Here is a 115,343-nt window from a genome sequence, read left to right on the forward strand (position 1 = left end):
GTTGTGTCAACAGGTCCCAGCCCTCCCAGTCAAACTCGCTCATACCATCTTCAATGGTGATGATAGGATACTTGTCGGCCAAGGTAGCCAGGTAGTCACAGAACTGGGCAGAGGTCAGTGCAGCGCCTTCAGACTCGAGGTGGTATTTACCATCACGGTAGAATTCGGTACTGGCGCAATCCAGACCCAGATAAATATCTTTGCCTGGCTCATAGCCAGCCGCTTCGATAGATTCCATGATCAGTTGCAAGGCAGACTCGTTGGAGGGCAAGTTAGGTGCAAAACCACCTTCATCGCCCACGGTTGTCGCCAAGCCTTTGGCATGCAAGGTTTTCTTCAGTGCATGGAACACTTCAGCCCCCGCACGCAAGGCTTCACGGAAGCTTGGCAAGCCCGCTGGCACAATCATGAATTCCTGAATATCCACAGAGTTATCTGCGTGTGCACCGCCGTTGATGATGTTCATCATAGGCGTTGGCAATTGCATGAACGCAGAACCACCCAGGTAACGATACAGTGGCAAACCGCTTTCTTCAGCCGCCGCACGTGCACAGGCCATAGACACGCCCAAAATCGCATTTGCACCCAGACGGTCTTTGTTCTCGGTACCATCCAGCTCAATCAGCGTCTTGTCGATAAAACTTTGCTCTTCAGCATCCAGGCCAATGATCGCTTCGGTAATTTCCGTGTTGACGTTCTCAATCGCGTTCAATACGCCTTTGCCCAGGTAACGGCTTTTATCGCCATCCCGCAGTTCCACGGCTTCTTTGGTACCGGTAGATGCGCCTGAAGGCACTGCCGCACGACCAATCACCCCGCTTTCCAGCAAAACGTCGACTTCAACCGTCGGGTTGCCACGGGAATCCATAATCTCGCGGGCGATAATATCTACAATAGCGCTCATGATTTATCCTTATCTAAGATGAAAAAAAATTATAGGGTTTGTTCTGCGAAACCGGCTTTTTTGACCAGCTTGTCGAGATCGACCAGCAAGTGCAGCAAGTCTTCCATTTTGCCCAAGGGCCAGGCGTTCGGGCCATCAGACAAAGCTTGGCTCGGGTCAGGATGCGTTTCCATAAAGACCCCGGCAATACCACTTGCCACCGCTGCACGTGCCAACACCGGCACAAACTCACGCTGACCGCCACTCTTCTCGCCCTGCCCGCCTGGTTGCTGGACAGAATGGGTGGCATCAAAAACCACTGGACACTGTGTTTCACGCATAATCGCCAAACCACGCATGTCAGAAACCAGCGTGTTATAGCCAAACGAAGCGCCGCGTTCACAAACCATAATATTGTCGGCACCGCCGTTGGCTTCTTTAGCCTTGTTGACCACTTGTTTCATGTCACCAGGGGCTAGAAACTGGCCTTTTTTGATATTGACCGGCTTGCCAGACTGGGCACAAGCCACGATAAAGTCAGTCTGACGGCACAGAAAAGCCGGGGTTTGCAACACATCCACCACCGCGGCCACATGAGGCACCTGTTCTTCGGTATGCACGTCGGTCAAGATCGGTACACCGATCTGGGCACGCACTTCGTCCAGAATTTTCAGGCCCTCTTCCATGCCAAAACCACGGAAAGTCTTGGTCGAACTACGGTTGGCTTTGTCGTAAGAAGATTTATAAATAAATGGCACCCCCACGCGGGCAGCCATCTCTTTTAACTGGCCAGCCGTATCAATTGCCATTTGTTTGGATTCAATGACGCAAGGGCCAGCGATCAGAAACAGAGGATGTTCGAGACCGACGTCAAAACCACATAATTTCATTCAACATTCCTTATTTTTTGGATGCTTTTTGTGCCAGCGCAGCCTGCACATAGGCTTTAAACAATGGATGACCCGCACGCGGGTTAGACGTAAACTCGGGGTGGAACTGGCACGCGACAAACCACGGATGCACAGACTGTGGCAACTCAATCATTTCACACAATTCTTCACGCGGCGTGCGTGCAGAAATGACCAGACCGGCGTCTTTCAACTGGTCCACATAGTGGTTGTTGACTTCATAGCGGTGACGGTGACGCTCATTAACTTCGCTGCCGTAAATGCTGGCGGCCAACGTGTTCGGCACAATCGGACAGCTTTGCGCACCCAGACGCATGGTGCCACCGAGATCGGAGTGTTCATCACGCTTCTCGATCTTGCCGGAAGCATCTTGCCACTCGTCAATCAGACCAATCAATTTATGCTCGGTGCCAGGGTTAAATTCAGTGCTGTTCGCATCCTTAAGCCCTGCGACATTACGCGCATACTCAATCACGGCCAATTGCATGCCCAGGCAGATACCCAGGTAAGGCACTTTGTTTTCACGCGCATACCGAATAGCCGCAATCTTGCCTTCGGTACCACGTACGCCAAAGCCGCCAGGAATCAGGATCGCATCCATGCCTTTGAGACTATCGGTGCCACTTTTCTCAATGTCTTCGCTATCGATGTAGTGAATCTTGACCTTGGACTCGGTGTGAATACCGGCGTGTATCAGCGCTTCGGTCAGCGACTTGTATGACTCGGTCAAATCGACATACTTACCGACAAATGCGATATCGACAATCTCTTTGGGATTGGCTTGCGCGTGAGTAATTTTTTGCCAGGCAGACAAATCCGCTGCTTTGGCAAGAATATTCAGTTTGTGGCAAACAATCTCATCCAGCATTTGCGCGTGCAACAGGCCGGGGATTTTATAAATCGAATCGCTATCAATGGCACTAATCACCGCCTCAAAAGCCACATTGGTGAACAAGGCAATCTTGCGTTTTTCGTCTTCAGGGATTTCACGCTCGGCGCGGCACATCAAAATATCCGGCTGAATACCGATTTCGCGCAATTCTTTCACCGAGTGCTGGGTGGGTTTGGTTTTCAGCTCGCCTGCGGTTGGAATCCATGGCAACAGGGTCAGATGGATATAACAGGCGTTGTTTCTGCCCTCTTCAATCCCCATCTGACGAATCGCTTCCAGAAACGGCAAGGACTCAATATCGCCGACCGTACCGCCCACTTCGACAATCGCCACATCCGCGCCTTCAGCACCACGTTTCACGTGTGCCTTGATTTCATCGGTAATATGCGGAATGACCTGTACGGTTTTACCCAGATATTCGCCACGGCGTTCTTTCTTGATCACCGTCTCGTAAATCTGGCCTGTGGTAAAGTTGTTACGCTTGGACATCTTGCTGCTGATAAAGCGCTCGTAATGGCCAAGATCGAGATCGGTTTCCGCGCCGTCGTCGGTCACAAACACTTCGCCGTGCTGAAATGGCGACATGGTGCCGGGGTCAACGTTGATATAGGGATCAAGTTTCAGCATGGTCACTTTAATGCCACGCGATTCGAGAATGGCGCCGAGGCTGGCGGCCGCGATACCTTTTCCAAGAGAAGAAACAACACCGCCGGTTACGAATACATATTTGGTCATGGATCAGGTACTTTGAGATTGTTACAGACGGGAGAACATTTTACCGTAAAGCCCCCTCTCCCACAATGAAAGTCAGGCATTAAATCTGGCAGAGACTCGCCAAGGCCTGCGCTTACGCATACAATTCAATGATGTATGACACTCAAACAAACGCTCCAGCCCTGTGGCAACCATTATTGCCGCAACCGCATGCGCAAAGCCATAAATATAGCCGCGGCTATGTGCTGATCCAGGGTGGCTACCCGGTCACTGGCGCAGCCCGCCTCGCGGCAATGGCGGCAGCCAGATGCGGGGCAGGCATGACAGCGATTGCGGCACCAGCGATCGCACTGCCTATTTATGCCAGCGCGCTATTGAGCGTGATGGTGAAACCCTATGCGAATACCGCAGAATTACAGACACTGCTTGAAGACACCCGCGTGAGTTGCTATTTAATTGGCCCCGGGGCAGGTCTCTCACAAGACACCAGACTCACCACCCTGGCCATGTTAGCCACAGGCAAACCGGTGGTGATCGATGCCGATGCCCTGACAACCTTTGCCGGTCAGGCAGACACCCTCAAGCAAGCAATACGTGCAAGTTGCGTGCTCACCCCGCATGAAGGCGAGTTCAAAAGCGTTTTTGGAATGAGTGCGGCGCATGATAGACCCACCCGTATCACACAAGTAATGACGGCGGCACAAACCTGCGGGGCGATTGTTTTACTCAAAGGGGCCCACACCATTATTGCCACACCGGAAGGCCGGGTGTTGATCAACGAACAGGCACCACCGACCTTGGCGACTGCAGGCGCTGGCGATGTGCTGGCGGGCATGATTGCCAGTCTGTTGGCACAAGACATGCCCGCATTCGAAGCATGTGCGGCGGCCACCTGGATGCATGCGCAAGCCGCGCGTTTATTTGGAGTGGGATTGATTGCAGAAGATTTGCCAGGGATGATTCCGGCCGTGTTGCAGGCGCTTTTAAAAACTTAACCCTTTTCTAAAGATTCGCCTTTGCTAAGCGCACTTGATTTCGCGTCACTTTTAACGCTTCATCTTGTTTTTCATCAGCGCATTTTGCTCGCGCTTCCAGTCGCGCTCTTTTTCAGCATCACGCTTATCGTGTTGTTTTTTACCTTTAGCCAACCCAATTTGCACTTTTACCCGTCCGCGGGTGAAATGCATGTCCAGCGGCACCAAGGTGTACCCTGCACGCTCGACCTTACCGATCAATTTGTCGATCTCTTCGCGGTGCAGCAGCAATTTGCGTGTACGGATCGCATCGGGACGCACATGGGTGGATGCCGAGCCTAGCGGCGTAATGTGGCAACCGATCAGGTACAACTCCCCACGCATGACCACCACGTAGGATTCCTTGAGGTTGGTACGGTTATCGCGTATCGCCTTGACTTCCCAGCCCTCGAGCACGAGGCCGGCTTCGTACTTTTCTTCAATAAAATAGTCAAAAAACGCTTTTTTGTTTTGCGCGATAGTCATAACGCTGCTGTGCGGGCTTAAATCACTTAAAATAGCATTTTAACTCAAAACCGACTTTCGTTCTGACGCAATGGCTCAAGTAGAAAAAACCGTGCTGGTCATGCATTCGTGTGAAGCGATGTTTCAATTGGTTGATGCCGTTGAAACCTATGCTGACTTTTTACCCTGGTGTGGCGGTAGCCAAGTCATCGAGCGCACGGATACCGTAACCCAGGCCACCATCCACATCCGTTACCACGGCATACAGCAGCACTTTACAACACGCAACCACAAACAGTTCCCGCACCGCATGGAAATCACGCTGGTGGATGGCCCGTTCAAGCAACTGAGTGGACACTGGCACTTTATAAGACTGCGTGAAGATGCCTGCAAAATTGAATTCAAGCTTGAATATGTCTTTGCCAACGGCCTGATTGAACGCATGATTGCGCCGGTGTTCAGCCATATTGCCAACACCTTCGTCGACAGCTTCGTCAAACAGGCTGGCAAGCTCCAACTCAAGTAAGGACCAAACGGGTCACACCAGCCATGCCTGAAGAACTTACCGGGATGCTCAATATAGAAGTGGTCTATGCGCTGCCAACGTCGCAAACGCTGATCACACTTGTTGTGCCGCCAGGCACCACGGCAATCGCGGCCGTGCGACAATCCGGCATTCTGGAACAACACCAGATGACCGCAAGCAAAGAATTACCCTTAGGCATTTTTGGCAAAAAAGTCAGCCACGACAGGCCACTAAAAGCGATGGACAGGGTGGAAATTTATCGCCCGCTGATTGCGAACGCCAAAGAAATGCGCCGTCAGCGTGCCACTAAACAGAAAACAGCCACGGCCAAGCGGGCCAATTCCCGTTAATTACGTATTGCACCATTCAGCGCACTGACAAAACTGCAGGCTTTCTGATCAACACCATAAAGATGCATTACTCGGGTGGACAATTTTCGTCGATTTCTTGCTGCGCGGCTGCCAGCCCCTGACGAATTTGCTCATCTGACAGATATTCGCGCTGACCATTCTCGTTCACATTCTGCATGCGGCCACCCACGGCATAGTTACGATAGTTGCTTCTGGCTGCTGCACAATTTTGGGCTTTTTGACGCGCTTCCATCGCCTTGAGCGCTTCAGCTTCTGGGGACGCATTCTGCCCGGCTGAGTTCTCGGGCATTTTCTGTTTGGCCGGATTCATTTGCTCGCGCGAATAGGCGTCGGATCGCGTCAGTGGCGTATCCGCTGGCACCGTCGTCGCCTTGATTTTTTGCGTGGATGGACCGGCGACAGGAGGCGTATCCGAATAATTCATAATGCCTTTTTCATCGCGCCATTTATAAATCTCGGCCGCCGCCTGCATGGTCCAGCACAAGCCCAGCATCAACATCCATCTCAACGTCATTCTCATTTGATAAACCCACACTTGCTTAGAAAAAGGTTAAGTAAAGGCCTCATGCACAAACCATGCCAGACATCAGCAAACAGAACTGCAAAAACGCAAAACGCTTTGTCAAGGCAAAGTGAAATCGGTATAATTATATTTTGGAGATAAGGAATTCACATGCGTTTGTTGCAACAAGCTCTTACCTTTGATGACGTTTTACTCGTTCCCGCACATTCGAATGTGATGCCGCGCGAGGTCAATCTCAGCACCAAGCTTACCAAGAGCATCACCTTAAATATTCCCCTGCTTTCTGCTGCGATGGACACCGTCACTGAAGCACGCATGGCCATTGCCTTGGCGCAACTGGGCGGCATGGGCATCATACACAAAAACATGTCGGTAGAGATGCAAGCTTCTCGCGTCTCCCGCGTAAAACGCTTTGAGTCTGGCGTTGTCATTGACCCGGTCACCATCCACCCGGCCATGAGTGTGCGCGAGGTGATGAATATCACCCAACAGCAAAAAATTTCAGGCTTGCCTGTGTTGCAAGATGGCAAGGTGGTCGGCATTGTTACCAACCGCGACCTGCGTTTTGAAACCAACCTTGATCAAGCCGTCAGCAATGTGATGACCCCGCAAGACCGTCTGGTCACCGTGCGTGAGGGCGCCAGTCGCGAAGAAATCATGGGCTTGCTGCATAAACACCGTCTTGAGCGCTTGCTGGTTATTGGTGAAAACTACGAGCTCAAAGGCTTGATTACCGTTAAAGACATTCAAAAATCGTCAGATCACCCCCTGGCCTGTAAAGATGAAAAAGGTCGCTTGCGCGTCGGCGCGGCAGTGGGCGTGGGTGACGGCACAGAAGAACGCATTGCCGCACTGGTTGAAGCCGGTGTCGATGCCATTGTGGTCGATACCGCGCATGGTCACTCACAAGGCGTACTGGATCGCGTCAAATGGGCTAAAACCCACTATCCAAAACTGCAAGTGATTGGTGGCAACATTGCCACGGCAGAAGCCGCGCTGGCCTTGGTGGATCATGGCGCTGACTGTGTCAAAGTGGGCATCGGTCCTGGCTCTATCTGCACCACTCGTATCGTAGCTGGCGTCGGCGTGCCGCAAATCACAGCCATCAGCAATGTGGCCAAAGCGCTGGAAAAATCAGGCGTGCCATTTATTGCAGACGGCGGCATTCGCTTCTCTGGCGATATTTCCAAAGCCATTGCTGCAGGCGCGTACAACGTCATGCTGGGCGGGATGTTTGCAGGCACTGAAGAAGCGCCTGGTGAAGTAGAGTTGTACCAAGGTCGCTCTTACAAATCCTACCGCGGCATGGGCTCCATAGGCGCCATGCAAAAAGGCTCTTCTGACCGCTACTTCCAGGACAGCACGGCCAACGCCGACAAGCTGGTGCCTGAAGGCATCGAAGGCCGCGTCCCTTATAAAGGCAGTGTCGTTGCCGTGATCCATCAGTTGATGGGCGGCTTGCGTGCCTCCATGGGTTATGTGGGCTGCGCTTCTATTGAAGAAATGCGTAACAAGGCAGAGTTTGTGCAAATCACCAGTGCCGGTATGCGCGAGTCGCATGTGCATGATGTGCAGATTACCAAAGAAGCACCGAATTACCGTATTGATTAACCCTTATTGATAAACGCGAATTCATCCATTTAATCAAAGCCACAGAGGACACAGAGATCACAGAGAAATGACTTCTCTAAGACTCTGTGTCCTCTGTGCACTCTGTGGCTAAACAAATGTCTCATTCAAAAATCCTGATTCTAGATTTCGGCTCCCAGGTCACCCAACTGATTGCACGCCGTGTACGCGAAGCGCATGTCTACTGCGAAATTCATCCTTGTGATGTGTCCGATGAATTTGTCCGCAATTTCGGTGCTGACGGCATCATTTTGTCTGGCAGCCACGCCAGCGTTTACGAAGAAGAAACTGACAAGGCCCCACAAGCCGTGTTTGAACAAGGCGTACCTGTGCTGGGCATTTGCTACGGCATGCAAACCATGGCGCAGCAGTTAGGCGGCAAGGTTGAGGCAGGTGCAAAACGCGAATTTGGCTACGCCCAAGTGCGTGCACGTGGCCACTCTGCCCTGTTTCGCGACATTCAGGATGCCACCAACGCTGAAGGCCACGGCCTGATCGACGTCTGGATGAGCCACGGCGACAAGGTCACCGAACTGCCTGACGGTTTCAAAGTGATCGCCAGCAACGACACCACGCCCATCGCCGCCATGGCTGACGAAAGCCGCAAGTTTTACGCGGTGCAATTTCACCCTGAAGTCACCCACACCAAGCAAGGCCAGGCCATGCTTGAGCGCTTTGTACTGGATATCTGCGCGGCCAAGGCAGACTGGATCATGGGTGACTATATCGCCGAAGCCGTTGCAAAAATCAAGGCGCAAGTTGGCGATGAAGAAGTCATTCTCGGCTTATCAGGAGGCGTAGACTCCTCCGTGGCAGCCGCACTGATACACCGTGCCATTGGTGACCAACTCACCTGCGTCTTTGTCGATCACGGCCTGCTGCGTCTGAATGAAGGCGATATGGTGATGGACATGTTTGCTGGTCGTCTGCACGCCAAAGTCATCCGCGTGGATGCCTCTGCACAATTCATGGGTAAACTGGCTGGCGTCAGTGACCCGGAGGCCAAGCGCAAGATCATAGGCGCAGAATTCGTTGAAGTGTTTAAGGCCGAAGCCGCCAAGCTCAAGGCCAGCGGTGCCGGTCACAAAGGCGCCACCTTCCTGGCACAGGGCACCATTTACCCGGATGTGATTGAATCGGGCGGCGCCAAGTCCAAAAAAGCGGTCACCATCAAGAGCCACCACAATGTCGGTGGCTTGCCAGAACAATTAGGCCTCAAGCTGCTGGAGCCATTGCGTGACCTGTTTAAGGATGAAGTGCGTGAACTGGGCGTCGCGCTCGGCTTACCCCGCGACATGGTTTATCGCCACCCCTTCCCTGGCCCTGGCTTGGGCGTACGCATTCTGGGTGAGGTCAAACAGGAATATGCCTTGTTATTGCAACGAGCAGATGCGATCTTCATTGAAGAATTACGTAATACCGTGGATGTCGCCAGCGGCAAAACCTGGTACGACCTCACCAGCCAGGCCTTTACTGTGTTCCTGCCGGTCAAGTCTGTTGGCGTGATGGGCGATGGCCGCACTTACGATTATGTGGTGGCATTGCGCGCCGTGATCACCAGCGACTTTATGACTGCACATTGGGCGGAATTACCCTATAGCCTGCTGGGCAAAGTGTCTAACCGCATCATTAATGAAGTGCGCGGCATTAACCGCGTGGTTTATGATATTTCCGGCAAACCTCCCGCAACGATTGAGTGGGAATAAGCTTTAAACATTATTCTGACGGCCTACACTGAGAACAAAAAATGAGCACTAAATCCATCATCCTTACTGGTGATCGCCCGACTGGCCCGCTGCATTTGGGCCATTTTGTCGGCAGTTTGCGCAACCGTGTCAAATACCAACATGAATACAAACAGTATGTCATGCTGGCCGACGCGCAAGCGCTGACCGACAATATGGATGATATCGACAAGGTGCATCGCAACGTGGTGGAAGTCGCGCTGGATTATCTGGCAGTCGGTATAGACCCCAAGCTGTCGACCATATTTATCCAGTCGCAAGTACCTGAACTGACTGAGCTGGCCTTTTACTACCTCAACCTGGTCACTGTGGCGCGTTTGGAGCGCAATCCGACGGTGAAAGAAGAGATACGCCTGCGTGATTTTGAGCGCGACATTCCGGCCGGTTTCCTCACCTACCCAGTCAGTCAGGCAGCCGATATTACGGCCTTTAAAGCAACGCTGGTGCCAGTGGGCGAAGACCAGATTCCCATGATTGAGCAAACCAATGAAATCGTGCGCCGCTTTAACCGCACCTATAAAAACATTCAAACCAAGCAAGAGATTCTGGTTGAAACCAAGGCTCTGGTGCCTGAACTCGGCCGCTTGCCTGGCATTGACGGTAAAGCCAAGATGAGCAAATCCCTGGGTAATGTGATAAATCTGGGTGCAAGCGCAGACGAAGTCACCAAAGCCGTCAAGCGCGTCTACACCGATCCCTTGCATTTGAAGATTGAAGATCCTGGCCATGTAGAGGGCAATATTGCCTTTACCTATCTAGATGCGTTTGACCCGGATAAAGCAGCGGTCGCCGAGTTAAAAGCACACTACACACGCGGTGGACTGGCAGACAGCATTGTAAAAAAACGCCTGGAAGCCGTATTGCAGGAAATGCTGGAACCCATTCGTACCCGCCGGGCCGAACTGGCCAATGACAAAGGCTACATTTTGCAGTTGTTGCGCGAAGGTACCGAGCAAGCGCGTGAAGTCGCCGCTCAAACCATGAGCGAAGTGCGCGCGGCGCTGGGCCTGAATTACTTTTAAATGGCGCAGGCAACCACACCTCACCTATGAGCCGGGGCTTTGTCAAAGAAGACGATCTGGAACTGGCGGGCACCGATTTACCGGAACGCCCCATCAGTGCGCATGTCAATTACGTCACGCCTGCAGGCTTGCAACAATTGCAGCAGGCAGTGAAAACGCTGGAAGCTGACCGCTTGCACTATAGTGCGCGCAAGGAAGATCCCAACGCGCAACAGAAGCTGGCCGAGATAGACCGCGACCTGCGCTACTTTGTCGCACGGCTGGAAACCGCACAACTGGTGGATCCCGTCCAACAGCCGCAACATACGGTGCTCTTCGGCGCGACCGTGACCGTAGAAGACGAACTGGGGACGCAACAGGCTTACCAGATTGTTGGAGAAGACGAGGCAGACATTGCGCAGCACAAAGTCAGCTATGTTTCGCCCGTGGCCAAAGCCCTGCTCGGCCGTAAAGTCGGTGACACCACGGTCTGGCAACGGCCTGCGGGTCCCTTGTCACTGGATATTTTAGACATTAAATACTGAAAACACGATGAACGTTTCCCAAGCAATTGAACAACGCCGCTCTATTAAAGCCTACGACCCTGCACACCGCATGACAGAGGCAGAAATCCAGCAACTCTTGTCGCTGGCCATGCTCTCCCCGACCGCTTTTAACATCCAGCACTGGCGTTTTGTGGTCGTGACTGACCCGGTGTTACGTCATCAGATCCGCGCGGTGAGCTGGAACCAGGCACAAGTCACCGATGCCTCATTGCTGATTATCCTGACTGCGGATTTAAAGGCCTGGGAAAAAGACCCTGCCCGCTACTGGGTCAACGCGCCACAGCCGGTTAGTGACTACCTGGTCAAGGCCATTCACGGCTATTACACTGATCAACCTCTGGCACAACGCGATGAAGGCATGCGTTCTTGCGGCATGGCAGCCATGACCTTGATGCTGGCCGCCAAAGAAATGGGCTATGACACCTGCCCGATGGATGGTTTTGATTTTGAGGCTGTGTCCAAATTAATCAACTTGCCTGAAGATCATGTCCCCGTGATGTTTGTCGTGGTAGGAAAAGCCCTCGAAGCAGCCAAGCCACGTGGTGGCCAATTGGCCATGGATGAAGTCGTCATTTATAACCGTTTTTAGCAAAATTACGATGCCTGAAGCAGGCGCACCTTTTTAATTATTGATTGAGAGTTCTTGCATGTTAGTTGCGAACAATATCACCATGCAGTTTGGCTCCAAGCCACTGTTTGAAAATGTTTCCGTCAAATTTGGTGATGGCAACCGTTATGGTCTGATTGGCGCCAATGGCTGTGGTAAATCCACGTTTATGAAGATCCTGGCCGGGGTGCTGGAGCCTACCAGTGGCAACGTCAGCCTGGACCCGAACGAACGCATGGCCTTTTTGAAGCAGGACCAATTTGCCTATGAAGACCAGCGCGTGCTGGACGTGGTGATGATGGGTCACGAGCAAATGTGGAAAGCCATGCAAGAGCGTGACGCGATTTACGCAAACCTCGAAGCCACCGAGGACGACTACATGCGTGCCGCCGAACTGGAAGGCGTGTTTGCAGAGTATGACGGCTATACTGCCGAAGCACGTGCTGGCGAATTGCTGTTAGGCGTAGGCATTCCCCTGGAGCAACATAATGGCCCGATGAGCGCCGTAGCCCCAGGCTGGAAGTTGCGTGTGCTGCTGGTACAAGCCCTGTTTGCAAATCCAGATGTGTTATTGCTGGACGAACCGACCAACAACCTGGACATCAACACCATCCGCTGGCTGGAAGATGTGGTCAATAATCGTGACTGTACCATGGTCATTATTTCGCACGACCGCCACTTTTTAAATCAGGTCTGTACCCATACCTGTGATATGGATTACGGCAAGATTACCTCTTATCCAGGTAACTATGATGATTACATGGAAGCCAGCATTGCCGCACGTAATCAGCAAGCCAAGGACAATGCCAAGGCCAAACAGCAGATTGCAGACTTGCAGGACTTTGTCCGTCGCTTCTCTGCTAATGCGTCTAAAGCCAAGCAGGCAACCAGCCGCGCCAAACAGATTGATAAAATCAAGGTCGAAGAGTTTAAACCCTCTAGCCGCCAGTATCCGTTTATTCGCTTTGAATTTGACGACAAAGAGAAGCTGCACCGCAATGCCGTCGAGCTCAAGAAACTCGGCCATGGCTTTGACAAACCCTTGTTTAACAACGTGGAATTGATCTTCGAAGCAGGTGAAAAAGTCGCCATCATTGGTGAAAACGGCATTGGTAAAACCACCTTTTTGCGTTGCCTGGCCGGGGATTTGCAGCCCAAGCATGGCGAAGTCAAATGGGCAGAAAAAGCCAAGCTGGGCTATTTTGCGCAAGACCATGAATACGAGTTTGCAGAAGGTGAAGACTTGTTTGAATGGATGACCAAGCAACGCCAGCAAGGCGATGATGACAACACCGTGCGCAGCATGCTGGGCCGTTTGCTGTTCCCGACCGAAGCCACTAAAAAATCAGTCAAAGTGCTGTCCGGGGGTGAAAAAGGCCGCATGCTTTACGGCAAACTAATGCTGGCGAAAACCAATGTTTTGCTGATGGACGAACCGACTAACCATATGGACATGGAGTCGATTGAAGCGCTGAATACGGCACTGGACAAATACAAGGGTACCTTGTTTTTTGTCAGCCATGACCGTGAATTTGTCAGCTCGATTGCCACCCGTATTATCGAAATCAAGACGGATGGCATTGTCGACTTTACCGGCAACTATGAAGACTATTTAGCCAGCCAGGGGATTGCCTAAAAACTGACGATACATTCCGTTACACAGCTGACCACCCCTGACAAACACCCGATACAATCGGGTGTTTTAATATCATCATTGCAAATTCGCAATGGTGATTGAAAGGAACCATCATGAAACTGAACAAACTGGTATTCGCGGGGCTTTTGGTGTTGGTGTGCGGAACTGCCTTTGCCGAGCATGGCCATGATTGCGGTAAAGGCAAATTTGACCCTGCCAACTGGCAAGCACAGCGCCTGGAGCACTTTGAACAGCATCAGGAAAAATTGCATACCATTTTGCAACTGACAAGCGCACAGGAAAATGCCTGGAAAACCTATCAGGCACAGATCAAACCGCAAGACAAGGAACATCCGGACTTTGCAGAGTTAAGCAAACTGAATACCTTGCAACGCCTGGACAAAATGGAAGCCTGGGATAAAGCGCGTGACGCACGTCAGGCTGAACGTGCCAAAGCCATCCGTACATTTTACGCCCAGCTGAATGATGCACAGAAGAAAGCATTTGATGAAAATGCCTTACCGCAATATCCGCATCATGCCAATGCGCATCACGAAAAACCTGTGCGTGAATAATCTCAACGCGTTTCACAGACTCACCGGCCACAATGGCCGGTTTTTGTGCTCAAATACTCCCCTTGCAAGTCCGAGACACTTTTATGACTGACGGCCATCCTGATACCCATGTGCTTGTCGTTGATGACGACGATGCCATCCGTGATTTATTGTGCGACTTTTTGCAGGATAATCAACTCAGCACACAACAAGCCAGCAATCATGCACAAATGTGGCAAGCGTTGCAGCAGCGCATGCCTGATGTCATTATCCTCGACATCAACATGCCGCAGCGGAGTGGTATTGAGCTCTGCCGTGAACTGCGCGAGTCCGGCAAATATCATCTCCTGCCCATCATCATGCTCACAGCCAGAACCAGCTCTCTGGATACCATCATGGGCCTGGAAACCGGGGCAGATGACTACGTGGCCAAACCGTTTGAGCCGCTGGAACTGCTGTCGCGTATCCGTAGCGTGGTCAGACGGTCGCGCATGATGCTGGAGAGCGCAGGCAAACCCGATCACGAATGGCAGACCGATCACGCTCTTTTGCGTTTCATTGAGTTTAACGAATGGACTCTGGATATTCAAAACCGTACCCTGGTCGACAGCCAGCATACGCGCATTCCCCTCTCCAATGCCGAATTCAAGTTCTTGCGTTTCATGCTCCTGCATGCCAACCGCACCTTGAGCCGTGATCAGCTCATGGAAGAAATGCATGGACGGGAGGCGGGTCCATTTGACCGGTCAATAGACTTACAAATCAGTAGATTAAGACAGAAACTTGAAGTGGATACTAAGAATCCATCCATGATCAAAACGCTACGCAACGAAGGCTATTTACTCACCGCCGAAGTGCGTTACATTAAATAATGTGTGACATTCAATGACCGGATACACAAGATGATGAAAAAATGGCTAGGCACCATGTCGGTTCGTATTTTCCTGATCACGGTGATCGGTATTCTATTGACCGCCACCACGGTCAGGATGCTGGGACAGCGGGACTTTAAAGAAAATGAATCTCGCATGCGCGACCAATTTGCCTTTGACCGCATTGAGAGCATGGTGCGCATACTTGAAGCCACCGTCCCCGAAAAACGCGTCGAAATTCAAGATGTGTTTAAGCGTATGGGCAGCCACGTCACCATTGGCGCCAACAAACCTTCACAGATGCCCGCCTTACCCGCAGAACTGGCGCACTTGAATACCTTGCTGGTACCAGAAGTGGCAGACATGATTGATCTGGTTCCCCTCAGTAATTGTGCTCCACGCCGCATGACACTGCCGCCGCCGTCTGCCATGGGTTTCTCGCCGCCGCCCCGTCCGCATGGGCAATGTCTAGCCATTTACACCCACCTTGAAGACCAGACACCGATAGTGATCACTCTGCACTATGGCGGCCATAGACCACCGCCACCGCACGAACGCAACCCTTTAGCCATTTTACTGGCCTTCCTCGGCTTACTGCTTATCATTTGGACCGTAGCCTCCGTGGCCACCAGACCCCTGCGTAAACTGGCCGATGCGGCCTTGCAGCTCGCCCATAATATCGAGCACCCGCCGCTCCCAGAAAATAAAGGCTCGACAGAGGTTCGCCATGCCGCCAAAGCCTTTAATGAAATGCAACGCAGCATCCTCAAGCATATTCAGGAGCGTGGCTTTATTCTGGGAGCCATCGCGCATGACCTGCAAACACCGTTGACCCGTCTGCGCTTGCGCCTCGAAAAAGTCAAAGACCCAGAACTCAAGCAGGGACTGATCAAAGACCTGACCGCCACCCAGGAAATGGTCCGAGAAGGACTGGATTTTGCGCGCCTCTGCGGTGAAAACATCCACAAAAACAAAGTGGATCTCACCGCCCTGGCAACGGCTGTTTGTGACGACTTTGAAGACGCAGGCCAAGCCATTCAAAAAACACTACCCGAACAGGCAATCACCGTCATGGGCTCAGCCCATCTGCTCACACGCTGTCTCACCAACCTGCTCAACAATACCATTGCCTATGCAAAAACGCCTGCCTTATCCATTCAAGTCAAAGGTAAACAAGTCATCTGTACCGTCTCGGACAATGGCCCAGGCATTCCTGAATCTGCCCTAACCAGCGTGCTGGAACCGTTCCGGCGCCTGGAGGACTCCCGCTCCCGCCAGACCGGTGGCACCGGCCTCGGCCTGGCCATTGCACGAATGATTGTTGAAAAACACGGTGGAAAAATGACATTGAACAACAAGACAGCCCCTGAAACCGGCCTGGTCGTGCAGATTGTGCTACCACTGAACTAAATCAGCCGTTGCGTAACACTGCTTGCATATTTTTGTTGAAGCGCGAGGCCACCACAGTGTAGACTAGCGCCCTTATCAAAGCTTGCTGGTCGCAATGATTACGCAAGACCTCCCGGAGAAGTGGCAGAGCTGGTTGAATGTACCTGACTCGAAATCAGGCATACGTGAAAGCGTATCGGGGGTTCGAATCCCCCCTTCTCCGCCAGCTTTTTTATGTGTCTATTAATACTTATAAATCAATAGGTTACATACAGTACATTTCTCGGCTCTACCCCGCGCTTTTACCCCTCGCTAGGTAGTCTATGGATGTCCCCTTGAATGCTCAATTAATTCAACTTTAAGGACATACCATGCAACGCTTAGCAACAACCCTCAACAAACTGACAACCCCCTTTGCTCATCGTATCGCCTTTGAGGCTGTAGACTCCTCCGGCGTATTCGATAAGTGGCACGATGGGCAGTCGCTCAATGTCATCCTTGGCGGGAAGCTGAAGGTCATCCTCAACTGATTAATTCAGTTACATAGATACACAAACGGACGCTCGAATATTCACCTATGGGCGTCTGGTCTACCTGTCCACGGTGGACACCTGCCTGTGCATTAGCATACCCCCAACGGTGTACACCCTAGCTGTCCCTTGAAGTCCCCTCAAAGCCTTGTTATAGCTGGCCTCAAGGGGATTCTTCATGTGTGACTAGGGGCAGTGCCGTTGCCGCGCTTTAGAACTCTGGATTATCATCAATATCATTCGCAGGAAACGGGTTCTCATCCTCCTCTGCTGGTGAATGGTACTCTCCGATGTAATCAAGCAGTCCGGGACTGTAAATAGCCAATGCTTCATAGGCCATCTCAGGGTGTCTCCTCAAGGTGTCGCCAAAGGTCTTGGACAGCTTGTCAGCCATCTTCTTTGCTTCAGCCTTGAGCCACTCCTTATCATCATAATCACCCTTAGTGGCCTTGCCCGCCAGAAGGTCACGCGCCTGCATCCATGTGAGACTATCTAACTCCTTATCGGGATGATTGATTTTTAACATGTCTCTGGTCTTCCTAGCAGTGCCCACAAAGCCATTGCTTACCCCTGTGGCTCTAGAGACCTCAGCCTTGGACTTGGTGGTGCCAATGGTCAACCGCCACGCCGCCTCACACTTCTCTGTAGAGCACATAGGCAGCTTGTCCCTTGAGTTGCGTCTGGCAGCTTCCAACATTGCATCCTCAAGCTTGCCGCTGAAGACAACCACAGGGATTGCTGCCTTGGTCTCCAGTTTACGGTATGCTGACAGCCGATGATGACCATCAATGACGCACCAAGCATCGCCAATCCAGTAGACAACCAAGGGCGCTAAAGGCTGGTCAGGGTGTCGCGTAATAGCTTGCCCTAGTGACCTGACGTGCCAGTCGTCTATTTGTTGCTGCCATCTATGCAGGAATACAGGTCGACACTCATGGATATCCTTGAGCTTCAGTTTAGTGACCTTCTGCGCTGGTGGGGGCTGGCCTTTGTCGATGCGTTCTTTAAGCTTGGCTTTAGCAGCTAATAAGCTGTCATTGTTTTCAATACCAATCATGCCGACACCTGCTGAGATAGTGCCTTATGCTGGGACAGAATCAAAGCCAACGCCTGATTGTTGTTTAAGACTACGCCATGCTTGCCAGCATAGTTACGCTGGAAGTCCTTGAGATAGTCGAAGGTTGTTAAAGGGAATGCGATGTGTCTGTACACCGCGTGTGATTCATTCATTTCATATGCTCCGTTTTGATTGATTTAAAGATGAGAGAAACAAGCCAATTTTCGAGCTGAAAATTACTTGGGGCTTCTCTAGTAGTGGGGGGAATTAATTAACCCTTACAAATCAGTCACTTACTCAAAGTGCAAAATTGACCAATTTTCAGCTTAGATTTGCCTAATTTTTAAGCAGATTTGAGACTGATTCGGATGAGTTTCATCCTTTGGATTGAATACAAATCTCTTGCCCTCTCCCTGTAGTTGGGTAGGGCTTTCTGACCGTCTGGGGACGACCAAAAAACTTGTGTGTATTACCACCATGGGGGTGATTAGCCAAGGCCATTTCCAGCCACGTGGAGACACTTTAAGCTCGAGGCAATGGGGTTGCTTGGGTTGGGGCGAGATGATGAGCTGTAGCGCGTTTCTGAGCGTTTATTTGGAGTGTGCGCTGGTGAGGTTGTCAGGCTGGAAGGGTTTTGCTTGAGGTGAGAGCTTAAGCTGTTAAAATCTATAAAAAATAATTCTTACCTAATTGAAAAGTTGGTTAGGTGCCTTTTGTCACAGGGGAGAGTTCATGCCTAGTAAATGGATTACGGTTGCGCCTTTTTCCAATCCCAATATTGCACCGAAGATTGAGTTACCATTTAACTTAGGTCATGGTGTGTCCATAGCTGAAATCCCACCTGCTATATTTGCCTTGCAACAAAATGATAGTGTGAGTAAAGCATTTAAAGAGTCTCTCGAGAGCAAAAGATATTGTTTATTGATTGAGTATGAAGCTGAGTCACTGGGTCAAGAGCAAATAAACGCTTCTGAAAAACTATGCTTCGCTCACAAAACTTTGTGGCTCCTAAAGAATGCAAGCTTTGGAGTCGAAGGTTATGGACACATCAACTTGATTGAGAACGAATACATTGTGCGACAGGCGGTGAAGACTTCGATATGTTACCTATCAGGGAATGATGTATATGAGCCGCTAGATAATGGTGACTTTGATGATTACATCAAAATATTCAACACATTGATAAGCTTAAAAAGAGGAACACCTTTAACGGTTACCTTGAAGTCTATTATAAAAGGCGTAACCGAGTTTCAATGGGAGTGGAGATATCTTTGCTTTTGGGTGGCTTTAGAAGCTCTTTTTGGAGCTGAGACAGAGATTCGATACAGACTATCCCAAAGAATGGGTTTGTTCTTAGGCACGGATTTGAAAGAAGCGTCTGAAATATATGAGTTTATAAAAAGGGCTTATGTTTACAGGAGCAAGGTAGTACACGGTTCTGAACTGAAAAAGTTTAATGGGGATGAATCTTTGGATTTAATGGCAGAGCTAGAGCGCCAGTTGAGAAAGGCAGTGATTAAAATATTATCGAGCCAAAACTTAATCACAATATTTGAGGGAAAAAGTAGAGAGTCATATCTGGATACGTTAGCTTTCAAGTCAAACTAATGAGTTGTTACAGGCTCGCTTAACCGAACTCAAAGAAATGCCAAAGTGTTTAGCTGTCTCAGCAATAGAAGCGTTGTTATCTGCTCTCCATTGAGCCACTTGGCTGTCCACTATCGTCTTCACTTTACCAAGGTTCTTGCCTTCGGCCCTAGCTCGCTTAATGCCTGCTAGTTGGCGCTCTCGGATGTTCTCACGCTCCAGCTTGGACAATCCTGCAAGCATGGTCAACATAAATTCACCGAAGGGCGTGGAAAGGTCAAAGTGTTCTCTCAGAGATATGACCTTCACCCCTTTCTTTTTGAAGGCTTCTACGGTGGTTAGTACGTCGATAGTGTTACGGCCTAGACGGTCAATGGCTGTCACTACAAGCGTGTCATTCTTATCTGCAAACTTCATGATGGTGGCTAGTGATGGCCGTTCTAAAGCTGGGACTGTGCCGGACACTGCTGCATCCTGATACCACCTAACATCCTTATACTTTGCTTCGATGGTCATGCGTTGATTATCGCAAGTCTGGTCTTCTGTAGACACACGGCCATAGCCGATGATTACTCCCTTGTGCTCGCTCATTAGTGCTTCCTTTGGTTGGCTCATTAAGTATGGCTCATAATGTACTGCATGGCTCAATTAATGTCAACAGCAATGAACCAATCAAAGAGGTAAGGTTTAGCTATGGTCTGGAGTGGCTCACAGGGTACACCTTATGAACCAGTTGGTAATGAGTGGAGTAAGGACAGCGACTCCTGCTGCCGCTAGTGTTGGGAATTGACTGGCCGTCATGCGCTGGTGATTACCTACAGGTTCTAACTGAGGAAAGGGCTAGGAGAAACCTAGGTTATCCAGCCGCCGGAAAGGAAACAATTAAAGTATGGATTCGGAAAGGGATTGCTACAGCCACAGCTCGAAGGGGTGGCACGGGGGAAGCGGCCTACTCCTAAATCTATTAATAACCTCAAACAAATTTGCTGTAGAAATTTTTATTATTCCCGATTCCAAGGCATATAATGCCTCTATCGCATTAATCAGAAATAGCGCTATGAGTGATATAACAAAGGTAACTGAAGTAATTGAACTTCGTGTAGCAGCAGACGTGAATAAATATCTAAAACTTGGATGGTGTCTTCTTCGCATTTCATCAGATAATAGCGAAGGTGCAATTCAGCCAAATCAGTTGTATACGCTAGGCTGGGCTCAAGGTGGGGAAGCTATCCATAATTAAATTCATATCGAAAGGTATGTTTTACTTCATCTGATGGAACGGATAGGACACCTTCTCCAAGGCCTCCCGCTTAATCTCTAGCTCATTGCCATCTGAATACAGGCCATAAGTGATGTTGGGCTTTTCATGGCCTACAATGTCCGCTGCAAGGTTCTCAGATACTCTGGCGTTCTCTAGCGCCGTCACCAGTGTTTTGCGGATTGAGTGGAAGACATAATCACCATTGAACCCTAGGGCTGTCTTCAGCCGCCCAAATCGCTTACCAATAGCATTCGCTCGTTTACCGTGTTTATCAGCCTTCAGCCCTGAGATTAAATAGCCATCCTTCGAGCCTTTCTTTAAACGAGCAACTACAGGCATGATGGCTGAATGAATAGGAACTAGGCGCACCCCTGCTTTAGTCTTGGCTGCAACAATACTGAAGCTGTTGTCAGTCACCTCGGTTATCTTCAGACTGCAAAGCTCCTCAATACGTGCGCCTGTGTATGCTCCAATGGCAATAAGGTCTGCTAGGATTGGGTCGGCCTTACTGGCTTTTGTCCATAAGTCCACGACCTGCTGTTTAGTAAACGGAAGCCATGATTCCGTCTCTTTATCTGGTTCCCCAAGGACATCCATGAACGGGTCTACCGACCGTGGAGCTGCCCTCCTATGCTTGAGAAACTTCCAGAAATTCCTTGCAGCCCACACTTGGCGTTTACGACTTGAGTAAGTCTCTCCGTTGTCTTCCAGCTTATCAAGCCAGTTTAATACCGAATCATCGTGAATTGAATCAATCGTAGGGAAGTGAGTTAAGAATGCCGCTACATCCTTGGTCATCTGGTCAATAGTTTTGGGCTTTAGCTTGAGCTGCTTCTTCCATGGTTCAAAGAAGGTATTGGACGGTTTGGAGAGACCTGAACCCACGCTGTAAAACTCAGCGGCCCTCTTCAAGCCGCGTGAGTCTGCAATCTTCTCGGCTTCCTCGACTAAAACCTCTTCGAGCGTTCGCCTTCTTTCTGCATCCTGCTGAGCCTGCATCTCAGCGCGGAATTGGACGGCCTTTGCCAAGTGGGCAGTGTCGCTGTTTCTAGCCGCCTCAAGTTGCAACTTCCAGCCAGCAACCCATTGGGAAGCAATCAACTCCGCTTTGCGCTTGTCCGTAGTGCCTGTGGACTTTTTGAAACGTAACTGGTCTGGTATTCCGTTAACCCCCCTAAGTGCTGTTGGAATATCCAAGACAGCATCCCAATTATTTCGACCTTCTCTGATGTACTTTGGCATGTGTTTATTATGGCGTAAAATCTCATTCTACCCCACGTTTTTACCCTACACAAACACTCTAGAATGTAGTAATATCAATGCATTCAAGGGGATAGGTGGGAGTGGATTTAGAATCCCCCCTTCTCCGCCAGTCATCTCAGGCATGAGAAATCCGTAGCTGGATTCTGATGACATTTTAGTCACGCCTGTTTAATGTTCACCCATTCATTCTATTTGCTTAGAACAACCACACTACTCGACATCGAGTCGACTCATTTTTTGCTTGAAGCTGTTTACAGAAAAGTCAGCCGCGGCAAGACATGCGGCCATATCAAATTGATTGTCGCTGATATCAATATAGCCCATTCCCCAGTCAGCATATAGCCTCCCTGGCAGATCACCGCTGAGGATCATCACGATATTTTTGTGTCGCCGATCACGCAGGATATTCGCTAGCAGCGCATCGACACTGGCCGCTTCTCCTTCAAAATATTGCGTGAAATTTAAGCCATCAAACAGTAATACACCGGTAATTCCATCACGGCTGTTTGCAGCACGCGAAGTTTTAACGATGTCAGGCACCACCAATACGTCGTAGTGCTCTTGGTTTAATACGCTTGTATACAGAACAAATTTCATGGCTGTGCTCATGTTTTGAGATACTTAATGATATACGATAAATAATTGATCAATATATATTTAAAGCGTCATGTTTGATCTCGTCTGATCGTCGCAACAGTTCTAGCAAGCGCGCAAGCCCCGTCCTGACTGATCCGACAACCCCGTGGCATCAATAACTGCCTGGTCCTGCATCAAGCTCGACTACGTTGTTTAACGTATTAATCAACCATGACTTCGGTGCGAGCATAGTAACAAGCAAGCTTGGCAGTAAACCGTGCAATGGTGATCAGCCCTTCTGTTTCTCTTTTCTTCAGGCCCGCGAGATCGGTGGTCAGAGTAAAAGAGTAACAGGTCATAGAGCGCACTTCCCCATATTCAGCCAGCCCCCCATAGGCGGCATGCACACCTCTTATTTCGTCATTCAGCCGCTCTCAAGCCTTGTTCGTTGAGCCAACGACTATCACGCCTAGCAGCGCCATGTTAACGAGCTCACTTGCACATTCTTAACCCAGTGGAGTCTTTCAATATGTCAGAGCATACTTGTAGTCCCGGTTGTCAGCATGGCGTTACCCCAGGTAATGAAGCACACATCAAAGAAGAGTTTCACGAGGCAAGGAGGTCTTTTTTAAAAGATGCCTTTGCCGTCGGCAGCACCACTGCCGCGCTTGGCGCGATGGGGATTACCATGTCGTCAAACGCCTTTGCCCAGAGTCCCAAGGTCGGTACGGGCCGCGCCAATCATTTTTATGTCCCTGCCAATGACAAAACGGTCCATTGGGGATTTTTCAGTAAATCCCTCAAACCGTTAATTGAGGTCGAGTCTGGTGACTATGTGACCCTGGAAACCCTGACCCACCATGCCAATGATGATGCCGAACGGATGGTGAGAGGCGATGCGGGCGCAGAAAGTGTGTTTTACTGGGATAGCAAACGCAAAGGAGTAGACCGTCGCGGGATAGGCGCCATGAATGCCAAAGTGGGCGCAGGGGGTGGCTTAGGTGTCCATATTTGTACCGGGCCGATTGCAGTTAAGGGCGCTGAGCCGGGTGATATTCTGGAAGTCCGCATTGTGGATGTCACCCCCAGACCCAGCGCTAACCCCTTATACAAGGGCAAGGCCTTTGGCAGTAATGCTGCTGCCTGGTGGGGGTTTCATTACGGTGACACGATAGAGGAGCCAAAAAAACGTGAAGTGATCACCATTTATGAAGTCGATGCGACCGGGGAAAGAAACTATGCATCCGCAGTGTATAACTTCCGCTGGACGCCACAAATCGATCCATTCGGAATTGTGCACCCCATCATTGACTACCCCGGCGTCCCGGTCGACCATAAAACCATCAAAGAAAATCACAATGTACTGAAAAACGTCCGTATCCCTATCCGTCCGCACTTCGGTACCATGGGGGTCGCGCCGAGTGAAGCCGACATGGTCAACTCGATTCCACCCAACTACACCGGCGGCAACATAGATAACTGGCGCATTGGTAAAGGCGCCACGCTCTACTACCCGGTATCGGTGTCAGGCGGCTTATTTTCGGTCGGCGATCCGCATGCGTCACAAGGCGATTCCGAGCTGTGTGGCACGGCCATCGAGTGTTCTCTGACCGGCACTTTTCAGCTGATTTTGCATAAAAAAGCCAGCCTGCCCGGCACGGCACTGGAAAGCCTGAAATATCCACTGCTGGAAACGCAAGATGAATGGCTGCTTCATGGATTCAGTTATCCAAACTACCTGGCGGACTTGGGGCCAGATGCGCAGAATAGTATTTTTGCCAAATCCTCGGTCGATTTAGCCTTGCGCGATGCCTACCGCAAAATGCGCGATTTCTTGATGACTACCCAAGGATTGAGTGAAGACGAGGCGATCTCACTGATGTCAATTGCGGTTGACTTTGGCATTACGCAGGTGGTGGATGGCAACTGGGGCGTGCATGCGTTGGTGAAAAAAAGCATTTTCCCGCCGCGCAAAAATTGATCATGCGCCAGAGCATCAGCCTGATAAATTGCTAATGGAAAGGCAACGCGCCTCTCCGTTAGCAAATCTATTTAAGAAGAAGGATGCGTTCTAAGAAAAAACAGGATTGAGCAGAGCAGCGTGCAATGCATGCGGTGACTAGATTAAAGCACGAATCTCGGGCAAATTGCGCCACCAGCCATACACGTCCATGCCGCAGCCAAATACGTAGCGGTTTGGCACCACCAACCCGACCACATCGGCTTGCAATGGCTTTTGCAAGCCATTGTCTTTTTCAGTCAGCACCGCGGTGAGCACGTGGCGCGCACCTGCCGCATGGCAAAAGCGCACCACTTCTGCCAAGGTAATCCCCTCATCCAGAATATCGTCCACAATCACCACAGTTTGGTCACGCAGGTCTAACTCGGGCTGCTTGCTCCAGACAATTTCATGGCCAGCCGTGCCGTGATAGCGATTGGCCTGCAAGTAGTCTATTCGTGCTGGCAGATTGAGTCGCGCCATTAATTGACCGGCCAGATAAAGGCCGCCACGCATCACGCAAAGCAACACGATGCTTTCGCTAGCAAGGTCTTGCATGCGCTGCTGCAACTGTAACGCAACGCGCTCCATGGCGGCGTTGACCTCTTCTGCGGTAAATACCACCTGCGACTGCGCCAGCCAGTGCGCCGGCGGTTGATCCTGCGGTGCAACCATGCGCGTTAGAGGCTCAGGGTTTTCAGATACGCTCTGAAGCTGTCGGCGATTTCGGGATGTTTGAGACCCAACTCAACGTTGGCCTGCATAAAGCCGAGTTTGCTGCCGCAATCATAGCGTTTGCCCTTGTAGCGGTACGCCATGACTTTCTCGTACTGCATCAAGGCAGAAATACCGTCTGTCAGCTGAATTTCGCCGCCTTTGCCTGGCTTGACGTGCTCCAGGCACTCAAAAATGCGTGGGCTCAACACATAACGACCGACCACGGCCAGGTTGGAAGGCGCTTCTTCCGGTTTTGGTTTTTCTACCATGCCTTTCACTTCGAGCAAGTCATCGGTTTTTGCCACGGCATCCACCACACCATAGCTGCTGGTTTCTTCCGGTGCAACCGTTTCAATGCCCAAAATGGAGCATTGCTGCTCTTCATACATGTCTACCATTTGCTTCGTGATGGATACATCACCAACCAGCAAATCGTCCGCAAGTAAGACTGAAAATGGCTCATCCCCGACCACAGGCTTGGCGCAAAGCACGGCATGGCCCAGGCCCAATGCTTGTGACTGGCGGATAAACACGCAGCTGACCCCTTTGGGCAGAATGCTGTGCACGATATCCAGCAGTTTTTGCTTGCCGGCCGCCTCGAGTTCGGCTTCCAGTTCATAGGCCTTGTCAAAGTGGTCAGCAATCGAACGTTTGTTGCGACCCGTGATAAAAATTAACTCGGTTGCGCCAGCGGCAATCGCCTCTTCGGCTGCATATTGAATCAGCGGCTTATCGACGACAGGCAGCATTTCCTTAGGGCTAGCCTTGGTCGCTGGCAAAAATCGGGTCCCTAGCCCTGCCACCGGGAAGACTGCTTTTGTAATTTTTTTCATGGTCGTATCCTAATAAATAAAAATAGTTATAACAAAAGAATAAAGGTGTGACTCAAACTTTTAATATAGATTTCAACTTTAAGCAAAGAACAGTCCCTGCCAGCAATGCCGTCACCGCATTGGCGATAATCACCGGCCAATCTCCGATCAAGAGACCATAAATCAGCCATAACACCACGCCAGAAGTGAAAATGGTGTACATCGGCAACGAGATGCCGCTTAAATCCCTGGTACGCCATGATTGCAAAACTTGTGGGATAAAGGCTAACGTGGTGCACACGGCAGCGATTGATCCAATACAGGTGTTTACTATGCTCATTTCAAATCTTCTACTTCGGCACCAAAGGCCTGTAACTTGAGTTTTTTGAGTTGATCCCTGAATTGGGCCGCCTTTTCAAACTCAAGGTTTTTGGCCGCGTCGTGCATGGCTTTTTCAATGCGCTTGATTTCCTTGGTCAGCATTTTTTCGCTCATGCTTTCATAGCTGGCCTGTTCCTGCGCAGCCTTGCGTTCACGCTGGGCCTCATCCTTGTCATAGACGCCATCAATGATGTCTTTAATGCGCTTGGTGACGCCTTTGGGCGTAATGCCATGCTCCGCGTTAAACGCCAATTGAATCTTGCGGCGACGGTCCCCTTCATCCATCGCCAGTTTCATGCTGCGTGTGATGCTATTGGCATAAAAAATGACGCGCCCATTCAAATTACGCGCCGCACGGCCCGCTGTTTGAATCAATGACCGCTCAGAGCGCAAAAAGCCCTCTTTATCGGCATCCAGCACGGCCACCAGCGACACCTCGGGGATGTCCAGGCCCTCACGTAGCAGGTTAATGCCGACCAGCACATCAAACTCACCCAGGCGCAAGTCACGGATGATCTCCACGCGTTCCACCGTATCGATATCGCTATGCAAATAGCGGACCTTGACGCCATGTTCGCTCAGGTAATCCGTCAGGTCTTCAGCCATGCGCTTGGTCAGGGTTGTTGCTAGCACGCGTTCGCCCACGGCGACACAGCGTTTGATCTCGCCGAGCAGATCATCTACCTGAGTATCGGCAGGTTTGACGGTAATTTCAGGGTCTACCAGTCCGGTTGGCCGAGCAATCATTTCCACCACTTGCTGCTGATGCTCTTTTTCGTAATTGGCAGGCGTGGCCGAGACAAATACGCATTGCCGCATAATACGCTCAAACTCTTCAAACTTGAGCGGACGATTATCCATAGCCGAGGGCAGGCGCCAGCCATAATCCACCAGGTTAGCCTTGCGTGAGCGATCACCCAGATACATACCGCCAATTTGCGGCACGGTCACATGGCTCTCGTCTATGATCATCAGCGCTTCAGCGGGCAGGTAATCAATCAATGTCGGCGGCGGGTCGCCGGGGTTGCGGCCCGTCAAATGACGGCTGTAGTTTTCAATGCCTTTGCAAAAGCCGATTTCGTTAAGCATTTCGAGATCAAAACGCGTGCGCTGTTCGATGCGCTGCGCTTCTACCAGCTTGTTTTCACTCAGGAAAAAACTGACGCGCTGACGCAGTTCTTCCTTGATGGTTTCCATGGCCCTTACCGTCGCTTCACGCGCGGTCACATAATGGCTGGACGGGAAAATACGGAAATTGTGTATCTTGTTAAAAATCTGGCCCGTCAGCGGATCAAACAACTGAATGGTATCAATCTCGTCATCAAACAGATTGATTCTGACCGCCGTTTCACTGTTCTCTGAAGGGAACACGTCAATAATGTCGCCCCGGACACGGAAGCAGCCCCGGCTAAAGTCAAAGTCGTTGCGGTCATACTGCATGGCAATCAGGTGCGCAACAATGTCTTTTTGTGCAATCTTTTTACCCTGATGAATATGCAACACCATGCCATGGTATTCGCCTGGATCACCAATACCGTAAATGGCCGAAACAGTAGCCACAATCACGGCATCTTCGCGCTCGAGCAAGGCTTTGGTCGCTGACAAACGCATCTGCTCAATGTGTTCGTTGATGCTGGAGTCTTTTTCGATAAACAGGTCGCGCGAAGGCACGTAGGCTTCCGGCTGGTAATAATCGTAATAGCTGACGAAATACTCGACGGCATTATTGGGGAAAAACTCGCGGAACTCGCTATAAAGCTGTGCAGCCAAGGTTTTATTCGGTGCCATGACAATCGCCGGTTTGCCGGTGCGCGCAATCACGTTCGCCATGGTGTAGGTCTTGCCAGAGCCTGTCACCCCCAGCAAGGTTTGAAACTTGAGGCCGTCATGAATCCCCTGCGTCAATTTTTCAATTGCCTGTGGTTGATCCCCAGCCGGCGGAAAGGGCTGGTGTAATTCATATTTACTACCGGGGAAAGTAACGATCACAACAACAGTCTGTGCATGGGATAAATAATATAGATTCTATTTTAACTGCTTTTGCGCAGGCAGGCATATGATTTACAATTTTCTCAACTACTTTGCGCCTGAACTTTTATCGCAATCACCAGTCAGTTAAACCACAATGAATCATATTCTTTTGGGGGTCGCGTGAAATTCCTTTTAATAGCCATTTTGGCACTCGGTACACCAGCGGCGCAAGCCTACAATCAGCAAGCCCTGATGGAAGCTTACTTTGGCGTGGTCATGATCCGCGGCTACAATCAGGAAGGTGGCATGGCGTATGGTTCCGGCGTGGTGGTCAGCGACAATTCAGTGGTGACCAATTGCCATGTCTTGCGCGCAACCAAACAGCCCTGGGTCTCGCGTGGCGAAGACAGCTACCCAATCACCAGCGTACGCGCAGATGCCTGGCATGATTTGTGTCTGGTGACCACTAGCAATATGCCCTTCAAGCCAGTCCCGCGCGGCAACAGCCTGGCCTTGAGTCGCGGCCAGGAAATCACCGCGATTGGACACTCAAATGGTGTGCCTGCACCCATCACCTCTATTGGTGAAATTCAGGGCTTGTATCCCACGCCTGCCGGCAATATGATCCGCAGCAGCGCCAAGTTTCTCATGGGAGCCAGCGGCAGCGGCTTGTTTGACATGGATGGCAAACTGGTAGGCATCAATACATTTAAAACGGCAGGCAATGGTGGCAGCATTCACTTTGCATTGCCCGTCGAGTGGCTGGAGACCCTGGAGAAAATGCCAGCCAGCAACGTCTTTCCTGTGTCAGGCAAAGCATTGTGGGAGGAAGACGAAGACAAAAAACCCTACTATATGCGTGCTGCCGTGCCCGAATCCCGTCAAGATTGGCCTGCACTGGCACAAGTCAGCCAGCTTTGGACCCAGCAAGAAACAAGCAGCCCAGATGCCTGGTTTAGTCTGGGGCTGGCAGAAATGTCACTCAAGCACTTTGATGTCGCCGCCTCCGCCTTTAGCCAAGCCGTCAAACTGGACAAACAGTTTGTTGAGGCCTGGTTTAGACGTGGTGAAATGGCCCAGAAACTGGGCGACCAACACACTGTGCATGAGATTGAGGGCCAGTTACAACAAATAGATCCCACCCTGGTGCCTGTCTACCAGGCTTATCTCGGCTGCGGCAAACAATGTTAAATCTTCCTGTCATCATTTTCGCCTCACCGCCCCGCCCGGGGCGACCAGCTTAAAACAACTGGCGCGCCTCGCGCGCGCCTTTCACTTCCCTATCCGCTTGTTTTTGCGTAAAATATTGCGTTTTTCATTTTTTTGCAGGCTGCATACGCAGCCTGCTTATTAAGCATACGACCCAACAAGGAAGTGATCTTGAACCAAGCTGCTGCCAACGTGCTGTCCGCACGCGTGTTATCCATTAAAGAATCGCCCACCCTGGCCATTACAGCCAAAGCGGCCAAATACAAGTCCGAAGGCCGTCCTATCATAGGCCTGGCGGCAGGCGAACCTGATTTCGACACGCCACAACATATTAAAGATGCAGCCAAGGCAGCAATTGATGCCGGGTACACCAAATACACCCCTGTGAGCGGGATCCCTGCCCTCAAAAAAGCCATCGTCAACAAATTCAAGAACGAAAATGGCTTTGATTACGCAGTCAATGAAGTAATTGTTGGCGTCGGTGGCAAGCAAACCATTTTCAACCTGTGCCTTGCGGTGTTAAACCCAGGCGACGAAGTCATCGTGCCTGCCCCTTACTGGGTCAGCTATGCCGACATTGCCATGGTCGCAGAGGCAAAACCGGTGATTATTGAATGCGGGATTGAGCAAGGCTTTAAACTGCTGCCCGCGCAACTCGAAGCAGCAATCAACAGCAAAACCAAACTGGTGATGTTTAACTCACCTTCCAACCCAACCGGCGCAGTCTATAGCCTGGACGAGCTCAAGGCGCTGGGCGAGGTGCTGCTCAAACATCCACATGTGCTGGTCGCAACTGATGACATGTATGAACACGTCAACCTGACCGGCGAAAAATTCCACAACATCCTCAATGCCGCGCCAGGCCTCAAAGACCGCTGCATTGTGCTCAATGGGGTGTCCAAAGCTTACTCCATGACCGGCTGGCGTATCGGTTATGCCGCAGGCCCGGCCTACATCATCAAGGCGATGGAAATCCTGCAAAGCCAGTCTACCAGCAACCCAACCTCGATTTCGCAATATGCGGCCGAGGCAGCCCTCAGCGGTTCGCAAGACTGCATCAAGCCCATGGTTGCGGCTTTCCGCGAGCGCCACAAATATGTGGTGGATCGTTTTAACGCCATGCCAGGCTTGAGCTGCCTGATGGCAGGTGGCGCATTCTATGCCTTCCCGGATGCGCGCCAAGCCATTGCCAACCTGCACCAGGCTGGCAAAATCAAGGAAACTACCGATATGGCACTCGCTGAGTACCTGCTCGAAGAACATAATGTGGCAGTGGTGCCTGGCTCCGCATTTGGTGCAGAAGGCTACTTCCGCATCTCGTTTGCCACCAGCATGGAAAACTTACGCGAAGCATTAGACCGCATCGAGCACGCACTTAAGGTTTAACAAGATAGTCCCAAATATAGTCACCAAAAAGCGCCTGCGGGCGCTTTTTGCTTTTGCATCGCAACACCTGTCACAAAATCAGTGTAGCGCTCAAAACAAGCGTATCAGCCTAAAACTCCATAGTTTTTCTGCGCTTTGCGCAGGGTTCAAGGTCGAGACTGCCATACCCATCTGCAAGGTATAACGCTCGCTCGCATCGAAATGTACTTGTGGCGTCAATCGGTAACGCCAAGTACCGCCGCGGCTGATTTCCTGATTTATTTCCATGCCCAAGGTCACGCGCGTCGATGCATCATAAAACACCGAGTGATTAAGCAAATAGCCAGCCCTGGCACGCCGATTGACATCCTGTACACGCAGTCCCAGCATACTCAGCGACGACCATGGCTCAGTCCATCGTTTGGCGACAATATAGGTTGCATCGACAGAAACAGTTTTACTATGTTTATGCATATCAACAAAAGCCTGCCAACCGGTGGCCATGCCTCGCGCAGAGGAAACCTGCAGCGTCTGCTGAATGGCCAATTTATAGCGTTCGTGCCGCGTATTCTCGATAGGCAATTCCAACTCCACCCCAATGTCGTCCGCCAGGCCATATTCAAGCTCAGGCGCCCAGCTGACATCCCCAGTCGCCGCACTCACATCCACCAGCGCATTTACCTCCAGATCGCCCTGCTTCACCCCCAACGGTCGCACCAGGTCATAGACCATAGGCTCAGGCACTCTCAACACACGGTCACTATGCGCAGCATCCGATTCAAGAAATAGCGCTTCTTCAGAAGCCTCCGAAACAAGGGCGCTGGTTAACAGCAACACATAAGCACAAACAACAGCACAGACGTTCACAATTACATTTATACAAATATAAAAACCACATCATACCAAGCAAGCGACCAACGCTCCAAGTGATTCCTCCTCACACAGGTTATTCTTGTTTGACATGCGCAGGAAAGCCTTTGGAAGCAAACAGCAATGATCAGGCGTTTGCAAAATAAACAAAGAGAGAGATAAAGAATGCATCAGGATAAGGTGATCCGATATTGCGAAGCGCTAGGCAATGCTGCAGAAAAGCAAAAAGGCCTCGCATTTCTGCAAGGCCTTTTTCTATTTGGCTCACCATCTTAGATAAAACTGATAACTGGATTCTAACTTGTAAAATTTGAATCTATACATACGCACCAACTTGAATTATTCAGACGCAGTTTTTTTTGTAGGCACACCTACGTTTTTTGCTTTTCCTAATTTTTCTTTGAGATCTCTGATTGATTGAGTTCTTTTTAATTTTTCATCTGGGATTACGTAAATTTCATGCAAAATGGCTTTAAATGTTTCAAGAAAAAGCTGTAAGTTACGACTATCCCACGCTATCCAACTTTGTTCATGAACATGATCACTGGTCATATCTTTTATGTGACCTAAAATTTCAAATAAAACAGGATCAATAAATAAATATTTTTTTCTTAAACTTTCAATTTTATCGTCGTAATTCGCACCTTCAACCCTCTGCAGTGCAAGTAGCTCGTAAATACCTTTGCGTGTGCATGCAGATGCGCCAGTTAGATAATTCATTTTTGCGCAACCTTCAGCTTCTGAAATCAACTCTCTTATTTCTTTGGGGATACGGTTATCGACAACAAAAAATGATGTAGGTACCGAATAAAAAAATTCCTGATCTAAATCCACGTCATCTTTAAATCTGCCAAAACCGTAAGATGAATCTTGAAGGTTTGAAAAAGTCAAATGCATTGATATATGTTGGCAGCTTTCACAAATAACTCTCCATATGTAGCAAATTTTGTCACTAGTCCAATGAAAACCCTCGGAACCAAGATTTCTATATTTAACATGACGCCTATTGCAGTAAGGGCAATTGTAGATATCGTGTGTAATAAAATATTTTGAATCTAGATGGGAGTGATCTTGCACTGGTTTATTCCTGATGGTTAGTTGAACTGTAACCCCGTTTATGTAACACGGGGGGCTCTAAATACATAAACAACAGAATAAAATAAAAATTTATCCTTGTGTTTTAATTTGATTGACATTTAAATATTATTATTTTAGATTCATTTGAAATTCAAACAACATACGGATAAATTATGAAATCAGCTCATTTACATGATATGTGGTCAAGCCCCGACAACGGGCGACTAGTTTCCAAGCAAATTTCACTTCGTTTACCTGTTCATATTGCTGCAAAAATAGCTGCATTGAGTGAACTATACCCTCAAAAAAATCGCACTCAAATTATTGCTGATTTATTAACTCTTGCTTTGGACGATCTCGAAAAAAATTTACCATATTCAATACATGAAGCACCAAGACATGTACAAGATCAAGAGAGGGATGTCTCACAACATTTAGGTTACGAGATTGAGACAATCTATGAGCTAGGCGGTGCACGTGCGCAATTTCGTTGTGCTGCCAATAAGTACTATTTGGAGTATGAGAAAGAGCTAGGAAATGAAAAGCCAACAGCACTATATGGCTCAATTTATGGCTCCCAAGATTATTTGGAAAATCTGGATAAATGAATTTCAAATATCTTCTTTCCAGCTTCGACACCATTGAGTGTGCCTATTACTTGATCCCGCTCGATCAGGCCAGACTTGACTTTCTGGACTTAGCATCCCAGAAAGAGGCATTAATCAAGGCTAAGATAAACAAGCCCAAGCCAATTAAGCTCGGTTGTGAAGATTTCTTGCTTGCTTCACATGGCACATCAAGCGGCTATCCATTTTTGATTGAAAATGATGTGTTCATCATTCAGTTTGGCGAATTTAACCGTCCAAACTTCTTCGTCAAATTTCGCAGTATTGCCTTATGGCATAACAGCTTGCTGGATTTGCATAAGCGTTTTTTAAACTGGGCTGCATCCGTAGGGTTGACTCAGGCACAGCCTGAGCGATTGTCGCGCGTGGATTATGCGTTTGACTACCATCTGCCAGTGGTCGATTTTGATGAAGATAGTTTTGTATCTCGTTCAACTAAAGACAGCCAATATCGCAAAGATGGCAAAGTCCAGACGTTTAAATTCGGCACTGAAAACGTGGTGCTAAGGGTTTATAACAAAGTCGATGAAATCAATGAGCAAAGTCAAAAAAACTGGCTTTTCAAATTGTGGGGGATGGATCAGGATGTCTGGCGTGTTGAATGGCAGGTCAGAAAAGATCAGCTCCGCAAAATAGGCATTTCATCTATGCAATCTCTTGAGGAACGTCAGGCAGACCTTTTGCGATTGCTTTCAACCAATCACACTACATTAAGAATTAAAGCAGATGACAGCAACCGATCACGGTGGGATATGCATCCACTCTGGCTTGATTTGTTAGCCCAAATTGATCAACTTCAAGGTTTAGGCGTCAAGCGTGAACATAAGCCGCTTGATCTTTACGATGAGCGATTAACTCGCATTGCAATGAGTGTTTATGGCTATCTTAAAAGAGTGGCTGCAATCGATGTTTTATATTCAGGGAATCAAAAGTCATACATGGATGAAACGTTTCAGCATTTATTCAATATCGTTTCTGAAATTCATGATCCATTGACATGGCAACAAGAGGTTGACCGTAGAGCGAATGAAATGAGGTTAGGCGAATGGTAATTGCATTAAGTAAATTGATTGAAATGATCAACGAGCGCAAAAACATGGTGCTTCTAGTGGCTGAGTCGAGTTTGCCTGAAAACCAGTTTAGAGCATTCAGAAAATTTTTATTGATTCAGTTCGGTGATAAGGGCTTGGAAGGGGAGTTGCAAAAGATATACACCGAGAGTCATTTTGATGAACGGAATGGGCGGGAATAGATTATGCACGAAAGGGGGTGCCATCATGATTGAGCAAGCAATCCATAGAGCTGCTGATCATTCTGTATCAACAGCAAGCCGATGAAAATGTAAGTGAAGTAGAGTTGCAGCATATCAGCACGTTTTTTCCAGAAATTTTAGCTGAGATATTGCAGCGTATTGAACAAGACCAGGAGTAAACCAAAATGGCGGTTGCACTTTACGCGAGAGTTTCCACAGTCAGGCAAGCTGAAAAGGATTTATCCATCCCTGATCAGATTAATCAAATGCGTGACTGGTGTCAGGCAAATGGCTATGTCGTGGCGATGGAGTATATCGAGCCAGGTGCGTCCGCCACCGATGACAGGCGACCAGTCTTTCAGCAAATGATTGCAGACGCTACGAGCGACAGCGAACCTTATGAGGCCATCATTGTGCATAGTCGGTCACGCTTCTTTCGCGATATGTTCGAGTTTTTGAACTATGAGCGCAGATTAAAACGGGCGCATTGCAAGCTGGTTTCAATTACTCAGATTACAAGCGATGATCCTGCCGGCGAAATGGCTAGCAAAATATTCAGCTTATTTGATGAATACCAGAGCAAAGAGAACGGCAAACACACAATCCGCGCCATGAAAGAAAATGCCAGACGCGGTTTTATGAACGGATCACGCGCACCCTTTGGCTATCGTGCGATTGAAATCGAGGTCATGGGCGCCAAGGGCAAAAAGAAAAAGAAAATTGACATTGATCCGGTTGAATCTGAAATCGTCAAAAAGATTTTTCATTTGTACCTGTTTGGCAACGAATACGGTCACATGGGGGCAAAAGAAATTGCTACCTATCTGAATGATAAAAACATCAAGCTACGCACTCAAAAATGGAACCGTGGCCGAGTGCATGAGGTGCTAAGCAATAAAGCCTATATTGGCGAGTATTACTTTAACAAGCGCAACAACAAAACAGGCGAGCTGAAATCATCAGACGAATGGATCAAGGTCGAGATACCTGCCATTATTGAGGCGAGCACGTTTGAGGACGCACGCATCCGCAGAGCGGAGCGCGCGCCCGCAAAAGTGCCGCCGAGGTTGGTCAATTCCCCGACACTGCTCACTGGCATATTGAAATGTGGCATCTGTGGTGCAGGCATGACGCTGGCAACGGGTAAAGGCGGGCGATATCGGTACTATAAATGCAATACACGCATTGGGAAGGGCAATCATTTGTGCACCATGCCTGCCGTTTCAATGGAAAAACTGGACAATCTTGTGCTGACCACCCTTGCAGACAAGGTTTTTACGCCGGAGCGAGTATCGACCATGATGCAGGAGATGCGCAAACGGGTTGTCCAGCGCAATAAAGAACAGTCCAACAACGCGCAGCCGCTACAAAAAGAACTGGAAGAGTTAAACCAGCGCAATGAGCGTTTGTTTGAAGCGGTGGAGAAGGGCTTTCTGCCAATGGACGAAACACTGCAAGCCAGATCAAGAAGCATCCAAACCAGACGACAGGATATTTTGCTTGAGATTGCATCCATGAAGCGGCAGCAGGATATGCCAGTCGATGCGCTCAATCAAAAGAACATCAAAGTATTTATTCAGGTGCTTAAAGAGAAACTCACAGATCGCAAATCAAATTTCGGCAAACAATACTTAAAAGGGCTGATCCAGCAAATAGTGCTTAAAGATGGAGAGGCGACCATATCAGGAAGTTATGACGCCATGGCAAGTGCGATTGTTGAGACGAAAAAAATGGGCACTGAATTAACAGTGCCCACTTTTGCATCTAGTTGGCTCCTCAACCTGGGCTCGAACCAGGGACCTACGGATTAACAGTCCGGCGCTCTACCGACTGAGCTATTGAGGAATCGGTACGTCGTTTGAAGGCGCTATATTACTGAGACCACGCCCCTTGGTCAACCACTTTTTGCGAAATATTTTATATTTTTTTGGCCACAGGCCAGCCATCTGCAAAATGCCACTCACGCTGCAAATTTTCGGCAAATTTTTGTAATATTCAGCTTGTCCAAGCTTGACAGACTTAGGCATGTAAGGTTATGAGGATATAATATTTCCAGGAGAATAAAGATGCATAGCATGGTGGCAAAAATTTCACACCTGGATGGTCAGGTCGAGGCGGTCAACGCAATGGGCCAGCACCGGCCACTGAGCGCTGGGGACTGGTTACGTGAGGGTGAGCGTATTGTGGCGCAGGATGGCGCTCAGGTTTCGCTGGAGACTGCGACTGGTGAACGCTTGCAGGTGCAAGGTCTGCAAACCATGACACTGAGCGCGCAATTGACGGCGGATTATCTGCCGCATGCCAGTGATGATGCGATTGATGCACAATTGTTGCAACATGTCCTCTCCTCATTACAGGCGGGCGATACCGAACTGGATATTTCTACCCTCTTACAATCACCGCTGGAGTTTGCCGCTTTTGCGGCCCCAGCGGATCATCCGCCACAAGCGGATGCCTTGCATATCGCTGACTTGATCCCTGAACAAGCCGCCGCTGAACATGGTCCATCCAGTTTAGCGCCTAACGATAGTGTCGCGTTGATGGTTGCCACCGCATTGCCTAGCGAGATCGCGCTGCAGCAGCAACTATTAAAAGACATGGATCAGCACTAATCTTGTGAGTGATGTCTGCTAAAAGCCTTGCATTGTTGCAAGGCTTTTTACTTATGCGGGCCTGCGCTCTTACCAACAAGTCATCAAACGGCGTCTCTTTGTCAGGCAAACGCCGAGGATAGATTTTTTTACTTGCAGACGGCCCTGTGGCAAACTTAATGGGCGTAGACACGGTCTATATTGTTGATTTCCGCAACAGCAGGCGATATCCCTCTCCGGCGGCGGGAAGGTAAGGTGGTAGAAAGATCAATATGTCTGATTTGGCACTGACGCTGGCGCGTATCCAGTTTGGTTTTACGATTTCGTTTCACATCATCTTCCCGGCCATAACCATAGGTTTGGCCAGTTACCTGGCAGTCCTCGAAGCACGCTGGCTCATGACCAAACAAAGCGTGTATCTGGATCTCTACCACTTCTGGATTAAAGTGTTCTCGCTATGTTTTGGCATGGGCGTGGTATCTGGCCTGGTGATGGCTTACCAGTTTGGCACCAACTGGGCTGGCTTCTCCAATGTCGCCGGCGGCGTGACCGGTCCTTTACTGGCTTATGAAGTGCTTACCGCCTTCTTCCTTGAGGCGGGTTTTCTCGGCGTGATGCTGTTTGGCTGGAACAAGGTCGGGCCAGGCCTGCACTTTCTGTCAACCTTGATGGTCGCGGTTGGCACCTTGATCTCTGCCACCTGGATTCTGGCTTCGAATAGCTGGATGCAAACGCCACAGGGCTTTGAGTTAATCGCCGGTAAAGTAGTGCCGGTGGACTGGTGGCAGATCATATTCAATCCCTCATTCCCTTACCGGCTCATGCACATGGTCATCGGTGCCTATCTGGCCACAGCCTTGCTGGTGGTGGCGACAGCTGCCTGGCACTTGCTCAAGCAGCGGGATCACGCCAGCATCCGTAAAATGTTGTCCATGGGGTTATGGCTGATTCTGCTGATTGCGCCTTTGCAAGCATTTATTGGCGATATGCATGGCTTGAATACCCTCAAATACCAACCCGCCAAAATCGCCGCGATTGAAGCGCACTGGGAGAACAAAGGCAATGAACCGACGCCGCTGATTCTGTTTGCCTGGCCAGACATGCAACAGGAAAAGAATCATTTTGTCCTCGAAATCCCGGTGCTTGGCAGCCTGATTTTGCGTCACTCATTGACCGAGCAGATTCCTGCACTCAAGCAATTCGCCCCTCAAGATCGGCCCAATGCCACCATTATTTTCTGGACCTTCCGCGTGATGGTGGCGCTGGGCTTGCTCATGATCTTGCTGGCATTCTCCTCCGTGTGGCTACGCTTGAAACAACAACTGTATCAACAGCCGCTGTTCCTCAAGTTTGCAGTGGCCATGGGGCCCGCAGGCATTATTGCCATCCTGGCAGGCTGGTTCACCACCGAAATCGGCCGCCAGCCCTGGGTAGTGTATGGCGTGTTGCGTACTGCAGAGGCGGTGACGCCGCACCCTGCCAGCGAGGTGGCACTGACCTTGGGCCTGTTTGTCATCATTTACCTGTTAGTGTTTGGCATGGGCACGCGCTTCATGCTCCGGCTGCTCAAAGCAGGCCCTAGTACCGGGGAGGCACTGCACGGCGACGCCATTTCACCGCAGCTTGACCACGCCACTGCATTTACGCTGGCCCCTGAGTTTCACCCGGAGACGAAGACACCCGCTTCGGCGCAGTCAGCAAAGCACCAGGCTGGCACTCAGGCTGACGATCAATCAAAGGATCAATAAATGGACTTGTCTCTCATATGGGCTGCGATCATTCTGTTTGGCATCATGATGTACATCATCATGGATGGCTTTGATCTTGGTATAGGCATTCTTTATCCCTTTTTTAAAGACAAAAGCGACCGTGACCTCATGATGAACACGGTGGCCCCGGTGTGGGATGGTAATGAAACATGGCTGGTGTTGGGGGGCGCCGGCTTGCTCGCCGCCTTCCCCTTAGCCTATTCAGTGATTTTGAGTGCGTTTGCGCTGCCTTTGCTGCTGATGCTGATGGCACTGATCTTTAGAGGGGTGGCGTTTGAATTCAGGTTTCGCGCCAAGGACAGCGAAAGGCACTTCTGGGACAAGGCATTTACCGGCGGATCGGTTGCGGCGACCTTCTTTCAGGGCATGACGCTAGGGGCTTACCTGCAAGGAATCCCCATGTCAAACCAGGCCTATGCGGGTGGCTCACTGGACTGGATTTCACCGTTTTCGCTGTTTACCGGCCTTGGGCTGCTGGTCACCTATGCCCTGCTCGGCAGCACCTGGCTGATCATGAAAACCGATGGCGCGCTACAGGCCAGCTGTTACCGCCTGTCAAAACACATCGCCACCGCCTTGTTTGCCATCATTTTCATCATCAGCGTGTGGACGCCATGGATGGATAGCCGCATTGCTGAGCGATGGTTCAGCATGCCGAATCTGTTATGGCTGTCGCCCGTGCCGTTGCTGGTAGGGTTGTGTTTTTACCGCTTGCAGCGTGCGCTGAGCCAGCACGCTGAAACCCGCCCATTCCTTTACACACTGGCACTGGTTCTGCTGGGCTATGCCGGGCTGGGCATCAGCATCTGGCCTAACATCATTCCGCCCGACTTGCCGATACAAGCTGCCGCAGCGCCGCATATCAGCCAGATGTTTGCATTGATAGGCGCACTGGTGATCATCCCGATTATTTTAATTTACACCGCCTGGGGCTACTATATTTTCAGGGGCAAGGTGAATAGAGATGAGCACTACCATTAAGCACACAACAGGGACAAAGTCTGTTCAGGCAGACACCCCACGCCCCAACTGGCGCAAGCGTGTAGGCTGGCTATGCCTGATCTGGCTCGCCAGCATTGCGGCATTGGGCGTAGTCAGTTTATTGCTGCGCTTTTGCATGCGTCTGGCAGGCCTGCATACTTAAGAATCTCATCAAAACAGGCGCGCCTCCTCTGCTGAATAGGTCGGCTTGCGCACACCCGGCCGCGCATCGCTCAGAAAATCCTTCTTGCCCCCTTCCCCTGCTCTTTTCACCATGGCGAAAAGGATGAGACAACAGGGATTTCAAAGCGCATATGCGTTGAAAAATCGTGTGCATCAAACCGCCCTTAGAGACAATTTTTGTCATCAGTCCCTCTTATTGAGTGTCTACAGCACGGAATTTTTCTTGCCTGATCAAATCCAATCCCATTACTATGCATGTATCCAGCCTGTTGAAAAACTGACAATCCGCTGCCTGCAACCCCCTGTATGACGACCCAGCAACCGACAAAATGGCGACGCTTGCGTGCCTGCCCAGCCTGTGACATGGTCAGTGCCATTCCGGTACTGCGGCCGGGTCAGCACGCCAGTTGCCCGCGCTGTGGTCATGTGCTGGCACGCCGCTACCTGCATCCGGTGCAACGCAGCATTGCGCTGGCGGCAAGCGCGCTCATCACGCTGTTGATTGCGGTGGCGTTCCCGTTTATCCGTGTCGATGCCGGCGGGCTGGATAACCAGATCGCACTGTCACAAACAGCCTCCACCTTGTTGCAATCGCATCAACCCATTGTGGCTTTTATTGTAGCGTGCACGGCAATTGTGCTGCCTGGCTTGTACCTGACCGGGGTGATTGCCATGCAGGCCAATGTATTACGCACGGTACCCAAAGCCTACAGTGATGTGATTGCGCGCCTGTTTTCACAACTGCACCCATGGATGATGGCGGATGTTTTTATCGTCGCCGCGCTGATCAGCCTGGTGAAGCTGACCGGCATGGCGGATGTGCATCTGGGCGCCTCGTTCTGGGCGTATTGCGTGTTTGCGCTACTCTTGCTGATGACGACACGCTCGGTGGATATAGACTGGCTGTGGTACCGGCTGGCAGGCGAACCGGAAACCCCGGAAGACATCCGTTGCGGCATCACCGCCGCCGAGCAGCATGTCACCGGCTGCCCGACTTGTGGGCTGATCAACCACCTGGCTAGTTATCCTGATAACGAAGGCCATCATGCCAGCTGCATCCGTTGCGGCACGCTCTTGCATGCGCGCAAGCCGCACAGCCTGCAGTTCACCTGGGCGCTGTTGCTCACCGCCATCATTTTATATATCCCGGCCAATGCCTACCCGATGATGATTACCACCGCGCTGGGGCAAAGCCATGCAGCCACCATTATCGGCGGCATGATGGAGCTCTGGCAGCATGGCTCGCAACCGATTGCGGTCGTAATTTTTGTCGCCAGTGTACTGGTGCCCATCCTCAAAATGCTGGTGTTAATCCTGCTATCGTGGCTGGTCAAACACCCAGGGCCACTCAATGCCCTGCAAAAAACCCGGCTCTATCATCTAACCGAATTTGTCGGCCGCTGGTCCATGGTGGATGTGTTTGTGGTCGCCATCATGGTGGCACTGATCCAGTCCGGCAACCTGATGTCGGTATTGCCCGGCCCCGCCGCGCTGGCCTTTTGCGCCGTGGTGATTACCACCATGCTGGCCGCAATGGCGTTTGATCCGCGCCTGTTATGGGATACTCAAGGAAAACAACATGACTGATACGTCTGATGACAATTTATTGGCCCGGGTAGGCAAGCAGGCTAGGGTTTCACCGATCTGGATCGTGCCCATTGTCGCGTTGCTGATAGGCTGCTGGCTCATTTATGACAACTATACGCGTGCTGGCAAGCAAATCACGCTCTCAATGTCCAACGCCGAAGGCATAGAAGCCGGCAAAACCAAAATCAAGGTACATAGCGTCGATATCGGTCTGGTCGAGCAAGTCAAACTGTCCGAAGACCTTGGGCACATCCAGGTCATCGCCCGCATCGCGCCAGATGCGCAACCGCTGCTGGTCAAAGATACGCAATTATGGGTAGTCAAACCCCGGATCGGCCTTGAGGGCATCAGCGGCCTCAATACCGTGATCTCAGGCGCCTACATCCAGTTGCAACCGGGCAAGGGTCATGAAGAAACAGACGAATTTACCGTGCTCGACCAGCCCCCCATTTCATTGAATGGCGCCGGCGGCGTACATATTAATTTGATCGGCACCGTCGGCAACGCCTTGCGCATTGGTGACCCGGTCACCTATCAGGGCCTGCGCGTGGGCCGGGTGGCGAGCGCCACCTTTGACCCCAAGCAACGCAAAATGCAGCATGAGTTGTTTATCGAGCAGCCCTACGACGTGTTGATCACTGAAAACACGCGCTTCTGGACCACCGTTGGCATAGACCTCAAGTTGGATTCCGAAGGCTTCAAGGCCAGCATCCCCACCGTGGAGTCGCTGATTGCAGGCGGGGTTAGCTTTGGCCATGCCGACAACCGGCCCATGGGTAAACCGGTGCCGTCCGAAACCACCTTTGAGCTGTATGCCAATGAAGAAGCTGCCCGCCAGCAAACCTACGACCAATATCTGGAATATGTGCTTCTGGTGGATGATACGGTGCGCGGACTCTCCAGTGGCGCGCCGGTCGAGTTCCGCGGCTTGCGCGTAGGCACGGTGATGCAAGTGCCGTGGAAATTCAACTCGCCCGCACGCAAACAGGACTTTAACTATGCGATTCCGGTGCTGATTCATCTCGAACCTGGCCGTCTGGCAGACAGTGGCAAGGCAGACCTCAATGAGTGGAAATCCCGCCTCGGCATCATGCTCAAAAACGGTCTGCATGCCACGCTCAAATCTGGCAACCTGCTGACAGGCTCATTGTTTGTCGACTTGAACATGGACAAGCACGCACGCAAAGTCAACTACAAAGCCAAAACCTTTGAAGGCTTGCCAGTGTTGCCCACGAGCGCGACCAGCCTGGCACAGATCGAAGAGAAACTGTCTGATCTGCTGGATAAACTGAATAAGCTCAATGTGGAGCCGGTATTAAGCGGCCTCGATAAAAACCTGCAACAATCCGAGCAAACCTTGCGGGAGATTCGTGCGCTGAGCCAGCAAGTGAACCAGTTTGTGGCACAACCAGAGTTCCAGCAAATGCCGGCCAACCTGAACCAGACCATGCAAGAACTGCGCACCACCATCAAAGGCCTGTCGCCCGAGTCACCGGCTTATCAGGAGCTGAGCAGCACCCTGCAACGGCTGGAAAAGGTCTTGCGCGAAGTCCAGCCGCTGGTGCGTACGCTGAATGAGCAGCCCAATGCCATCCTGTTTGACCGCAAACCCGGTAACGACCCGCTGCCACTGGCACCGGCAACTCCATAAGGACAGTTTTCATGCATATGCCTTTTTCTTTCTTGCGTACGACAATTTGCCTGCTCTGCAGCCTGTCGCTGACCGCTTGTCTGGGCAACCGCCCGCCGGTCAATACCCAGCGCTACAGCCTGCCAGAAGTCAGTCTGCCAAATACCACCACCCCTACGCGCATCCTTATTCTGGGCAATCTGGTGCTGGCCGATGCGCTGGACAGCGACCGTATTCTGATCCAGCTCGATGACATTACCATTCAGCCCACGCGCGACCATTTATGGAGCGCCTCGCTGTCTGAAGAACTACGGCAAGGCCTGCGCAGCCGGCTCGCCCAACGCCTGCCAGACACGCTGGTCACCGATGCCTTGCCCGGCACCAAACTGCAAGCCAGCCGCCTGCAATTGCGCATAGATCAGTTTCAAGGACATATGCGTGGCGAAGCGATCATGAGCGGCCAATGGCAATGGCTGTCAGCAGATCAACGCCCGCTCAAAATCCAGCCGTTTCAATTTACCACCCCGCTCACAGAAAACGGTTACCCGGCGCTGGTCCGCGCACTGGGGCAAGACTTGGACAAATTATCTGACCAGATCGCCAGCCAGATCAAAGCAATGCCAACCCAACCCTGAAACATGAGTTAGTACCCCCCGCCCTTCCACTCAAACAGCGCCCCAGACAAGCGCGCTGTTTGGCCTAGAACACATCACCCGCAACCACACCTTCGTTAGTAATTCTTTGCGTTTCTTAATCCATTTCCCCACAAGAGAGACAGGAACTTTTCAGGTAAACTGGCTTGTTAGATTTACTCTTGATGGATAACAGTCTTGCAACGCTTTCTCCTCTGTGCCCTGATGCTGCTCTTGACCTGGCTGCCCACGCAAGCCCAGGCAGACGCGCAATTGTCGGGCACAACCTGCATGAGCAGCGAGGGCGAAATCGTAGGTAATATTCCGCTGCAAGGCGGCCGCTTTGTGTGTCAGGGCGTGCTCAAGATCACGCAGGCCGGTCAGTATGTGATTGACTTTAAAAACACCTCTACCCTGGCCCAGTTCCAGCACGAAATTTCTGATGGTCACCACACCATGCATGTGCTGTCAGGCGGACTCAGTAGCGAACATACAGACCAGCTTCTGCTCAGGCATGGCCGCCTCGTAGCACTGCAGCCGGGGACCTACCGGCTCATTACCTGGCTGCAATCCCCTTATTATCTGGCGCAACCAGAAGTGTTTGTGACTGACCTCGCCAGCCACCAGCAACAAACCAATGTCAGCACTGCCGTGAGCCTGTTGCTGCTCGGCATTTTGCTGGGGATTTTCAGTTATTACATGGCCATTGGCATCATGCCCGGCCACGTCACCGAGCGCATGTATGCCTTGTTTATTCTGGGCAACCTGATTTTTCAAAGCGCGGTGCTCGGCCTGTTCAAACAATTGTTTGACTGGCACTGGTTCTACCTGACCAGCCTGCCTATCCTGTTTTCCAATCTCGCTTATATCAGTTTTGTCTGTCATTTACTCGGCATCAGCCCGTTTCGCCATAGCCGGCTTTATCAGGTTTCGATTGCGGCCAGGCTAACGCTACTGGCGCTCATGGTGTTCGCCATGATCTACCCCAACTGGATGCTGGAAATGGACAGGCTGGGCGTGGCCATTTTCCTGGTCTTTGGACTGGTGTGTGGCATCCGTTTGAGCTTGCAAGGTCAGCGCGTGGCCCAGTTATACCTGCTGGCCATTTCCATTTTTGGCGTGCTAGGTGGTTTGACGATTACCGCAGATCGCCTCACCTCAAACGCCTGGACCGTAGAGCAACTCGGCCTCATCGCAGTGACCGTGGAAGCCGTCGCGCTTTCACTGCTGGTGGCATACCAGATCAACCGTCTGCACAAAGAAAAAGAACACATGCTGGCCGAACTCGAATCCACGCGCTCGCTGGCCATGACAGACCGCCTGACTGGCGTACCCAACCGGCATGCGTTAGAGAATCAGATGCTGCATTTTCCCGAGCATGGTTGCCTGATGTTCCTTGATATCGACAACCTCAAGCATGTCAACGACCAATATGGCCACGAGGCCGGAGATCAGCTGCTCAAGAGTTTTAGCCGCATCCTGACGAACAAGCTGGATACGCATGGCAAGCTTTACCGCCTGGGGGGGGATGAATTTGCCATCGTCTGCCATGAGGATGATGTGGAATGGTGCCAGCACCAGTTGGAATACACGCACTTGCACCTGCAAAAAGAAGGCATCGTTGGCGCGGGCACCAGCGTAGGCATCGTGTTTGCCCACGAAGCCACAGATACCGAATCGCTGATGCGCATCGCTGACAAACGCATGTATGCCGATAAGCGCGCACGCAAAAATCGCAAAGAAATGGTCCAGGTCTTTACGCACTAAGCCTGCGCGACAAAGCGCCGTTGGTTTTTTTGCGACGGAATTGACACAGATGCAACCCTGAACGCCAATGCGCGCCCTGATACATGCCATCCGCGCCTAAATCCGTTACACTCTATTCTGCACGCGCGCTACGCTAAGCCTACACCGTCCGTGACTTTAATCTTGATGGTTCAAACCAAAAGAAGTCCTCGCGCAACGCCCCCATTGATCTTGCCTTATGGCGCGCTGCCCAACCATAAGAGAAACCAATGCCATTACTGACATCGCTACTGATTCTGATCGTCACCGCCCGCCTGCTCGGGCAAGTGTTCAGTCGCTTTAGCCAACCCGCCATTATTGGCGAAATGTTGGCCGGGGTGTTGCTTGGGCCCAGCCTGCTCAACCTGATCACGCCCAGCCCAGCGCTGTCTGGCATCTCTGAGTTTGCCGTGTTCTTAATCGTGCTGTCGGCCGGGCTGGAGATGAACTTCAAGGAGGTCATAGACTCCATGCGCGGCAAAGGCGCAGTCATTGCGCTGCTGGGCTTTTTGCTGCCACTCACGGGTGGCATTCTGGTCGGGGTCGGCTTTGGTCTGGATGTCAGCCGTACGGTGTTTCTGGGCCTGTGTGTCTCGATTACAGCGCTACCGGTCACTGTTAGCATTCTGCAAAGCTTCAAACTGCTGGACTCCACCATCGCACGCTATTCAGTCGCCACGGCGATCTTTAACGATATCGCCGCGCTGCTGGTGTTAGGGGTGATTCTCAACCTGCCCGAGCAAAAATCCTACCAGGCCGTGGCCGCTGCCACGTTTAACGCGAGCTGGAAGCTGATTTTGCTCATGACGCTGATTGTCAGCATTAGTGTGCTGATCAAGCAGGTCATTCAAAGAGGCATTCTTATCGACCAACTGTCAGAAAAGCTGGTCACCATCATCGGCAACGAGGCCCTGTTCGGCTTGCTGCTCCTATTGGTACTCGTATTTGGTTCAGTCAGTGCCGCGCTCGGGTTTCACTTTATCATCGGCGCCTTCTTTGGTGCCCTGCTCATAGACCGCACCTTCTTTTCACCCGAGCGCTACAAAGAACTAGAGCTCACATTGAGCTCCATCACGGGTGGCTTTCTGGCCCCGGTATTTTTTGCCTATCTCGGGCTGGAATTCAAAATCCAGGTCATTGATTCAGTCTGGTTTGTCGCTGTGGTGCTGGTAGTGTCGATTGTGACTAAAATCCTGGCCGGTTGGCTGGGGGGCCGCCTCATCGGCCTCAGCAAAAGCGATGCACTAGGCATCGGCTTTATCCTCAATGGCCGCGGCGTAATGGAGCTGGTCATCGCCAGTATCGCCTACGAACGCGGCTTTATCGGGCAGGACTTGTTCTCGGTGCTGGTGTTGATGGGCGTGGTGACAACGCTGATCACACCGCTCATGTTCCGCAAATGGGTGATGCCAAAACTCCCCAAGACAACGAATACAAGTAATCCTTAATCAATAACAAGGCTCGCAGGTTTTTATCATCGCCTGCGCGAGCTGGTAGCCGCTCATCCATGCGCCTTCTACCTTGCCGCCATTGAGCCAGTCGCCACACATACCCAGTTGCTGGGCGGCATCCCAGGCAAAGCCCTGGTGCAGATAATTGGCACAATCCGCATAGCGCCAGCGGTGCACACTGTGTTCCATGGGCGCTTCACCACCCAAGGCCTGGAATGCCGCCAGCAACGCCACCGCAACCTCCTCTGGTGCACGCTCAATATTCGCCTCGGACCATTCAGCGCTGGCATGTAACACCCAGACCTCTTTGACCGCACTGCCCTCAGGCACACGCCCCGGCTTGCTACTGTCTCTCGCCACCCAACTCAGCGGCCCCGCATTCACAAACAAGCCATCAAACGGCAAATCAAGCGTATGCGCATAGCGCCCCATCAAGGCCCAGCAGCCACGCATGTTTACACTGGCCGCCAGCGCCTGCATCTCCAGATTAAAGCCTAGCAGCGCCTGTGCCTGCGGTGCCGGAATCGCCAGCACAACCTTGTCAAACACCTGCGGATACGCGCCGTGCTCTTTGCTGTGCACGCGCCATTTCCCCTCGGCAAAGGTAATCTGCTGCACCGTCTGCTCCAGCTCTACGGTTAAAGACTGTGCCATCTGCCGCGCTGGTCGCGTATTGCGCGGCACGCCAACATAACGCTGTTTTTCAGACAGCTTGGCGCGTAAACCGGCCTCATTCGCCTCGTAAATGCGCCCTTGCCATTCAGCCACCACGCCCGCCTGCAACCACTTTTGCACCTGTGTCACAAACGGCTGCTGGCTCACCGTAAAATACTGTGCGCCATGGTCACACTGCCAGCCCTCGCCCAATCGCGTAGACACGCGCCCCGAAGGCCCACGGCTCTTTTCAAACACCGTCACCAGATAACCGGCCTGTTGCAACGCCTGGCTGCAAGACAAGCCCGCCATCCCCGCACCAATCACCGCAATATTTTTCACGCCACCCACCCCTGTTTCCACACTGCGCGGTCTTGCAACGCATGCCAGTCAATCACCTGCACGCGCCCAGTCATGACCGCTTCTAACTCAACGGTTTTAATCACTTGCGTCTCCTCATCACCCATCTTCTCATCGCTTACGATGAGCTTGGTCACCATAAAGTGTTTTTCTTTATTCACGGGCTTTACCGCTGTCCACTTAGAATGTAACAGCTTTTTAGGGTTAAGCCGCAATGGTTTTGTTTGCATGATCGTGTGACAACGTAAATCCAACAATTTATCCACTATTTAGAGAGATTTCTAACGCATGCTAACCGTTGCAAGCCCCCCCCCCGAACTCGGGATTGAGCAGCTCACTGATTTGTCAGTCCTGCACCGCAGGCAAAATGCAAGAGTTTTACGCTCAAAAGCCATGACTCTCTTAGTGATTGACGTTCACAAAATATGGCATATACTATTTGTATATGCAAAAAGGAGTGCCTATCATGTCAAGTCCATCCAAAGCCCCTCACCGAGAAGCCAAGCTGTTCCGCAACAACCGCAGCCAAGCTGTGCGCATCCCGGTTGAGTTTGAGCTACCAGGTGATCGTGTATTAATTCATCGTGAAGGCAACAAGCTGATTATTGAACCAGTAGCACGTCCCGCCAACCTTGCCGAACTATTGGCGCAATGGCGTCAGGAGCCACCACTCGCGCCAGAAAATCAATTCCCGGATATTGAAGATATGCCCGCCAAGCCGGAGGACATATTTTGAGTGGCTACTTGCTAGATACCAATATCATCAGCGATCTGATTCGTAATCCTTCAGGTGCCGCCGCACGCCATATTGAGCAAGTTGAGGCTAAAGACATCTTTACCAGCATTATCGTCGCCGCCGAGCTGCGTTATGGCTGCGCAAAAAAAGGATCAGTCAAACTTACAGAAAAAGTAGAAAATCTACTCGCCACCATCACGGTGATCCCATTAGAGAACCCAGTAGATACCGAGTATGGACGCATCCGCGCAGAACTTGAAGCAGCAGGCCAAACCATCGGCATGAACGATTTACTGATTGCTGCACAAGCCTATACTTTAAAGCTAACACTTGTAACGGATAATCTGCGAGAATTTAGCCGTATTCACGGCCTCAAAATTGAAAACTGGCAGGAGCGATAGCTGATGAAGGTTTTAATTTTACTCTGACACCAATCTACGTATGGAAATCATCAACCTTCAATAACTCTAGGCAATCATGCGAAAAATCACTCTGCTTATTTTTATCGCAATAGTCGTTGCGATTACAGGAAAAGCTGTAGCAACTGAAATTAATGATAATTCAAATAAAGAGGTGAACATCGCCTCATTCAGAAAGGTCATGGAAACTGGTCATAAACTACCTATTGATAAAAATATTAAACTTCAAATGGTATGGAAAGAAAATACGCCAGTTAAAGAACTGGACTCTCTGACAGGCGATACGAAAATAGTTGCCCTATATAAAGTTTTATTTTTGGTTAATAAAAACGAAAAGTTTATCTTTGATCAAACTGAAACAAACTCACATCAATTGGCAGCTAGTCTTCTGAGTAGAGTGGAGGCTTTATCAAATATCAAAGAGTTAGTTGGCAATTCTGAATTAGAGCTTGCTATAAAAGAATATTTAAATAATGAACTTGCTGATTTGACGTTAGTTCATTCAAGTACTTTAAGCCAAGATGAATATTCCAAAGCAAGGAAAATAAGAAATGAAAAGCTTTGGTCAAATCTAACTGGAAATGAGGACTTTAACAAAACATTCTCCATCAACACCAACAACGAGCAACAAAATCAGCTAGTAAGAAACGTCGCAAACCTAACCTCATGGCTTGCATACTCTAAGATTTGCATGACTCATAAAGAAGATCTATGCGTGAAGTTATAAACCATTTCACATAACTCTCTGCAGGTCCTTTGATTGTAAAAACCTCTTTTAAAAAGGAATTCACTTTTGCACTCCCCCATGTTATTTGACATGGGGTTTATTTTTAGACAAGTGAACGAACCTTTTACAAGACTTGGGATGGAATATTAAATAGAATCAATCGTGTATGAACCTTTAGATTCTGCTTATTTTATTTTGCAAGACCTGACCCCAAGATTGATTGCTGTGCTTATTGCTTAGGGATTCACCCCAAATCACTCCGCGCTGCTGGCGAAAGCAACTCACGCATTGATCAACTAGGCGGCTGGCAAGTGAGTGACCAATATACCGAAAAAGAGCGCGCAGCCCTGGCGTGGACAGATGCGGACCAACATCACGACCTCAGGCACACCAGATGATGTTTTTAACGCATTAAAGGCGCATTTTACTGATCAAGAAATCTCGGACCTAACATTTGCGATTATTACTATGAATGAGCTGAATAGATTGGGCATAAGTATGCGTAAATAATTTTAAGTTTGTGGCTTGCGAAGGCAAAAACCTCACAGAAAGACTTCAAGAGATTGAAGTCTTTCTTTATTCATTTTGGCCTGCATATGATTTACAAAGGCTTCCAACCAGAATAGCCCAAAGAAGAAAACCAACCGAACACGACTTCTACATCCTCGCAGTAGCAACCAGAATAGATACCATGGCCGTTGGTGTCAGCCTGGCGTTTATGGATGTGAATATATTTATCACCGCCGCAGCCAGAATGATAAACTTAAGCACACAGATCATTTTTATATATTCTCTCTATTTTAATATTCATAAAATGGCATTATTAGCTTTACACAAAGCACTTAGATTAATACCTTTTAATGTAATAGCGAACCTTTGACTATATAAGGAGAACCCAATGAATGAAGAACTTGTAATTGACTCGGCGTTTACATCAGAAGAAATAGAAGACTTAGATACATCAAATGTCGATCAAGCTCTCATTTCTGAAATTTCTTCTTGGAAGCGAGAAGGAAAGGCTGAAGATAATGATAGATATTTTTGGCATGTGAAAGAAGTAGATCAGATCGCAAAAGGAGAAAAGTATTTTGTTATAGGTAGAAAAGGAGCCGGAAAAACAGCGCTCTCAGAATACTTTAATAGACAAAATAAATTTGACATATTTGCAGAGAAACTAAGCTTTAAGAATTTCCCATTTAATCAGTTATATTCAAATAAAAATCTAAAATATACGGCTCCAAATCAATATATAACACTATGGAAGTATCTAATTTACAGCACTATTTGTAGACTGATGCTTAAAAATGAAGCGGTTGACTCACATATTAAAAATGAATTATCACAACTTTATAATGATGAAACATCTTTAGGTCGCAGAATAAACAAATGGATTGGTAAAGAATTTGGAATATCGCTTTTTGGATTATCACTAAAAATCACGAAAAAAGATCACATTCCAGAAGATTGGATAGAACATGTTGATTTATTAGAAGATTTAATTATGCAACATGCTGGCTCGGCAACGTATTTTGTTTTATTTGATGAGCTTGATGAGGATTACAGAGATATTGTTAAAGATGAGCAATATCAACAATACTCATCCTTAATAACCAGCCTTTTTAAAGCAGTGCAAGATGTTCGAATGGTATTTTCAAACAATAACGGCCCTAAAATCTATCCTGTAATCTTCTTACGGGATGACATATATGAGATCGTTCAAGATGCTGACAAAAATAAATGGGGCGATTTCAGAGTAGATTTAAACTGGGACACTGAAAAACTTAAAAAAGTTATTGCTTTTAGAATATCCAGAGCTATCAATCCTAATTGTCAAAGTATTCTAACTTTTGATGATGCATGGAATAAAGTTTTCGGAAAAAGGAGAATTGGTGTTGGAAGCAGAGGTAGAAATCAAATTGATACTTTTGAATTTATTTCCAGAAGTACATTATTACGACCTCGTGACTTTGTAGTTTATCTCCAAAACTGTGCAGAAGCAGCAGACGGGCGAAGAATCATTACCCCAGAAATTATTAAGAAAGTAGATAAAGCTTTTTCGAATTATTTGAGAGAAGAATTTACTGATGAACTATTCGCTATATTGCCTGATATTTCGAATATATTTGATGCTATCTCTCAACTTAGAAAATGGAACTTCTCAATCTCAGAGATAGAAACTGCTTATAAGTCTCAATTAAAAAATGGCTTCATAACAGAAAAAAATGTTAAGTTTGTTCTGCAAGTTTTATATTTGTTCAGTGTAATTGGCAATACCCCTAAAACTGGACGATATGTATTTCGTTACCAAAATCGCGAAGCCAGACTGAACTTCAATGAACGTGTAGTAGTGCACCGAGGCCTGTTTAAAGCATTACAAATCCTCTAATTTTGTTAGAAAGCCGCTAATGCTCAATAATGCCCCTGCAGTTCGGGGCATTTGTTATTACTTTATTTTCAGAATAAATATCTCACAAACATATAAGTCGAAACACTTAGCATCCCTTACAACCATCCGCGTTAAAATACCGCCACACTCGTTTTATTAGAATTGTTATGGACAAACGTATCCCCGTCACGCTGCTCACTGGTTTTTTGGGCAGCGGTAAAACCACTTTGCTCAACAAGCTTCTGCATAACCCGGCGATGAAAGACACCGCAGTCATCATTAACGAGCTCGGCGAAGCAGGTTTAGACCAGATTTTTGCCAATAGCCAGATTTCGCAAACCATTGAGAGCGAGCATATTGCCGATAACACGGTGTTGTTGAGCTCTGGCTGCTTGTGCTGCTCACTCAAAAATGAGCTGGCGGACACCATGCGCGATTTGTTTTTTAAGCGCAGTTTGCAGGCGGTGCCGGAATTTAACCGTCTGGTGATTGAAACCACGGGCATGGCTGACCCGGGCCCGATTTTGGCTAACCTGATGAATGAGCCGGTAATTGAGTCGGTGTATCGCTTAGATGCTGTTGTGGTGACGATTGATGCGGCGTATGGTTTGCAGCAGATTGCAGAGCAGAAAGAAGCACTCAAACAAGCTGCCGTGGCAGATGTGTTGCTGATTACCAAGCGTGACACCGCGACGCCGGAACAGATTGAAGCCTTGCAGGCAAAGCTGAGCGAGATCAACCCGAATGCGACGCAGAAATTTGTGTTGCATGGCGAGATAGACCCGATGCAGATTATTGATGTAGGCTTATTCGACTTTGCCAGCAAGCAGGCGAGCCCGCAGCGTTGGTTGCGTGCCCCGGCCAGTGGGTTTAGTGCGGCGAAAAAAGGCACCTTGCCCAAAGCGCCTGCGCATGATGGGGTGAGCACGTTTACCGTGTATTTACCCAAGCCGATGGCTTATGCGGATTTTAAAAGTGTGATTTTAAAGCTGTGCCAGACGCATGGTGAAAAGCTGCTGCGCATGAAAGGCATTTTGCATGTGGAAGATGCGCCTGCCCCGCTGGCGATTCACGCGGTGCACTTTACGCCCTACCCGCCCACCTTGCTTGAGGGCTGGGATGAAGAGGAGCCAATTAGCCGCGTGGTGATTATTGGCAAGGGGATTGATGAAGAGGCTGTGCGTGAAATGTTGACGCAGTTCTAGCCGTTTGTGTTTTAAACCGCTGGGCATTTAAAGAGTTTATTAATCGCTATTTACGTTTGGAGTTTTCATGGCGAAGTTTTTGGAAAAAATTTTAGAGAGTTTGATTTTTAAGAGCCGCTGGCTGATGGCGCCGATGTACCTCGGCCTGGTCGGCGGGCTGGTCATTTTACTGGTTAAATTTGGCCAGGAGTTTATGCATATTGCCGGGCATCTGGGCTCGCTCACCGAGCAGGAAACCGTGCTCTCGCTATTGGCGCTGGTGGATATCACCTTGGTGGGTAACTTGCTGATTATGGTGATTTTTAGCGGCTATGAAAACTTTGTGTCGCGCATTGATACGGCTGATAGCGAAGACCGCCCTGAATGGATGGGTAAAGTCGATTACTCCGGCCTGAAACTCAAACTGATTGGCTCGATTGTAGCGATTTCTGCCATCGACCTGCTTAAGGCTTTTGTGCACCAAAGCTCTGGTACCGCCACGTTTAGCACCGAGCAAATGGCGTGGCTGGTGGGCATTCACCTGACCTTTATCATCACCGGCGTGTTGTTTGCCTGGATGGATAAAATTGCCGGACATGGGGATGACCACTAAACCCAGACTTGCTTGACTGAACACCGTTGCTAGTCTTTAAAAGGCTAAACTACAAAACCCGCTGCGGCGGGTTTTTTGTTGTTTGCGAGACCTATTAAATCTTGCAAAAATAATAGCCTTAAAGGAACCTGTTAGCTATCGCGTTAATCATATTAACAACTTTATTGGGGTGGCTAACTATGAAAATTCCTGTCTTCACTTTTATTGTTTTTTTGATTCCATCACTGTATCAAAACACGCATGCAGACGAACATGCGACAACACCGGATTGCAACAAGCTGCCGCCTAATTACAGTTTGAGCTATCTGGATGAAAACACCGATGGTGTGATTTCGTTACAAGAGTATTTGCAAGGCGACCCGACGCATCAGAAAAAGATGTTTGAGCATATGGATGCCAATCATGATGGTGTGCTGGATGTGGCGGAGCAAAAGGAAATCGAGCAGGTGTATCAACTCATGCATGAAAAGCGTGCAGCGGGGAGCCACAAAACCTGAGCCAATAAAAAAGCCCCATTACTGGGGCTTTTTTATATGCGGCTGATTAAGCCTTTTTAAAACGGCGGGCGACAATCGCGCCCAAACCCACGAGCATCAAGGCCATGCTTTCTGGCTCTGGCACTGGGGTGACTACTGAGGAAAATGGCGTCAAGTTCGCATTGAAGCTATAGTTACCACCGCCATTGATGTTGAATCTTAGGCTGTAAGTACCTGAGGCCAGGTTGCTAAAATTGAATCTATAGACATCACCGCTGGCAGCAGTAAAATCTGCCAGGCCTTTAATCAGCGTATCGTTTTTGTAAAGCCCAAACACAAAGTCCTGGTTACCGTTTTTCTGAAGGGCACCGTCTAGGTCGAGTGAGCCCAGAAGATTAAAAGCGGTATTCTGTGGAGCAAAGTCAATGATTTCAGTTTTACCCGAAGCTGCTCCTGGCTCATCGTAGCCATTTGTGATTGTAATCGTAGCTGCATTTGCATTTAAAGCTGCAAACATGACCCCTGCACAAGTCAGTTTCCAAAACATATTTATATCCCCAATTTGTTTATATAGTTACTACGATAACAATTATACTTTAAAGTAACATTTAAGCCTAATCCCCTGATCAGACTAAACTCAGGCTTGGTTGCGATTCATACATCGACGATAGTCCATCTCAAGCATTCTTTCTGCCAGCGGATCAGCGTCTATAGCGTGTTTGTTTGATCTATTGAATACAGACACTAACCCGTCTCTTATCCCAGCATGCCTTTACACCTGATTAGTCTCTAATCCTATTGGTATCGCGATAATAATTACAAGATAAATTTATATCAATGAGGGTGTAAAAGTGAACTGGAATATTTTTAATAAGCTTGGCAAACAACCTTCTCAGGAAACACTGCTCCGGCAGCTGGATCAAGAAGGACAACTGCGCGCGATTGATAAAGTCATGGGCGTGATTGAATTTGACCTGGAGGGAAACATCCTTGCGGTCAACGACAACTTTGCGGCGGTGACGGGTTATAGCAGGCAGGAGCTGGTCGGCCAGCACCATCGGCTGCTTGTGGATGCCGCGTATCAGGCAAGCCCGGAATATCAGGCACTCTGGCAAAAGCTTGTGCGCGGCGAGCCAGATCAAGGCCTATATTTGCGCAAGGGCAAAGACGGCAAACAAATCTGGCTGCAGGCCAGTTATAACCCGATTCTAGACAAACAGGGCAAACCATTCAAGGTTGTTAAATACGCCACTGATATCTCGGCAGAAAAACGCAAGAACGCTGACTTTGCAGGCCAGATTTCTGCGATCGACAAGGTGATGGGAGTGATTGAATTTGACCTTGACGGGAGAATCATTGCCGTGAATGACAACTTTGCCGCAGCCACTGGCTATAGCAAGCAGGAAATCATCGGCAATCACCACAGCATGTTTGTTGAATCCGCTTATAAAAACAGTGCGGAATATAAACAGTTTTGGGACAAACTGGCCAAGGGTGAGGCCGATAACGCGCAATACAAACGCATCGGCAAAGGCGGCCGAGAGGTTTGGCTACAAGCCAGTTACAACCCCATTTTTGATGCGACAGGCAAACCCTTCAAAGTCGTCAAATATGCCACCGACATCACCGCTGAAAAAAGAAAAAATGCGCAGTTTGAAGGCCAAATTTCGGCCATCAACAAGGTGATGGGCGTGATTGAATTTGACCTCAAAGGGAATATCACACATGTAAACCCCATTTTTGCCGCAGTCACCGGTTACAGCGCGCAGGAAATCATCGGCAATCACCACAGTATGTTTGTCGAGCCGGCTTATAAAAATAGTCAGGAATATAAACAGTTCTGGGAAAAACTGGCGCGCGGCGAAGCCATGAGCGGCCAATGCAAGCGCTTGGGCAAAGGCGGCAAAGAGATCTGGTTGCAAGCCAACTACAACCCGATTCTGGATGCCGCTGGTAAGCCGGTGAAGGTGATTAAATACGCCACCGACATCACGGCAGAAATCGTTAAAAATGCAGACTCTGCCGGACAAATTGCGGCCATTAGCAAAGTGATGGGGGTGATTGAATTTGATTTAAAAGGCACGATCACCCATGTCAATGACAACTTTGCAGCCGTCACTGGCTACCGCCCGCAGGAAATCATCGGCAACCACCACAGTATGTTTGTGGAGTCAGCTTATAAAAATAGTCACGAATATAAACAGTTCTGGCAAAAACTGGCACGTGGTGAACCTGATAACGGCCAATATCTGCGTGTAGGCAAAGGGGGTAAGCAGGTCTGGCTACAAGCGAGTTATAACCCGATATTGGATATGGAAGGCAAACCCTTGAAGGTGGTGAAATACGCGACTGACATCACCGACAAAATGCTAGAAGCACAAGCCATGAAACAGGCGGTCGATGAAACCGGAGAGGTGGTGGCATTAGCTAAAGCGGGTGACTTGACCAAGCGCATCAAGACAGATGACAAACAAGGAGAGATCAGGGAATTGTGCCTGGGGGTCAACAGTATTGTCGACACCATGGCTGAGATCCTCGCTGCCATCAAAATTGCCGGAGAGACCATCAAGACCGCCGCCAGCGAGATTTCTGTGGGTAATAATGATTTGTCTCAACGTACAGAAGAGCAAGCCAGCTCGCTGGAAGAAACCGCGGCCAGTATGGAACAGATTGCCTCTACGGTAAAACAGAATGCTGAAAATGCCAAACAGGCTAACAGCATGAGCGCCCAAGCCAGCGAAATTGCTGCACGCGGTGGCGAGGTATTTGGCAAGGTGGTCATCACCATGTCTGAAATTACCGAGAGCTCCTCACGGATTGAGGAAATTATTTCAGTGATTGATGGCATTGCTTTTCAGACTAATATTCTGGCCTTGAATGCAGCCGTGGAAGCCGCCCGTGCGGGGGAGCAAGGCCGTGGCTTTGCCGTCGTCGCCAGTGAGGTGCGTAACCTCGCCCAACGCTCAGCCAGTGCGGCCAAAGAGATTAAACAACTGATTGTAGACTCTTCTGAAAAAGTCTCGAGCGGCTCTCAATACGTCAATCAGGCTGGTAGTACGATGGAGGAGATGATAGGCGCGATACGTCAAATTTCGGACTTAATCACTGAAATCACTTCTGCTTCGCGTGAGCAAAGCATAGGCATCGAACAGGTGAATACCGCAGTGACGCAATTGGACGAAGTCACGCAACAAAATGCCGCCCTGGTCGAAGAAGCGGCCGCTGCGGCCATGTCACTGGTAGACCAGGCCGAGCAATTAAACGAGAAAGTCAGTCACTACAAATTGAATCACAGTGGCAATACTGCCGGACAACAAAATCAGTTCACGCTACAAAACACTCAAAAAAGACGGGCGTAGCGGCGCATATCAGCGCCACTACCCGTCATGAAACGGATGCCCGGAGCGTATGGGCAGCCTTTTTAGGCATAAACGGCTGGCTTCCCCTTGATGCCCTGTTCTGGCTGGCAATCAAGGGAGCTCACCCTACAATTGCACGCGGCTACCCAGCTCAATCACGCTATTGGCCGGGATATTGAAAAACTCGACCGCACTGCTGGCATTGCGCGACATCACCGAGAATAACTGGTCACGCCAGCGTGGCATGGCACCGCCTACATCCGGCACAATAATCTCGCGGCTCAAGAAATAAGAATTGGTGAACGGATCCAGCGTCTTGCCATCCAGCGCCACCGAGCGCAAGGCTTGCGGAATATCAGGATGTTGCATAAAGCCATACCGTAACTGGATTTGCCAGAAGCCTTCTGCCAGCCGCGTCACCCTCACACGCTCTTCTGCGCTCATAAACGGCACCTCCTCAAACGTGACATTCACAAACAGGTTATGTTGATGCAACACCTGGTTATGCTTGAGGTTGTGTAACAGCGCTTGTGGCACAGTCTCAAGATTGGAGACCATGTAGACGGCCGTGCGCTGGACGCGGGGTAGCGTACAGTGTGCCAGTGACTCGATAAAAGGCAGCAGTTTGGGGTCAGACTGCGCAATGCCGTTGAGCAGGCTAAAACGGCCTTTTTTCCAGGTGGTCATGAACAGAATCAACACCACACTGAGCGCAACCGGAAACCAGCCACCTTGCATAAACTTCATGGAGGCAGAACTGAGCAAAATACCATCTACGCTCGCCAATACGGCCGTCAACAAGCCTGCCAGCCACAGCGGAAACTGCCAGCGCTTGCACATAACGATAAACATCAGGATGGTGGTAATCAGCATGGTGCCCGTCACGGCAATGCCATAGGCCGAGGCCAGTGCCGATGAGCTTTGGAAAGCCAGACAGACAATGATGACGGCGATCAGCAGCGCCCAGTTGACGGAGGGCATGTAGATTTGGCCGGACTCGCTGGCTGAAGTGTGAATAATGCGCATACGAGGCAAAAACCCTAATTGAATCGCCTGACGTGTCATGGAGAAAGCGCCAGAAATCACTGCTTGCGAGGCAATAATGGTGGCCAGAGTGGCCAAAATCACGGCGGGAATCAGCAAGGGCTCGGGAAACGACAGGTAAAACGGATTGTTGACGGCTTCAGGATGATGCAGCAGCAAGGCGCCCTGGCCCAGATAATTTAAAATCAGGCACGGAAATACCAAGCCCAGCCAGGCCAACTGAATGGCCGGACGGCCAAAGTGACCCATGTCTGCATACAAGGCCTCGGCCCCGGTCACGGCCAGCAAGATGGCGCCAATCGCGATAAACACACCAGCCCCGCGTGATTGCAGAAACTGCCAGGCATACTGCGGATGAATGGCCTGCAATACTTCTGGCGCCTGGCTAATTTGCCAGACACCGATACAGGCCAGCGCCAGAAACCAGCTAATGACCACCGGGCCAAAAAAACGCCCGACGGCATGCGTGCCATGGCGCTGAACCCAGAACAAGCCGATCAGGATGCCGATTGAGATCGGCAGCACCTGCGCAGCCAGGGTGGGCGACGCCACTTGCAGGCCTTCTACGGCAGACAGCACCGAAATGGCCGGCGTCAGGACACTGTCGCCATAAAACAGCGCCGCCCCGAGGACGCCGAGTAATAACAGCACAGTGCTACGCTTGTCTTGTGGACGCAAGCTGGAGACCGCCAGCGACAGCAAGGCCATGACGCCGCCCTCGCCTTTGTTATGAGCCCGCAGCACGAGCAGGACGTATTTAAACGTCACCACAAACATGAGTAACCAGAAAATAGACGAAATCGCGCCAAGGATATTGGGCTGGTTGAGCGGCACACCGGTGCTCTCGCTAAAAATGACCTGTACGGTATAGAGCGGACTGGTTCCGATATCGCCATAGACGACACCGATCGCCCCTAAGGCCAAGGCGGCCAGACTGCTTTTTTTGGTGGAAAACGTTTCCATCACATCCCCTTATGGTTGATTGATGGCGCAAGTGTGCAATCAGGCGTATATCAATCGCATATACATGATGCAATGTTTACAACGCCTATGGTCATGGCGACAATGATTAAGCCAGCCGGTAGCCGATCCCCAGCTCAGTTAAGACGACTTTAGGCTCAGCGGGCTGATCTTCGAGCTTGGCGCGTAAACGGCCGATGTGAATACGCAGGTATTGCGTATCGTTGAGATATTCTGGCCCCCACACCGCTTGCAGCAATTGAGCATGGGTAAAAATGCTGCCAGGTTTACTGGCCAGTTGCATGAGCAAGGCGTGCTCGATGGGCGTCAGGTGCAAGGGCGCACCAGCCTTGGTCACAATTCCGGTGGCACGGTTAACGCTGATACCGGCGTACTGATACACATGGTCGCGCATTTGCATCATGGCAGAACGCCTCAGGGCCGCCTGTAATCTGGCCAGCAATTCCTGCAAGCCAAATGGCTTCATCAAATAGTCATCTGCGCCCAGATTAAGACATTGCACTTTGTCTGCCTCATCCTGCCGTGCGGACAGCACCAGTATCGGCACGTCGGAATAACTGCGCAGATGCGGAATCAGTTGTTCGCCCTGCCCGTCTGGCAAGCCAAGATCAAGTATCACCATGGCAAAGCCGCTGGCCTGTCTGGCCTGAGCCAGGTCACGTGCATGCTGCACGTGATAGCCATGCGCAGACAGCGCGGGCAGCAGAAACTGGTAAACACCAGGATCATCTTCGACCAGCAACAGATGTGGGTGCGTAGAGTGATCGACTGGTTGGCTCATCCGGCATCCCCTGCACTCAAGCTGGTGGCGGGCACAAATGGAAACAACATACGCACACAGGTGCGCCTGGCAACTGCCGTTTTATCTAACGGCGCTGCATTTAATGGGGGCTGATCTGACTGCTGCGTCAGTTGCAATTGCCCTTGATGCAACTGCATGATGGTATTGACGATACTCAGGCCAAGGCCAAAGCCACGGCTACCACTGCCCGCAGGACGGCACGAGTGAAACGAGGCAATCTCAAAATCTGGTGCAAAGCCGGGACCTTCGTTGATGACAGATAGTACCAGCCAATCCCCTTCCCTTGCCAGCTGCAATGCCACGGGCGTCTCGGTGCTGCGCCATTGCAAGGCGTTATCCACCAGATTAGAGAGCGCATGCGCCACCAGCACCGCATCCATATGCACCAGCCATTCTTCGCCCTCTGCAACAGCGGCAAAGGCCAGTGATACGGGGGGCGTGCGCTGCAAGTAGCGGTGCATCACATGTTGAATCACCTCTTGCAACGATTGCCATTCGCGATGCAAGGCGCGCTCGCCCGCTTCTAGCTTGACCAGAGTCAGGATATTTTCAGTGGCCTGGCTTAAATAACCGGCTTCTGCCTGGATGCTTTGCAATAACTGTGAGGACTGTGCCGGCGCCAGCGTAATCTCTTGGTCGGCCAGCACATTGGCCGCGCCCAAAATCGCCGTGAGTGGCGTACGCATATCATGCGACAAAGCGGTCAGCAGCGATTTTTTGAACTGGGCCTCAGTGGTCTCGCGGGCGGCGTCTGCCAGGGCAATCTGCTGCCTGAGCTTGAGCGTAGCGTCAGCACATTGCTGTACCAGCCGTTGTAAAAAATGCAGGTCAGGCGCGTGACCGACAGGCACAGCCACCACCAGCACTTCGTGCTGCGGGAAACCAAACGGTAATAAACATTGACCCAGCGCTGGCCAATCCTGAGTGCCTGCGCCGATGGCACGCTGGTAATCGAGTGCCCATTGCACACTGGAAGGCTGAACAAGCAGCGTGGACTCACCAGCCAGGCGCTGCAATTGCATGTCGGGCGCCAATTGCACAACACAAAGCTGCCAGCCAAATCCCTGTTGCACATGCTGGCAAGCGGCCTGCAACAACGCTGCAACGCTCAAGTGGCTGGATAACACTTCGGCCAGTGATTGAAAAAAACGGGATTGTTGTGCGGCCAATTGTGCCTGTTGCCTTTGCCGCTTGAGCTGTTGCATGGCCCGGCTCACCGTCAATGCCAGCACGGCAAACACCATGAGCATCACCCACGATTGCAGGCTAGCCACGCGCAAGGTGTACAGCGGTTCAATAAAACAGTAATTGATCAGCAGGACAGCGGCAATCGCCGTCAGCATGGCGGTGGCAAAGTGCAGGAAATAGGCCGCCCACAACACCCATAGCATATACAGCAAGGTGAGCAGCGTGACACCCAGGCTGGCAAAATGCCAGACACCCACCCAGGTGGTGAGCGCTATGCCCGACCACAACACCAGCTGATATTGCCAGTCTGGCCGATGCGACGTTGTGGAGGTAACAAAGCCGTCTGCCATCTGCTGCTCCGGGCGCTAGCGGCCGTAAATATCCTGATTTTTATAATTGGGCCCAAAGAACTCTTTCATCAAAAAGTCTTCGAGCCCCGCGCTGTCTGCAGGCCGCGCTGACAGCGTGACAGTACGGCCCAGGCGGTTGGATATCCAGTCAAAATCACCGTTATAGTGCTCACGGATGATACTGATCATTCGTCTGACCATCACCAGGCGGATATCTTCACCACTGCGCGCTTCCACCTCGTAGTACTGCGTATTGGCCGAGGTGTAATCATTGACCCAGCCCTTGAAGCTGAAGGTTGCATTCAAGGGATCCATGCGGCGGATCTGGAACAAGCCGTTGGTGCCGAACTTGAGATTGTTCATGATGTTTTTGGTACGGCGCTCATCCTCGGAAGGACCACGCTCGGCCGCTGCAGCAGCATCATTGGCCTGTTTGGCCGAGATCTCATCCGCATAACGGTCGGTCTGCTTGCGCTTGATAAAACTTGAAAAGTCTTCCACCGGCGGTGGCGGCAAGTTTGGCGTAGGCTCTGGCCTGGGTTGCGGCTTGGGCTCGGGCAATTTAAAGGCGCTATCCGGCCGCTGTGACTGAATAATCTTTTTAGGCAGCTTGAGCTCAGATTTGGGCGGTGGCTTCGGTTTGGGTTCAGGCCGCGGTTGCGGAGTGGGCGGAATCTCAGGCGGCGGCGACACCACTTTGGGTTTGGTCGGCGCCGGCACGCCCAAGTCGAGCACAATATTCAGCGGCGCTTGCGCGGGCTCCTCAAGCGGCTTGAGCAAATCGAGTAAAAAGCCCCAGAACAGGATGGCGTGTATCAGCAGCGACACCAAAATCGCCCACATCAGGCGTGCCGGGATGCGCAACACGCGCTCGCGTTGCTTGGGCTTTAGCCAGTTAGGCGTACTAAATGGTTCAAAGGGAGAAGGCTGCATGAACAGGGTTGGTCACAGGTTAGCAGTGGTCACGCGATACTATTGCATTTCTTGCCAGAGTTTTTCAAGACGTTTGATTGAGACAGGATAAGGCGTCCTTAATTCCTGCGCAAATAATGATACACGCAACTCCTGTAATTGCCACGCAAAGTCTTGTAACTGGATGGTTACAGGCAGATGCGCCTTGCGCAATTGCTCAATTTTTTGCTGCCAGCGCTGCTCCAGTTGCATCAGCGCCTGCGCATGGCGGCCATCACGCTCTATGCTGGTCGGATATTTGTCTATGCGCAGCTTGATCGCCTTGAGATAACGCGGCAGATGCGGCAATTGCTCCCACGGGGTCCGGCTAAAAAAACCGGGATACAACAAACCCTGTAATTGTTGCTCGCAGTCGCGTTTGATTTTCTGCGTCACCGGCGTCATTTTCTGTAACTGGGCAACCAGCACCTGATACTCATTGGCAATCAGTTGCGCCTGCCGGGTCAGCGCCTCGGTCACCGCTGGCAAGCGGGTCCGCGCCCGTGTTTTAAGTTGCATAAACTCGGCATTGCTGCGCGGCAAGTCGTCCTCGGCAATAAAGGCGCGGTCAGCAATACATTGCAGCATGTCTTCACGCAACTGGTCAGGATTCATGATGGCGCGCAACAGCAAGGCATACTGGTTAAAGCCTGGCAGGCCTTTTTCCAGTTGTTTGACCTGCTCCTTAAGCTCAAAACGCATCAGGCGGCAGACGCCTTTACGGTGAGCGGCCAAGGCGGCTTCTGGCGTATCAAACAGCTTGATGGCCACGCTGTCACCATTGTCTTCCAGGCCCGGATAGCCAGTCAGTTGGCGGCCATCTTTGCTAAAGGTAAGGGTGGCTGGCAAGTCGCCAAAATCCCACTGCTTGAGCCCGGATTTTTCAATGCCGGGCGAGCCGGTTCTAAACGTCAGTTGGGCGGCCGAACCCAGTTGTTTTTTGAGCTGGTTCCAGTCGCGGCCCATGCCTAGCTCACGGCCTTTTTCGTCAACCACGCTAAAGTTCATGCGGTGATGCGGTTCCAGGCCCGCCAGGTCAAACTCTTCCGGCTTGAGCTTAAGCCCGGTTTTTTGCTGGATAAACTCAGCCAGAGCGGGCAGTAATGGCTGTGCAGTCTGTTTGGCTTCGAGGAAGCCGGTCACAAACTCCGGCACTGGGACACAGACGCGGCGCAGGGTTTTGGGCAAGGCTTTTATCAGTGCCGTCACCTTGTCACGCACCATGCCCGGCACCAGCCATTCAGTCACGGTGGCATCAAGCTGATTGAGCAAGGCCAGCGGTATCGTCGCTGTCACCCCATCCAGCACATGCCCGGGTTCAAAACGGTATTTGAGTGGCACGGTTTCGCCGTCAACCACCATGGTCTCGGGAAACTGTACCTCGGTAATGGCACTGGCGCCATGGCGCATCAGCGACTCACGCGTCAAGTACAACACCTTGGGGTTGGCTGTTTCAGCATCCTGCCGCCATTTTTCAAATGCAGCGCCATTATAGACACGGTAAGGGTCTGCAATCGGCGGCACCACCTGGTCATAAAACACAAACAACTGGTGTTCGTCGACCAGCACGTCCTGACGTCTGGCTTTATGCTCCAAAGCCTCCACTTCGGCGATCAGGCGACGGTTAGCTTCAAAAAACGGGGCCCGCGTGTCAAATTCCATATTGGCCAGGGCTTCACGGATAAAAATTTCACGCGCTTCGTCCGGCGCAATCGGCCCATAATGTACGCGGCGTTTGGGCACAATGGTCAGCCCGTACAAGCTCACGCGCTCCCAGGCCACCACTTGCGCGGTTTTGCGGTCCCAGCGCGGGTCGCTGTAATGGCTTTGTGTAATGCCACGGCCGCCGCCTTCATGCGCAATTGGTTCTATCCAGTCCGGGTCAATTTTTGCAACGCAACGGGCATACAGCTTGGTGGTGTCGACTAACTCGGCGGCCATCACCCACTTGGGGCGGTTTTTCTTGAGCACCGAACCCGGTGCAACGGTAAAGCGGATCCCGCGCGCGCCGGCATAGGTCTCGCTATCGCCATCTTTAAAGCCGATATTGCCAAGCAAGCCGGACAGTAACGCACGATGGATTTGCGCATAATTCGCTTCTTGCTGATTAGGCTTGATATCAAGCTCATCCACCATTTCCAGCAACTGCGCATGCAGCTCACGCCATTCCTTCAGCCGTAAAAACGAGAGAAAATTCTGGTGGCACTGATTGAGCAAATCACGGTTGGACTTTTTGCTTTTGAGCGCCTGCTCATACCAGTCCCAAAGTTTGAGATAACTCATAAAGTCAGAGTCATCCGCCTTGAATTTGGCATGCGCATTGTCGGCGGCCTCGCGTTTATCCATGGGCCTCTCCCGAGGATCCTGGATGCTGAGTACGCTGGCAATGATCAGAATCTCACGCACGCAGCCTTCTTTTTTTGCGGTCAGAATCATGCGCGCCACACGCGGATCCAGCGGCAAGCGCGCCATCTGCCGACCCAGCTCGGTGATCTCACGACGCTCGGTCACCGCCCCCAGCTCTTGCAGCAACTGATAGCCATCGCTGATCAGGCGTGAAGAAGGCGCCTCAATAAACGGGAATTCACCGACATCCCCCAGCCGTAAATCCGCCATGCGCAAAATCACGCTGGCTAGCGAGCTACGCAGAATCTCGGGATCGGTAAACGCCGGACGCTGGTTAAAATCATCCTCGCCGTACAAACGCACGCAAATGCCGTTAGACACACGCCCGCAGCGCCCTGCCCGCTGCTTGGCTGCCGCTTGCGAGATTTTTTCAATCTGCAATTGCTCGACTTTGGCGCGCGGGCTATAGCGGTTGACTCGGGCCAGTCCGGTATCAATCACATACTTGATGCCAGGCACGGTCAGCGAGGTTTCCGCCACGTTGGTCGCCAGCACAATGCGGCGCTGGCCGCTGGGCCGGAAAATCTTTTGCTGGTCTTCTATACTCAAGCGCGCGAATAGCGGCAAAATCTCAATCGACTTCAGTTTGGGCGAGCGGCCCTGATATTTACGCAGATGCTCGGCGGTGTCACGGATTTCACGCTCACCCGGCAAAAATACCAGGATATCGCCATCCCCCAGACGCAACAAATCCTCGGCGGTATCAAGGATGGCATCCTCCATGACCTCCTCTTCGTCATCCTCTTCCAGCCAGCGCGTCTCGGTACGCGGCGGCTTGCGCTTGATGCCCATCAGGTCCTGCGCAAAACGGTCTATGTCATCCAGCCCGTCATCAATCGGCACTTCCACGGCCACCATGGTGGTTTTGTTACCCAGCGGCCGGTAACGGATTTCGACCGGATAAGTCCGGCCAGACACTTCAATCACTGGCGCGCCATCAAAGTGGTTCGAGAAGCGGTCTGCATCAATCGTCGCTGAGGTGACGATGATTTTCAAATCTGGCCGTTTGGGGAGTAACTGTTTGAGATAGCCCAACAGAAAATCAATATTCAGGCTGCGCTCGTGCGCCTCGTCGATAATGATGGTGTCATAGCCGTTAAGGAATTTATCGCTCTGCGTCTCCGCCAGCAAAATCCCGTCCGTCATCAACTTGACGTAACTGCGCTCGGACAACTTGTCGCTAAAGCGCACCTTGTAACCGACCACCTCACCGAGCGGACTTTGCAACTCCTGCGCAATCCGCGACGCCACCGAACGCGCAGCAATCCGGCGTGGCTGCGTATGGCCAATCAAGCCACTCACACCGCGCCCGAGTTCGAGGCAGATTTTAGGCAATTGTGTGGTCTTACCAGAGCCGGTTTCACCACAAACAATCACCACCTGATGTTTGGCAATCGCCGCCGCAATCTCATCCTTTTTGCCACTCACTGGCAACTCTGGCGGGTAATCAGGCCGGGGTAACGCCGCCTGACGTGCCTGTAACCGCTGCTGGGAAGCCTGCACCTTGTGTGCAAGTTCCACCAGCGCTTTATCCACGGGTTTATTTTGTTTTAAAGCATCGCGTAGCTGCTGCAAACGACGTTTGAGCGGAAAGCGATCAGCCAGCATGCACTGGGGGAGTTGTTTTTCGAGTTGGCTGATGAGTTGGATGGGAGAGACGGCGGTCATAGGGGTGAGATTTTATCATGGCATGCTAATTGGCATGCAGCCTAGCTGCTTACATATAACTTAAGTTTCTCTAGTTTAATGTATGTTTTTTCGCCTTAATGGCGAGTTACTTTTTTTGCTTGCCCCAAAAAAGTAACCAAAAAGAGGGCACCCAGCCATCCCGGCCTTCGGCTGCCTTGCGTTGTTGGCTTCGGCCGCTACGCTTAACATCGCTACGCGAGTTAGCCTACGCCGTAACAGACTGCTTAGCAGTCTTAGTTATCAACAAAGTAAGCGGTCACGAAACTCGCCCTAGCAGCTTGCCCACCCCGCAAGCTGCCGCGGAGCTCAGACAGTCGCTCCCTTCTTCCTTACTTTTTTCCGCTACTCAGCGTGATGGGATGGGATTTGTCTCGCCAAACTACGAGCGTAGAAGTTTGGACCGTTCAAAAAAATAACTCTTTTATTTATTTCACTGATCGCTGCGCCCATCAGGTGTTCGGGGTCCCCATCTGCCGCGCCGAGTAGCGCAGGCAAAATAAGATGAAGCGAGCGGCTGTCCGAATCCCGCGGTGGCCTGCGTTTTGTGCAGGCCGCTAGGATGAGTTCTGCGAGCGCTTATGCCTAAGTCCGGCAAAGCAACGGACGAAAGTCCTAAACCGAGCAACGCAGGAAACAAGCGGAAGTTGGGGTGCACTTTCTTTTGGTTACTTTATCTTTGTGCAAGCAAAGAAAAGTAACTCGCCTACAGGCGAAACAGAACATCACATACAACACACACCAATCCGCGTGGGCATTCATGCCCACCCTACAACTTCTACTTTTCACCTAAGATTGAACGGGATGCAGGGCAAAGAAATTAACTCGCCGACAGAGGAAAATGACCTATCCAACATTCATAAACCTCTAATTAAAATTCTAAAAATTACTTCCTCACGCACTCCTCGACTCCCGTATTGCCACCTTTAAACCCAGGCTCAAAATAAAACTTCCTAAAACTCAACTGCCCCTTGGCATTCTTCTTAAACTCGGCAATCCCGGTTCCATAATCATGCGTCTTGCCGCCATATTCGCCATTTTCCATCGGCAAGGCAAAATGCATGGCCGCATGCATGCCGTGCACGGCAGCGTGGCCTTTATAGGTGCCATAGTCCGGCACAGCCAGTTCAAAATCATAGCTGGCATCCGCGCCTTTACTATGTTCCGGGCGCAATTTCATGGTAACTGTGCCGGTGTATTTGCCTTCATGTGCATCGTCACCGGTACAGCTGTAAACACCGCTTAAATCCATCGCATAGGCGTTGATTGCAACAAAAACGCCGACCAATCCAAGCATCCATTTCATTGTGTGATCCTTTCTGTGTCAATTATTCCGGTGGCCGTACCCGTACAAAGCGCGCAAATTTGGGTTTGCCGTTTTTGGTGAGGTCGCGGTAGGAATAGGTCACCTGGCTGCCGATCGGCGGCGGGTTTGCGCGATCGCTATCTTTAAAGCCGGTGCCAAGTTTAAAACGTATCCCTTGCGCGGTTTCTACCAGTAACGCGCCCATTTTACCTTGGTATTTACCTTTGCCGGGCACGTAGGCAATGACTTTGGCTTCGGCATCCAGCTGTGGCTTGAGTTTGAGTAGCACATGGCTACGGCCGGTCAGATAAGGTGCATCGGCTTGATGCAACATGAGGCCCTCGCCTTTGCGGGCCACCACCCAGTCCAGCGTGCGTTTGAGGGCAGCGGCATCTGCCACGCGAAACTGTTTGATGGCTTTGAGATACGGGCTCTGCTGACGCTTGACCAGTTGCTCGATGTGCTGGGCACGTTGAGTGAAAGTGCCTGGGGCCATTGGCAGTTCAAACACATAATAGGCCACATGACGCCACTCCGCTTCATCAGGCTGGGCGCGGCGCACGGTGGCAGAGAGTCGTTCAAATTGTGCGCGGGCGATCCACAGTTCACCATCTAGGGGCTGTTGGGGGAATTTTTGCACAAACCAGGCCGGCGCGTGGATGGGATGGCCCTGTCGACTGATCAGTTGTTTGCCATCCCACACGGCGCGTATGCCGTCCAGCTTTTCGCTGACCAAGTAGTCCTTGACAGTGATGCCTTCGTGGTAAACCTGTGCCAGCAGGATTTCTGGTACCTGCGCATAGGCTGGCATGCCAGACTGACTGATCAGCCACAGTAAAAAACAGATGCGCATCCATATCATCATCACCGCCCAGATTGTAAATTTAATTTAACAATCGTAAGTTAGCGGAATTTAACTAGGTAGGCAATACACGGATGGCCCAAATAAGCCTCACAGAGGCTGCTGGTGCACACAATCAGACACGGCTATAACAACTGGCACCACAATTTGTCGTGATGCATGACGTCCATCCACAGCGCCACCAGGCTGAGGGCGACCAGCAAGCCGCCACTCAGGCGCATGCCTGCCGCTTCACTGAACCAGCGCGGCAGGCTTTGCTGGCCCGCGCGCCAGAAAAAGGGGGCCAAGGCGAGGATGGTGGCGGAACCGGTCGCGAAGGCAATCATGACCAGTGCGCCTTGCAGCCATTGCGACTGGAGGGAGGCCAGCATCACCGCCGAGTACAGCAAGCCGCAAGGCAGCAAGGCCCAGACGATGCCGGTCACAAAATAGCCCGACCTGGCATGCGCGGTATGTTGCTTGATCCATGCCCAGACCAATTGCGCCCGCTGCACCGCCCATTGTGGCTGTCGGCCGAGGATAAGCAGCAACACGCCCCAGGCGAAGATCAGCGTATGCGAGAACGTCCACAATGGTTGAAACAGATGGCTCTGATTGGATAACCAGGCCAAACCGCGCAAGGTTTCGGCAGCAATCGCGCCGAGCAAGCCATAGCCGAGCATACGGCCCAGGTAAAAACTCCAGGGGATGGTCTGTACGACACGCAGAGGGATGGAACGCGGGGGACTAGAAAGATTCGGCGGCGTTTGCATGGCGCCGCAAGCAGCGCCACACATCAGCACACAGTGCGGGCCGCCTGCCAGCCCCATGACAAAAGCAGTCAAGAGTAAACTGGCTAACATGCCAGCAGTTTAAAGGATTTTGGAAAACCTTGCACGGTTGGCATCGTGCTGCAAATAACGGTCAAACACCATGGCAATGGCGCGCACAAAATACCAGCCCATTTCGGTGACTTTGAGGCCATCGTCTTCGAGTACGACCAGGCCTTGTTTCTCTTTCTCGGCCAATTGCGCAATTTCTGCCTGAAAATATTGCTTGAAATTGACCATGTAAGACAACTCAATGGATTCGTAACTCAGTTCACCATGGCACATGACCGCCATGATCACGGCACGGCGGATCAGGTCATCGCGGCTTAATGCCAGCCCACGCACGATAGGTAACTGGCCTTGGTCAAGAAAGTCGTAATACTCTTCGAGGGTTTTGGCATTCTGGCTGTAGGTAGCACCGATCTTGCCAATCGCGGAGACACCCAAAGCCAGAATATCCTGATCAGCCATGGTGCTGTAACCCTGAAAGTTGCGGTGCAACCTGCCCTGCTGTTTGGCAATCGCCAGCGGGTCGTCAGGCAAGGCAAAATGATCCATGCCGATAAAGACATAGCCTGCCAGCATCAGCTGCTGAATCGCTTCTGACAGCATTTGGATTTTATCTACGGCATGTGGCAAGTCCGCTTGCAAAATCCGGCGTTGCGGCTTGAAACGTGACGGCAAGTGCGCGTAGCCATATAACGCGATACGGTCTGGCCGCAATTGGATGATCTGGGCGATGGTCTGGCGGAAGGTCGCCGGGGTTTGTTTGGGCAAGCCGTAAATCAAGTCGGTATTGATAGACGCAAACCCCAGGTCGCGCGCATGTTGCATCAGGCTTTCAACCTGCGCATAAGACTGCACCCTGTGCACGGCCTGCTGTACCTCGGCATCAAAGTCTTGCACGCCAAAACTCAGGCGGTTAAAGCCCAGCTCGCGCAAGTGTTGCAAGCGTTGCTGATTGACGGTACGTGGATCAATTTCAATCGAGTATTCACCGTCTTTGGCAAAGGCAAACGCCTGCTTGAACATCTGCATGAGTTGGGTCAACTCGGCATCATTGAGAAACGTCGGCGTGCCCCCGCCCAGATGCAACTGGTTGACGGTTTGCTTTTTGGCAAACTTGTCCAAGTGCAAATCAAGCTCGCGTTGCAGGTAGTTGAGGTAAACCGCGCCTTGCTCATAGCGCTTGGTGACTATCTTGTTGCATGCACAATAAAAACACAGCGAGGCACAAAACGGGATATGCACATACAACGAGAGCGGCTGCGTCCAGTTGCTGATATTGCGCTGCTCGGCCGCCTTGAGATAAGCAGCGGCGTCAAACGCCTCAACAAAGCGGTCTGCTGTCGGATAAGAGGTATAACGAGGCCCGGAGACGTCATAGCGCTCAATATGCTCTTGAGTAATCAGCAACGGGGAGTTCATGGTTTCTGGCAAATTCTTTCCTATCAGTATCCCGAAACTAGACTTTACGGGTTCATCTGGCGTTACTGTGCCATAAACCAATGCAGGGCTTTTTGACACACGTCAAATGCAGCTTGCGTCGCCTGCTGCATAATGCGCCTAAATACAAAAGGAAGAGGTCACACCATGTTCAATGAAATCGCAACCGAAGAGGCGTATAATTTGCCGCATGTTCAACGTCAGTCAAGGACGCCCTCCATGCAAGCAGAATCCAGTTTCAAGGTTGCCTGCTCCAATTGTAACTTGCGTGAACTGTGCCTGCCGGTAGGCTTGAGCACAGATGAAATGACTAAACTGGATGGCATGGTTGCCACCCGTAAAAAGATCAAGCAAGGCGGTCACTTGTATAGCAGTGGCGATGCCTTCACCACGCTTTATGCGATCCGCACTGGGTTTTTCAAGACTTGCGTCGTTTCGGAAGATGGCCGTGAACAAGTCACCGGTTTTCAGATGGCTGGTGAAATCATGGGCTTGGATGGCATTGTCAGTGACAAGCACAACTGCAACGCCATTGCCCTCGAAGACGCCGAAGTCTGTGTCATGCCCTTCAATCATGTCGAAGACCTGTCGCGTGAGATTCCTGTCTTGCAACGCCATGTGCACAAAATCATGAGTCGCGAGATCGTGCGCGAAAACGGCGTCATGATGTTGTTGGCTAATATGCGCGCCGAAGAACGCCTGGCGGCGTTTCTGCTCAACTTGCTGCAACGCCTGCATGCACGCGGCTACTCCAAAAGCGAATTGATTTTACGCATGACGCGTGAAGAAATCGGCAGCTACCTGGGCATGAAACTGGAAACAGTGAGCCGTACTTTCTCCAAATTTAGTGATGAAGGCATTATTGAGGTCAAGCAAAAGAATATCCGTATTCTGGACCACGAAAAGCTTAAAACCATCTTCAACGCCAGCACCTGCTAGGCGGTTGCTGACGTCTGTAAGCGCTGAGGGATGCCACTGCCTTCGTCTCCATTTGAGGCCTTACAGCGTATGGCCGCGCAACAAGCCTGGCAATATATTTATCCTGTCTGGTCCCGCCGTGCGCAGGGCCTTTCCATCGGCATAAACCTGCACCCGAATCAATGCTGCAACTGGCATTGCATTTATTGCCAGGTGCCAGGGCTGCATCGCGGCCCCTCCCCGGTCATTCAAATAGAGCGCCTGCAACAAGAATTAAGCACCTGCTTGCACTGGCTAAGACAGCACTTACACGCAGCAAAGCGTGTATTGTCGGAAGATGTGCAGGATATTGCCTTTGCCGGAGACGGCGAACCGACCACCTCGCCGCAATTTTATGAAGCATTAGCACTGGTTGAGCGGTTGTTGAGCCAGACATCACCAACAGACCGTCCGGCACGGGTCAGGCTCATTACCAATGGCAGCCAAATGCATCTGGCCACGACACAGCAAGCCTTAAAGGTACTGCAACAGATGGGGGGAGAAGTCTGGTTTAAGCTGGACGCAGGCAACGATGCAGAAATGCTGGCAGTGAATGATGCGCGTTTGCCACTTAGCCTGCATCTGCAACGGCTGCAGGCTTGCAGCATGGCTTGCCGGACTTGGGTGCAAACCGCTGTGATGCAGCGACGTATCGCGGACCAACTGGTCACCACCCCCGCATTGGCCGGCTATGTGCAGGCGTTGCTACCACTTAAAGAGAACATTGAAGGCATTTTGTTGTATGGCATCGCCAGACCTAGCCAGCAAGACACGCTGGCCAGCATTCAAGCACCAGACATCCGGCTGTTACAGCAGTATGCTGAGGCTTTGCGCACGCAGGGTTTCAACGTGCGCCTATTTGCCTAAACGCTGATCCCCTACCCGCAATGCTCGCGCCTGAATCAGGTCTTAGACGCGCGTCAGCGCTGAGAGACAGGCAGACAGTTTACTGTTCAGCAGGCTTCAGGCCGGTCTGCGCATGGTTACGCGCCTGGATGGCGGGCGCCATGGCATCTGTCTGGCCGTCTTGCGCTTGCGCATCCAGCGTTTTGTTGATTTCTATGCCCTTGCGGTAGTAATCATCAATCGCTGGATCAGGATGCGTAATCGCCAGATACAAGGTGATGAAAGAAGCCACAATCACGGCAGAAGGGCCGCCTATAATCATCCAGACATAAGGGTTGTGATACCATTTTTTCTGGTCAACCGCTTTAGCGGCCGGTTTCTGCTGTGCTTGGTGTTGTGACAATCTCTGCTCCATTAGTTGCTCGGCACAATAAAGACCGACTTTTCTTTGACCGCTTCGCTGGTTTGTAAATCCGTCATTTCGAAAAAGATTTTATGCGAACCAGCTCTGGTGACCCCATCAGGCAACTCCAGCTCAATCACCACATTGCGTGTCTCAAACGGCCGCAAGCCTTTGAAGTCCTGGCTATTCTCGTCAGCAAAATGCACCACCAAGCCTTCGAGCCCCGTGACCTTCAATGCATAGTCATGCACGGCTTCGGTATCATTTTCAAGCTTGAGGTTATACACGTTCTCAATCATGCCTTCATCAGTGTAGCGAGACATGACGGCACGATCACGTAACACATCCAGCCTGAAATCAGGCTTGAAGTAGAGACTGACCACCATACCGATGGTGAGCGCCAACAAAATCGTTGTATAAATTATCACGCGTGGGCGTAGCAAACGTTGCAGCATTTGCTGACGGCTCCAACGGTTGGTGATGCCGTTCTGCGTGGAGTATTTGATCAAGCCCTTGGCATAGCCCATTTTGTCCATTACATCGTCGCACGCATCAATACAGGCACCGCAACCAATACACTCGTACTGCAAGCCTTTACGGATATCAATTCCGGTCGGACACACTTGCACACAGATACTGCAATCGATACAACTGCCCAGGCCATTGGCATTCTCGCCAGCTTTTTTAGAGCGTGCACCACGCGGTTCACCGCGTGCCTCGTCATAGGTCACAATCATGGTGTCATCATCAAACATGGCACTCTGAAAGCGGGCATAAGGGCACATATATTTGCAGACTTGCTCACGCATATAGCCTGCATTGCCATAGGTGGCAAAGCCGTAAAAGCAAATCCAGAACGTTTCCCAGCCACCCAATTGCCAGTTCACAATATTGGGCACCAGCTCGCGAATGGAGGAGAAGTAACCGACAAACGTCACGCCTGTCCACAAGCCAAAGGTGATCCAGGCAAACTGCTTGAGCGATTTGCGCGTGAACTTGTTCAGAGTCCATTTGCTATCATCGAGGCGCATACGTGCGATACGATCGCCCTCGATTTTATTTTCCATCCACATGTAAATCTCGGTATACACCGTTTGCGGACAGGTGTAGCCACACCACAAGCGACCGGCAATGGCCGTAAACAGAAACAGCGACAGCGCAGACACAATCAGCAAAAACGACAGATAGATCAAGTCCTGCGGATGAAAAATCAGGCCGAAGATATAAAAGCGTTTGGCATCAAGGTCAAACAGCATGGCCTGACGACCATCCCATTGCAACCAGGGTACGCCATAAAAAAACAGTTGCGTAGCCCACACCATGACCCAGCGCCAGTTATTGAACATACCGGAGACGCTACGGGCATAGATCTTATCTGCGGATTTATAAAGTGACAAAACCACCTCCTGTTCAGGGATGGTGGTTTTGTTCACAGCGTTTTGTTTAATATCGCTCATGGGTTATCTGCATTCGCCTATTTGTTGGAAAGACCCCAAACATAAGCAGTCAGCAGATGAATTTGCTCTGGGCTGAATTTTTCTTTCCAGGCTGGCATCACGTTGTTTTTACCTTCATGAATACGCTTGATGATCGCGGCTTCACCTTGACCATGCAACCAGATGTTGTCTGTCAGGTTAGGTGCACCAATCGCCTGGTTGCCCTTACCTTCTGGGCCATGGCAAGCAGCACACACCACAAATTTTTCTTTACCGGCATTGGCACGACCAGAGTCATGAATACTGCCAGACAAGCTCAATACGTAGTTGGCGACGTTTTTCACATCTTCTTCAGAACCAACAGCAGCAGCCATGGGAGGCATGATGCCATTACGACCATTGTTGATAGTCAACTTGATCGTATCAGGTGAACCACCATACAACCAGTCATTGTCGGTCAGGTTAGGAAAGCCACGGCTCCCTTTGGCGTCTGAACCATGACAAGCAGCACAGTTGTTGAGGAAAATACGCTTACCAATGTCGCGGGCTTCAGGAATCTTGGCCACTTCTTCTACCGGCATGGCTGCATATTTGGCATACAGCGGGGCGATCTTGGCATTGTTCTTTGCCACTTCAGCTTCGTACTGCTTGACTTCCGACCAGCCGAACTTGCCATTGTAAGTCCCCAGGCCAGGAAACAGGTACAGATAGGTCAGGCCAAAAATTACGGTAATGATAAATAACCCTACCCACCACATTGGCAGCGGATTGTTCATCTCCTTGATGCCATCCCATTCGTGACCATTGGTGTTATCGCTATCCAAAGGCACTTTGACGCGGCTTGCGAAAATCAGCAAACCGACACAGAAAGCAATCCCGCCCAAGGTAATGGTCGAAATCCAGATCGGCCAAAAACCATTTACAAAATCATTCATGATGTTTTCCTTAACCTTTCCGCGCAGTGTTTAGTCTTGGTCGAACGGCAGATTTTGCGCGTCCTTGAATTGCGCGGAGTTGCGATTGCGCCATGCCCAAATCAAAATTGCCACAAACAGGACGAAACTCAGTACTGTAAAAAATATGCGTAGTATGTTGATATCCATGGCGCGTCTCCTTATTTCAGGTGTGTACCCAACACTTGCAGGTAAGCCACCAGTGCGTCCTGCTCGGTTTTGCCTTTGATTTCATCCCCTGCAGCCTTGATCTGCGCGTCGGTGTATGGCACGCCCACTTTACGCAGCGCAGCCATATGGTCACCAATGGTTTTGTCGTCAACCAGGTTTTCTTCCAACCATGGATAGGCTGGCATGATGGACTCAGGCACGACATCACGTGGATTGTGCAGGTGCACACGGTGCCAGTCATCACTGTACTTGCCCCCTACACGGTGCAAGTCAGGACCCGTACGCTTACTGCCCCACTGGAACGGGTGATCATAAACATACTCACCAGCAACCGAGTAATGGCCATAACGCAGCGTTTCAGCGTGGAAAGGACGAATCATCTGTGAGTGGCAGTTGTAGCAACCTTCACGCAGATAAATGTCACGGCCAGCCAGTTGCAACGCGTTGTAAGGCTCCAGACCACGGATAGGCTCGGTGGTTGACTTCTGGAAGAACAAAGGCACGATTTCGACCAGACCACCAAACGAGATCGTGATGAAGGTCAGCACGATCAGCAGGAAGTTGCTGGTTTCAATCTTTTCGTGAAAATTGCCACTATTGTTTTGATGCGTAGCCATAGTGAATTCCTTAAGCGTGAGCAACCACAGCTGGCACTTCTACAGTGACTGCTTTGCCGTTAGTTGCTGTTTTATATGTATTCCACAACATGATGATCAAACCGCTCATGTACAGGAAACCACCCAATGCACGTGTGAAGTAGTATGGGAACTTGGCTTTCACACTTTCAACGAAGGTGTACGCCAATGTGCCGTCAGCGTTCATGGCACGCCACATCAAGCCTTCCATCACGCCGGAAATCCACAACGCAGCGATATACAACACCACGCCGATGGTTGCCATCCAGAAGTGCACTTCAATCGCTTTCACGCTGTACATTTGTTTTTGACCAAACAAACGTGGAATCAGGAAGTACAGGGAACCGATAGACACGAAACCAACCCAGCCCAGCGCACCCGAGTGCACGTGACCCACGGTCCAGTCAGTGTAGTGAGACAAGGCGTTCACAGTCTTGATCGCCATCATCGGACCTTCAAAGGTACTCATACCGTAGAAAGACAGGGAAACGATCAGGAAACGCAAGATTGGGTCTGTGCGCAGTTTGTGCCATGCGCCAGACAAGGTCATGATACCGTTGATCATGCCACCCCAGCTTGGTGCAAACAGGATCAGAGACAACACCATACCCAAGGACTGTGTCCAGTCAGGCAAGGCAGTGTAATGCAGGTGGTGAGGACCCGCCCACATGTAAGTGAAGATCAGTGCCCAGAAGTGAACGATAGACAAGCTGTAAGAGTAGACAGGACGCTCAGCTTGTTTAGGCACAAAGTAGTACATCATGCCCAGGAAGCCCGCAGTCAGGAAGAAACCTACCGCGTTGTGACCATACCACCACTGCACCATCGCATCCTGTACCCCGGCGTAAGCAGAGTAGGACTTCATGAAACCAGCAGGAATCGCAGCACTTTCAACGATGTGCAACAAAGCCACCGCCAGAATAAATGCACCGTAGAACCAGTTAGCTACATAGATATGCTTTACTTTACGGATACCGATAGTACCGAAGAAGTTGACTGCATAAGCAATCCATACCAAGGCAATCAGGATATCGATTGGCCACTCCAGCTCGCCGTACTCCTTACCCTGGGTGTAACCCAAAGGCAGAGAAATGGCAGCAGCCACGATAACAGCCTGCCAGCCCCAGAAGGTGAAGCTGGACAACTTGTCGCTGAACAAACGTGTCTGACAGGTACGCTGAACAACATAGTACGAGGTAGCAAATAAAGCACAGCCACCAAACGCGAAAATCACTGCATTGGTATGCAGTGGTCTCAAACGGCCAAAAGAGGTAAACGGCAGGCCCAGGTTCAGCTCTGGCCACACCAGCTGGGACGCAATAATCACGCCCATCAGTGTACCCACAACACCCCAAACCACTGCCATGATTGCGAACTGGCGGACTACACTATCGTTGTAGGTCGCAGCCTTCACGGTTGCATTTTGCATGGATTTCTCCCAATGATTAAAACAAACACCCAACACTAAAAAAACTTCTAGTTGTTCACCCTGATATTCTCAGAGATGTCACAAATTTGATTTGACTCACATCAATACTGCTTAAGAATCCCCGTTCTTGCTTGAGAATTCCTAATCCTGCTCGAGAATTCTGGACCCCTCTTCCTCAAGGTCTTCAAATTGCCCGGTTTGAATGGCCCACCACAAGCCACCCAAAATCACAAACACCAGCAACACTGCCAGTGGAATCAGTAAGTATGCAATTTCCATTGAGCGATGCCTAACCTTTCTGCCAGGCCGACTTATCCCAGTCGGTCAATCGCAATGCATTTAACAGTACCAGTAACGAACTGGCCGCCATCCCCAACCCGGCTAACCAGGCAGGCAACAGCCCCATAATCGCCAAAGGCACACCGGCCGCGTTATACAACGCCGCCCACAACAAATTCTGTTTTACGATGAGGATGGTTTTTTTGCAGTGTGAAATGAGCGAAACCAGCACGCCGATATCATTGCCCAACACTACCATATCGGCCTGTGCCTGCGTCAAAGGGACGCCGGAACCCATTGCAATAGAAGTATGCGCTGCTGCAATGACAGGGCCGTCATTCAAACCATCACCTACCATCAACACTTTCCGCCCCTGTTGTTGCAGCTGCTTGACATGCTGCAGCTTATCTTCTGCTTTTTGTAACCCTGCTGCTCGCTGGATACCCAGTTGTGATGCAAGGTTTTTAACGGCCGCTATTCTATCACCAGATAACAGTTGAATATCAAGCCCGGATGCAATTAATTGTGAAACAGCCGCCTTGGCGTGTGGCTTCACTTGCTCAGACAACGCTAATGTTGCCAACATTTGGCCATTGCTAGCCAGATAGACCACTCGCAACGCCTCGTGTTCCGGCTTGACCGTGATCCCGCAAAATTCAGCATTGCCCAATTTTAATGGCATGGAATCACCAGACTGTGTGATCAAGGTCGCAGACATGCCACCCCCCACAATTTCTTGCCAGTCCTGCATCTCCAGCTGGTCACTCGCGTCTTGCCGGGTGGCAAATCCGTGCAAGGCCTGCGCCACAGGATGCAGGGAATCACGGCTCATGCTGGCAATCACATCCAGCAGCCACTGATGGTCTTGCCCGGCGGCCATTTCGACCGCGCTGACCTGTTGCAAGCTCTCGGTCAAGGTTCCGGTTTTATCAAACACAATAGTGTCAATTTCGCTGAGGGCCTGAATCGCCTGCAGACGGCGGATCAGCACACCGCCTTTGGCAAACGTGCCCGCACTGGCCAGCATGGCCGCAGGCGTTGCCAGCGACAAGGCACAAGGGCAAGTCACTACCAGCACCGCCACTGCTGACATAATCGCTTTGGCCGGATCGGTGGTCCACCAGAAAACCAGGGCATACAGCGCGGCCAGCAGCACGCCCCACAAGAACGGTTGCGCCACTTTATCAGCCAGCAAAGCGATGCCAGGTTTCTCGGTTGAAGCAGAGGCCATCAGGTTCACCAGCGCATGATACTGCGTACCCTCACCCACTTGCTCCACCTGCATTTCAATCGCCGAAGTCAGGTTACCCGAACCGGCAATCACAGTTGCACCGGCAGGTTTCAATACTGGATCTGACTCACCTGTCAGCATGGATTCATCGGCACTGGTATTGCCTACCAGCACCTTGCCGTCGGCGGCAAACACTTCACCAGGGCGCACATATAAGACATCGCCCACATTGATGTTGCTGGCGGCGATTTGCACCCATTCGCCCGTTTCATTCTTTTTGAGCACCGCATGTGGCAAGCGTCGCATCATGTTTTCCAGCGCGCCTGCCGTACGATTGCGCAGCTTCACATCCAGCCAGCGGCCAACCAGCAAAAAGCTGACAAACATGGTCAGAGAATCGTAATAGACCACATCGCCCCACCAGCCACCCGGCACAAACGTGGCCAGCGTACTCATGATAAAGGCAGCCAGTATGCCCAGTGACACCGGCACATCCATGCCTAACTGGCGTTGTTTGAGACTGTTCCAGGCCTGGGAGAGAAACGGTGTCGCAGAAAACAGCATCACGGGCAGTGTCAGCACCCATGACGCCCACTTCATCAACTGCACCATGTCAGGCGCCATGTCATTACTGCCGGTCCAATAAGTCGGATAGGCATACATCATGACCTGCATCATGCAGAAGACGGCGACCACCAGGCGCCACAGCATCTTGCGCTGCTGCACGGTTCTGTCGCTGATGGCGTTGTATTCGTTAAGCGGAAGCGCTGGGTAGCCAATCTCGTTAAGACCGGCAAACCATTGCGAGGGGGAAGTTTGATGCGCATCCCATACCACACGGACGCGCTTGGAAGCGGCACTGGCATGCACAGCCAGCACACCACGCATTTGTTTCAATGTCTGCTCAATGCGGCCGCTGCAGGCGGCACAATGCATGCTATCAACCCAGACATGCGAGGTCCACACCTCGTTGGCAGAAGCATCACGCTGACTAAACCGCTCCCACTCGGACTGGACATCCAGCCCCTGCCAGGGATTTGCACTGCTCACTGCTAAAGGGGTTGCCATTGGGTGATGGAGCATCCGTGAAACAATCTATAACTTTATATTATATGATTGAATATAATATAAATCAATGTGTTAGCGAACTTTTCAAGCCGTCATTAAAGCAGCAAACGATCTTCTCTTTGTTGATTTGGCGCAAACATCGCGTCCATGACAGCCCAAGAAAACCGCCTGATGCGCATGCAACCATTATTTCACACGCATCCCCGCTTGCGCACCACTGTCAGGTGAGAGGATATAAGGCCCACCACGCTCATCGCTGGCGGCCAACACCATGCCCTCACTCATGCCAAACTTCATTTTGCGTGGTGCCAGGTTAGCCACCATCACAGTCAGCCGCCCCACCAGCGTCGCCGGGTCATAAGCGGACTTGATACCGGCAAACACCTGACGCGGCTTCTCTTCGCCAATATCCAGTTGCAGCTTAAGTAACTTCTCTGCACCCTCTACGTGCTCGGCGTTGACAATTTTTGCAATCCGCAAATCCACCTTGCCAAAGTCATCAATCGAGATATACGCACCCTCTTCTGTCGCCTTGGCTTCGGCTTTCGCTTCTACCTTTACTTCAGCCTTGGCTGGCGCTGCCGCTTGCAGGCTTTCTTTATTGGCTTCAACCATGGCCTCGATTTGCTTGGCCTCCAAACGCGTCACCATATGACTATAAGCCTGGATCGTTTGCGCAGCCAGGCCTTGGTTCACATGTGACCACTGCAAGGCTGGCACGTTCAAGAAAGCCTCCACCGCACTGGCGATATTTGGTAACACTGGCTTCAGATAAATGGTCAACAGACGGAACATTTCCAGCGCATTACTGCAAATGATATGCAGCTCAGCCGCCTTGCTTTCGTCTTTAGCCACCACCCACGGCGCCGCTTCGGCGACATAGCCATTCGCGGCATCGGTCAGCTTCATGATTTCACGCAAAGCACGCGCAAAATCACGCGCGGCATAGGCTTCGGCAATCACAGGCGCGGCGGCGCGCATCTCGTCAATCACAGCGTGCTGCGCTGCAATCACTTGGTGATCGAATTTTTTGGCGATAAAGCCGGCCGTGCGGCTGGCGATATTGATATATTTACCCACCAGATCACTATTCACCCGGGCAACAAAATCTTCCAGGTTGAGATCGATATCTTCCATACTGCCATTCAGTTTAGCGGCATAGTAGTAGCGCAAGTATTCAGGATTTTTGACATGTTCCAAGTAGCTACGCGCCGTGATAAACGTGCCGCGCGACTTGGACATTTTTTCGCCGTTCACAGTCAAAAAACCATGCGCAAACACCTGCGTAGGCGTGCGGTGACCGGAATATTCCAGCGTGGCTGGCCAGAACAAGGCATGAAAATACAGGATATCCTTGCCGATAAAGTGATACAGCTCGGTCGAAGAATCCTTCTTCCAGTACTCATCAAAGTCCAAACCAGCTTTGGCACACAGATTTTTGAAGCTGGCCATGTAGCCAATTGGCGCATCCAGCCAGACATAAAAATACTTGCCTGGCGCATCCGGGATTTCAAAGCCAAAATAAGGCGCATCGCGCGAAATATCCCAATCGGAGAGCTTGTTCTCGCCCGCCTCGCCTACCCACTCGCTCATCTTGTTGGCAGCTTCGGCTTGCAGCGTGCCAGACCGTGTCCAGTCACGCAAAAAGTCAGCACATTCACTGAGTTTGAAGAAGTAGTGTTCGGTCTCTTTACGTACTGGCGTCGCACCAGAAACGGCAGAATAGGGATTCAGCAAATCTGTCGGGCTGTAGGTCGCACCGCACACTTCACAGTTATCGCCATACTGGTCTTTGGCGTGGCACTTGGGGCACTCGCCTTTGATAAAGCGATCCGGCAAAAACATACTTTTCACCGGGTCAAAATATTGCTCTATGGTTTTGCTGGCGATTTTGCCGTTGGCCTTGAGCGCCTTGTAAATGCCAGAGGCCAGTTCGCGGTTTTCTTGCGAGTTGGTGGAATAGTAGTTATCAAACTGCACCAAAAATTCGGCAAAATCCTGGCTGTGCTCAGCGTGGACTTTCTCAATCAACGCCTCAGGGGTAATGCCCTCTTTTTCAGCACGCAACATAATCGGCGTGCCATGCGTATCATCCGCGCAAACATAATGCACGGTATGCCCCTGCATCTTGTGAAAACGCACCCAGATATCGGTTTGAATGTATTCAACCAAATGGCCCAGATGGATACTGCCATTGGCATAAGGCAAGGCGGAGGTCACCAGAAGTTTGCGTGTCATGTCAGCCAGATCAAAATAAAACGACTATTTTAGCAAACCATGCGGCATTTCAGCGATGCCAGCGGCAGATAATGTTTGTGAGCAAACGCGCGATCAACCCCTGGCTCATTTAAACCAATATGGTTGATATCAACCATATACTCACAACCAAAGTCACAGCTTGAATTTATAAAAATCATGATAAACAACAAGTTAGCCCATGCTGGCGGCACGGTACAATCCTTGCCTGATGCCAAACAAGTTCACCTTACTGGCAAATTCGCATGTTATGGCATGGCATTAATCTTCATTGGGCATATAGCACGTTGCTACCCGGCATCCGCCGTAAAACGCAATGCCAGCATCATGCCAAGGATATTTTGCATGATGGCTTTCTGCGCTTTGCCCTGACCACCAGCCCCAACCGCGGGCAAGAACCGCATGCCTATTTGCGCACCATCGTACAAAATCTGCTGCTTGAGCATTACCGTAAAGAACGTTATTTTGCCGAGTATCAGCAGCAGGCAGACTTGGAAGAACCCGTCACGATTTCCGTCGAACACTTGGCAGACATCAAACAACGGCTGGAACTGGTCACCCAAATCATTCAGGATTTACCCCCCAAATGCCGCCAGGTGTTTGTCATGTACCGCATTGAAGGCCATGCGCAAAAAGACATTGCAACGCAACTCAACATTAGCCTCAACATGGTCGAACGCCACCTGATCCGCGCCTTGCTTGACCTGCGTGCGGCGCGCGAGCAGTTTCTCAAATAAGCGCATGTCGGCCCATCAAAAAATCGCTGAGACAGCTGCCCGCTGGTTTATCCGCATGCAAGAAGCGGCACCAGACGCGCCGGAACGCAGCCAGTTTGAAGCCTGGCTCATGCAAAGCCCATTGCATCAACAAGAATACCGTAGCATCAGCGAAGCCTGGCAAGGCATAGACTCGGTCACCGAGCTGCAATCTCTGGCGCAGGCCAAACAGGCTGATGCTTTCTTCAAACAGAGCGAGCGCAAAAAATCGCGGCAGAAACTGGCAGGCACGGTGGCCAGCGTGATCGCGGCGCTGTGCATAGGCTGGGCTGGCTTGCACCAATATCAGGTTTGGCAAAGCGCGCCCACGCTACAACTCGCCGCGCAAACCACCACCGCTCAACTCAGCACACAAACGCTGGACGACGGCAGCCGTGTCACACTCAATGCCAACTCGCGTATTGAGATCAAGTACTACCGCAACCAGCGTCACATTGACCTGCTGCAAGGTGAAGCCGTGTTTGAAGTGCAACCAGACCGCGACCGCCCGTTTGTAGTAGAAACCCAGCGCCTGAAAGTCACCGTGCTGGGCACACGCTTTGCCGTCAACAAACTCAAACAGCTTGAACGTGTCAGCGTCGATCACGGCAAGGTACAAGTGCTCAACAAGCAAGATCAGCAAGGCCTCATCCTGCAAAATAACCAGGTCGCTGAAATCAACCAGCACGGCCTGCAAGCTCGCCCACAAGTGAGTGCCCAGGACTACTTCCGCTTTATTAGCGGCACCTTGGTATTTAATCAATCCTCGCTCTCAGAAATCGCCGAAACCCTCACCCGCTACCAGCCCCAACCCATCACCAGCGATGAGCGTTCCAGCGAAAAAATCAGCGCCGTGGTCGCCATTAAAGACAGCAACAGCTTTATCGCCACCCTGCCCCGCATAGCCAATGTGCGTGTGCACCGCAGCCCAGAAGGTATTCAACTAGAAACTTACCCCGCAGCCAAATAAGCAAATCGCACATCATTACATTTTTTTGCAATCAACATATCAGGGTTTTGACGCCCCGTGCATTAAGGCAATAACAAGCCAAAAAGTAACGGGGAAGTCAGATGCACACACCAAAAAAATTGATTCTGGGCGCAGCCATCGCCGCCTGCTTTAGCAGCCAGCCGACCTGGCTCAACCCTTTATGGGCGGCAGAGCTTAATACCAAGTTGCCGCAGTCAGAAGAAGACGTTTTGCTCTCGCAAAAAATCACCATCTACCTGCCAGCCCAACCACTGGCAGCCTCACTCAAAGCACTGAGCGCCAAAATAGGTTTAAACATCACCTACAACGATAAACTGGTGGCAGATAAACAAGCCCCGGCGTTGAGTGGCACCATGCGTAGCAAGGAGGCGTTGCAAAAACTGCTAGCAAATACCGGGCTTGAAGCGAAGTTAAATGACAATACGCTGTATATACAGCGCATCACAAAGGTTGAAGCACAAGACATTCAGCTCGAAAAAATCGAGACCATTGCCAAGCGTCGTTACGATGTGGGTCCGCTACGCGGGCTTGCGGTGACCAAAGAAGAAATCCCCGGCAACGTACAAAGCATTAGCGCGAAAGAGATCAAAGAGTCTAAAGCAGTCAGCCTGACTGACCTCATGAACAGCAAGTTGCAGTCGGTGAACGTTAACGACTACCAAAGCAACCCGTTTCAAATGGACGTCACTTATCGGGGCTTCACTGCCAGTCCGCAGTTAGGTACCTCACAAGGCTTGAGCGTGTTTCTTGATGGCATCCGTGTTAACGAACCGTTTGGGGATGTGGTGAACTGGGACATGATCCCCATGAACGCGCTCAACAGCCTGGACGTATTCCCAGGCTCTAACCCGCTGTTTGGCTTGGGTACGTTAGGTGGCGCCATCAGCATGAAAACCAAAAGTGGCTTTGACAGCAACGAAGGTACGGTGGAATACCTGGGTGGCTCTTTCAAGCGTAACCAGTTTCAAGGCTCTGTGAGTGGCAACAACGGTGTGGTGGCAGGTTTTGCGGCAGCTAATATCTTTAGGGAGGACGGCTGGCGTGTGAATTCACCTAGTGAGGTCAACCAGATATTTGCTAAAGGCGAATGGCGTAATGACAGTGTGCAACTGGGCTTAAGCATGCTCTATGCAGGCAACAAACTGATCGGTAACGGATTGTTACCCACTGAAATGGCCAAACAAGATGGCAGCCAGATTTTCACCAGCCCAGATGAAACCAAAAACCGATTACTGCAATTTCAACTCAACGGCATCTGGGATGTCAGTGACACCTTCAATATCACCGGTCAAGTTTACAAACGTAAGAGCCGCAGAAATGCCAGTAACGGCGATGTAAACCAAAACTTTGGTGGTAGTGCGACCCGTAGACCAAACCCTGGTGAGCAATTATCTAATGGCGTACCTGATTTTGATGGGGATGGGTTGCCAGATATTGAATCTAGTAGTTTATCGATTGAGAATGTGGCTGCACAGACTGTGCCAGATGGAAATGGGGGCACTATTTTAGCAATGTTGGATATTAATGGCGAACCAGAATATTTTGGTCTTGATTCCAGTGGAAATGTTTTATTAAATTCCGCATTCTCTGCTTACGATTCATCCTCACCCTCCGGATATGATTTAAGTCGATTAGCCATAGGTAGTAATGCAAATTCGACTGCTGTGACAGGGCAATCTGTAGATGCAAGCGGGAATCCAATCTGGACGCTTAATCCGCAGAATCCTACTACTGCACCAGCCTTTACTCCTGAGTTTTATCAATATGCTTTGAATGCCTGGAAGCTGCGCCAAATTTCGGCGCCAGATCCAAGAACCGATGGGCAGCGCTTTGATCCTCAAGATTTAACTTATGCATATAAGGATGTTAATGGTTTTCTTGTTGGGGGTGATTCTTACTCTGTGCCAGCAGTAGACCCCGTAACAGGTGCAAATCTAATTCGTGTATTTTCAGGGAGTAACCCAGGGATCAATAAGCCACTAGGGTTGTTAGTCACCGATGCCAATGGTACGCCAATTGAACGTAATGGCGCTGATTGTAATTCCGGGCAGATCGGGCAAGGTAAATGCTCTGGTTATGTTGAAGGCACACCGACCGCACTGATTACTCAAACCGAGATTGATCAGACAACCGATGGTGCATCTATGCAGCTCAACTGGAATTTCGAGAAGCATAAATTCATGGTTGGTACTTCGATTGATGCTGCCGATGCTACTTACGAGAGTGGTCAATACTTGGGCTTGTTTGATGCAAACCGCCGGTCTTACCTTGACCCGAGCCAGCTTGGGTATGAGTTTTATGCGGCTGATCATCGCATAGATCTGAATAACTTTGCAGGCAATAGCACGACCAAGAGTATTTACTTTAGCGAAACCTGGACGCCGAATAAAGAATGGGCGTTTACCGCCGCCGGTAGATTCAACCATACAAAGATCAAGAACGTATTGGCAATTAATAATTTCTTGGGTTTGTTAGGGCCCACTGCATTTAAAAACTTCTATCAAGATACTATCCTGTGCCCTGATAGCAATGGAAACGGCACCTTAGAGCTGGAGGAGTGTCCTGTAGTGAGTGTGCTGCCGTTTAGCCCAGAGCTGGCAGGCGGATTAGGCTATCTTGGTCAACCAGAAACAGAGAAGTTTACTTATCGTTCGTTTAATCCCAGTTTAGGGGCTACCTGGCAACCGATTGAAACTCTTAACCTTTATGCCAACTGGAATAAAGGCGCTCGTACCCCAAGTGTGATTGAACTTGGATGCGCGTTTGATGATACCCCAGTCAGAATCGGAAACGACCCTGTTACGGGTGCTCCAACATTCGGACCAAGATCACTAGTTGAGCGTCGCTTTTGTTCACTACCCAGCACGCTTTCTGGTGACCCTTACTTAAAACAAGTACGATCTGAGACGATAGAGTTTGGTGGGCGCGGCTATCTCACTCCAACAATACAGTGGAATGCCACTGCCTATCAAACTGAGCTGACAGATGATATTTACTTCGTTTCTTTTACCGCTGACCGTAGTTTCTTCCAAAACATAGGGGATACTCGCCGCCGTGGGATTGAGCTTGGGTTGCAAGGCAAGGTTGATAGACTTGGTTTTAGAGTCAACTACTCACTGACGGATGCGACCTTTCAGGACCGCTTTACTGTCGCTAGTCCTAATAACAGTACCGCTGGCAATGTAGTTGGGCGAGGCAATGGCTACGAGCAGATTGTTGTTTCCCCCGGCAATCGCATCCCAGGCGTACCTCTACATAACCTGAATGCCACTGTTAGTTACGACATCACTCCAGATTGGACTGTGAGCCTGACAGGGATATTGCACTCAGAGAGCTTTGTGCGCGGTAACGAGAATAATAAGCACCAAGCTGGAGCTACGAATTCACGATACATATGTAGCATCTTAGCTTCACCCTCAGTGAATGATGGAGTTCAGTACGGAAACGATACATGCGAAACCAGAGTTGACCGACCTAACTTTCGCTATCCAGGCAAGGTACCAGGCTATGCGGTGTTTAACTTCAAAACTGCCTATAAATTAAACAAGAACTGGACGGCCGGCTTGATGATTAACAACCTGTTTGACCGAGAGTATTACAGTGCTGGTCGTCTCGGTGTCAATCCGTTTTCACCTTCTATCAACGGTGCAATCGGCCCTGGTGGATTCAATTACAACAGCAATGACTGGTTAGCAACAACCTTCCTTGCGCCTGGGGCTCCGAGATCTGCTTTCATCACACTCACTTATGACTTTGATGTGGGCAAGTAATCATTTGGCGCGTTCAAAATTGACGTGACACTTTTAAAATTTAAGCAAAAGCCTCGCAAAATCAAGGCTTTTGCTTAATCAATCTATCGGCTTAGCCCTTCGGAATCAACACAGCACTCATCGTATGGATCACGCCGTTATCAGCATTGATTTCATCACCAATGACTTTGACATTGTCCACTTTTACGCCATCGGTCACAGTGAGTTTCAAGTCTGCACCCTCTAGCGATTTAACCTTGCCAGCACTCACGTCTGCCTGGGTAATTTTGCCAGGATAGATATGGTAGCTGAGCACTTTTTTAAGTTCAGTCGGGTTTGCCATCAAGGCTTTGAGTTTGGCTTTGGGCAATTTGGCAAAGGCGGCATCGTTAGGGGCAAACAGGGTAATCGGGCCTTTATCGTTGAGGGTGCTTTCCAGGCCGGCAGTTTTGACGGCTTGTAAAAAGGTTTTGAAGTTGCCTTCCTGATCTGCGGTTTGCAGCAGGGTATCTGCATTGGCATGATGGGTATAGCTGATGGCTAACAAGGTGAGTGCAAGTAGTTTGTTCATGCGTGTTCTCCAGAATTATTGTTTAACTGAAACTAAAGCGTGTATTACCGAGACTTTTAGCGGCTTGCGTGCTGCTGTCGTCGATGTGCTTACCTTAGCAAGCCAGCCTTACGCTTAACTTACCGGGGCATGGTCAAAACTTACAGCGAGCTGAACACCCGTGAAGCATGTGCGCAGGGATGATCAGTTGGGCAATGGTTATCGCAGCTTTAAAGCGAGATGTTCATAAACTCGTCATGCTGGCTTGGCAAGATCATGGCACCTTGTTGCGGAGCTTGCATGATGACGATGTTGATTGTGACGGACACTTTTCAGCAAACCAATGGCGTCTCTACGACCTACAAAAACCTGCGGCGGGTGGCCAAATCACGCAACTTGCGTTTTCGTGTTTTGCACCCTAGCCTGTATCGCTGGATACCGTTGCCGTTTTATCCTGAAATCCAGCTCAATATCCAACCCTTGCGCCTGTGGCGCACACTCAATCGCATCCAGCCTAAACAATTGCATATTGCCACCGAGGGCGTCATGGGCCTGGTGGCGCGCCACTGGTGCAAATCGCGCGGGATTGCGTTTACGACCTCCTATCACACGCGCTTTCCTGAATACCTCGAATTAATGTGGCGGATCCCCGCACGCTGGACCTATGCTTATTTACGCTGGTTTCACCAAGGTGCACATGCCACCTTTGTCACCACCGAAAGTATGCGCCAGACCTTGCAGACGCATGGATTCAAGCGTCTGGTGATTTGGTCGCGGGGCGTTTCTGAACAGTTATTGAGCGTTGCGCAGCCACAAGCAGCCGGGCAAAAATTGCGCGTGTTGAACGTCGGCAGGGTGAGCCGTGAAAAAAACCTGGATGCGCTATGTGAGCATCAGGATACCTTTGACATCACCATCGCTGGCGATGGTCCTTATTTAAGCCAGCTTAAGCAAAAATACCCGCGCGTCAATTTTGTCGGCTATCAATATGGCAAGGCACTGGCAGCGTTGTATGCACAGCATGATGTGTTTGCCTTCCCCTCCCGTACCGATACGTTTGGCATTGTGATGATAGAGGCGATGTGCAACGGCTTGCCCGTGGCAGCATTTGATGTGACGGGGCCCAGAGATGTGATCAAACATGGCTTTTCAGGCATGTTGGCCGAGGATATTGCACAAGCTATTGTGCAGTGTTCATCGCTGGATAAGGAGGCCATACGCGAGCAGGCGCGCAGCCAGTGGAGCTGGGCGCATTGCTTTGAGACGTTTCAAAAGCACTATCCTGACCATAGCCCCTGTGTGCGCTCACAGCCTGCCACGACCAACGCAGAGATTGCATGACGAATCAGGGGGGATGGAGTAGAATTCCTGATTTAATTAGTCAGGCATTTCTGCGGGAATTCAAGGCATGGCCATCAGCGATATTGTGATTCAAAGCACGCTCAAACTGAGCATAGACCCCAATACTGGCAAGGACTTTGTCAGCAGCAAATCAATCAAAAACATACAAGTCAATGGCAATGATGTCAGCCTGGATGTGGTGCTAGGCTACCCTGCAGCGACACAACTGGACCTGATACGTGCACAAATTACCGAGGCATTAAAAAGCATTGCCGACATTGGCAAAATCACCGTCAATGTTGGCAGCCGCATTGTGGCGCATAGCGTGCAACGCGGCGTCAATTTGCTGCCTAATGTGAAAAACGTGATTGCCGTGGCCTCTGGCAAAGGCGGCGTCGGCAAATCCACCACGTCGGTCAACCTGGCACTGGCCTTGGCTGCTGAAGGCGCCACCGTCGGCTTGCTCGATGCGGATATTTACGGGCCTAGCCAGCCACAGATGCTAGGCATTTCTGGCCGCCCGGATAGCGCCGATGGCAAGAGCATAGAACCGATGCGTGCGCATGGCATCCAGGCCATGAGCATCGGCTTTCTGGTCGATACCGACACACCCATGGTGTGGCGCGGCCCGATGGTGACCGGCGCTCTGGAGCAATTGCTGCGCGATACACGTTGGCAGGATCTGGATTACTTGGTGATTGACCTGCCTCCTGGCACCGGCGACATCCAGCTGACTCTGGCACAAAAAATTCCGGTCACCGGCGCGATTATCGTCACCACCCCGCAAGACATCGCCCTGCTCGACGCGCGCAAGGGTCTGAAAATGTTCGAAAAAGTCGGCATCCCGATTTTAGGCATTGTTGAAAACATGAGTACGCACATCTGCTCCAACTGCGGCCATGAAGAGCATATTTTTGGCGCAGGCGGTGGCGCCTTGATGGCTAAAGACTACAACGTGGATTTGCTCGGCAGTTTGCCGCTGGATATCAATATCCGCATGCAAGCAGACGGCGGCCAGCCTACCGTAGTCGCCATGCCGGATGGCGCCATTGCAAAAACGTATAAAGAAATTGCACGCAAAGCAGCAAGCAAAATCGCCATTGCCAGCCTGGACCATAGCGCCAAGTTCCCCAACATCGTCATTCAAAATACATAATCAATCAAGCCGACAGACTGCAATGACCGCCAGTGAACATGAGATTGCAGAAACGCTGATCGGCAAGGATTATGACGCCATGGACGCGCATACCCAGCGCGTCGCCCGGCACCTGACCGAGCGCAGGCATGTGTCACGCAATACGGCAGATGAGAGTGACGGTAGCATGACCACCGCTCAACGGGCCGCCGATGCCGTAGCTCGTTTTGGCGGCTCCTGGACCTTTATTTTTGTGTTTGCCCTGGTGCTGATCGCCTGGGTCGTGCTGAACTCGGTCATTTTGCTCAAATATGACCGTGCGTTTGACCCCTATCCTTATATTCTGCTCAATCTGTTTTTGTCTATGCTGGCCTCGATACAAGCCCCCATCATCCTGATGTCGCAGAACCGGCAAGCAGAAATAGACCGCAAACATGCAGAGCATGACTATGAAGTGAACTTGAAAGCAGAACTGGAGATTTTGCTGCTGCATGAAAAAATGGATGGTTTGCGCGAGCAACAGTGGCAGGAGTTAATTTCACTTCAGCAGCAGCAAATCGTAATGCTCGAAAAACTACTCCAAGAAAAAACCATACCAACGAACTAAGCCCTACAAAGTGCAGTGATACCCCCTTTAATGTGGTTTTAAGGCGGGTTTAAAGCCTCCGTGATTCTCAAGCAACGCTTTTAACTACCTGCTCAACTGAGCGACTCTCGTCCATCCAAACGGCCGGTTAAAATGTATTTGTTATTCTTTTTATCACTTTAAAATGTATTTACTTTTGTTATCTTAGGCTTATTGCCATTCAAGCGAACTTTCGTTAGTGAGCACACCACCCGCTAATGCTTTCCAGCGATGTCGCAAACAACGCAACAAGCAATCATGAAGCATACTCACAAACCAAGGGCCGTCGCCAATAGGTATTTAACCGGGTTCACGCTGGTAGAACTGGTCACAACCATAGCCATTCTGGCTATTTTGGCCGCCACCGCTTTGCCCCGTTTTGCAAGTGTTGATAAAAACGCACGCATTGCCTCCCTTAACGCACTGGCTGGCTCCATAAAAAGCGCAATGCAAATGGCTCATGCGCAATGTTTTATCACAGCGGAATGTAACGTCCCTGACTGGTCAAACGAAGTCATTGCTTCTCCCGACGACCCTACGTTAAAAGCTATGTATAACGGCTATCCAACATCAAACATGGACGGCTCTCACATCAGTTTATGGATGACGTTTTCTGGTTTTCAAATGGACAGCAGCAATTTCTTATTTACTTCGTTTTATATTGCAAATACGCCCAACCCAGCCATGTGTAGTGTTAACTATCAATATGCCTTAAGCTTTGGCGCCCCACCCACGGTCACAGTCAATACATCAGGTTGTTAACACAGGCTGCAAATGAAAAACCCTCACAGAGGGATCTATGAGGGTATCTCGATGAGAGTTTTACAGCTTGCGTTTTTTATTGGTGCATTTTTATTTCAACACTACGCCAAAGCAATACACGTCCACCCCATTGGGTGATTGAATCAAGGTGGCCGGAATCGCTACACCTTCACGCCAGTTATCCACCGCCTCCTGCTTGCCCGCGCCCGTCACCAGAAACATGACCTCATGCGTATCGTTCAGCCGCTTTTGGCTAATCGTAATACGATCCGCGGGCGGTTTGGGCGAGTTAAACACCGGCACGGCATCAGCACTGTTATCCACGGCCTGTCCCGGGAATAGGCTGGCAGTATGCCCATCTTCACCCAGCCCCAAAATCACCAGATCAAAGGTGCGCACGCCTTTAAGGATCTCGCTATAAGCCAGCGCGCCAGCCACATTGCCAAGCTCGGCCGGAATATCATGAATCTGATTTTCAGGAATCGCCACATGGCTTAACCACGCATCGCGGGCCATTTTGCTGTTGCGATCCACATGATCGACTGGCAAACAACGGTCATCATTATGATAGACATGCCATTTGGACCAGTCGGCATCAGCTTTTGCCAATAACTGATACACCGCTTTGGGCGTACTGCCGCCTGCCAGCACAATCAGAAAACTGCCATGTTTGGCAATGGCGGCGTCGGCAGCCGCCAGAATTCTGTTAAGTGCTGCCTGGTTGATTTCTTCCTGGGATTGATACGTGTGCCAACGGGTTTGAGCATTCAAAGACATAGAAAACCTGTAAAAAACAATACAAAAAAGCTTGCGCAGCCTTTTAGACCGTGACTGCATTTGTTATAATTATAGCTGACTCGACATGATAATTCTGCAAAATTATCCGAAGCACTGATCGGGTTCATGCCATCCAAAAGATGGGTGTCTCTTAAACTATCCTCACACCATAGGAAAATCCGAATGAAATTAGCAATGATTGGCTTGGGCAAAATGGGCGGTAACATGGCTGCTCGCTTGCTGCGTCACAAAATTAACGTGGTTGGTTTTGACTTTAACACCGAATTCGTTAACAGACTGGTTAAAGAAGAAGGCCTGGAAGCAGCGACCTCCGTTGCGGATGCAGTTAGCAAACTCGAAGGCCAAAAAATTGTTTGGTTGATGTTGCCCGCTGGCGAAATCACCGAAAATCAAATCAAAGATTTGATCCCAATGCTGAACAAAGGCGACATCATCGTCGATGGCGGCAACTCAAACTACAAACATAGTCAGCGCCGTGGCGCAATGTTGGCCGAACATGGTATCGGCTTTATCGACTGTGGTACTTCCGGCGGCGTTTGGGGCCTGGATAACGGTTACTGCCTGATGTACGGCGGTGAAAAACAATATGCTGATGTATTGGCTCCATATGCACAGGCATTGACCCACGCGGATCGCGGCTGGGCACACGTTGGTCCTGTCGGTTCCGGTCACTTCACTAAAATGATCCACAACGGGATCGAATACGGCATGATGCAAGCCTTTGCTGAAGGTTTGGACCTGATCAAAGGTAAAGAAGAGTTCAACCTGGACTTGGCACAAATCACTGAACTGTGGCGTCATGGTTCTGTGGTACGCAGCTGGTTGCTCGACTTGACGGCTGAAGCACTCAAACAAGACCAAAGCCTGCAAGAAATTGCACCATACGTTGCTGACTCCGGTGAAGGCCGCTGGACCGTGGTTGAGGCGGTTGAGCAAGGTGTGGCAGCGCCAGTGTTGACCACTGCATTGCAAGCACGTTTCAGAAGCCAAGACTCAGAAGGCTATAGCTACAAGCTGCTGTCACTGATGCGTAATGCATTCGGTGGCCACTCAGTGAAAACCAAGTAAGTGATATAAGCCTCTCATCACGAGAGGCTTTTGCTTATTTGTTCATAGCCACATGCTGACACGACTAAGTTTAAGAACTTATTAGCGCTAGTCATAAACATATGGGAAAGGCCTGCCCTTTCCCGTTTACATTTTTATCTTAAGGTTAGAAATGACGAATAAAATTGATCCATGCACCCTGGTATTATTTGGCGCAAGTGGCAACCTGGCCCGCGTAAAATTGTATCCTGGTTTGTTCAGGCTAGACCTGCTGGGCCGCCTGCCTGATGACATGAAAATTATCGGCGTTGGCCGTCAAGTGGTTGATCTGGATGCCTGGCGTGCAGACATCAAATCCATGCTGGATACCAAATTCAAAAAAGGCTATGACCAGAAAGTCTTCGAGCGCTTTATCGCCCGTAACTTCTACCATGCCAACCCACCAACTGACCCAGACGCGTTCAACAAACTGAAAGCTACGCTGAGCGACGAAAAAGTATTTCCGCAGAACCTGGCTTACTTCCTGTCTGTACGTCCGGTAGACTTTGCACCAGTTGTTGAATCACTGGCCAATGTCGGTCTGACTCAGGAAGACAAATACTGGCGCCGCGTGGTGATCGAAAAACCATTCGGTACCGATCTGCCATCTGCCAAAGAACTGCAGGCTGCCATCACCAAGCACCTGAAAGAAAGCCAGATTTACCGTATCGACCACTACCTGGGCAAATCCGCGCTGCAAAACATCTTGCTGCAACGCTTTACCAATACCGTGTTAGAGCCGATCTGGAACAACCAGTACATTGACCACGTGCAAATCACCAACACCGAAATGCTGGGTGTAGGCGACCGTACGCAGTTCTACGACAGCACAGGTGCCCTGCGCGATATGTTGCAAAGCCATATTCTGCAAACCTTGGCACTGACCGCCATGGAGCTGCCAAAAGACCTGTCACCGGAAGGCGTACGTGACGCTAAAATCAAGTTGCTGGAGCAGATTCGTCCTATCCCAGTTAACGAGCTCGAGAAGCATGCTTTCCGCGCGCAATACAGTGCCGGTGAAATCAATGGCGAAAAAGTGCCTGGCTACCTCGAAGAGCTGGGCAACAATGACAGCGTGGTAGAAACCTATGCTGCCTTGAAACTGTTTATTGACAACCCACGCTGGAAAGGGGTGCCTTTCTACATCCGCACCGCCAAGCGCCTGCACGAAGCCGATACCCGTATTGCTATCCGTTTCAAAAAAGCGCCATTGCAAATCAATGACCAGGACCAAAACTGGCTCATCATCGGCATCCAGCCACGTGAGTGCATCAAGCTCGAAATCCAGTCCAAGATTCCTGGCCTGGATGTACAAACCCGTACCATCCAGCTGGATGCAGCCAACCGTTGGGACGCAGACGACTCCGTAGATGCTTACGAGGCCTTGCTGCTGAACCTGATGCAAGGTGACAACTCCAACTACCTGCATATTTCTGAAGCCGAAGCACAATGGCGCCTGGTGGATCCAGTGGTGAAAGCCTGGGCAGAAGACAAGCGTCCGGTCCATCAGTACCCTGCCGGTAGCCGCGATCCAATCGAGTCCAAAGTGATTTTTGAAGCGGAAGATCAATTCTGGCGCTACAGCATTGAATTGGGCGGCGATAAGTAAACCTTGGGGGCTCATGCCTCCTCGGTAGATTAATTCGCCTCAAAGCCAAAAAAATTTGCAAATTTAACTCTAATTGTTGTTATTATTTGCACTCACTAAAAGCGGAGTTTAAACTCCGCTTTTTTCTCTTTATTGCATGCGTTGATGACGCAAATGACTGGATATCGTAATGAGCATTAAGTCTGATAAATGGATACGCAGGATGGCTGAACAACACGGCATGATCGAGCCGTTCGAGCCCAGGCTGGTCCGCGAGGTGAATGGTCAAAAAATCGTGTCTTACGGCACCTCCTCTTACGGCTACGATATCCGTTGTGCGGATGAATTCCGCGTGTTCACCAACATCAATAGCACTATTGTCGACCCCAAGGCATTTGACCCACAGTCTTTTGTCGAGGTCTCAGGCAAAGGCTATTGCGTCATTCCTCCCAACTCGTTTGCACTGGCACGTACGGTCGAATATTTCCGCATCCCGCGTTCCGTGTTAACGATTTGCCTAGGCAAGTCTACTTACGCGCGCTGCGGCATTATTGTCAATGTGACACCGTTTGAACCTGAGTGGGAAGGCTATGTAACGCTGGAGTTTAGTAACACGACGCCGTTGCCAGCCAAGATTTATGCAGGTGAAGGTTGTGCACAAGTGCTGTTCCTGGAGTCTGATGAAGTCTGTGAAACCAGTTATAAAGACCGTGGTGGCAAATACCAAGGTCAAATTGGTGTCACATTACCAAAGATATAATCACACTCTTGAACACAATCAGAACATTTCACCACAGAGGCACAGGGTTAAGCGATGACTTTCCCTGTGCCTCTGTGTCTTAAGCGGTAAAAGGATTCCTTTATGAAATTTAGATTTCCCATTGTGATTATTGACGAAGATTTTCGCTCGGAAAACTCGTCTGGCCTGGGCATCCGGGTGTTGGCCAAAGCGATTGAAGACGAAGGTCTGGAGGTGCTTGGTGTGACCAGCTACGGCGACCTCACCTCTTTCGCGCAGCAGCAAAGCCGTGCCTCGGCGTTTATCCTGTCAATTGACGATGAGGAAATCGTTGAAGAGAAACCAGAAGCCATCGAGCAACTGCGTAATTTTGTACAGGAAATCCGTTACCGTAACGAAGAGATTCCGATCTTTTTGCATGGCGAGACCCGCACCAGCCGCCACATTCCAAACGATGTGCTGCGTGAGTTGCATGGCTTTATCCATATGAACGAGGATACGCCAGAGTTTGTGGCACGCCTGATTATCCGCGAAGCCAAGGCCTACCTGGACAGCCTGCCACCGCCCTTCTTCAAGGCGCTGACGCATTACGCGGCTGATGGTTCCTACTCCTGGCACTGCCCCGGTCACTCCGGTGGCGTCGCGTTTCTGAAATCACCGGTCGGCCAGATGTTCCACCAGTTTTTTGGCGAGAACATGCTACGTGCAGACGTCTGTAACGCCGTTGATGAGCTCGGTCAATTGCTGGATCATACCGGCCCGGTGGCTGCTTCCGAGCGCAATGCCGCGCGCATTTACAACTGTGATCACCTCTATTTTGTCACTAACGGCACCTCGACCTCGAACAAGATCGTCTGGAACTCCACCGTCGCGCCTGGTGACATCGTGGTGGTTGACCGTAACTGCCATAAATCCGTATTGCACTCCATCATCATGACCGGGGCCGTACCGGTATTCCTGATGCCAACGCGTAACCACTTTGGCATTATCGGCCCGATTCCGAAAAGCGAGTTTGCCTGGGAAAACATCCAGAAGAAAATCGAACGCAACCCGTTTGCCACCGACAAAAACGCCAAGCCACGCGTACTGACCATCACGCAATCCACCTATGACGGCGTGCTGTACAACGTTGAAGAAATCAAGGAAATGCTGGATGGCAAGATCGACACCCTGCACTTCGATGAAGCCTGGCTGCCACACGCGACCTTCCATGACTTTTATGGTGACTACCACGCGATTGGCGCAGACCGCCCACGCTGTAAAGAATCCATGGTGTTCTCCACCCAGTCCACGCACAAACTGCTGGCTGGCCTAAGCCAGGCCTCGCAAATTCTGGTACAGGATGCTGACCAGAACCGCCTAGACCGCGATGTGTTCAACGAAGCTTATCTGATGCACACCTCTACCAGCCCGCAATACTCGATTATTGCCAGCTGCGACGTGGCTGCCGCCATGATGGAAGCCCCTGGCGGTACCGCCCTGGTAGAAGAATCCCTCAAAGAAGCCCTGGACTTCCGCCGTGCCATGCGCAAGGTCGACGAAGAATGGGGCACTGACTGGTGGTTTAAAGTCTGGGGCCCGACTGATTTGTCAGAAGATGGCCTGGAAGAACGAGATGCCTGGATGCTGAAAGCCAATGAGCGCTGGCACGGCTTTGGCAACCTGGCCGAAGGCTTTAACATGCTGGACCCAATCAAAGCCACCATCATCACCCCCGGACTGGATGTAGATGGTGAATTCTCAGAAGAATTTGGCATCCCGGCGGCGATTGTGACCAAGTACCTGGCTGAACACGGCGTGATCGTCGAAAAAACCGGTCTCTACTCGTTCTTTATCATGTTTACCATCGGCATTACCAAAGGCCGCTGGAACACCATGGTTGCTGCATTACAACAGTTTAAAGACGACTACGACAAAAACCAGCCATTATGGAAAGTGTTGCCGGAATTTGTGCAGAAGCATCCACGCTACGAACGCGTCGGCCTCAAAGATTTGTGTACACAAATTCACGAAGTCTACAAAGCCAATGACGTCGCCCGCCTGACTACAGAAATGTATCTGTCTGACATGGTTCCAGCCATGAAACCGACGGACGCCTTCTCAAAAATGGCCCACCGCAAAATTGAGCGCGTGGCCATTGATGAACTCGAAGGCCGCGTGACTGCTGTGCTCTTAACCCCCTACCCACCAGGCATTCCGCTGCTGATTCCAGGTGAACGCTTTAACAAGGTCATTGTGAACTACCTCAAATTTGCACGCGAATTCAACGAGAAATTCCCCGGCTTTGAGACCGATAACCATGGTTTGGTGAAGCAAGTCGTGGATGGTAAAGCCGTGTATTACGTGGATTGTGTGCAGCAGGAAGATTAGCTCTTTAGCTTCACTCAGCTATTTTTTACTGAGCTTTCTTTTTTGTGAGCTTCAGCAAAGGCAACTTAATGGTTGCCTTTGCTATTTTACCGAGACCTCTGTTTCGCCTGTGAGCGAGTCACCTTTCTTTGCGTACATTGAACAAGGTTGTATTAGGCATTAACAGGATGGGTGAATGATTTATTTCGCCTTTTAGGCGACCGTTCTTTCTTATGCTTGTCCAGAAGAAAGAAGGCAAAGAACAAGACACCCTAGCTTCCGCTTGTTTCCTGCGTTGCTCGCCAAAACAAGCGGTCACGAAACTCGACCTGGCAGCTCACAAAATACGTGAGCTGCTGCGGGACTCGAACAGTCGCTCCCTTCTTCCTTGTTTTGGCTGCGCTACTCGGCGCGGCAGATAGGGGCCCGAAAACCCATGAGCGCCACCGTTTGTGGGCTAAAAAGAAAAGAATTTGAGTTTTTGATCGGTCCAAATTTCAACAGTGTGAGTTTGACGCGACAAATCCCATCCCATCACGCTGAGTAGCGCAGACGAAGTGGGGGATGTCGGCCATCGGCTGTTCGAGTTCCGCGGTGGCTTGCGTTTTGTGCAAGCCGCTAGGGCGAGTTTCGATGGACGCCCACTTTGTTAAGCAACACAAGGAAGCCGTAGGCCGTGATGGCTGGGTGCCCTCCTCTTTGGTTACTTTCTGTGGGACAAGCAACAGAAAGTAACTCGCCTACAGGCGAAAAAGAAAGGTGGAATTCCGTAAATATCTAAGAAGACTTGCAGCAAATTCAATACGCGCTCTTCAATTTTAATCAGATTAGTATTAACCTTGCATGAATTCGGCCTACGCCGGAATGACGAAAAACTGGACTAACTTGGATTGAGATTAAGCATCGAAAAAAGAATAACCTTATTCTTTTTTCGATGCATCAAGCCAAAGGCTTCTATCATCGCCGCTGATAAACCATATCACTATAATGCAAGCCATTCTCCGAGGTATGCCCTTCCTCACTCAACAATTCCCACTCATGCATCTCCATTTCCGGAAAAAACGCATCCCCGCCGACATGTGCATATACCCGCGTAATGTATAGCCGCGTGACATAAGGCAGGCCCTGTGCATACAACTCCGCGCCGCCAATCAGAAAGGGTTCTTCATCACCGGCACAGGCTGCAAGCGCTTGTGGCAGTGAATGTACAACCTTGGCCCCTTCAACCGCGTATTCAGTATCGCGAGTGACGACTACCGTGGTGCGTCCGGGCAACAAGCGACCCAGCGACTCATAGGTTTTGCGGCCCATAATAATGTGATGGCCCATGGTCAGTTGTTTGAAGCGCTTGAGGTCTTCGGGCAGGTGCCAGGGCAACTGATTATTGTGACCAATGACACGGTTGTCTGCATGGGCGACGATCAGGGAAAGGGCTTGCATGGTGATACTCACTAAAAAGCCGACAGGCGCTTGAGGTCGCGAATGATGGCCTCGCTATGCCCGTCAGGGTTGACGTTGCTGTAGGACTCGGCAACGACGCCTTGCGGGTCAACAATAAAGGTCATGCGCTTGGCAGCCTGGAAGACGACAAGGTTAAACAAGGCGCCATAGGCATCAGCCACCTGACCATTGCTGTCTGCCAGCAACGGAAAAGACAAGCGGTGTTTTTGCGCAAATGCGGCATGGCTGGCAACGGTATCGACACTGATACCTACCACCTCGGCACCCAGGGCATGGATCTGCTGGATATCATCCCTGAACTGGCAAGCTTCGCGCGTACAACCAGGCGTGTCATCTTTGGGATAAAAATAAAGCACCAGCCATTTACCCTGCCATTCGGAGAGTTGCCGCAGGTGTCCCTGGGCATCTGGCAGACTGAATGCCGGAGCTTTCATGCCGACGCTGACACGTGTAGAAGGCTGCTGATATTGGCGATAGCCCCAGACGGCTAACCAGAACAACAGGCCGTACATGATCAGTTTGATCAGCATTGAGTTTCCTTTCTTTAGGGTAAATGACATTCAGGTCGTTGACGCTGACAGCTGCTTATTGTACCTTAATCCGCCATCCATCCATTTAAGGTCGCCCGCAATCGCTTGAAGTGTTGCCAGTTATCCCATGAACAATGAAGCCATTGCAAAACTGCTGAAACTGATTGCTGCCGATCCGCAGAAGTGGGATGCCTATCAGAAGCTGGCAGGCCTAATGCTGCAAAATCAGGAGTTTCATGCGGCTGAGCAATATTTGCTGCAAGCGATCAGTCTGCGGCCTGACCTGCTGGAACTGCGGGTGCAGCTAGGCAACCTGCATATGCGCACACAACAGTTCAAGGCGGCGCATGAGTGCTACAAACAAGCCATTGCCCTGGATGCCAAACAGGCACAGCTTTATTACCTGGATGCACGCGCACTGAAAAACCTGGGCAGAACGCAAGAAGCCATTTTGCGCCTGCGTACCGCCATCAAGCTTGACCCGCAACGACTGCCCGCTTTTACCGAATGTACTGACCTGATGCTGCAACTGCAGCAAGTCGACCAGGCAGCCAATGTTTTACGACAGGCAGTGGCGGCACATCCGGAGCATGCCCATTTTCACTATCGTCTGGGGGTGTTATGCATGCAACTGCAACAGACAGGCGATGCGCTGCTATGTATGAACGAGGCGATCCGCATACAGCCTGACTTTGCCGATGCCTATCATCAGCGCGCCTTGATTCTGCAATCACAGGGCAAGCCACAAGAGGCCGTGCTAAGTTTTGATGAAGCTATCCGCTATCAACCAAATTTGCATTTACCGTACAACAACCGTGGCGTAGTGTTATGCCAACTGGGGAAGTACACTGAAGCGATTGCCGATTTCCGCCTGGCTTTGCAGTTGAACCCTGGGTATGCAGCTGCCCAATGCCACCTGGGCTTGGCGCTGTATGAAAACAGGCAGCACGATGAGGCTTACGCCTGCCTGGAGACGGCGCTTAAATTGGCGCCGAATCATGCACAAGCCAGATATACCATGAGTATGCTGCGATTGGCACGCGGAGAATTCGAAAACGGCTGGCCGCTGTATGCGGCGCGTTTTCAAGTGCTTGCGGACAAACACCGGCCAGATTTAAACTTGTTATGGTCATCGGCAGGCGCTCTGGTCGGCAAAACCATTCTGATCTGGGCCGAGCAGACGTTGAGCGACACTCTGCAATATTGCCGTTATCTGCCTATGGTTCAAGCCTGCAAACCTAACCATCTGGTATTAGCCGTCCCTGAGGCTTTATTTGACCTGTTTAATGAGTATTGGGCGCATGATGCAACGATTCTGGTCGTTTGCCAGGATGGACGTAGCCTGCCGCATTTTGACGTATTCTGCCCCATGCTGAGCTTGCCAGCGGTGTTTAACACGCAACTGGATACGATACCGGCCGGCTTGCCTTATCTGGGGGTAGAGGCACGCCACAGTGAACCCTGGCAACAATTACTGGGGCCTGGCCGTCGGTTGCGCATCGGGCTCAACTGGTGTGGCGAGGCGACGAACAAATATGATCAGTGGCGCAGTATTCCGCTCTTTCTGATGGCGCCTCTGCTGAATATGGAAGTCGAATGGCACAGCTTGCAAAAAGAGTTCAGGCGCGAAGACCATATCATGCTCAAACGGTTTCCCATGCTGGAATGTCATCACCCGGAATTAATAAACTTTACCGCCACTGCGGGGCTGATCATGCAAATGGATCTGGTGATATCAGTTGACACCGCCGTCGCGCATTTGGCTGCGGCCTTAGGCAAAGAGGTCTGGTTATTACTGCCGCAACATGCGCATTTCCGCTGGTTACAACAGCGCGAAGACAGTCCGTGGTATCCAGGCATGCGCCTGTTCAGACAGGGGGATGACGAAGCTTGGGAGCAAGTGATTGACCGGATACATCAGGCCGTCACCGATGTGCTGGCCCAGCGTCATGAGCGCCTGATCGCAAGCGAACAAGCCGCACAAGACTAATGTTGTGGCACGCCGACGATATGTTTGACGCGCTCAACATCAACATGCAGCAACTCGGCAATATCTTTGTAGTCATCGGGCAAGGCAGCATTATCCCAGCCGTCGGCAGAATGTCTGGCCAGATTCACGGCTAACTGCACATTACGCACCCTGGGCAGGTCTGCGCGCGCTTCGTCCATCAGGTCACTGAGCAATGGCGGCAAGTTAAAGACCTGCACCAGCTCGGCCTGTAACTCCAGCAATCTGAAACCCAGCACCTCTTGTTGAACGATCCGGCTACGCAAGGTTTTATCTGCATCCTGGCGCTGGCTGATTTCGCCCATCGCATCCGGGTTAAAGCACCACATGAGCATTTCGGCAAAATCATGCAGCGAGGCTGCCACCCTCACCTCTTCTGCGTGCAAATCCATCAAATGCGAGGCAAACTCTGCGGAAAAATAACCGGCACGGTGAGCCCGTATCATGAGCTTGAGCAAATCGATCAAGGCGGACATATGTTCATGCAACACATCCTCCACATGCGGAACGGTAGGAATCTGTGCGAAAAACGTGCCAGTACCCATCATGATAATTGCCTGCTCGACCTGCACCAGGTCCTGTAACTGATGACGGCTGCGATGATTATTGGCGTACGCCAACACCTTGAACATCATGAGCGGATCATTAATGACCACACGGGTAATGTCACGGGCGCCCGTTTCATCTTCACGCGCCTGTAATTGAGCGATCTCTCTGGCCGTCTGCCGCAAGACCGGAATCTCTGCCGCCTTAAAAAAAGCCACCCAATCTTTAACGGTGCGGTTGGCTCTTGCTTCGGTGAGTGTCACCATAAGTGTGCTCCAGCTAAAATCATGCCCGAGTATAAATCATTGCCATCAAGTGCCATGTCGGGATCAATTACACTAATGCCAGTCAGTTTCTTTTATGACTCAACTCTATTAACGGCGTTCTTGCGCATTCCTTGAGCGAAGTAGGCCAAACATCATGACTGCTATGTGTCTATGTTAGAATGTTGTTTTAGTTAATAATTCCGAAAGCCTGTCTGGAAAACGGATTAACGTAAGAGCGGTCACTCGTTTATGGCAATTGTTCTGCATACCCCCGAAGAAATTGAAAAAATGCGCATCGCAGGTCGTTTGGCCTCAGAAGTGCTGGATTACATCACACCGTTTGTCGTGGCGGGGGTGACCACCAACGAACTGGACCAGCTTTGCCATGATTACATCGTCAATGTACAGCAAGCGATCCCGGCCCCATTAAACTATGCACCAGATGGCCATGCACCCTACCCCAAGTCTATTTGCACCTCGATTAACCAGCAAATCTGCCATGGGGTCCCTAGCGAAAAAGAGCTTAAAAATGGTGATATCGTCAATCTGGACATCACAGTCATTAAAGACGGCTATCATGGCGATACGTCACGCATGTTTATGGTCGGCAGTGTCTCACCACAGGCCAAGCGGCTGTGCGACCTCACCTACCAAGCCATGTGGCGCGGCATAGAAAAGGTCAAGCCTGGTAACACGTTGGGCGATATTGGCTATGCGATTCAGTCATTTGCAGAAAAAAATGGCTACAGCATTGTGCGTGAATTCTGCGGACATGGCATCGGCAAAAAATTTCATTGCGAGCCCCAAGTGTTGCATTATGGCAAACCTGGGGCAGGTTTGACGCTCAAGCCTGGCATGATTTTTACCATCGAACCCATGATCAATGCTGGACGCCGCGACATCAAATTCATGCCGGATGGCTGGACCGTGGTCACCAAGGACCGTAGCTTGTCGGCACAATGGGAGCATACCGTACTCGTCACTGAAGAGGGCTTTGAAATCATGACCGTCTCAGCGGGTACGCCAGCCCGGCCCACGCTCTAAGGCACGCATGTCGATGGTCAGTCCCGCATGACAGTCATTGGCAAGGAACATCTCAAGCATTGGCGAGCGTCAGTACAACTGACACGTCAACAACTGGCCGATGCTTATCTGGCCAAGCCGCAAGCCAAACGCCTGCTACAACAACATACGCGCTCACTCGATCTACTGCTTAAACAGATTTGGCAGGCTTATGCCCTGCCAGACAGTGCTTGCCTGGTTGCGGTCGGCGGCTATGGCCGTGGCGATATGTTTCCCTACTCGGACATTGATTTGCTGATCCTGATGCCGGAAAACAGCGATGCTGCGCTACAGACGCTGGTTGAATCGCTGATTGGCACCTTGTGGGATATTGGTCTCAATATCGGTCATAGCGTGCGCAGCCTCAAAGAGTGCCTGGACGAAGCGCAGCTGGATGTGACCATCATGACCAACCTACTGGAAGCCCGCTGGCTGAGCGGAGACAAAAAAACTTTCCAGTCCCTGACGCAGTTACTGCATACACAGCTGGACCAAGCCCGTTTTTTTGCTGAAAAACTGCGTGAGCAACAAATCCGTCATGCCAAATTTCATGACACGGCTTACAACCTAGAACCCAATGTCAAAGAGAGTCCAGGCGGCCTCAGGGATTTGCATATGGTTCTTTGGGTCGCGCAAAGCCAGGGCTTGGGCAGTGATTGGAACGCGCTTGCCCAGGCGGGGTTATTAAGTCGGCATGAAGCCATTCAACTCAAAAAACACGAACGTTTGCTGCAAAACCTGCGCATCCGCCTGCACTTGATGGCCAAGCGCCGGGAAGACCGCCTGGTATTCGACTTTCAAAACACGCTGGCGGAGCAGATGGGCTATGAGACCAATCCGCAAAAACGTGCCAGCGAACAGTTAATGCAAGGCTTTTACCGGAGTGCCAAAGCGGTCATCATAGAAAATGAAGTCCTGCTCAAATTACTGCATGCACGCATTCAGCCAGAAACCAAGCCGCCGCAAGCATTAACAGAAGACTTTAGCCTGTCTCAGGGCTTGCTAAGTGCAAATGCGCCAGACCTGTTTCAACGCAAGCCAGAAACCATCTTGCAATGTTTTCAACTCCTGCAACAATACCCGGAAATTACCGGCTTTAGTGCGCCGCTCGTACGTGCATTGCAGGCGGCACAGCCGCTGATCAACCATCAATTCAGACAACGCGCCAATCACAAAGCCTTGTTCCTGCAAATTTTGCACAGCCGCGAAGGTGTGCACCGCAGCCTGCGGCGCATGAACCGTTATGGCATCCTCGGCCGCTATATCCCGGTATTTGGCCGCGTCATCGCACAAATGCAGCATGATCTGTTTCATGTGTATACGGTAGATGAGCACACGCTGAATGTCTTACGCAACCTCAGACGCTTTGCCAAACCCGATTTGAGACACGAATTTCCGCTGTGCAGCCAACTATTTAATGCATTCAGCCAGCCACATTTGCTCTATCTGGCGGCCATTTTTCACGACATTGCCAAAGGCCGTGGCGGCGATCATTCGCTGCTTGGCACCCTGGACGCGCGCCGATTCTGCAAACAACATGGCTTAAGCAAAACGGATACAGAGCTAGTCGCTTGGCTGGTTGAGGCACATCTAAAACTGTCCAGTACGGCACAAAAAAGTGATTTATCCGACCCCGATGTGATTGAAGCCTTTGCGCATCTGGTGGGGACAGAATATCGACTGACAGCGTTGTACTTACTGACGGTGGCCGACATTCGTGGCACCAGCCCGAATGTCTGGAATGCGTGGAAGGCCAAACTGCTCGAGAGCCTGTTTTTGCAAACGCGGCGAGTGCTGCAACAATCACTGAATACCGAAGCCCAGCTCAGCTTACGCAAACAGGAAGTGTTGCAGAAACTCAGCAGTTTCAACCTTAAAGAGTCTTCGGTGGCAGCCCTGTGGCAAGCCTTTGGCAATGGCTATTTCAGTCGTTTTGACAGTGATGAAATCGCCTGGCAAAGCCGATTACTGATTCCGCATCTCAATACCGAACAAGCCATTGTGCGTGCCCGGCTCAGCCCTAAAGGCGACGGCATTCAGGTGATGATCTACAGCCGAGATCAAAAAGAGATTTTTGCCCGTATCTGCCATTTTTTTGACAGCATGCAATACAACATTGTGCAGGCCAAGATTTATACCACCGCTCACGGCTACGCCCTGGATAACTTTATTGTGCTGGAACCTGAAACACGGCAGATCAGCTATAACGGCTTATTGAAGCATATTGAACAAGGGTTGAATACGCAATTGATCAGCCATGAGGCGATTCCCGCGCCAATTCGCGGCCGGGTCAGCAGGCAAGTCAAACATATGCCGATTAGCACGCAAGTGAGTTTTAAAGCCGTGCCCAATCCACAGGACGCAGACCAGCCTTTTCAACAGCTGGATATCATCGCCAATGACCGCCCAGGATTATTGGCCAGTATGGCGCTGATTTTTCAGCAACATGGCATTGCATTACATAATGCCAAAATCAACACCTTAGGCAACCGGGTAGAAGATAGTTTCTTGATCTCTGCGTGTAATAACGGCCTGCTTGATGCAACATCCATCACCAACTTGACGCAAGCACTCCATCAAATATAGCTGGCTCACTCAAAATGGTAATGCTTTTTCAACGGCTGTTTGACTTCCCACACACAATCCAGCCCACTGGCAAAGGTGACTAAGTCACCCGCCCCAAAATTCACCGGCTCGCCATCTTTAGGTGTCACGGTCACCTCCCCTTGCAAGATATAAGCAATCTCGCTACTGCTATATTGCCAGGGGAAAATAGAAACCTCTTTTGACCAGGTTGGCCACTGATCCACACCAAGTGCGGCGAGTATCTCGGCGCTGGGACGCTCGACCTTAATTTGATTCACTGGATGATGACTCATGTGTATTCCTTTCTTGCTTAGGATAACGGAGGCCCATCAGCAAAAAACCCTGCCGGATTGACAGGGTTTTCATCATACTACCACTTCAATTAAAAGTGTTTGTAGTGTTTTTTCAATTGCTTGACCACTTCCCACTGGGATTTCAGGCCTTTTGGAAACTCTACATAGTCACCTGCTTTGATGGTAACAGTTTCGCCACCGGCTGGCGTCACTTTGAATTCACCTTCCAACACATAGGCTTTTTCAGTCATGGTGAAGTCGAGTGGGAATTTTGATGGAGGGCAATCCCAAATGTTCCAGCTGGACACGCCCAGCTCGTTCAATTTCTCTTGGGATGGGTTGCTATCGATAATGATTTGAGCCATGACGGTTCCTTCATGTAAATATAAAAAACTGCAAATAGAAATGCCGCAAAACTGCGGCATTTCATGTCTGGCGGAAGAGGTGAGATTCGAACTCACGGAGGGCGTGAACCCTCGACAGTTTTCAAGACTGTTGCATTAAACCGCTCTGCCACTCTTCCCGAAAGCGCGCATTATAGCAAACAATCAGTCATCTGGAAGCGTTATTCCAGGAAAAAGTACATCATTAAAGCCAAATTTTGTCAGATCACGGATACGCATGGGGTAAAGCACACCAAATAAGTGGTCACATTCATGCTGGACCACCCGCGCATGAAAGCCGCTCACTGTGCGGTCAATCACGTTGCCTTGCGGGTCAAAGCCACGATAATGCAGGTGCTGATAACGCGGCACCAGGCCGCGCATGCCAGGCACAGACAGACACCCTTCCCAACCCTCTTCTTCTGCCTCATCCACAGGTGTGAGTTCGGGGTTGATCAAAATCGTAAAAGGCACGGCTTCGGCATCCGGATAACGCGGATTGGCACCGACGCCGAACATCACCACCTGCAAGCTGACACCAATTTGTGGCGCGGCAATGCCTGCGCCCTGCATGTGCGTCATCGTGTCGTGCATATCCTGAATCAAGGCATGCAACTCGGGCGTATCAAACTCGGTGACCTTGTCTGCTACCCGATAAAGTAAAGGCTCGCCCATTCTCAGCACAGGTTTGACTGCCATTTCTGCTCCTCTGACTGCCGTTTAAGCCACAGAACAATCATTATCTGACAGGTATTGCGCAATGACGGCACGGACTTTATCCATGGTTTGCTGCAGCAAAGGCATGACCTGCTCAAACTGGATAGATTGTGTACTATCGCCGCGACCAGCCGCAAAATTGGCTACCGGGCAGATGGCCGCATAAGACACGCCCAATTCACGCGCCAATACCGCTTCCGGCATGCCAGTCATACCGACAAGGGTGGCACCATCCCGCTCATAGCGGTCTATCTCTGCGGCGGTCTCTAGCCGCGGCCCTTGCACGCAAGCATACACACCGCCATCCACCACGCTGCAGCCCACATCGGCAGCGGCTTTGAGACAGCGTTCACGCATGGCTTGTGAATAAGGTTGTGTGAAGTCTACATGCCGCACAGGCAGCTCTATGCCATCGTGATAGGTATTATTACGGCCATAAGTGTAATCGAGTATCTGGTTAGGCAAGACGATATCTCCCGGGATCAGATTACGCGTAATGCCACCCACCGTGGCCACTGCCAGCAAATCACAGACGCCGACCGAATGCAGGGCCCAGACATTGGCCCGGTAATTGATCGCATGTGGCGGAATCGTATGCCCACCACCATGACGGGCTAAAAACACCACCTCTTTGCCATTGATTTCGCCAAAGACTAAGGGCTGCGAAGGTTCCCCATAAGGCGTGCGCACGATCAAGCGCTTAGAAATGTTCAAATTATCCAGTGCGGTGAGCCCAGTGCCCCCAATAATGCCTAACATAAGTTCTCTTTATGATTGTTCATCTGCAAGGCGTAAGCGTATCATGGATTTATGGCATACTTAAGCCATGCATGCCTTTTCCAAGCCCGCCCAGCCCCAACCTAGCCTGACACTGGCGCACACGCATTACGAAAACTTTCCGGTTGCATCCTTGCTGTTACCGGCCCATTTACGTCATGCAGTGACGGTCATTTACCAGTTTGCGCGCGAGGCAGACGATATTGCAGACGAAGGCAACGCGAGCGAAATCGATCGCCTGCAAGCCCTGCAGGCTTATGAAGATGAGTTATTATTGATCCAGGCCTATATACAGCCCTCACAGCCATTGTTTCAATCGTTGCAAGCGGTGATCCGGACTCACACTCTCGATGTCCAACTGTTGATCGACCTCATCGATGCTTTCAAACAGGATGTGGTGAAAACCCGTTATGCTAACTTTGAGGAAGTGCTGGATTATTGCCGCCGCTCGGCAAATCCGGTAGGCCGCCTGATGCTGCAACTGTATGGCAGTGACAGCACGCAACACCGGCTGTGGTCCGATCAAATATGCAGCGCGCTGCAACTGATTAATTTTTATCAGGACATTGCGCTAGACCTGCAAAAACATGGGGCCGTCGGACGGATTTACCTGAGCCAGGAGGACATGCTGGCAGCAGGCATCAGTGAGCAGGATTTGCGAGCTCAACGGCTGGACAGACACTGGCAACAGTTCTTTTTGACACAAGTGGGGCGTGCTGAGGCCATGTTAAAGGCTGGCAAACCGTTAGGTCGCGCCCTACCTGGACGGATCGGTTTTGAGTTGCGCATGATGATTGCCGGTGGCGAACGTATCGTGCATAAATTAAAATCCTGTCGTGGCGATATTTACCATCACCGCCCGACCTTGAAAGCCTATGATTGGCCACTGATTTTGCTGAAAGCCCTGTTTAAACAATGACGCCGCAACAATATTGCCTGCAAAAAACCCGTGAAAGCGGTTCCAGCTTCACGCTGAGTTTTGCTTTTTTACCCAAAGCCAAGCGCGAGGCGATGACGGCGCTGTATGCCTTTTGCCGCGAAGTGGATGATGTGGTGGATGAGTGTACGGACTACCAGATCGCCCAAACCAAGCTTGGCTGGTGGAAACAGGAAGTTGAGCGGCTGTTTCATGCCACGCCGCAACATCCGGTGACGAAAGCCTTAGAGCCCGTCATCAAAACTTATGGCTTGCAAGAAAGCCATTTCATTGAAATCATCGATGGCATGCAAATGGATACGCAATACAATCGCTATGCGGATTTTGAACAGCTGGGCCTGTACTGTTACCGTGTGGCAAGTGTGGTCGGCTTGCTGTCAGCGCAAATTTTTGGCTATAAAAATCCGGCAACCTTGCAATACGCGCATGACTTGGGCATGGCGTTTCAACTGACCAATATCATCCGCGATGTCGGCGAAGATGCGCGGCGCGGACGCATTTATATTCCACTGGATGAGCTGGAGCGTGGCAGTGTCACTGAGCAACAACTGCTTAATAGCGAAGCCACGCCGCAAACGCAGGCCTTGCTGCTCAAGCAGATTGCCCGCGCGGAACTGTTTTATGACAAAGCCCTGCAGCAGCTCCCGCCAGAAGATCGGAAAGCCCAATTACCAGGATTGATGATGGCGGCCATTTACCGAACACTGCTGCAGGAAATCAAACAAGATCCCAACCTGGTACTTAACCATAAAATTGCGTTGCCGCCATTTAGAAAGCTCACCTTGGCGCTGGGCGCCTGGTTTAAATCCCGCCGTTCATGAGTGCAGTGTTATTCAGGGCTAGTCAGAAAACATCCCCAACCGTTAGCGCCACCGCGAAGCTTCGCAGAGTAGCGGTGATTGGCGCCGGTCTGGCCGGGTTGTCTACGGCGTTGCGCTTAGGTCAGCAAGGCTATCAAGTATGCGTCTTTGAGGCCGCCCCGCAGGCAGGTGGCCGTGCACGTGGGGTATCGCACTCTTCCACCACGCTGGATAACGGCCAACATCTTTGCCTGGGCGCCTATCATGCCACGCTGGCCTTGCTACGCGATGCCGGCCTGGATCACAGGCATGTGTTCAAGCGCTTGGCGCTGGCATTGCACATGCATGATGGCCAGCATCGTATTTCGCTGGTCACACCAGAATGGCTACCCGCCCCGCTGCATCTGCTGTGGGGCTTAATCACCGCGACTGGACTGGACTGGAAAAGTAAATGGCGCGCCATCTGCTGGATGCGGCAGTTACAAAAAACCGCTTTTACGCTTGCGCAGGATATGCCGGTATCCGGCTTACTGGCTCAAGCCCAACAAACGCCACTGGCGATCAAGTACTTGTGGGAGCCCTTATGTCTGGCTGCACTGAACACGCCGCTAGCGCTTGCCAGTGCACAGGTATTTTTAAATGTACTCAGGGATAGTTTTCAGCATCGTCGTCAGGACAGTGACTTTCTAGTGGCTAGATCTGATTTGTCCACCGCCCTCATTCAGCCGCTGTTAACGCAGTTACAAACACAAGGGGTTGCAGTCAGGCTGGGGACCACTGTCACCGCCCTCGAGGCTTTTGAACATGGTTGCAAACTGACACATCAGCAACAAGAAGTGTTTGATGCAGTGGTGCTTGCGGTCGGACCACACCAACTGAAAACCATCGCAGGCGCACCTACGTTGCCCTGGCGCGAGTATCAACCCATTACCACCATTTACCTGCAATTCAGCGATCAGGTGCGCTTGCCGCACCCCATCATGGGCTTATGCGGCGGCTGGGCACAATGGGTGTTTGACCGCGGGCAGTGTTGTGACCAGGCCGGATTGCTCGCCGTAGTCATCAGTGCGCATGCGCCCTTTGAGATGGACAAGGCCGTCCTGGTCACACATTGCCTTAATGAGATTAATGCTGCGCTCGGCAACTACGACATGGCATTGCAGCAAACGCCTCTGTGGACAAAAATCATCACAGAAAAACGCGCCACCTTCAGTTGCAGCCCGGCTTTAAAGCGGCCTGGCCCTCAAACCGCACATGCACGCATCTTTTTAGCCGGAGACTATGTCGCGAGCCCTTATCCGGCCACCATAGAAAGTGCAATCCGTAGCGGTGAGGCCGCTGCGCAAGCAATTGCGCGATTACTGGGCTAGCAGCGCCAAGACAGGCGATTAGCCTTTACACACCACCGCCAGGTGATTATTCGCTGGTCTGTAAAGCCCATCACCGCTATCGGGGAAGGTTTCGGTGTAAGACAAACGTTTGTCTAGCTCATACCCCCCGGCACACTGTTCACCCGCCTTGCGCTGGCATTGCTCCCAGGTCGTGTTGAATTCACTGCATGTCAGGGTATAGCCCGTTTTACCATTGTTGCCTGTATATTGCTGCGGGCTGACACTGGCACAAGCCGTCATTAACAGTGGCAAAAGAAAAATGATTTTTTTCATTATTTTTTCTCCTTTAATACATATCGTCATCTTATTGTCATAATTTTGTGAATCTAACTTTATTTCGGCCTACATTTTGTAGGAATAGTTGCATTAAATTTTTATGACAATTACTTTTATATAAATTAAAATTATTGGTGATGCACGCGATACTTGCTCTGTATCGAACTCGCTACAAATGCCTACAAAATGCGCGGCCTTTGTAACTGACAGAACCCAGTGGGTTTTTTATACTGTTTTCAATGTCATTGATTGAAAGGAGTTAAGCATGAAATATGCGACCGTCATGGCCACCGGCTTATTCGTCCACATGTCAATCTTCGCTTCAGATATATTACCGACAGAAGATTACGCAAACCTGACAGGGGAAAAAGTACGCATCCTCAAACAACTGGGGGAACATGCAGAGTGCATCCGCTTGGCTGATAACGAGCAGGCTTTGCGCGATTGCCAGGAGAAACTGAGCCAACACCAACTCACCCAGGATCCACTCGCGCGTGACCCGTCTGTAAAACAAAGAACAGCCAGAAATATAGAAAAATTAAAGACAGATAACCCGAATCAAAACGAGTTTTTTTGACACGGCCATCAAGCCGCTTAAGTGAACCGACTTCCCTGTGGTTGCCTACCCTCTTCTGGGCAACCTCATCCTTAGGCAACGATAGGACTCCCATCTATCGTTGCCATTTTTTTATGCGCGCATGACGTCTATGGCCTGTTCCAGCCTATCCACGGCCTCAACCTGCATACCGGCAATGCCGCCTTTGGGCGCATTCGCTTTGGGGATAATGGCATGGGTAAAACCCAGTTTGGCAGCCTCCTTGAGACGCTCCTGACCCCGCTGCACGGGCCGCACTTCGCCTGCCAACCCGACTTCACCAAAGACAATCAGCTTGTTTGGCAACGGTTTGTTTTTCAACGATGAAACAATCGCCAGTAACACTGCCAGATCCACCGCAGGCTCACTGATTTTGACACCA

At 50.8% G+C, this 115,343-nt stretch carries 111 protein-coding genes and 3 tRNA genes (2 of these 114 running past the window's edge); 63 read left to right on the forward strand and 51 right to left on the reverse strand.

Features of this window, described 5'->3' with window-relative positions; genetic code table 11:
- The 3 genes in view from eno to INP77_RS05260 are tightly spaced (at most 29 nt apart) and all read right to left on the reverse strand, a layout consistent with a single transcriptional unit that may run on beyond the window.
- Positions 1 to 904, reverse strand: partial view of a phosphopyruvate hydratase gene (eno, locus tag INP77_RS05250; RefSeq protein WP_194747853.1) — the 5' portion only. It extends 383 nt beyond the left edge of the window; only the first 904 of its 1,287 coding nucleotides appear in the window; it begins with the start codon at positions 902 to 904; its stop codon lies off the left edge, out of view.
- Positions 905 to 933: 29 nt separating this feature from the next.
- Positions 934 to 1,773 carry a 3-deoxy-8-phosphooctulonate synthase gene (gene kdsA / locus INP77_RS05255; RefSeq protein ID WP_194747855.1) on the reverse strand — a complete coding sequence of 280 codons (840 nt, stop codon included), beginning with the start codon at positions 1,771 to 1,773 and terminating at the stop codon, positions 934 to 936.
- A 10-nt stretch (positions 1,774 to 1,783) separates the two neighbouring features.
- Entirely contained in the window at positions 1,784 to 3,418 is a 1,635-nt protein-coding gene (locus tag INP77_RS05260; RefSeq protein ID WP_194747857.1) for a CTP synthase, read from the reverse strand.
- A gap of 128 nt (positions 3,419 to 3,546) precedes the next feature.
- Here INP77_RS05260 and INP77_RS05265 point away from each other — a divergent pair, with 128 nt between their 5' ends.
- A complete protein-coding gene (locus tag INP77_RS05265) occupies positions 3,547 to 4,392 on the forward strand; it encodes an NAD(P)H-hydrate dehydratase (RefSeq protein WP_228518739.1) in 846 nt (281 codons plus the stop codon).
- A 51-nt stretch (positions 4,393 to 4,443) separates the two neighbouring features.
- Here INP77_RS05265 and smpB read toward each other — a convergent pair whose 3' ends face one another.
- A complete protein-coding gene (gene smpB / locus INP77_RS05270; RefSeq protein WP_194747859.1) occupies positions 4,444 to 4,896 on the reverse strand; it encodes an SsrA-binding protein SmpB in 453 nt (150 codons plus the stop codon).
- Positions 4,897 to 4,966: 70 nt separating this feature from the next.
- Here smpB and INP77_RS05275 point away from each other — a divergent pair, with 70 nt between their 5' ends.
- On the forward strand, positions 4,967 to 5,401 hold the full coding sequence (locus tag INP77_RS05275; RefSeq protein WP_194747861.1) for a type II toxin-antitoxin system RatA family toxin: 435 nt from the start codon (positions 4,967 to 4,969) through the stop codon (positions 5,399 to 5,401).
- 23 nt (positions 5,402 to 5,424) lie between these two features.
- Entirely contained in the window at positions 5,425 to 5,751 is a 327-nt protein-coding gene (locus tag INP77_RS05280) for an RnfH family protein (RefSeq protein ID WP_194747863.1), read from the forward strand.
- A 67-nt stretch (positions 5,752 to 5,818) separates the two neighbouring features.
- Here INP77_RS05280 and INP77_RS05285 read toward each other — a convergent pair whose 3' ends face one another.
- Positions 5,819 to 6,286: a DUF4124 domain-containing protein gene (locus INP77_RS05285; RefSeq protein ID WP_228518740.1), complete on the reverse strand. Its 468-nt coding sequence runs from the start codon at positions 6,284 to 6,286 to the stop codon at positions 5,819 to 5,821.
- Positions 6,287 to 6,445: 159 nt separating this feature from the next.
- Here INP77_RS05285 and guaB point away from each other — a divergent pair, with 159 nt between their 5' ends.
- From guaB to INP77_RS05340, 11 genes are all read left to right on the forward strand, one after another.
- Positions 6,446 to 7,906, forward strand: a complete 1,461-nt coding sequence (gene guaB / locus INP77_RS05290; protein WP_194747867.1) for an IMP dehydrogenase — start codon at positions 6,446 to 6,448, stop codon at positions 7,904 to 7,906.
- A gap of 116 nt (positions 7,907 to 8,022) precedes the next feature.
- Complete coding sequence (guaA, locus tag INP77_RS05295; protein ID WP_194747869.1) at positions 8,023 to 9,630, forward strand: glutamine-hydrolyzing GMP synthase; 1,608 nt, start codon at positions 8,023 to 8,025, stop codon at positions 9,628 to 9,630.
- A 41-nt stretch (positions 9,631 to 9,671) separates the two neighbouring features.
- Complete coding sequence (gene trpS, locus INP77_RS05300) at positions 9,672 to 10,691, forward strand: tryptophan--tRNA ligase (protein WP_194747871.1); 1,020 nt, start codon at positions 9,672 to 9,674, stop codon at positions 10,689 to 10,691.
- Positions 10,692 to 10,717: 26 nt separating this feature from the next.
- Positions 10,718 to 11,215 carry a GreA/GreB family elongation factor gene (locus INP77_RS05305; RefSeq protein WP_194747873.1) on the forward strand — a complete coding sequence of 166 codons (498 nt, stop codon included), beginning with the start codon at positions 10,718 to 10,720 and terminating at the stop codon, positions 11,213 to 11,215.
- A 7-nt stretch (positions 11,216 to 11,222) separates the two neighbouring features.
- The gene (locus INP77_RS05310; protein ID WP_194747875.1) at positions 11,223 to 11,825 is read left to right on the forward strand and encodes a nitroreductase family protein; all 603 of its coding nucleotides are present in this window, start codon (positions 11,223 to 11,225) and stop codon (positions 11,823 to 11,825) included.
- A gap of 58 nt (positions 11,826 to 11,883) precedes the next feature.
- Entirely contained in the window at positions 11,884 to 13,479 is a 1,596-nt protein-coding gene (locus tag INP77_RS05315) for an ABC-F family ATPase (RefSeq protein ID WP_194747877.1), read from the forward strand.
- Between the two features lie 113 nt (positions 13,480 to 13,592).
- Positions 13,593 to 14,054: a Spy/CpxP family protein refolding chaperone gene (locus tag INP77_RS05320; protein WP_194747879.1), complete on the forward strand. Its 462-nt coding sequence runs from the start codon at positions 13,593 to 13,595 to the stop codon at positions 14,052 to 14,054.
- Positions 14,055 to 14,137: 83 nt separating this feature from the next.
- Entirely contained in the window at positions 14,138 to 14,905 is a 768-nt protein-coding gene (locus tag INP77_RS05325) for a response regulator (protein ID WP_194747880.1), read from the forward strand.
- Positions 14,906 to 14,935: 30 nt separating this feature from the next.
- Positions 14,936 to 16,315 carry an ATP-binding protein gene (locus INP77_RS05330; protein ID WP_194747883.1) on the forward strand — a complete coding sequence of 460 codons (1,380 nt, stop codon included), beginning with the start codon at positions 14,936 to 14,938 and terminating at the stop codon, positions 16,313 to 16,315.
- 114 nt (positions 16,316 to 16,429) lie between these two features.
- A tRNA-Ser gene (locus INP77_RS05335) sits at positions 16,430 to 16,520 on the forward strand.
- 145 nt (positions 16,521 to 16,665) lie between these two features.
- On the forward strand, positions 16,666 to 16,824 hold the full coding sequence (locus tag INP77_RS05340) for a hypothetical protein (protein WP_194747884.1): 159 nt from the start codon (positions 16,666 to 16,668) through the stop codon (positions 16,822 to 16,824).
- Between the two features lie 211 nt (positions 16,825 to 17,035).
- Here INP77_RS05340 and INP77_RS05345 read toward each other — a convergent pair whose 3' ends face one another.
- Positions 17,036 to 17,881 (reverse strand): hypothetical protein, encoded by an 846-nt coding sequence (locus INP77_RS05345; RefSeq protein WP_194747886.1) that lies wholly within the window; start codon positions 17,879 to 17,881, stop codon positions 17,036 to 17,038.
- Positions 17,878 to 18,054 carry a hypothetical protein gene (locus tag INP77_RS14870; RefSeq protein ID WP_228518741.1) on the reverse strand — a complete coding sequence of 59 codons (177 nt, stop codon included), beginning with the start codon at positions 18,052 to 18,054 and terminating at the stop codon, positions 17,878 to 17,880. The genes INP77_RS05345 and INP77_RS14870 overlap by 4 nt, the downstream gene beginning before the upstream one ends.
- A 559-nt stretch (positions 18,055 to 18,613) precedes the next feature.
- Between INP77_RS14870 and INP77_RS05350 the strand changes: the two genes are divergently transcribed.
- Positions 18,614 to 19,489, forward strand: coding sequence for a HEPN domain-containing protein (locus tag INP77_RS05350; RefSeq protein ID WP_194747887.1), 876 nt, complete (start codon positions 18,614 to 18,616; stop codon positions 19,487 to 19,489).
- Here INP77_RS05350 and INP77_RS05355 read toward each other — a convergent pair.
- The gene (locus tag INP77_RS05355; RefSeq protein WP_194747888.1) at positions 19,481 to 20,059 is read right to left on the reverse strand and encodes a recombinase family protein; all 579 of its coding nucleotides are present in this window, start codon (positions 20,057 to 20,059) and stop codon (positions 19,481 to 19,483) included. The genes INP77_RS05350 and INP77_RS05355 overlap by 9 nt on opposite strands.
- Before the next feature lie 466 nt (positions 20,060 to 20,525).
- On the opposite strand from INP77_RS05355, the gene INP77_RS05360 reads away from it, so the two are divergent.
- The gene (locus tag INP77_RS05360) at positions 20,526 to 20,708 is read left to right on the forward strand and encodes a hypothetical protein (protein WP_194747889.1); all 183 of its coding nucleotides are present in this window, start codon (positions 20,526 to 20,528) and stop codon (positions 20,706 to 20,708) included.
- 21 nt (positions 20,709 to 20,729) lie between these two features.
- Here INP77_RS05360 and INP77_RS05365 read toward each other — a convergent pair whose 3' ends face one another.
- A complete protein-coding gene (locus INP77_RS05365; RefSeq protein WP_194747890.1) occupies positions 20,730 to 21,926 on the reverse strand; it encodes a tyrosine-type recombinase/integrase in 1,197 nt (398 codons plus the stop codon).
- A gap of 276 nt (positions 21,927 to 22,202) precedes the next feature.
- Positions 22,203 to 22,589: a BLUF domain-containing protein gene (locus INP77_RS05370; RefSeq protein WP_194747891.1), complete on the reverse strand. Its 387-nt coding sequence runs from the start codon at positions 22,587 to 22,589 to the stop codon at positions 22,203 to 22,205.
- A gap of 508 nt (positions 22,590 to 23,097) precedes the next feature.
- On the opposite strand from INP77_RS05370, the gene INP77_RS05375 reads away from it, so the two are divergent.
- On the forward strand, positions 23,098 to 24,549 hold the full coding sequence (locus INP77_RS05375) for an acetamidase/formamidase family protein (protein ID WP_194747892.1): 1,452 nt from the start codon (positions 23,098 to 23,100) through the stop codon (positions 24,547 to 24,549).
- A 138-nt stretch (positions 24,550 to 24,687) separates the two neighbouring features.
- On the opposite strand, the gene INP77_RS05380 is transcribed toward INP77_RS05375, so the two are convergent.
- The 4 genes from INP77_RS05380 to uvrB are packed head-to-tail and all read right to left on the reverse strand — an operon-like array spanning position 24,688 to position 28,466.
- Positions 24,688 to 25,242, reverse strand: coding sequence for a hypoxanthine-guanine phosphoribosyltransferase (locus INP77_RS05380; RefSeq protein WP_194747893.1), 555 nt, complete (start codon positions 25,240 to 25,242; stop codon positions 24,688 to 24,690).
- Between the two features lie 5 nt (positions 25,243 to 25,247).
- Positions 25,248 to 26,117 carry a UTP--glucose-1-phosphate uridylyltransferase GalU gene (galU, locus tag INP77_RS05385; protein WP_194747895.1) on the reverse strand — a complete coding sequence of 290 codons (870 nt, stop codon included), beginning with the start codon at positions 26,115 to 26,117 and terminating at the stop codon, positions 25,248 to 25,250.
- Between the two features lie 52 nt (positions 26,118 to 26,169).
- Positions 26,170 to 26,436 carry a SemiSWEET transporter gene (locus INP77_RS05390; RefSeq protein ID WP_194747897.1) on the reverse strand — a complete coding sequence of 89 codons (267 nt, stop codon included), beginning with the start codon at positions 26,434 to 26,436 and terminating at the stop codon, positions 26,170 to 26,172.
- Positions 26,433 to 28,466, reverse strand: coding sequence for an excinuclease ABC subunit UvrB (uvrB, locus tag INP77_RS05395; protein WP_194747899.1), 2,034 nt, complete (start codon positions 28,464 to 28,466; stop codon positions 26,433 to 26,435). Before uvrB ends, INP77_RS05390 begins: the two co-directional genes overlap by 4 nt.
- Positions 28,467 to 28,628: 162 nt before the next feature.
- On the opposite strand from uvrB, the gene INP77_RS05400 reads away from it, so the two are divergent.
- Positions 28,629 to 29,639 (forward strand): tetratricopeptide repeat-containing serine protease family protein, encoded by a 1,011-nt coding sequence (locus INP77_RS05400; RefSeq protein ID WP_194747900.1) that lies wholly within the window; start codon positions 28,629 to 28,631, stop codon positions 29,637 to 29,639.
- A gap of 189 nt (positions 29,640 to 29,828) precedes the next feature.
- Complete coding sequence (locus INP77_RS05405) at positions 29,829 to 31,043, forward strand: pyridoxal phosphate-dependent aminotransferase (protein ID WP_194747902.1); 1,215 nt, start codon at positions 29,829 to 29,831, stop codon at positions 31,041 to 31,043.
- Between the two features lie 90 nt (positions 31,044 to 31,133).
- Here INP77_RS05405 and INP77_RS05410 read toward each other — a convergent pair whose 3' ends face one another.
- The gene (locus tag INP77_RS05410) at positions 31,134 to 31,889 is read right to left on the reverse strand and encodes a hypothetical protein (protein WP_368667912.1); all 756 of its coding nucleotides are present in this window, start codon (positions 31,887 to 31,889) and stop codon (positions 31,134 to 31,136) included.
- Between the two features lie 342 nt (positions 31,890 to 32,231).
- The gene (locus tag INP77_RS05415; RefSeq protein ID WP_194747904.1) at positions 32,232 to 32,789 is read right to left on the reverse strand and encodes a hypothetical protein; all 558 of its coding nucleotides are present in this window, start codon (positions 32,787 to 32,789) and stop codon (positions 32,232 to 32,234) included.
- Positions 32,790 to 33,142: 353 nt separating this feature from the next.
- On the opposite strand from INP77_RS05415, the gene INP77_RS05420 reads away from it, so the two are divergent.
- The 5 genes from INP77_RS05420 to INP77_RS15065 are packed head-to-tail and all read left to right on the forward strand — an operon-like array spanning position 33,143 to position 36,658.
- Complete coding sequence (locus INP77_RS05420) at positions 33,143 to 33,577, forward strand: hypothetical protein (protein ID WP_194747905.1); 435 nt, start codon at positions 33,143 to 33,145, stop codon at positions 33,575 to 33,577.
- Positions 33,574 to 34,647 carry a hypothetical protein gene (locus INP77_RS05425; RefSeq protein WP_194747907.1) on the forward strand — a complete coding sequence of 358 codons (1,074 nt, stop codon included), beginning with the start codon at positions 33,574 to 33,576 and terminating at the stop codon, positions 34,645 to 34,647. Before INP77_RS05420 ends, INP77_RS05425 begins: the two co-directional genes overlap by 4 nt.
- Positions 34,641 to 34,847, forward strand: coding sequence for a hypothetical protein (locus INP77_RS05430; protein WP_194747909.1), 207 nt, complete (start codon positions 34,641 to 34,643; stop codon positions 34,845 to 34,847). The genes INP77_RS05425 and INP77_RS05430 overlap by 7 nt, the downstream gene beginning before the upstream one ends.
- Before the next feature lie 29 nt (positions 34,848 to 34,876).
- On the forward strand, positions 34,877 to 35,026 hold the full coding sequence (locus tag INP77_RS05435) for a hypothetical protein (RefSeq protein ID WP_194747911.1): 150 nt from the start codon (positions 34,877 to 34,879) through the stop codon (positions 35,024 to 35,026).
- A gap of 6 nt (positions 35,027 to 35,032) precedes the next feature.
- The gene (locus INP77_RS15065; RefSeq protein WP_368667926.1) at positions 35,033 to 36,658 is read left to right on the forward strand and encodes a recombinase family protein; all 1,626 of its coding nucleotides are present in this window, start codon (positions 35,033 to 35,035) and stop codon (positions 36,656 to 36,658) included.
- Here the strand turns inward: INP77_RS15065 and INP77_RS05450 are convergent.
- A tRNA-Asn gene (locus tag INP77_RS05450) sits at positions 36,617 to 36,692 on the reverse strand. The genes INP77_RS15065 and INP77_RS05450 overlap by 42 nt on opposite strands.
- Positions 36,693 to 36,913: 221 nt before the next feature.
- Between INP77_RS05450 and INP77_RS05455 the strand changes: the two genes are divergently transcribed.
- From INP77_RS05455 to INP77_RS05495, 9 genes are all read left to right on the forward strand, one after another.
- Complete coding sequence (locus INP77_RS05455) at positions 36,914 to 37,459, forward strand: hypothetical protein (protein WP_228518742.1); 546 nt, start codon at positions 36,914 to 36,916, stop codon at positions 37,457 to 37,459.
- 251 nt (positions 37,460 to 37,710) lie between these two features.
- The gene (locus INP77_RS05460; RefSeq protein ID WP_194747913.1) at positions 37,711 to 39,186 is read left to right on the forward strand and encodes a cytochrome ubiquinol oxidase subunit I; all 1,476 of its coding nucleotides are present in this window, start codon (positions 37,711 to 37,713) and stop codon (positions 39,184 to 39,186) included.
- The gene (gene cydB, locus INP77_RS05465; RefSeq protein ID WP_194747915.1) at positions 39,187 to 40,188 is read left to right on the forward strand and encodes a cytochrome d ubiquinol oxidase subunit II; all 1,002 of its coding nucleotides are present in this window, start codon (positions 39,187 to 39,189) and stop codon (positions 40,186 to 40,188) included. It begins immediately after the preceding gene.
- A complete protein-coding gene (locus INP77_RS05470) occupies positions 40,172 to 40,351 on the forward strand; it encodes a DUF2474 domain-containing protein (RefSeq protein ID WP_194747917.1) in 180 nt (59 codons plus the stop codon). The genes cydB and INP77_RS05470 overlap by 17 nt, the downstream gene beginning before the upstream one ends.
- A 326-nt stretch (positions 40,352 to 40,677) precedes the next feature.
- Positions 40,678 to 41,958, forward strand: coding sequence for a PqiA/YebS family transporter subunit (locus INP77_RS05475; protein WP_194747918.1), 1,281 nt, complete (start codon positions 40,678 to 40,680; stop codon positions 41,956 to 41,958).
- Positions 41,951 to 43,609: an intermembrane transport protein PqiB gene (gene pqiB / locus INP77_RS05480; RefSeq protein WP_194747920.1), complete on the forward strand. Its 1,659-nt coding sequence runs from the start codon at positions 41,951 to 41,953 to the stop codon at positions 43,607 to 43,609. Before INP77_RS05475 ends, pqiB begins: the two co-directional genes overlap by 8 nt.
- Before the next feature lie 11 nt (positions 43,610 to 43,620).
- On the forward strand, positions 43,621 to 44,223 hold the full coding sequence (locus INP77_RS05485) for a membrane integrity-associated transporter subunit PqiC (RefSeq protein ID WP_228518743.1): 603 nt from the start codon (positions 43,621 to 43,623) through the stop codon (positions 44,221 to 44,223).
- 195 nt (positions 44,224 to 44,418) lie between these two features.
- Positions 44,419 to 45,987 carry a diguanylate cyclase gene (locus tag INP77_RS05490; protein ID WP_228518744.1) on the forward strand — a complete coding sequence of 523 codons (1,569 nt, stop codon included), beginning with the start codon at positions 44,419 to 44,421 and terminating at the stop codon, positions 45,985 to 45,987.
- A gap of 248 nt (positions 45,988 to 46,235) precedes the next feature.
- A complete protein-coding gene (locus INP77_RS05495) occupies positions 46,236 to 47,453 on the forward strand; it encodes a cation:proton antiporter (protein WP_194747922.1) in 1,218 nt (405 codons plus the stop codon).
- On the opposite strand, the gene INP77_RS05500 is transcribed toward INP77_RS05495, so the two are convergent.
- Positions 47,454 to 48,452 (reverse strand): NAD(P)/FAD-dependent oxidoreductase, encoded by a 999-nt coding sequence (locus INP77_RS05500; RefSeq protein WP_368667913.1) that lies wholly within the window; start codon positions 48,450 to 48,452, stop codon positions 47,454 to 47,456.
- A complete protein-coding gene (locus tag INP77_RS14975) occupies positions 48,449 to 48,631 on the reverse strand; it encodes a TIGR02450 family Trp-rich protein (protein ID WP_368667914.1) in 183 nt (60 codons plus the stop codon). Before INP77_RS14975 ends, INP77_RS05500 begins: the two co-directional genes overlap by 4 nt.
- A gap of 305 nt (positions 48,632 to 48,936) precedes the next feature.
- Between INP77_RS14975 and INP77_RS05510 the strand changes: the two genes are divergently transcribed.
- The 9 genes from INP77_RS05510 to INP77_RS05550 all read left to right on the forward strand — a co-directional run bounded on the left by INP77_RS05510 (position 48,937) and on the right by INP77_RS05550 (position 55,032).
- A complete protein-coding gene (locus INP77_RS05510; RefSeq protein ID WP_228518745.1) occupies positions 48,937 to 49,206 on the forward strand; it encodes an antitoxin in 270 nt (89 codons plus the stop codon).
- The gene (locus tag INP77_RS05515) at positions 49,203 to 49,607 is read left to right on the forward strand and encodes a type II toxin-antitoxin system VapC family toxin (RefSeq protein ID WP_194747926.1); all 405 of its coding nucleotides are present in this window, start codon (positions 49,203 to 49,205) and stop codon (positions 49,605 to 49,607) included. The genes INP77_RS05510 and INP77_RS05515 overlap by 4 nt, the downstream gene beginning before the upstream one ends.
- 76 nt (positions 49,608 to 49,683) lie before the next feature.
- Positions 49,684 to 50,352 carry a hypothetical protein gene (locus tag INP77_RS05520; RefSeq protein WP_194747928.1) on the forward strand — a complete coding sequence of 223 codons (669 nt, stop codon included), beginning with the start codon at positions 49,684 to 49,686 and terminating at the stop codon, positions 50,350 to 50,352.
- A gap of 215 nt (positions 50,353 to 50,567) precedes the next feature.
- Entirely contained in the window at positions 50,568 to 50,750 is a 183-nt protein-coding gene (locus INP77_RS15070; RefSeq protein ID WP_194748450.1) for a carboxymuconolactone decarboxylase family protein, read from the forward strand.
- A gap of 122 nt (positions 50,751 to 50,872) precedes the next feature.
- Positions 50,873 to 51,232 carry a manganese efflux pump gene (locus INP77_RS15075; RefSeq protein WP_194747930.1) on the forward strand — a complete coding sequence of 120 codons (360 nt, stop codon included), beginning with the start codon at positions 50,873 to 50,875 and terminating at the stop codon, positions 51,230 to 51,232.
- A gap of 18 nt (positions 51,233 to 51,250) precedes the next feature.
- On the forward strand, positions 51,251 to 52,738 hold the full coding sequence (locus INP77_RS05535; protein WP_228518746.1) for a hypothetical protein: 1,488 nt from the start codon (positions 51,251 to 51,253) through the stop codon (positions 52,736 to 52,738).
- Positions 52,739 to 52,905: 167 nt separating this feature from the next.
- Positions 52,906 to 53,943, forward strand: a complete 1,038-nt coding sequence (locus INP77_RS05540; RefSeq protein ID WP_194747932.1) for a GTP-binding protein — start codon at positions 52,906 to 52,908, stop codon at positions 53,941 to 53,943.
- 67 nt (positions 53,944 to 54,010) lie between these two features.
- A complete protein-coding gene (locus INP77_RS05545) occupies positions 54,011 to 54,535 on the forward strand; it encodes a TIGR00645 family protein (RefSeq protein WP_194747933.1) in 525 nt (174 codons plus the stop codon).
- 179 nt (positions 54,536 to 54,714) lie between these two features.
- Complete coding sequence (locus INP77_RS05550; RefSeq protein WP_194747935.1) at positions 54,715 to 55,032, forward strand: hypothetical protein; 318 nt, start codon at positions 54,715 to 54,717, stop codon at positions 55,030 to 55,032.
- 46 nt (positions 55,033 to 55,078) lie between these two features.
- Here INP77_RS05550 and INP77_RS05555 read toward each other — a convergent pair whose 3' ends face one another.
- Positions 55,079 to 55,558 carry a PEP-CTERM sorting domain-containing protein gene (locus INP77_RS05555; protein ID WP_228518747.1) on the reverse strand — a complete coding sequence of 160 codons (480 nt, stop codon included), beginning with the start codon at positions 55,556 to 55,558 and terminating at the stop codon, positions 55,079 to 55,081.
- A 304-nt stretch (positions 55,559 to 55,862) separates the two neighbouring features.
- Between INP77_RS05555 and INP77_RS05560 the strand changes: the two genes are divergently transcribed.
- On the forward strand, positions 55,863 to 58,370 hold the full coding sequence (locus INP77_RS05560) for a methyl-accepting chemotaxis protein (protein ID WP_194747937.1): 2,508 nt from the start codon (positions 55,863 to 55,865) through the stop codon (positions 58,368 to 58,370).
- A gap of 126 nt (positions 58,371 to 58,496) precedes the next feature.
- Here the strand turns inward: INP77_RS05560 and INP77_RS05565 are convergent, their stop codons facing one another.
- The 9 genes from INP77_RS05565 to hemN all read right to left on the reverse strand — a co-directional run bounded on the left by INP77_RS05565 (position 58,497) and on the right by hemN (position 72,183).
- The gene (locus tag INP77_RS05565) at positions 58,497 to 60,377 is read right to left on the reverse strand and encodes a potassium transporter Kup (protein ID WP_194747939.1); all 1,881 of its coding nucleotides are present in this window, start codon (positions 60,375 to 60,377) and stop codon (positions 58,497 to 58,499) included.
- 106 nt (positions 60,378 to 60,483) lie between these two features.
- A complete protein-coding gene (locus INP77_RS05570) occupies positions 60,484 to 61,176 on the reverse strand; it encodes a winged helix-turn-helix domain-containing protein (RefSeq protein WP_194747940.1) in 693 nt (230 codons plus the stop codon).
- Positions 61,173 to 62,735 carry a DUF4118 domain-containing protein gene (locus INP77_RS05575; protein ID WP_194747942.1) on the reverse strand — a complete coding sequence of 521 codons (1,563 nt, stop codon included), beginning with the start codon at positions 62,733 to 62,735 and terminating at the stop codon, positions 61,173 to 61,175. Before INP77_RS05575 ends, INP77_RS05570 begins: the two co-directional genes overlap by 4 nt.
- Positions 62,736 to 62,750: 15 nt before the next feature.
- Complete coding sequence (locus INP77_RS05580) at positions 62,751 to 63,668, reverse strand: hypothetical protein (protein ID WP_194747944.1); 918 nt, start codon at positions 63,666 to 63,668, stop codon at positions 62,751 to 62,753.
- A gap of 39 nt (positions 63,669 to 63,707) precedes the next feature.
- Positions 63,708 to 67,700: an ATP-dependent RNA helicase HrpA gene (gene hrpA / locus INP77_RS05585; protein ID WP_194748453.1), complete on the reverse strand. Its 3,993-nt coding sequence runs from the start codon at positions 67,698 to 67,700 to the stop codon at positions 63,708 to 63,710.
- 964 nt (positions 67,701 to 68,664) lie between these two features.
- Positions 68,665 to 69,084 carry a hypothetical protein gene (locus INP77_RS05590; protein ID WP_194747946.1) on the reverse strand — a complete coding sequence of 140 codons (420 nt, stop codon included), beginning with the start codon at positions 69,082 to 69,084 and terminating at the stop codon, positions 68,665 to 68,667.
- A 22-nt stretch (positions 69,085 to 69,106) separates the two neighbouring features.
- The gene (locus tag INP77_RS05595; RefSeq protein ID WP_255521181.1) at positions 69,107 to 69,937 is read right to left on the reverse strand and encodes a DNA ligase; all 831 of its coding nucleotides are present in this window, start codon (positions 69,935 to 69,937) and stop codon (positions 69,107 to 69,109) included.
- A gap of 134 nt (positions 69,938 to 70,071) precedes the next feature.
- Positions 70,072 to 70,788, reverse strand: a complete 717-nt coding sequence (locus INP77_RS05600) for a sulfite exporter TauE/SafE family protein (RefSeq protein WP_194747948.1) — start codon at positions 70,786 to 70,788, stop codon at positions 70,072 to 70,074.
- Positions 70,789 to 70,797: 9 nt separating this feature from the next.
- The gene (hemN, locus tag INP77_RS05605) at positions 70,798 to 72,183 is read right to left on the reverse strand and encodes an oxygen-independent coproporphyrinogen III oxidase (RefSeq protein WP_194748455.1); all 1,386 of its coding nucleotides are present in this window, start codon (positions 72,181 to 72,183) and stop codon (positions 70,798 to 70,800) included.
- Positions 72,184 to 72,420: 237 nt separating this feature from the next.
- Here hemN and fnr point away from each other — a divergent pair, with 237 nt between their 5' ends.
- Together fnr and INP77_RS05615 are read left to right on the forward strand one after the other, a co-directional pair.
- The gene (gene fnr, locus INP77_RS05610) at positions 72,421 to 73,140 is read left to right on the forward strand and encodes a fumarate/nitrate reduction transcriptional regulator Fnr (protein ID WP_194747950.1); all 720 of its coding nucleotides are present in this window, start codon (positions 72,421 to 72,423) and stop codon (positions 73,138 to 73,140) included.
- A gap of 30 nt (positions 73,141 to 73,170) precedes the next feature.
- Complete coding sequence (locus INP77_RS05615) at positions 73,171 to 74,025, forward strand: hypothetical protein (RefSeq protein ID WP_194747952.1); 855 nt, start codon at positions 73,171 to 73,173, stop codon at positions 74,023 to 74,025.
- A gap of 79 nt (positions 74,026 to 74,104) precedes the next feature.
- Here INP77_RS05615 and INP77_RS05620 read toward each other — a convergent pair whose 3' ends face one another.
- The 10 genes from INP77_RS05620 to INP77_RS05665 form a co-directional block, all read right to left on the reverse strand.
- Positions 74,105 to 74,326 carry a FixH family protein gene (locus tag INP77_RS05620; protein WP_228518788.1) on the reverse strand — a complete coding sequence of 74 codons (222 nt, stop codon included), beginning with the start codon at positions 74,324 to 74,326 and terminating at the stop codon, positions 74,105 to 74,107.
- 92 nt (positions 74,327 to 74,418) lie between these two features.
- Entirely contained in the window at positions 74,419 to 75,864 is a 1,446-nt protein-coding gene (ccoG, locus tag INP77_RS05625; protein WP_194747956.1) for a cytochrome c oxidase accessory protein CcoG, read from the reverse strand.
- Between the two features lie 17 nt (positions 75,865 to 75,881).
- Positions 75,882 to 76,778: a cytochrome-c oxidase, cbb3-type subunit III gene (gene ccoP / locus INP77_RS05630; protein ID WP_194747958.1), complete on the reverse strand. Its 897-nt coding sequence runs from the start codon at positions 76,776 to 76,778 to the stop codon at positions 75,882 to 75,884.
- 30 nt (positions 76,779 to 76,808) lie between these two features.
- Entirely contained in the window at positions 76,809 to 76,946 is a 138-nt protein-coding gene (locus tag INP77_RS05635; RefSeq protein WP_194747960.1) for a cbb3-type cytochrome c oxidase subunit 3, read from the reverse strand.
- A gap of 11 nt (positions 76,947 to 76,957) precedes the next feature.
- The gene (gene ccoO, locus INP77_RS05640; protein WP_194747962.1) at positions 76,958 to 77,584 is read right to left on the reverse strand and encodes a cytochrome-c oxidase, cbb3-type subunit II; all 627 of its coding nucleotides are present in this window, start codon (positions 77,582 to 77,584) and stop codon (positions 76,958 to 76,960) included.
- 10 nt (positions 77,585 to 77,594) lie between these two features.
- Positions 77,595 to 79,031, reverse strand: coding sequence for a cytochrome-c oxidase, cbb3-type subunit I (gene ccoN / locus INP77_RS05645; RefSeq protein ID WP_194747965.1), 1,437 nt, complete (start codon positions 79,029 to 79,031; stop codon positions 77,595 to 77,597).
- Positions 79,032 to 79,172: 141 nt separating this feature from the next.
- Positions 79,173 to 79,310, reverse strand: a complete 138-nt coding sequence (gene ccoS / locus INP77_RS05650; RefSeq protein WP_194747968.1) for a cbb3-type cytochrome oxidase assembly protein CcoS — start codon at positions 79,308 to 79,310, stop codon at positions 79,173 to 79,175.
- Positions 79,311 to 79,320: 10 nt separating this feature from the next.
- Positions 79,321 to 81,609, reverse strand: coding sequence for a cation-translocating P-type ATPase (locus INP77_RS05655; RefSeq protein WP_194747970.1), 2,289 nt, complete (start codon positions 81,607 to 81,609; stop codon positions 79,321 to 79,323).
- Positions 81,610 to 81,795: 186 nt separating this feature from the next.
- Positions 81,796 to 83,847, reverse strand: a complete 2,052-nt coding sequence (metG, locus tag INP77_RS05660; RefSeq protein ID WP_194747973.1) for a methionine--tRNA ligase — start codon at positions 83,845 to 83,847, stop codon at positions 81,796 to 81,798.
- A gap of 29 nt (positions 83,848 to 83,876) precedes the next feature.
- Positions 83,877 to 84,083: a hypothetical protein gene (locus INP77_RS05665; protein ID WP_194747975.1), complete on the reverse strand. Its 207-nt coding sequence runs from the start codon at positions 84,081 to 84,083 to the stop codon at positions 83,877 to 83,879.
- Between the two features lie 27 nt (positions 84,084 to 84,110).
- On the opposite strand from INP77_RS05665, the gene INP77_RS05670 reads away from it, so the two are divergent.
- The 3 genes from INP77_RS05670 to INP77_RS05680 all read left to right on the forward strand — a co-directional run bounded on the left by INP77_RS05670 (position 84,111) and on the right by INP77_RS05680 (position 89,381).
- On the forward strand, positions 84,111 to 84,602 hold the full coding sequence (locus tag INP77_RS05670; RefSeq protein ID WP_194747977.1) for an RNA polymerase sigma factor: 492 nt from the start codon (positions 84,111 to 84,113) through the stop codon (positions 84,600 to 84,602).
- A gap of 4 nt (positions 84,603 to 84,606) precedes the next feature.
- Positions 84,607 to 85,590, forward strand: coding sequence for a FecR domain-containing protein (locus INP77_RS05675; protein WP_194747979.1), 984 nt, complete (start codon positions 84,607 to 84,609; stop codon positions 85,588 to 85,590).
- A 101-nt stretch (positions 85,591 to 85,691) separates the two neighbouring features.
- A complete protein-coding gene (locus INP77_RS05680; RefSeq protein WP_194747982.1) occupies positions 85,692 to 89,381 on the forward strand; it encodes a TonB-dependent receptor in 3,690 nt (1,229 codons plus the stop codon).
- Between the two features lie 91 nt (positions 89,382 to 89,472).
- Here the strand turns inward: INP77_RS05680 and INP77_RS05685 are convergent, their stop codons facing one another.
- The gene (locus tag INP77_RS05685) at positions 89,473 to 89,931 is read right to left on the reverse strand and encodes a fasciclin domain-containing protein (protein WP_194747985.1); all 459 of its coding nucleotides are present in this window, start codon (positions 89,929 to 89,931) and stop codon (positions 89,473 to 89,475) included.
- Positions 89,932 to 90,210: 279 nt separating this feature from the next.
- On the opposite strand from INP77_RS05685, the gene INP77_RS05690 reads away from it, so the two are divergent.
- The 4 genes from INP77_RS05690 (at position 90,211) to INP77_RS05705 (ending at position 93,773) form a co-directional block, all read left to right on the forward strand.
- Positions 90,211 to 91,251: a glycosyltransferase family 1 protein gene (locus tag INP77_RS05690; RefSeq protein ID WP_194747987.1), complete on the forward strand. Its 1,041-nt coding sequence runs from the start codon at positions 90,211 to 90,213 to the stop codon at positions 91,249 to 91,251.
- Between the two features lie 67 nt (positions 91,252 to 91,318).
- Complete coding sequence (apbC, locus tag INP77_RS05695; protein ID WP_194747989.1) at positions 91,319 to 92,407, forward strand: iron-sulfur cluster carrier protein ApbC; 1,089 nt, start codon at positions 91,319 to 91,321, stop codon at positions 92,405 to 92,407.
- Between the two features lie 22 nt (positions 92,408 to 92,429).
- Complete coding sequence (locus INP77_RS05700; protein WP_194747991.1) at positions 92,430 to 92,993, forward strand: DUF1003 domain-containing protein; 564 nt, start codon at positions 92,430 to 92,432, stop codon at positions 92,991 to 92,993.
- A gap of 276 nt (positions 92,994 to 93,269) precedes the next feature.
- Positions 93,270 to 93,773, forward strand: coding sequence for a prepilin-type N-terminal cleavage/methylation domain-containing protein (locus INP77_RS05705; RefSeq protein WP_194747993.1), 504 nt, complete (start codon positions 93,270 to 93,272; stop codon positions 93,771 to 93,773).
- Between the two features lie 90 nt (positions 93,774 to 93,863).
- On the opposite strand, the gene pgl is transcribed toward INP77_RS05705, so the two are convergent.
- Complete coding sequence (gene pgl / locus INP77_RS05710; RefSeq protein WP_194747995.1) at positions 93,864 to 94,550, reverse strand: 6-phosphogluconolactonase; 687 nt, start codon at positions 94,548 to 94,550, stop codon at positions 93,864 to 93,866.
- A 183-nt stretch (positions 94,551 to 94,733) separates the two neighbouring features.
- Between pgl and gnd the strand changes: the two genes are divergently transcribed.
- The 4 genes from gnd (at position 94,734) to INP77_RS05730 (ending at position 100,354) form a co-directional block, all read left to right on the forward strand.
- Positions 94,734 to 95,639, forward strand: a complete 906-nt coding sequence (gene gnd, locus INP77_RS05715) for a phosphogluconate dehydrogenase (NAD(+)-dependent, decarboxylating) (protein WP_194747997.1) — start codon at positions 94,734 to 94,736, stop codon at positions 95,637 to 95,639.
- 151 nt (positions 95,640 to 95,790) lie between these two features.
- Positions 95,791 to 97,266: a glucose-6-phosphate dehydrogenase gene (gene zwf / locus INP77_RS05720; RefSeq protein WP_194747999.1), complete on the forward strand. Its 1,476-nt coding sequence runs from the start codon at positions 95,791 to 95,793 to the stop codon at positions 97,264 to 97,266.
- 169 nt (positions 97,267 to 97,435) lie between these two features.
- Complete coding sequence (dcd, locus tag INP77_RS05725; protein ID WP_194748001.1) at positions 97,436 to 98,005, forward strand: dCTP deaminase; 570 nt, start codon at positions 97,436 to 97,438, stop codon at positions 98,003 to 98,005.
- A 102-nt stretch (positions 98,006 to 98,107) separates the two neighbouring features.
- Positions 98,108 to 100,354 carry an arginine/lysine/ornithine decarboxylase gene (locus INP77_RS05730; RefSeq protein WP_194748003.1) on the forward strand — a complete coding sequence of 749 codons (2,247 nt, stop codon included), beginning with the start codon at positions 98,108 to 98,110 and terminating at the stop codon, positions 100,352 to 100,354.
- Positions 100,355 to 101,290: 936 nt separating this feature from the next.
- On the opposite strand, the gene INP77_RS05735 is transcribed toward INP77_RS05730, so the two are convergent.
- Both INP77_RS05735 and INP77_RS05740 read right to left on the reverse strand, forming a co-directional pair.
- Positions 101,291 to 101,773 carry a dihydrofolate reductase gene (locus INP77_RS05735; protein WP_194748005.1) on the reverse strand — a complete coding sequence of 161 codons (483 nt, stop codon included), beginning with the start codon at positions 101,771 to 101,773 and terminating at the stop codon, positions 101,291 to 101,293.
- An 11-nt stretch (positions 101,774 to 101,784) separates the two neighbouring features.
- Positions 101,785 to 102,324 carry a peroxiredoxin gene (locus tag INP77_RS05740; RefSeq protein ID WP_194748007.1) on the reverse strand — a complete coding sequence of 180 codons (540 nt, stop codon included), beginning with the start codon at positions 102,322 to 102,324 and terminating at the stop codon, positions 101,785 to 101,787.
- 127 nt (positions 102,325 to 102,451) lie between these two features.
- On the opposite strand from INP77_RS05740, the gene INP77_RS05745 reads away from it, so the two are divergent.
- Positions 102,452 to 104,314, forward strand: coding sequence for a tetratricopeptide repeat protein (locus INP77_RS05745; protein WP_194748009.1), 1,863 nt, complete (start codon positions 102,452 to 102,454; stop codon positions 104,312 to 104,314).
- Here the strand turns inward: INP77_RS05745 and INP77_RS05750 are convergent.
- Positions 104,311 to 105,144, reverse strand: coding sequence for an HDOD domain-containing protein (locus tag INP77_RS05750; protein WP_194748011.1), 834 nt, complete (start codon positions 105,142 to 105,144; stop codon positions 104,311 to 104,313). The two genes, INP77_RS05745 and INP77_RS05750, sit on opposite strands and share 4 nt — an antisense overlap.
- Before the next feature lie 249 nt (positions 105,145 to 105,393).
- Here INP77_RS05750 and map point away from each other — a divergent pair, with 249 nt between their 5' ends.
- Both map and INP77_RS05760 read left to right on the forward strand, forming a co-directional pair.
- On the forward strand, positions 105,394 to 106,188 hold the full coding sequence (map, locus tag INP77_RS05755; RefSeq protein WP_194748013.1) for a type I methionyl aminopeptidase: 795 nt from the start codon (positions 105,394 to 105,396) through the stop codon (positions 106,186 to 106,188).
- Positions 106,189 to 106,215: 27 nt separating this feature from the next.
- Complete coding sequence (locus tag INP77_RS05760) at positions 106,216 to 108,792, forward strand: [protein-PII] uridylyltransferase (protein WP_194748015.1); 2,577 nt, start codon at positions 106,216 to 106,218, stop codon at positions 108,790 to 108,792.
- Positions 108,793 to 108,797: 5 nt separating this feature from the next.
- Here INP77_RS05760 and INP77_RS05765 read toward each other — a convergent pair whose 3' ends face one another.
- From INP77_RS05765 to INP77_RS05785, 5 genes are all read right to left on the reverse strand, one after another.
- Positions 108,798 to 109,070 carry a cupin domain-containing protein gene (locus tag INP77_RS05765; protein WP_194748456.1) on the reverse strand — a complete coding sequence of 91 codons (273 nt, stop codon included), beginning with the start codon at positions 109,068 to 109,070 and terminating at the stop codon, positions 108,798 to 108,800.
- A gap of 104 nt (positions 109,071 to 109,174) precedes the next feature.
- A complete protein-coding gene (locus INP77_RS05770; protein ID WP_194748017.1) occupies positions 109,175 to 109,450 on the reverse strand; it encodes a cupin domain-containing protein in 276 nt (91 codons plus the stop codon).
- Between the two features lie 68 nt (positions 109,451 to 109,518).
- Positions 109,519 to 109,608, reverse strand: a tRNA-Ser gene (locus INP77_RS05775).
- Between the two features lie 25 nt (positions 109,609 to 109,633).
- The gene (def, locus tag INP77_RS05780; protein WP_194748019.1) at positions 109,634 to 110,167 is read right to left on the reverse strand and encodes a peptide deformylase; all 534 of its coding nucleotides are present in this window, start codon (positions 110,165 to 110,167) and stop codon (positions 109,634 to 109,636) included.
- 21 nt (positions 110,168 to 110,188) lie between these two features.
- Positions 110,189 to 110,944, reverse strand: coding sequence for an S-methyl-5'-thioinosine phosphorylase (locus INP77_RS05785; protein ID WP_194748021.1), 756 nt, complete (start codon positions 110,942 to 110,944; stop codon positions 110,189 to 110,191).
- Between the two features lie 67 nt (positions 110,945 to 111,011).
- Here INP77_RS05785 and hpnC point away from each other — a divergent pair, with 67 nt between their 5' ends.
- From hpnC to hpnE, 3 genes are read left to right on the forward strand one after another with little or no spacing between them, the layout of a single operon-like run.
- The gene (gene hpnC, locus INP77_RS05790; RefSeq protein WP_194748023.1) at positions 111,012 to 111,881 is read left to right on the forward strand and encodes a squalene synthase HpnC; all 870 of its coding nucleotides are present in this window, start codon (positions 111,012 to 111,014) and stop codon (positions 111,879 to 111,881) included.
- Positions 111,878 to 112,720: a presqualene diphosphate synthase HpnD gene (gene hpnD, locus INP77_RS05795; RefSeq protein ID WP_194748025.1), complete on the forward strand. Its 843-nt coding sequence runs from the start codon at positions 111,878 to 111,880 to the stop codon at positions 112,718 to 112,720. The genes hpnC and hpnD overlap by 4 nt, the downstream gene beginning before the upstream one ends.
- Positions 112,717 to 114,069 carry a hydroxysqualene dehydroxylase HpnE gene (gene hpnE / locus INP77_RS05800; RefSeq protein ID WP_194748027.1) on the forward strand — a complete coding sequence of 451 codons (1,353 nt, stop codon included), beginning with the start codon at positions 112,717 to 112,719 and terminating at the stop codon, positions 114,067 to 114,069. The genes hpnD and hpnE overlap by 4 nt, the downstream gene beginning before the upstream one ends.
- Before the next feature lie 18 nt (positions 114,070 to 114,087).
- Here hpnE and INP77_RS05805 read toward each other — a convergent pair whose 3' ends face one another.
- A complete protein-coding gene (locus INP77_RS05805; protein WP_194748029.1) occupies positions 114,088 to 114,363 on the reverse strand; it encodes a hypothetical protein in 276 nt (91 codons plus the stop codon).
- A gap of 268 nt (positions 114,364 to 114,631) precedes the next feature.
- Here INP77_RS05805 and INP77_RS05810 point away from each other — a divergent pair, with 268 nt between their 5' ends.
- Positions 114,632 to 114,943, forward strand: coding sequence for a hypothetical protein (locus INP77_RS05810; protein WP_194748031.1), 312 nt, complete (start codon positions 114,632 to 114,634; stop codon positions 114,941 to 114,943).
- Between the two features lie 111 nt (positions 114,944 to 115,054).
- On the opposite strand, the gene radA is transcribed toward INP77_RS05810, so the two are convergent.
- Positions 115,055 to 115,343 carry the final stretch of a DNA repair protein RadA gene (gene radA, locus INP77_RS05815; protein WP_194748032.1) on the reverse strand. Its footprint extends 1,067 nt past the window's final position, so 289 of the gene's 1,356 nt are visible here — the last part of the coding sequence; the start codon falls outside the window, past its right edge — the gene reads right to left on this strand; it ends in the stop codon at positions 115,055 to 115,057.

The organism is Methylophilus sp. 13, from assembly GCF_015354335.1.
Classification (GTDB): Bacteria; Pseudomonadota; Gammaproteobacteria; order Burkholderiales; family Methylophilaceae; genus Methylophilus; species Methylophilus glucosoxydans.

Coding starts and splice junctions, on each gene's coding strand:
- kdsA (WP_194747855.1), bottom strand. CDS start 1,773: ATGAAATTATGTGGTTTTGACGTCGGTCTCGAACATCCTCTGTTTCTG.
- INP77_RS05260 (WP_194747857.1), bottom strand. CDS start 3,418: ATGACCAAATATGTATTCGTAACCGGCGGTGTTGTTTCTTCTCTTGGA.
- INP77_RS05265 (WP_228518739.1), top strand. CDS start 3,547: ATGATGTATGACACTCAAACAAACGCTCCAGCCCTGTGGCAACCATTA.
- smpB (WP_194747859.1), bottom strand. CDS start 4,896: ATGACTATCGCGCAAAACAAAAAAGCGTTTTTTGACTATTTTATTGAA.
- INP77_RS05275 (WP_194747861.1), top strand. CDS start 4,967: ATGGCTCAAGTAGAAAAAACCGTGCTGGTCATGCATTCGTGTGAAGCG.
- INP77_RS05280 (WP_194747863.1), top strand. CDS start 5,425: ATGCCTGAAGAACTTACCGGGATGCTCAATATAGAAGTGGTCTATGCG.
- INP77_RS05285 (WP_228518740.1), bottom strand. CDS start 6,286: ATGACGTTGAGATGGATGTTGATGCTGGGCTTGTGCTGGACCATGCAG.
- guaB (WP_194747867.1), top strand. CDS start 6,446: ATGCGTTTGTTGCAACAAGCTCTTACCTTTGATGACGTTTTACTCGTT.
- guaA (WP_194747869.1), top strand. CDS start 8,023: ATGTCTCATTCAAAAATCCTGATTCTAGATTTCGGCTCCCAGGTCACC.
- trpS (WP_194747871.1), top strand. CDS start 9,672: ATGAGCACTAAATCCATCATCCTTACTGGTGATCGCCCGACTGGCCCG.
- INP77_RS05305 (WP_194747873.1), top strand. CDS start 10,718: ATGAGCCGGGGCTTTGTCAAAGAAGACGATCTGGAACTGGCGGGCACC.
- INP77_RS05310 (WP_194747875.1), top strand. CDS start 11,223: ATGAACGTTTCCCAAGCAATTGAACAACGCCGCTCTATTAAAGCCTAC.
- INP77_RS05315 (WP_194747877.1), top strand. CDS start 11,884: ATGTTAGTTGCGAACAATATCACCATGCAGTTTGGCTCCAAGCCACTG.
- INP77_RS05320 (WP_194747879.1), top strand. CDS start 13,593: ATGAAACTGAACAAACTGGTATTCGCGGGGCTTTTGGTGTTGGTGTGC.
- INP77_RS05325 (WP_194747880.1), top strand. CDS start 14,138: ATGACTGACGGCCATCCTGATACCCATGTGCTTGTCGTTGATGACGAC.
- INP77_RS05330 (WP_194747883.1), top strand. CDS start 14,936: ATGATGAAAAAATGGCTAGGCACCATGTCGGTTCGTATTTTCCTGATC.
- INP77_RS05340 (WP_194747884.1), top strand. CDS start 16,666: ATGCAACGCTTAGCAACAACCCTCAACAAACTGACAACCCCCTTTGCT.
- INP77_RS05345 (WP_194747886.1), bottom strand. CDS start 17,881: ATGATTGGTATTGAAAACAATGACAGCTTATTAGCTGCTAAAGCCAAG.
- INP77_RS14870 (WP_228518741.1), bottom strand. CDS start 18,054: ATGAATGAATCACACGCGGTGTACAGACACATCGCATTCCCTTTAACA.
- INP77_RS05350 (WP_194747887.1), top strand. CDS start 18,614: ATGCCTAGTAAATGGATTACGGTTGCGCCTTTTTCCAATCCCAATATT.
- INP77_RS05355 (WP_194747888.1), bottom strand. CDS start 20,059: ATGAGCGAGCACAAGGGAGTAATCATCGGCTATGGCCGTGTGTCTACA.
- INP77_RS05360 (WP_194747889.1), top strand. CDS start 20,526: ATGAGTGATATAACAAAGGTAACTGAAGTAATTGAACTTCGTGTAGCA.
- INP77_RS05370 (WP_194747891.1), bottom strand. CDS start 22,589: ATGAAATTTGTTCTGTATACAAGCGTATTAAACCAAGAGCACTACGAC.
- INP77_RS05375 (WP_194747892.1), top strand. CDS start 23,098: ATGTCAGAGCATACTTGTAGTCCCGGTTGTCAGCATGGCGTTACCCCA.
- INP77_RS05380 (WP_194747893.1), bottom strand. CDS start 25,242: ATGGTTGCACCGCAGGATCAACCGCCGGCGCACTGGCTGGCGCAGTCG.
- galU (WP_194747895.1), bottom strand. CDS start 26,117: ATGAAAAAAATTACAAAAGCAGTCTTCCCGGTGGCAGGGCTAGGGACC.
- INP77_RS05390 (WP_194747897.1), bottom strand. CDS start 26,436: ATGAGCATAGTAAACACCTGTATTGGATCAATCGCTGCCGTGTGCACC.
- INP77_RS05415 (WP_194747904.1), bottom strand. CDS start 32,789: ATGCATTTGACTTTTTCAAACCTTCAAGATTCATCTTACGGTTTTGGC.
- INP77_RS05420 (WP_194747905.1), top strand. CDS start 33,143: ATGAAATCAGCTCATTTACATGATATGTGGTCAAGCCCCGACAACGGG.
- INP77_RS05425 (WP_194747907.1), top strand. CDS start 33,574: ATGAATTTCAAATATCTTCTTTCCAGCTTCGACACCATTGAGTGTGCC.
- INP77_RS05430 (WP_194747909.1), top strand. CDS start 34,641: ATGGTAATTGCATTAAGTAAATTGATTGAAATGATCAACGAGCGCAAA.
- INP77_RS15065 (WP_368667926.1), top strand. CDS start 35,033: ATGGCGGTTGCACTTTACGCGAGAGTTTCCACAGTCAGGCAAGCTGAA.
- INP77_RS05455 (WP_228518742.1), top strand. CDS start 36,914: ATGCATAGCATGGTGGCAAAAATTTCACACCTGGATGGTCAGGTCGAG.
- INP77_RS05460 (WP_194747913.1), top strand. CDS start 37,711: ATGTCTGATTTGGCACTGACGCTGGCGCGTATCCAGTTTGGTTTTACG.
- cydB (WP_194747915.1), top strand. CDS start 39,187: ATGGACTTGTCTCTCATATGGGCTGCGATCATTCTGTTTGGCATCATG.
- INP77_RS05470 (WP_194747917.1), top strand. CDS start 40,172: ATGAGCACTACCATTAAGCACACAACAGGGACAAAGTCTGTTCAGGCA.
- INP77_RS05475 (WP_194747918.1), top strand. CDS start 40,678: ATGACGACCCAGCAACCGACAAAATGGCGACGCTTGCGTGCCTGCCCA.
- pqiB (WP_194747920.1), top strand. CDS start 41,951: ATGACTGATACGTCTGATGACAATTTATTGGCCCGGGTAGGCAAGCAG.
- INP77_RS05485 (WP_228518743.1), top strand. CDS start 43,621: ATGCATATGCCTTTTTCTTTCTTGCGTACGACAATTTGCCTGCTCTGC.
- INP77_RS05495 (WP_194747922.1), top strand. CDS start 46,236: ATGCCATTACTGACATCGCTACTGATTCTGATCGTCACCGCCCGCCTG.
- INP77_RS05510 (WP_228518745.1), top strand. CDS start 48,937: ATGTCAAGTCCATCCAAAGCCCCTCACCGAGAAGCCAAGCTGTTCCGC.
- INP77_RS05520 (WP_194747928.1), top strand. CDS start 49,684: ATGCGAAAAATCACTCTGCTTATTTTTATCGCAATAGTCGTTGCGATT.
- INP77_RS05535 (WP_228518746.1), top strand. CDS start 51,251: ATGAATGAAGAACTTGTAATTGACTCGGCGTTTACATCAGAAGAAATA.
- INP77_RS05540 (WP_194747932.1), top strand. CDS start 52,906: ATGGACAAACGTATCCCCGTCACGCTGCTCACTGGTTTTTTGGGCAGC.
- INP77_RS05545 (WP_194747933.1), top strand. CDS start 54,011: ATGGCGAAGTTTTTGGAAAAAATTTTAGAGAGTTTGATTTTTAAGAGC.
- INP77_RS05550 (WP_194747935.1), top strand. CDS start 54,715: ATGAAAATTCCTGTCTTCACTTTTATTGTTTTTTTGATTCCATCACTG.
- INP77_RS05555 (WP_228518747.1), bottom strand. CDS start 55,558: ATGTTTTGGAAACTGACTTGTGCAGGGGTCATGTTTGCAGCTTTAAAT.
- INP77_RS05565 (WP_194747939.1), bottom strand. CDS start 60,377: ATGGAAACGTTTTCCACCAAAAAAAGCAGTCTGGCCGCCTTGGCCTTA.
- INP77_RS05570 (WP_194747940.1), bottom strand. CDS start 61,176: ATGAGCCAACCAGTCGATCACTCTACGCACCCACATCTGTTGCTGGTC.
- INP77_RS05575 (WP_194747942.1), bottom strand. CDS start 62,735: ATGGCAGACGGCTTTGTTACCTCCACAACGTCGCATCGGCCAGACTGG.
- INP77_RS05580 (WP_194747944.1), bottom strand. CDS start 63,668: ATGCAGCCTTCTCCCTTTGAACCATTTAGTACGCCTAACTGGCTAAAG.
- hrpA (WP_194748453.1), bottom strand. CDS start 67,700: ATGCTGGCTGATCGCTTTCCGCTCAAACGTCGTTTGCAGCAGCTACGC.
- INP77_RS05590 (WP_194747946.1), bottom strand. CDS start 69,084: ATGAAATGGATGCTTGGATTGGTCGGCGTTTTTGTTGCAATCAACGCC.
- INP77_RS05595 (WP_255521181.1), bottom strand. CDS start 69,937: ATGCGCATCTGTTTTTTACTGTGGCTGATCAGTCAGTCTGGCATGCCA.
- INP77_RS05600 (WP_194747948.1), bottom strand. CDS start 70,788: ATGTTAGCCAGTTTACTCTTGACTGCTTTTGTCATGGGGCTGGCAGGC.
- hemN (WP_194748455.1), bottom strand. CDS start 72,183: ATGAACTCCCCGTTGCTGATTACTCAAGAGCATATTGAGCGCTATGAC.
- fnr (WP_194747950.1), top strand. CDS start 72,421: ATGCAAGCAGAATCCAGTTTCAAGGTTGCCTGCTCCAATTGTAACTTG.
- INP77_RS05615 (WP_194747952.1), top strand. CDS start 73,171: ATGCCACTGCCTTCGTCTCCATTTGAGGCCTTACAGCGTATGGCCGCG.
- INP77_RS05620 (WP_228518788.1), bottom strand. CDS start 74,326: ATGATTATAGGCGGCCCTTCTGCCGTGATTGTGGCTTCTTTCATCACC.
- ccoG (WP_194747956.1), bottom strand. CDS start 75,864: ATGAGCGATATTAAACAAAACGCTGTGAACAAAACCACCATCCCTGAA.
- ccoP (WP_194747958.1), bottom strand. CDS start 76,778: ATGAATGATTTTGTAAATGGTTTTTGGCCGATCTGGATTTCGACCATT.
- INP77_RS05635 (WP_194747960.1), bottom strand. CDS start 76,946: ATGGATATCAACATACTACGCATATTTTTTACAGTACTGAGTTTCGTC.
- ccoO (WP_194747962.1), bottom strand. CDS start 77,584: ATGGCTACGCATCAAAACAATAGTGGCAATTTTCACGAAAAGATTGAA.
- ccoN (WP_194747965.1), bottom strand. CDS start 79,031: ATGCAAAATGCAACCGTGAAGGCTGCGACCTACAACGATAGTGTAGTC.
- ccoS (WP_194747968.1), bottom strand. CDS start 79,310: ATGGAAATTGCATACTTACTGATTCCACTGGCAGTGTTGCTGGTGTTT.
- INP77_RS05655 (WP_194747970.1), bottom strand. CDS start 81,609: ATGGCAACCCCTTTAGCAGTGAGCAGTGCAAATCCCTGGCAGGGGCTG.
- metG (WP_194747973.1), bottom strand. CDS start 83,847: ATGACACGCAAACTTCTGGTGACCTCCGCCTTGCCTTATGCCAATGGC.
- INP77_RS05670 (WP_194747977.1), top strand. CDS start 84,111: ATGTTATGGCATGGCATTAATCTTCATTGGGCATATAGCACGTTGCTA.
- INP77_RS05675 (WP_194747979.1), top strand. CDS start 84,607: ATGTCGGCCCATCAAAAAATCGCTGAGACAGCTGCCCGCTGGTTTATC.
- INP77_RS05680 (WP_194747982.1), top strand. CDS start 85,692: ATGCACACACCAAAAAAATTGATTCTGGGCGCAGCCATCGCCGCCTGC.
- INP77_RS05685 (WP_194747985.1), bottom strand. CDS start 89,931: ATGAACAAACTACTTGCACTCACCTTGTTAGCCATCAGCTATACCCAT.
- INP77_RS05690 (WP_194747987.1), top strand. CDS start 90,211: ATGATGACGATGTTGATTGTGACGGACACTTTTCAGCAAACCAATGGC.
- apbC (WP_194747989.1), top strand. CDS start 91,319: ATGGCCATCAGCGATATTGTGATTCAAAGCACGCTCAAACTGAGCATA.
- INP77_RS05700 (WP_194747991.1), top strand. CDS start 92,430: ATGACCGCCAGTGAACATGAGATTGCAGAAACGCTGATCGGCAAGGAT.
- INP77_RS05705 (WP_194747993.1), top strand. CDS start 93,270: ATGAAGCATACTCACAAACCAAGGGCCGTCGCCAATAGGTATTTAACC.
- pgl (WP_194747995.1), bottom strand. CDS start 94,550: ATGTCTTTGAATGCTCAAACCCGTTGGCACACGTATCAATCCCAGGAA.
- gnd (WP_194747997.1), top strand. CDS start 94,734: ATGAAATTAGCAATGATTGGCTTGGGCAAAATGGGCGGTAACATGGCT.
- zwf (WP_194747999.1), top strand. CDS start 95,791: ATGACGAATAAAATTGATCCATGCACCCTGGTATTATTTGGCGCAAGT.
- dcd (WP_194748001.1), top strand. CDS start 97,436: ATGAGCATTAAGTCTGATAAATGGATACGCAGGATGGCTGAACAACAC.
- INP77_RS05730 (WP_194748003.1), top strand. CDS start 98,108: ATGAAATTTAGATTTCCCATTGTGATTATTGACGAAGATTTTCGCTCG.
- INP77_RS05735 (WP_194748005.1), bottom strand. CDS start 101,773: ATGCAAGCCCTTTCCCTGATCGTCGCCCATGCAGACAACCGTGTCATT.
- INP77_RS05740 (WP_194748007.1), bottom strand. CDS start 102,324: ATGCTGATCAAACTGATCATGTACGGCCTGTTGTTCTGGTTAGCCGTC.
- INP77_RS05745 (WP_194748009.1), top strand. CDS start 102,452: ATGAACAATGAAGCCATTGCAAAACTGCTGAAACTGATTGCTGCCGAT.
- INP77_RS05750 (WP_194748011.1), bottom strand. CDS start 105,144: ATGGTGACACTCACCGAAGCAAGAGCCAACCGCACCGTTAAAGATTGG.
- map (WP_194748013.1), top strand. CDS start 105,394: ATGGCAATTGTTCTGCATACCCCCGAAGAAATTGAAAAAATGCGCATC.
- INP77_RS05760 (WP_194748015.1), top strand. CDS start 106,216: ATGACAGTCATTGGCAAGGAACATCTCAAGCATTGGCGAGCGTCAGTA.
- INP77_RS05770 (WP_194748017.1), bottom strand. CDS start 109,450: ATGGCTCAAATCATTATCGATAGCAACCCATCCCAAGAGAAATTGAAC.
- def (WP_194748019.1), bottom strand. CDS start 110,167: ATGGCAGTCAAACCTGTGCTGAGAATGGGCGAGCCTTTACTTTATCGG.
- INP77_RS05785 (WP_194748021.1), bottom strand. CDS start 110,944: ATGTTAGGCATTATTGGGGGCACTGGGCTCACCGCACTGGATAATTTG.
- hpnC (WP_194748023.1), top strand. CDS start 111,012: ATGCATGCCTTTTCCAAGCCCGCCCAGCCCCAACCTAGCCTGACACTG.
- hpnD (WP_194748025.1), top strand. CDS start 111,878: ATGACGCCGCAACAATATTGCCTGCAAAAAACCCGTGAAAGCGGTTCC.
- hpnE (WP_194748027.1), top strand. CDS start 112,717: ATGAGTGCAGTGTTATTCAGGGCTAGTCAGAAAACATCCCCAACCGTT.
- INP77_RS05805 (WP_194748029.1), bottom strand. CDS start 114,363: ATGAAAAAAATCATTTTTCTTTTGCCACTGTTAATGACGGCTTGTGCC.
- INP77_RS05810 (WP_194748031.1), top strand. CDS start 114,632: ATGAAATATGCGACCGTCATGGCCACCGGCTTATTCGTCCACATGTCA.